The organism is Micromonospora sp. WMMD714 (assembly GCF_029581315.1).
GTDB classification, from domain to species: domain Bacteria; phylum Actinomycetota; class Actinomycetes; order Mycobacteriales; family Micromonosporaceae; genus Micromonospora; species Micromonospora rifamycinica.
In genome coordinates this window covers 5,986,792-6,102,134 of the sequence record NZ_CP120744.1, presented here as the reverse complement: position 1 = coordinate 6,102,134, position 115,343 = coordinate 5,986,792, and the positions used below count along the sequence as shown (strand labels likewise).

Below are 115,343 nucleotides of genomic sequence, written 5' to 3'. Positions count from 1 at the left end.
TGCTGTCGTGGTGCCGGGTGAGCTGACCCCACACGTCGTCGAGGCCGGTCTCCTGCAGCGCGCTGCAGGTGACGACGGGTGGTTGCCAGCCGGCGTCGGTCGGGTGCAGCAGGCGCAGCGCCCCGGCCAGTTCCCGGGCGGCGCGGCTGGCGTCGAGGGCGTGCGGTCCGTCGGCCTTGTTGACGGCGATGACGTCGGCGAGCTCCAGCACCCCCTTCTTGATCCCCTGGAGCTGGTCGCCGGTGCGGGCGAGGGTGAGCAGCAGGAACGAGTCGACCATGTCCGCCACGGTGGTCTCGGACTGGCCGACGCCGACGGTCTCCACCAGGACCACGTCGTAGCCGGCGGCCTCGACCACCACCATCGCCTCCCGGGTCGCCGTGGCGACCCCACCGAGGGTGCCGGCGCTCGGCGACGGCCGGATGTAGGCGGCCGGGTCGGTGGCGAGCCGCGCCATCCGGGTCTTGTCGCCGAGGATGCTGCCGCCGGTACGGGTGGACGACGGGTCGACCGCGAGCACCGCCACCCGCCTGCCCGCGCCGGTCAGCCGGCTGCCGAGGGCGTCGATGAAGGTGGACTTGCCGACCCCGGGCACCCCGGTGATCCCGATCCGGCGGGCGCCGCCCGCGTGCGGGGTGAGCGCCACCAGCAGCCGCTGGGCGGCCACCCGGTGGTCGGGCCGGGTGGACTCGACCAGGGTGATCGCCCGCGCGACCCAGGAGACCGCCCCCGCGCGCACCCCCTCGACGTACGCCTCGACGGCGGGAATCGACATCGTGTGCCGCTCACCCGTCCGGGTGGCCGAGCAGCCGGGACAACCGGCGCAGCAGATCCGCGGCGGCGTCGGCGATGACGGTGCCCGGCGGGAAGATCGCCGCCGCTCCCGCCGCGCGCAGCGCGTCGAAGTCCTGCGGCGGAATCACACCCCCCACGATGATCATGATGTCGTCGCGGCCCAGCGCGGCCAGCTCGTCCCGCAGCGCCGGCACCAGGGTGAGGTGTCCAGCGGCCAGACTGGACACCCCGACGAGGTGCACGTCGGCCTCGACGGCCTGCCGGGCGACCTCGGCCGGGGTCTGGAACAGCGGACCCACGTCGACGTCGAAGCCGAGGTCGGCGAACGCGGTGGCGATCACCTTCTGCCCCCGGTCGTGTCCGTCCTGGCCCATCTTGGCGACCAGGATGCGGGGCTGGCGGCCCTCGGCGTCGGCAAAGGCGGCGGTGGCGGCCCGCACCGTCTCCACGGCCGACGCCCCGCCCGCTTCGGTGCGGTACACCCCGGAGATGGTACGGATCTGCGCGGAGTGCCGCCCGTACACCTTCTCGATCGCGTCGGAGATCTCCCCGACGGTGGCCTTGGCCCGTGCGGCGTCGACCGCCAGGGTGAGCAGGTTACCGCCGAGCCCCGCCTCCCGGGTGCCGTCCAGCGCGGCGCCGGCCGCCCGGGTCAGCGCGTCCAGCGCGGCGGTGCAGGCCTCGTCGTCGCGCTCGGCCCGTAGCCGACGCAGCTTCTCGACCTGCTGCTCGCGGACGGCCCGGTTGTCGACCTTCAGCACCTCGATCGGCTCGTCGGCGGCCGGCCGGTACTTGTTGACGCCGATCACCGGCTGCCGGCCGGAGTCGATCCGCGCCTGCGTGCGTGCGGCGGCCTCCTCCACCCGCAGCTTGGGGATGCCCTCGTCGATGGCGCGGGCCATCCCGCCGGCCGCCTCGACCTCGGTGATGTGCTTCCAGGCGCGGGCGGCCAGGTCGTGGGTGAGCCGCTCCACGTAGGCGCTGCCGCCCCACGGGTCGATCACCCGGGTGGTGCCGGACTCGTGTTGCAGGACCAGCTGCGTGTTGCGGGCGATCCGGGCGGAGAAGTCGGTGGGCAGCGCCAGCGCCTCGTCGAGGGCGTTGGTGTGCAGCGACTGGGTGTGCCCCTGGGTGGCGGCCATCGCCTCCACGCAGGTGCGGACGACGTTGTTGAAGACGTCCTGGGCGGTCAGCGACCAGCCGGAGGTCTGGCAGTGCGCCCGCAGGCTCAGCGACTTCGGGTTGCCCGGGTTGAACTCCCGCACCAGCCGCGCCCAGAGCAGCCGGGCCGCCCGGAGCTTCGCGACCTCCATGAAGAAGTTCATTCCGACGGCCCAGAAGAACGACAGGCGGGGGGCGAACGCGTCGATGTCCAGCCCGGCGTCCCGGCCGGCGCGCAGGTACTCCACCCCGTCGGCGAGGGTGTACGCCAGCTCCAGGTCGGCGGTGGCCCCGGCCTCCTGGATGTGGTAGCCGGAGATGGAGATGGAGTTGTAGCGGGGCATCCGCGCGGAGGTGTAGGCGAAGATGTCGGAGATGATCCGCATCGACGGCTGCGGCGGATAGATGTAGGTGTTGCGGACCATGAACTCCTTGAGGATGTCGTTCTGGATGGTCCCGGACAGCTGCTCCGGCGCCACCCCCTGCTCCTCGGCGGCGACGATGTAGAGCGCCAGCACCGGCAGCACCGCGCCGTTCATGGTCATCGACACGCTCATCCGGTCCAGCGGGATGCCGTCGAAGAGCTGCCGCATGTCGTAGATCGAGTCGATCGCCACCCCGGCCATGCCCACGTCGCCCGCGACGCGCGGATGGTCGGAGTCGTAGCCGCGGTGCGTCGGCAGGTCGAAGGCGACCGACAGGCCCTTCTGCCCGGCGGCGAGGTTGCGCCGGTAGAAGGCGTTGGACTCCTCGGCGGTGGAGAAGCCCGCGTACTGGCGGATCGTCCACGGCTGGGTGGCGTACATGGTCGGGTACGGCCCCCGCAGGTAGGGCGCGATGCCGGGGTACGTGTCGAGGAAGTCGAGCCCGGCCCGGTCGTCGGCGGTGTACAGCGGGGCGACCGCGATGCCCTCCGGGGTCTGCCAGGTCAACGCCCCGGGGTCACCGCCGGTCTCGGCGCGTACGGCCGCGCGCCAGTCGCCCGGCCCACCGCCGGTGGGCGCGGCCCCGAGGTCGACGCCGGTGAAGTCGGGAATCGCAGCGGGCATCACGGCACCCCCAGGTCACGCAGGATCTTCTCCAACACCCGTACGGCGTCGCAGCCCGCGAAGAGATAGTCGTCCACCGCCGGATGGTCGGCCGGTGCGCCGGCCAGCCACACCCTGGTCGCGCCCGCCTCGGCCAGCGCCCGGGCCACCGGCTGCGCCGACTCGGCGTAGACCCGGTCGGAGGAGCACAGGCAGGCGACCCGGGCGCCGCTGGCGGCGAACGCCGCCGCCAACCGGGCGGGATCGTCGTCACCGGCCGGTGGGTGGACGCTGGCCACCCCGCCGGCTGCGAACAGGTTGGCGGCGAAGCCGGCGCGGGCGCTGTGCACCGCGGGGCGGCCCAGCGTGGCGAGGAACACCGCGGGTCGTACGCCGGTGGTCGCGGTGTGCGCGTCGACCCGGTCCCGCAGGTCCTCGTACGCCTCGGCGTAGCGGTGCCGGGGCAGGCCGCCGTCCGGCGCGGGCGGGGCCGCCGGACGGGTCGGCAGCTGCTCCTCCAGGTGGGGGAACTCGCTGACGCCGGTGAGCGGGTCGCGGCGGTGGGCCAGCGCGTCGGCCCGTCGCTGCCAGGTCGCGGCGAGCCGGTCGGCGACGAGCCCGCTGTCCAGCGCGGCGGCCATCCCACCGGCCCGCTCGATGTCGGTGAACCAGGCCCAGGCCGCCCGGGCGACCTCCTCGGTCTGCCGCTCGACGTACCACGAGCCGCCGGCGGGGTCGACCACCCGACCCACGTTCGCCTCGTCGAGCAGGAGCGACTGGGTGTTGCGGGCGATCCGCCGGGCGAAACCGTCCGGCAGGCCCAGGTGCAGGTCGAACGGCTGCACGGTCACCGCCTCGGCGCCACCGACCCCGGCGGCGAAGCAGGCCAGCGTGGTGCGCAGCATGTTCACCCACGGGTCGCGGGCGGTCATCATCGCCGAGGAGGTCACCGCGTGTTGCCGCTGTGCGCCCACCTGCGGCGCCCCGCAGACCTGGGCGACCCGCGCCCACAGCCGACGGGCCGCGCGCAGCTTGACGATGGTGGCGAACTGGTCGGCGGTGGCCGCGTAGCGGAACTCCAGCTGGCCGAACGCGGTGCCGACGTCCAGCCCGGCGGCGGTCAGCTGACGCAGGTACGCCACCCCGGTGGCGAGCGCGCAGCCGAGTTCCTGGGCGTCGGAGCCGCCCGCGTCGTGGTAGGTCGTCGCGTCGACCGTCATCGCCCGCAGCAGGGGGAAGTCGGCCGCGCAGCGGCGGGCCCACTCGTCGGCCGGGCCGTCCCACCGCTGCCCGGTGCGCGCCCGCCAGCCCAGCGGGTCGACGCCCAGGTTCCCCCGGACCTCGACGGACGGCACCGCACGCTCGGCGAGCAGCGCGAACCACGCCGGCACCGCCTCGACGGCGGCGTCCCCGGCGTCCAGGACCACGCCGGCCAGATCGAGGTAGACGTCCTGGAGCGCGGTCGCCAGGCCGGTGACCGGCAGGCCGCCGTCGCCCAGCACCAGCCACAGCGAGGTCACCCCGTTCTCCAGGTCGACCCGGATCGCCTCGCCGGTGAGCTTCGGGTCCGGGTCGGCGTGGCGCTGCCGGATGTCCCAGCCGGCGGCCACCGCGCCGGTCGCCCGCCCGCCCCGGGTGTAGGGGAACAGCCCGGGTGGCGGCGGGACCGTCGGCGCGTCGGCTCCGGTGTAGAGCGCGGCGGTGTCGATGCCGTCGTGGCCGTGGTGGGTGAGCAGCTCCCGGACCGCCTCGGGGCCGGTGTCCGCGTCGGCGGCACCGGTCTTGCGCAGCACGGCGAGCGCCGACTGACGCCACTGTTCGGAGGTGGCGGCCGGGAAGTCGGCGGCGAGGCGAAGCGTCTCTGACGGCACCGTCATGCCGGAATAGTAAAGGTGCGACCGCGGACCGTCGCCCGGATGTGACAACTCCAACTGCGGTGGCGACGCTATCGGGAGGTATGGCCGCCGACCCTACCGAAGCCACCATATGGGTTACCGCTCACGCATTGACGTGAGCTGACGTCGCGGACCGCGGCGGCAGGCCCGGCCGCCGCGGCGGAGGAGCGTGCCGGTCGCGGCGGGCCACCCCGGGGTGGTGGATCGGGCCACCCGGGGTGGTGGACCCGGTGTGCTGCTCGTCGACCGGGTGCCACGACTCCGCCCCCGCACGCCCGCCCCGCGGGTCACCGGGCGGGTCGGCCGGTGGGTCGGCGGGGGTTGGTGGGCGGGTCGGCCGGCGGATCGGCGGGGCTCGGCCGGGCGGATGACGCTCTGACCATGGTCGATGTCCTGATGCGGGAGAGCGGATCGCCTGTTGGGCAATTCTATTGATCATGATGAATTGTCCTCCGGTTCCCGAGAGGTCTGGTCGTGACTTTCCGAAATGTGTAGGGTGAGCGCAGCGCCGTCCCGGCCGACATTCCGCCGCTCGGGGCACGGGTAGCGCGGGGCAGGCCGGGGAGGTCCTGCCGGCGGCGGGACAGCTTTCCGATTTCGATGACGACGTGCCAGCGGCGGCTGAGGACATTCGGCCAGAGAATCGTCCTCGGGCGCCACCTCGCAGACGTCCACCGGACGGGGCGGAACGTCCCCGGTTTCCCCGGCGGGTCGCGGTGAGGCGAGACGGAGGAGGCGGATGTCCATGAAGGACGGTGCGGTGCGGTCCCGGCGGGGCTTTCTGGGAATGGGGGTGGGACTGCTCGGCGCGGCCGGCCTCGCCGCGTGCGGAGACACCTCGCCGTCCACGCCCAGGGTGCAGGCCGAGGTCCCGCAGGAACTCGTCGACGCCGCGACGGCGTTGAAGGGCTCCTCGATGGGGATGCTGTCGCAGAAGCTCTACTCGGAGGCGGCGAACGCGGCTCTCGACGCCTCGATCAGGAAGTTCGCCGACACCACCGGCACGAAGATCGGAAACAGCCTGGTCCAGGCCGACGCCGGGGACGTGGTCGCCAAGATCCATGCCGAGGTCCAGGGTGGCGTGGCACGTGACCTCGCGTTCATGACCGACTCGCGGTTCGTCGCCCAGTTCCAGGCGCTCGGCGACCTGGAGGACGTGACGGACGTCGTCCAGGCGCTGACGGCGACGTACGGCGAGCCCACCGCCGAGTCCAAGAACTTCTGCGTCTTCGACGGCAGGTGGTTCGCCATCCCCTACCACTTCATCGGCATCGGTTCCTTCCTGCGCAAGGACTGGATGAGCGACGAGGGCATCACCCCCAAGGACGTCTACACCTGGGAGGAGCTGCGGGACCTCTGCCTGGCGATCTCCGACCCCGGCAAGCGGCGGTTCGGCTGGGGCATGACCGTGAACCGGTCCGGGGACGCCAACGGCATGATCGAGGCGCTGATCAACTCGTACGGCGGGGCGATCGCCTCCAACGACGGCCGGAAGGTCACCTTCGACTCGCCCGAGACGGTGCAGGCGGTGACCTTCCTCGCCGACATCTACACCAACCCCCGGTACAAGCCGATGCTGCCGCCGGGGGTGGCCGCCTGGACCGACTCCAGCAACAACGAGAACTGGCTCGCCGGCATCCTCGGCTACACCCGCAACCAGTTCAGCGTCTACGCGGACTCCAAGACCAAGAAGAACCCCGTCTACGCCAACACCCACGTCTTCGCCGACTGCACCGGCCCCGCCACCGACAACTCCCTGCTGCTCGGCCAGTCCCAGGGCTTCGTCATCTTCAAGGGTGCCAAGAACCCCGCCCTGGCCAAGCTCCTGACCCAGTACCTGGTCACCGCGCCCGCGCTCGTCGGCGTGGCGAAGGAGGCGCCGGGGCTGGCGCTGCCGGCCTGGGAGAAGGTCTGGGACGCCGACCCGTTCTTCACCAGCGGCGACCCGGCGTTCCCCATCATGCGCAAGATCACCCAACAGAAGCTGCCGCTGTCGACGAAGAACGGCCTGGACTTCCCGCAGAAGGCCAGCGCGGGACAGCAGGCCGCCGTCGGCGCGTACGTCCTCACCGACCTGATGCAGCAGGTCATCCAGGGCACGTCGCCCGCGCAGGCGGTACGGGCCGCCCACGCCAGGATGGTGCAGATCTTCACCCAGCAGGGGCTGCCGCAGTGACCTCGGTCCGCCCGGCGCCCACCCCGGCGTCAGGAGCATCGCCACGGCCGAGGCCCGGCCCCCGTACCGCGCCGGGGCGGCGACTGGGCCGCGACTGGCGGCTGGCGGCGACGTTCCTGGCCCCCACCGCGGTGCTGGTCGGCGTGCTGGTGCTGCTGCCGATCGCCTGGTCCGTGGTGACCAGCACGACGGAACGGCACGGCCAGGACAGCGTCTTCGTCGGCCTGGCCAACTACCTCGCCCTGGCCGACGACGAGCAGTTCCACACGGGCGTGGTGAACTCGTTCGTCTTCACCGCGTACGCCGAGGTGTTCAAGGTGGTGCTCGGGCTGTCCGCGGCCCTGCTGCTGCACCACCGACGCCGGGGACGGGCCGTGCTGGCCGGGCTGCTCCTGCTGCCGTGGGTGGTGCCCACGGTGGTCACCGCGTTCAGTTGGCGCTCGCTGCTCGACCCGATCTTCGGCAGCGTCAACACGCTGCTCACCGGGTCGGGGATCGGGCCGCTGCTGGTGCGGGCGCACCTGGTCGACAGCTGGCCCGCGGGCTGGCTGTCCGAGGCGTCGCTGGCCATGCCGTCGGTGATCGGCGTCAACGTGTGGAAGGGGGTGCCGTTCTTCACCGTCGCCTTCCTCGCCGGGTTGAAGGCCATCCCCACCGAGCTGTACGAGGCGGCGACCGTCGACGGGGCCTCACCGTGGCGGCGGTTCCTCCACGTGACGCTGCCCGGACTGCGCCACGTGATCACCGTGACGGTGACCCTGTCGTCGATCTGGACGTTCAACAACTTCGACCTCATCTGGTTGCTGACCCAGGGCGGTCCGGGCGACGCGACGGCACCGTACGTGCTGGTCGCGTACTCGAAGGCGATCCTGCAACTCCAGTACGGCGCGGGAGCGGCGGTCACCCTCGTCATGCTGCCGGTCATCGGCGTGCTGGTGTTCCTGCTGGTCCGGCTGTTGCGCCGGGACTCGGGTGTGGCCCCGTCCCGACGTGCCCGCAGGACCCGGCCGGCCCGCCCGCCCCGTACCACCCGCACGGTCCGCACCGCCCTGCCGTGGGCCGTCGCGGCGGCGACCGTCGCCCTGCTGGCCTGGGCGTCACCGCACATCTTCTGGAAGGCGGCGGTGCTCCTCGGGGTGTTCCTGCTGATCGCGGCGGCGGTCGGCCGGGTGGTCTCGGCCCTCGGTGCCCGGGGGAGTCGCCGGGCGTCGTCGCTGGTGTCGGGGTTGGCGTCCTGGGTAGCCCTGGCCGGGTTGCTGGTCTTCGTCCTGGCCCCGCTGTACTGGATCTTCGTCACCGCCTTCAAGTCCGACGGTCAGATCGTCATGCACGCCCGCGACCTGTGGCCGACGCCGTGGACCACCCAGCAGTTCACCGACCTCTTCGCCACCAAGCCGTTCGGCCGCTGGTACCTCAACACGGTGCTGGTGTCCGTGGCGTCCACCGCGGTGGCGCTGGTCTGTGCCGCCCTGGCCGGCTACGCGCTGGCCCGGCTGCGGTTCCGTGGAGCACAGGGTTTCACCGTCACGGTCCTGATCACCTACGTGATGCCGGGCGCGCTGCTGTTCATCCCGCTGTATCAACTGCTCATCGGGATGCGGCTCACCGACTCGTTGTGGTCGCTGGTCGTGACGTATCCGACCTTCACCCTGCCGTTCGCGACCTGGTTGCTGGCGGGGTACTTCGCGTCGATCCCCGTCGAGTTGGAGGAGGCCGCGCTGGTCGACGGCTGCACCCGCCTGCAGGCGTTCCGCCGGGTGGTGCTGCCGCTGGCCAAGCCGGGCCTGCTGGCGGTCGGGCTGTTCACCCTGACCAACGCCTGGAACGAGTTCCTCTTCGCCTTCGTGTTCATCACCAAGGACGAGTACAAGACCCTGCCCGTGGGCATGCAGTCGATGATCACCGGAGACGTCGTGCCGCAGGGGCAGCTCGCCGCCGCGTCGCTGCTCGTCAGCATACCTGTGGTGCTCATGTACGCCTTCGGCCAGCGCTTCCTGACCGAGGGGCTCACCGCGGGCGCGGTGAAGGGCTGAACCCGCCCGGATCACGGGTACCGGGCACCGGCCGCCGGCCGCAGCCCGTTCCGGTGTCGGGGCGCAGCCCGCTCCGAATTCGGGGCGTCGGCGAGCCTCGACGAGCCTCGGCGAGCGGGGGCGCGGACAGGCGAGCGGCGGCGCGGGCAGGCGTCACCCGGCGGCGTACCGGCCCGGGGTCACGCCCAGGTAGCGGCGGAAGTGGCGGGTCAGGTGCGGCTGGTCGTAGAAGCCGGTCGCGGCCGCGACCTGGCCCGCCGGTACGCCGCGCAACAGCAGCCGGCGGGCCGCGTCGATGCGCCGCCCGGTCAGGTACGCGTGCGGCGCCAGCCCGTACGCGCCGGTGAACGACCGCACCAGGTGCGCCGGACTGACGTCGAACTCCCGGGCGGCCAGCTCCAGCGTCACCCCGTCCACCGTGCGCTCGTCCAGCAGGCGGCGCAGCCGGCGGGCCAGCGCCGGTTCGGGTCGGGAGAGGGGAGCCGGGCGGAGGTGCTGGGCGAGCCCCTCGCGGATGAGCGAGAACCGGCTCTGCGCGGCGAACTCCTCACCGGGCTGAGCCAGCGCCTGGTGCAGCCAGTGCACCCGCTGCCGCAGTGCCGGCTCCGTCAGGATGGGCGCGTCCACCGCGGCGCCGATGAGGCCGGTGTCGAGGGTCGCCGGATCGAGGTAGAGCACCCGTTTGCGGAAGCCGGCCGCGGTCGCGGCCCGACCGTCGTGCGCCACGTCGGGGGGTAGCAGTGTCACCTGGGACCGCAGCACGCCGTGATGGGTACGGTTCAGGTCGTACTCGATCACGCCGTCGTCCACGATGAGCAGCGTCCAGCAGTCATGGGTGTGCATCGGGTACGTGTGACCGGTGAACCGGGCGTGGAGCACCTCGACGATGCCCTCCACGGCCGGTCGCCACGCCGTCACCCGCTGACCCGCGTCCACGACATCAACGTACAAGAGCCTGCCACGGCCGTTCCGCCGGATCGCGCCCCCGTCGGCGGTGCCGGGACGCACCGCGGACCCGACCGGCGTCGTGGCTGTTCGGTGCCGTCCCGCCGGACGGCCCGGCCGGAGCCGGGGAAGCCCAGCACGCATCCCCGGCTTGGCGGCGCGGAGCTCAGTCGGCCATCTCCGGCACGGACGGGGGGCGGGATCCAGGCCCGGCATGGTCCGGCCCGTCCGCCTGGTCCGCCGGGTCGGTCGCGGCTCCCGGCATCGTACGCATCCTGGTGAGCGGCGACAGCGCGACTCCGCACAGCACGAACACCCCCGAGCAGCCGGTCGAGATCCAGAGCGCCTCCCGCACCCCGGCCGTGGCCGCGATCAGACCCGCGATCGGGCCACCGAGCGCACCGAGCCCGAACATCACGGCACGTACCGCCGCGTTCATGCGGCCCAGCAACGACGGCGGTGTCACGTTCTGCCGCACGCTCATGATCACGATGTTGACCATCGTGAGCCCCAGTGACCCGAGGAACCAGGCGACCGTGTACAGGACGCCCAGGACGAGGGTCGGCCCGCTGGCCGCCGGCAGCAGCAGCGCGGGGACGAACGCCACGCAGAGCGCGCCCGCGTAGACCCGGCCGAGGTGCAGCCGTTCGATCAGCCGACGGCAGATCATCCCGCCGATGATCCCGCCACCCGCGCCGATCGAGAAGATCAGGCCCAACATCGAGGAGGGGACGTCCTGTTCGCGCACCGCGAACAGGATGAACATCGGCTGCGTGGCGGAGAGGAAGAAGTTCGCCAGGCCACCGACCAGGGCGATCCACCGCACCAGGCGGTTCCCCGCGACGAACGCGAACCCCTGCGCCAGCTCCGTGCGGATCCGCCGCTTCACCGTGGCCGGCGGTGGCTTCTCCTCGGTACGGATGAGCAGCAGGGAGATCACCGAGCCGAGGTAGGTGACCGCGTTCGCGGCCATCGCGACGGGCGCGGACAGCAGGTTCACCAGCGCTCCCGCCACGCCGGGTCCGGCCGCGTCGGCGGTCGCGGACGTCGCGGCGAGCTTGGAGTTGGCATCGACGAGGTACCCGGGATCCCGAATCAGGGTGGGCACGAACGACATCCAGCTGATGTCGAACAGCACCGCACCCATCCCGACACAGAAGGTGATCACGAGAAGTACGGGCATGTTGAGTTGACCGAGCCCGGCCAGCACCGGTATCAGCCCGATCAGCACCATGCGGACGACGTTCGCCCCGATCATCGCCGTACGGCGGCGGTGACGGTCGACCCAGACCCCGAACAGCGGGCCGAACAGCAGGTACGGCACCATCTGCAGGAACCGTAGGATGCCGAGCTGCTCGGGCTGGGCATCGAGGGTGATCACCGCGGTCAGCGGAAGCGCCAGAACGGTGATCTGCGTGCCGAACAACGACAGGGTCTCGCCCGACCAGAACGTGACGAAATCCCGGTTGTGCCAGAGGCTCCGCCGGGCCACGGTGTCACCCGACCCCACCCCGGCCCGCGCCGTCACGTCCGGACCTCCCGGGCCGGCGCCGCACACGCCTCGCGTAGCGCCTCCTCGACTCGGGTGCCCAACGCCGCCAGGCCCGCACCCCGCCAGAGCGAGAAGTGGTCGCCCGGCACCGTCACGGTGCGTACCCGCGCCGCCACGTCCGCCCACCGCAGCGGCCCACGCGGCGAATCCTCGCCGTCGACGACCAGCACCGGGTCGGGGTAACCGGGTTCCGGCGCGTACCGGTGCAGGGCCTCGACGTTGCGGCGGAACACCTCGAACCGGCGAGCGAGCGTCTCGGCGTCCAACTCCTCGGGGACCAGGTCGGCGCGGCGCAGCAGTCCCCAGGCCTCCGTGACGGGAGCGTCCGACGACCAGGCCCGCAGCGCGGCGACGACGCCCTCCTCAGCACGACCGCCGCCCCCCTCCGTGACCAGATCGACGGCGAACCTGGTGAGAATCTCGCGCACCGGGGGGGTCGGCTCGGCGTGGTGCATCAGCGCGTCGACGATCACGACGAGCGGCACGACGACTCCCAGCGCCCGCAGCCGCCAGGCCATGGCGTACGCGACCGAGCCGCCCATCGACCAGCCGAGCAGGCACGCCTGTCGCCTCCCGCAGTCGTCCGCCACGGCGCGGGCGTAGCGGTCCGCGAGTTCGCGCAGATCAGCGGGGGGCAGACCGTCGCTGTCGTACCCCGGTGCCTCGATGCCCACGACCCGTCGACCACCGAGCGCGCCGACCAGGGGGAGGTAGGTGTAGGCGGAGCCGGAGGCGGAGTGCACGCAGTACAGGGGCGCCGCGTCACCATCCCCCGCGCCGAACGGCACCAGCAGGTCAGAATGCACGGTCGGCCCCTGCTCCGGCCTGCTGGACCGCCCTCGCCGGCCGCGCCGCGACCAGCCGGTCCACCTCGGCCGCGACCGAACGCACCGTGGCATCGGCGAACATGCTGCGCATCCGCAGCTTCACGCCGAACTCCTTGCCCAGGCGGCTGACCACCCGCATCGCCTGCAGCGAGTTCCCACCGGCCGCGAAGAACGCCACCGCCGCACTCACCCGGTCGACTTCGAGCACCTCGGCGTAGATCCGAGCGACGGCCGTCTCGGTGCCGCCCTGCGGGGCGACGTAGTCCTGCTCGGGATCGGCGTCGACCGGATCCGGCAGGGCCTTGCGATCCACCTTCCGGGCGGTGGTCAACGGCAGGCTGTCCAGGAACACCCAGGCCGTCGGGATCATGTAGTCGGGCAGTCGTTCGGCGAGGTGGGCGCGCAGTTCCGTGGCGACCGGCTGCCGATCGGCGGCGGGGGAGGCGTAGCCGACCAGGCGGGCCTCACCCCGCCGGTCCAGCCGCATCGCCACCGCGGCGACGCCGACATCCGGGTGCGACATCAGCGCGGACTCGATCTCCTCCAACTCGATCCGCAGACCCCGCATCTTCACCTGTCCGTCGCCGCGACCGAGGAACTCCAACTGGTAGTCCCGGTTCCAGCGCACGATGTCGCCGCTGCGGTACACCCGGCCACCGGGGTGGAACGGATCCTCGACGAACGCCCTGGCGGTCAGCTCCGGCTGGTTGAGGTAGCCGCGGGCCAGGCCCTCCTCACCGCCGATCAGCAACTCCCCGGGAACGCCGCGGGGGACCAGCCGACCGGCCTTGTCGACCACGTACATCCGCCGGTCGGTGAAGGGTTTGCCGATCGGCGGCGCGCTGCGCGCGGGCTCGTGCGGGCATTCGTAGGAGGTGCAGCCGACGGCTGCCTCGGTGGGTCCGTAGCAGTTGATCAGACGGCGTCCCGGCAGGTTCCACTTGGCGACCATCTCGGCCGGTACCGCCTCGCCACCCGCCATGATCTTGCGCAGATCGGGGTACGGTCCACCCTCGACCAGCGCCAACATCGCCGGAGACATGCAGATGTAGGTGACCCGCTGCCGGCGCATGAGCGCGGCGAGTGCGGCGGGCGAGGTCCCGGTCTCCTTGTCGACGAGGACCAGACTCGCTCCGGCGGTGAGACCGGCGAAGATCTCCCCCTGGGACATGTCGAACGCCAGCGCCGCCAACTGGAGCATCCGGTCGTCCGGCCGCAGGTCGAAGACCCGACGGTAGGAGGCGATGAACGACTGCAGTGCGCGGTGTTCGATGAGCACGCCCTTGGGCCGGCCGGTCGAGCCCGAGGTGTACAGGACGTAGGCGAGCGCGTCCCTGCCGACCTCGGCCCAGGGCTCCGCCGCGGCCCCCGCCTCGACGAATGCCGCGCGTTCCTGGTCGATCTCCACGATCGACCACGGACCCGTCTCCGGAATCCGGTCCCGGACCCGGCTCTGCGTCAGCACGACCGGCGCAGCCGTGTCCCGCAGGATGTACTCCAGCCGGCCCGCGGGGTGCGAGGGATCCATGATCGCGAAGGCGGCACCCGCCCGGAGGACGCCGAGCAGCGCGACGAGCGCGTCGAGGTCACGCTCCACCGCCACGGCCACGACCTGGCCGTCGCGCACGCCCCGGCCGCGCAGGAACGCGGCCAGCTCGAACGCCCTGCGGTCCAGCTCGCGGTACGTCAAACTGTCGTCCTCGTACACGGCGGCGACCTGGTCGGGCTGCTCCTGCGCCCTACGGGCGATCGCGGCGTGGACCGGCTCGTCGGCATGGACGAGCAGCTGACCGGTGCCGGCCGCCAACAGTGCCCCGATCTCCTCCTCGTCGAGCAACGGCAGTTCCGACACCGGCCGCGTGGGCTGTCCGCAGGCCGCCGAGAGCACCTGGGTGAGGTGGCGGACCAGGGCCTCGATCCGCCAGCCGTCGAAGAGGTCGAGGGCGTACTCGACGAACACCCGCAGCCGGTCCGGTGACTCGACGAACGTCAACGACAGGTCGAAGCGCGCGCCGAGCGACGGCGCGTCGATGGCTTCCGTGGTCAGTCCGGGTAGGTCCAGAGCGGTTCCGGCGGTGAATTCGGTGAGGAACTGGGCGCAGACCCCGAACAGCGGATTGCGACCCGGGTCGCGGTGCGGGCGGAGACGGTCGACGACGCGTTCGAACGGCACGTCCTGGTTGTCGTACCCGTCGAGCACGGTGTCCGCGACCCGCGCCACGAGCTCGGTGAAGCTGGGGTCGTCGTGCAGGCTGGTGCGCAGCACCACCATGTTCGTGAAGTAACCGACCACCGGCTCCAGGTCCGGGTCGGTCCGGCCGAGAGTGGCGGTGCCCAGGCAGATGTCGTCGTGCCCGCTGTACCGGTTGAGGAGCACGAGCAGCGCGGCCGACAGGACCACGAACGGGGACACGCCCTCGCCGGTGGCCAGCGCACGGACGAGCGCGACGGGCAGCTCGGCGCTCGCGGTTCCGCTGGCGAAACTCGGTTCGGCCGGGCGCGGCCGATCGGTGGGCAGTTCCAGCGGAGCGGCCCCGTCCAACTGCCCGTGCCAGTACCGGAGCTGCTCCTCCAGGTCGCCGTTGTCGAGTGCGGCGCGCTGCGCGGCGGCGAAGTCGAGATACCGCACCGCCGCGGCCGAGTCGGCGGGCTTGGGCAGGGCCGGCTCGGTGCCGGCCAGGGCGGCGGCGTACTCGTCGGTCAGCTGCCTGAGCAGCAGGCTGGTCGACCATCCGTCGGTGACGATGTGGTGGAAGGAGAGCGACAGCACGTGTTCGTCCGGGCCGCACCGGAACAGCTTGAACCGGTACAGCGGGCCACCGGTGAGGTCGAACGCCCGGGCGGAGTGCTCGCGCAGGCCCTCTGCGAGCGCGGCCTCACGTGCTTCGGGCGTCTCGTCGCTCAGATCGCTGATCGGCAGCGGCACATCCGAGAATGGAGTGATCACCATCCCCGGCACCCCGTCGACGGTGGTGACCGTTCCCCGCAGCAACTCGTGCCGCCGGACGAGTGCGGTGAGAGCGGTCCTGAGTGCTGCGCCGTTCAACGGCCCGCGAATCCGATGGGCCACCGAGACGTTGTACGTGGCGAGCCCGGGTGCCATCTGCTCGAGAAACCACAGCTGTTCCTGGCCCACCGACAGCCGCGCCAGCCGAGTTTCCGAGCCGTCATTTGCGATCACTGCACCCGCTCCAAACCGATGAGACACCGGACAGTCCTGTCGGCGCTATGGTCGCGGCTTCCGCACCTCACGTCTTGTACGTTCCTGACCTTTTTCCAACCGCCAGCCGCGTATTTGCGGGGGATATTTCGGCCCTTACTATGTCCGGGTGTTCCTGGCGATTCAGCGACGGTGGAGGCAGAGATGACCAGCAAGGTCCTGACGATCGGCGCCCCTCTGGATGAGCTCCACGAGCGGCGGCTGAGAGCGGTGACCGCCGCCTGCGAGAGACTCGGCACGCTCCTGCGCTCCTCGGCCCCGGCACCTGCCAGCCCGGCCGTGGGACTGCTGCGCGCCCTGGCGTCCGCGGGAAGACTCGCGGTGAGCGCCGAGGACGAGGAGGCCGGGCCCTGGACGCTGGCCTATGCGCCCTCGCCGGCCGCGCTCGCCGCGGTGGCAGGCGGATCGACGTCCTCCTGGGGCGCCCGGCTGGACGCCAAGCAGAAGAAGGCGCTGCGCCGGGCACCCGGGGCGGTCTTCCGCCTACCGTTCGTCGATCCCGTGACGGGTGCGGCGAGCGGCGGGGCGCTCAGCACGTTCACGACCGACTGGTCGCCGTTCACCGCCGCCTGCGCGGTGGCCGTCCACCCGGACCACGAGATGCTCGCGGGGAGCGAGGTGCGTCCGCGTCCCTACTTCAGTGGCCGCCTCGTGCGCCATCCGTTGCACGGCGATCTGCTGCCGGTGTGGGTCGCGGACTGGGTCAAGCCCGAGTTCGGCACGGGCGCGGTCATCGTCAACCCGGCGCACTCGGTTGCCGACCTGGAGTTCGCGCGCAGCGTCGGGCTTCCGGTCCGGTTCGGTCTCGGACCGCACGAACCCGGTGCCGATCCGGCCAGCTGGCTGACGCCGCCGGTCATCAAGACCGGGATGACGCTCCGGGCGGGCCGGCACGACGGCCTCAGCCACGAGCAGGCGGTCGACGCGTATCTGAGTGACCTGATTGAGGCTGGTCACGCCGAGCGGGGCGAGTCCTTCTCGCTCGGTCGGGTACCGCTCGCCGTGGTGAAAGCAGACCCCGCCGGAGAGATCCGCTGGTCGCCCGCGCTGCGGGCGCGCAGCTTCACCGCAGAGGCCGGGACGGCCACGGCCGTGTCCGCGTCGCTGCGGGCCACGCCGCTCCTCAGCGCGGCGACCGAGTTCGAGACGGCGTCCATACTGGTATGCCCCGCGGACGCGGTCGGAGCCGACCTGCTGTGGCTGCGTCTGCTGATGTTCGACCTCAATGTCAAGCACGCGCCGGTTCTGGTGGTGCCGGTGGCCCGCATCGGCTCCGCGCAGGGCGTGGAGCCGCAGTGGCTGGACGCCTCGCTGCTCGTCGCCGGCCGGCCGGACGAGACGGTCTCGGTGAAGCCCCAGCTGGGCGAGCAGATCGGACGGATCGCGAAGGACCACGCGGCGACGGGCGTCGGCGGCGGGGAACTGGAGAGCGCACCGTCCCCGGTGGCCGGGCAGATCTTCACGGCGCTCTCCACCGCCGACTTCGCGGCTGCCTTCAAGGCGGTCGGCCCGACCGCGAAGACCATCCGCCGCGGCGGCGCGATCGGCGGATCCGAGCGGGCCGCGTTCCTGACCGCCCTGTTCGTGCTCCTGGGACTTCCGCTGCCCGAAGGGTTCTCCGCGGACGCGCTCGAAGGAGCGTTCACGATGTGACCGGGCTCGATCAGTGCCGCGGCCGGTGGTGCCCGGCCCGCCGTGGTCGGGGCCGTGGAGAGGTGAACCTTGCTGAAGTCTTGTGCGGCCTTGTCCACTTCTTGCGGCACGCTCCGGCTGCCACGTCAAGAACGTACAAGACCGGCCGGTGGGACGATCGGCATCATCGACTCGTGCACGGGTAACAACGACGACCCCCTGGGCGCGAGGACCGCCCGGCTGCTCCACGACGCCCTTCGGTAGCCGGCCCCGCAGGACGCCCGGCCGCCCGCAGGCGAACCCCGTCGGACCGGCCGACCGCCGATCGGCCGGTCCGGCACCCGGTCGACCGGTTCACCTGCGCAGGCGCATCCGCTCCACGGCAGCGCGTCGGCTGTCGTCGAGACGGTTACCCACGGTGGCCCGGTCGATCCTGGGTGTCATGATCGTCGTTGACGAACGGACTGGGGCGTCGTTACCATAGCGCCCACGAGCCCGTGCGCTGCTCGTTGCTGCGCAGCCCACCCGCTCCGCGCCTACCCGTAGTGGCGAGATCAGGCCCTGCCGCCGTCGTCGGGTAGCGGTTCCGCCTGACAATCGCCGCATTTGCGGGGGTAACTAGTGCCGGTTACGCAGTTTCGTGTCCTCGGACCGCTCGACTGTCAGGCGAACGACACGACGATCCGGATCAACGGAACGAAACAGCAGACCGTCCTGGGCATGCTCCTGCTGGCCGACGGTAAACCGGTGGCATTGTCCCGGCTCGTGGACGCGGTGTGGGACGAGGTCGCGCCGTCGACCGCCTCCAAGCAGATCCGCAACGCGGTGTCAGACCTGCGTAACCTGCTGGTCGGCACCGGTGTGACGATCAGTCCCGTCGGTGACGGCTACCGGCTCGACCGTGCGGGCGCAGCACTCGATCTGGAGGATTTCACCAGGCAGGTCGAGCTGGCCGAACGGGAGACCGATCCGGTACGCAAGATCGATACCCTGCGCTCCGCCCTGTCGATCTGGCGCGGCCGGGCGTTGACGGGGCTGACCGGTGCGCTGCTGCTGTCCCAGGTCGTCAGCGTCGAGGAGTTGCGACTGACCGTTCTTGAGCAGTGCATCAATCTCGAACTGGAGCTCGGCAGACACGCGTCGCTGATCGGTGAGCTGACGGCGACGGTGGCGGAGAACCCGTTCCGCGAGCGCTTCGTGGCGCAGCTGATGATCGCCCTGTGTCGTTCGGGTGCCCGTGCGGACGCGTTGCGGGTGTTCGACACCACCCGCCGTCTCCTCCGCGACGAGCTGGGCATGGACCCCGAACCCCGGTTGAAGGACCTGCACCGCAGGATCCTCGGCAGCGATCTGCCGCCCGCCGCCACCGAGCCGGAGGCGACACCCGAGCTGCCCCGTCCACGGCACACCCTGCCCGGCGAGGCGGTGCGGCTCACCGGCCGCGAGCGGGAGGAGGCCACGGTCCTGCAGGCGCTGCGGCACCATGCCGAAGGGCTGAGCGTGGCCCCACCGGCCATCGTCGCGATCGACGGGATGGCCGGCATCGGCAAGACCGCGTTCGCCCTGCACCTGGGCCGGCGGCTCGCCGCGGCGTATCCGGACGGTCAGATCTTCGTCGACCTCGGTGCACACGGCATAGGCGGCCGATGGGCGGAGGCGTCCTCGGTCCTGTCCATGCTGCTGCGCACCTCCGGCGTGCCCGCCGAGGCGATCCCGCCCGACCTGGAGGGACGCTGCACGGCCTGGCGCACCTGGCTGCTCGGCAAGCGTGTCCTGGTCATCCTCGACGATGCCGCGAGCACCTCCCACATCACGCCGTTGCTGACCGGCGCTGCCGGGTGCCTGACCATCGTGACCAGCCGTCGCCGGCTGCCCAGCCTGCACTCGACCTGCCAGCTGTCGCTGCCGGAATTCACCATCGCGGCGGGTCGTGACCTCTTCAGCAGCGTGGTGGGGGACAACCGACCGCTCGCCGAGACGGCGGCCGTGGACGAGATCCTGCGGCACTGCGGACGGCTGCCGCTCGCCATCCGCAGCGCCGCGGTCCGCCTGCGCCACCGGACCAGTTGGAGCGTGTCCTACCTGGCCGCGCGGCTGGCCGACGACGCGTCCCGGCTCGCCGAGCTGAACACCGAGAACACCGGGCTGACCGCCGCCTTCGACATGTCCTTCTATTGGCTGGATCCCGAACACCAGCGACTGTTCCGGCTGCTCGGCCGCATCGATGTGGAGGACATCGAGCCTGATCAGGTCGCGAGGATGGCCGGCCTGTCCGTCTCCCGGGTCGACCGGCTGCTCGAGGAGCTGGTCGACTTCCACCTGCTCAAGGCGATCGGGCAGGGCCGTTACCGGATGAACGAGCTGGTTCGGGCCTACTCCCTGCAGCTGACCTGAGGCGCACCCGGCCCCACGGGGACCGGTTCCCCGGCTCCGGTGTGTCCCGCCGGCCGTGCTCTGCCTTCTGCCTCCTCGGTGGTGGTCGCCTGCGTCGCGTTCCGCGCTGCCGGGCGTCAGGTCTTGGGGAATGGCCGAGGACCGTCCGAGGACGCGCCTCACTACGGTTGCGGCGCTGGCTGATCCAGGTTTCCGAAACCTGGAAATCAACCGCTCCCCAGACAACCGGCACCAAGCGAGCAGCTCGGGAGTTGATAATGTCGGCGCCACCCGTCCCGCCCCTCCAGACCCCGACCATCGAGGTTCTCGACGCCACCCTCCGCGAAGGCTCCTACGCGGTGAATTTCCAGATGGACGAGAATTTCGTCGCGTCCCTGCTGTGCCGCCTCGACGACACACCTATTCAGAAGATTGAAATCGGGCACGGTATCGGATACGAAGCCGAGCGGGCCGGGTTCACGCCCAGCAACATCAAACTCGACCGGTGGTGCGAGATCGCCCGGTCCAACCTCACCTCGTCGTCGTGGGGCATGTTCGCCCAGCCGGAGTTCAGCCGGCTGTCGATCCTGCGTGAACTCTGCGACCAGGGCATGTCATTCGTCCGGATCGGCATGGAGGCCAACCAGGTGCCGGAGAACCTGGACTACCTCGAGGAGGCGGTCGGGATCTGCGACCAGGTCTACCTCAACCTCATGAAGGTGAGCGCCACCCACGCCTCGGAGATACCCAAGCTGCTGAGTGGGGTCACCCCGGACATCGCCGGGCTGTACATCGTGGACTCCTACGGCTCGATGCTGCCCAGCGACGTCAAGGAGTACATCGACGTGGTGAAGGACCTGTGCCCGGTGATCGGCTTCCACGGTCACGACAATCTCGGGATGGCGAACGCGAACAGCATGGCCGCGCTGGAGACCGGTGCCGCGATCGTCGACGGCACGTTGGACGGGATCGGTCGGGGCGCCGGCAACGCGGAGACCGAGTCGCTCGCCAGCATCATCAGTATCCTGGGCGAGGACAAGTACTCCTACCAGACCCTGGCCCGCATCGCGGGATACTGCCGGGCCAACCTCGAACGACTCCCGGAGAACCGGAACCTGCAGGTCCTCGGCGGCGTCATCGGGGTGCACTCCGGCTACTTCCCCTTCATCGAACAGATCTGCGCGGAGTACGGTCTCGAGCCGGCGAGCCTGATGGAAAAGGCGGCCGAACTGGCCCGGTGCAGCGTGCACCGCAACGACATCCGCGAGGCGGCCGACCGGATGGTCGCCGCCCTGGCGGCCGAGATGACGTCCCTGGACGCCACGGTCGCTGGAGGTGCCAGGTGAGGCTGGCGCGATTCGCCGTCGAGGGCGGCCACCAGATCTTCGCCGCCCGGGACGGCGACTGGGTGCCGCTGTCCACCACCCAGGGAACGCTCGTGACCGACCTGGTGGGGGAGACCCACCGAGCCTGGATCGCGGAACAGGTCAGCGCGGGACAGCCGGGCGACGTGACGCTCGCCGACGCCGCCACCGTCCTCGACAGCGGTGACATCTGGGGCGCGGGACTGAACTACCGGGGTCACTCTGCGGATCTCAACACCGATCAACCGGTGTCCGGACCCGGCTCCTACCTGCGGCCGCGAGGGTGCCTCATCGACAATGGTCAGCAGATCTCGCTGCCCTCGCAGAGCAAGCGCGTGACGGCGGAAGCCGAGTTGGGGCTGGTCGTCGGTCGAGCCTGCAAGAACGTGAGCCGCGGGGCGTGGCGTTCGGTCATCGCCGGGGTCACCGCCGTCCTCGACATGACGGCTGAGGACGTGATCCGGGAGAACCCCCGCTACATCCCCTGGGCCAAGGGGTTCGACACCTTCTGCAGCGTGGGACCACAACTGGTGACCCTGGACGAGTTCGACGACGACGAACTACGGGCGATCCGCGTCTCGACGGTACGCAACGGCGAGGTCGTCGCCACCGCGCCCGTCTCCGAGATGAAGTACGACCTGGGCTACCTGGTGGAGTACTTCACCGCCGGCCGCACCCTCACCGCCGGAACCGTCATCTGCACCGGTACGCCGGGAGCGGCGGTCATCACGCCGGGCGATGTGATCAGGGCTGTCGTCGACGGCGTGGGCACTCTCGCACACACCGTGGCATGAGAGCGGGGGAAGCGACCATGACGCAAGGTTCCATCGTGTCGGCGGTGGAGGACGCCATCCGGAGCCACGGGCGGCACGAGGCCCTCGTCACCGGTGACCAGGTGATCACCTACCGGCAGTTCGGCGAGTACGTCAACGAGTTCTCCGCCAAGCTCCAGACCACGGCCGGCCCCGGGGAGTTCGTGGGGATCGAGGCCACGCGGAGCGCCGCATCGATCGTCGCCATGATCGGCGCCTTGGTCGCCGGCTGTCCGTTCGTCTTCATCGACCCGCGCGACAGCAGAGCACAGAACGCGAGCAAGGTCACCTCGCTCGACATCAAGGTGGTGGCCCGCACGGCGGACCCGTCACCGATCCCCGTGATCGCCACCGCCTCGACGCTGCCGTGGGGTGCGGACGAGCAGCAGCCGCGGATGATCGACCTGGAGGCGGAGGGTGCGGACCGGATCGCCTACGCGATCCACACGTCGGGCTCGACCGGTGAGCCCAAGTGCGTACTGGTCCGGTTCGATCCGCTGGCGCAGGTGATCCGGGACCATGTGCGGCGGCTGGCGATGACGACGCGGTCCCGCACGCTCCAGTTCGCCCGGTTGACCTTCGACGGCTGCATCACGGAGATCCTCTGGACGCTGACCTCCGGCGCATGTCTCGTGGTCCTCCCGGAACAGCAGCTGCGACCGGGCGGCATGCTGGGCGCCACGCTCGAGGACTTCCGGATCACCCATCTCAAGACCACGCCGTTCGCGCTGACGGCGACCGAACCGACGCCCACCATGTGCCTGCAGCACGTGATCAACGGGGGTGGGGCGTGCCGCCCGGCCGTGGTGCGGAAATGGTCCGAGGTGGCGGCGTTCCACAACGCCTACGGGACCACCGAGACCACGATCTGCAGTCTTCTCACCGACCCGCTCACCCCCGACGAGTGCGCCGACGGAGTACCGCTCGGGGATCTGGTGGGCGAGGGTGCCTTCCACCTGGAGCCGCTGTCGACACCCGCGGACGACGCCGCAGGCGGCCACGCGACCCGGGGAGAGCTGGTGCTCACCGGCGGTTGTGTGGCGCTCGGTTACCTGACGCCTACGGGCGTGCAGCGTTTCGTCGACGGGAGCGGGGCGCGGATCTACCGCACCGGCGACGTGGTCGAAGAGCGGGACGGACGGCTCTTCTTCGTGGAACGGGTCGATCGTCAGTTGAAGGTGCGCGGTTACCGCATCGACCCGGGCGAGATCGAGAGCGTCGCCTGCCGATGTCCCGGGGTCGTCGAGTCGGTGGTGACCGCCGAGTCGCACGACGGCTTCGCTCAGGCCTCCGCGGATGCTCTGGTCTGCTACTACCTGGGCGGGGCCACCGTCCGGGAGGTACGTCGGCACCTGGAGTCGGTCCTCGACGGCTACAAGGTTCCCTCGGTCATCCAGCAGATCGGCGCGCTGCCGTACACCCCCAACGGCAAGGTGGACCGGGACGCGCTGCGGGCCAGTCGCCGCGTCGAGCCGGACACCGCCGCGGCGGTCTCCGTGGCCGAGCAGATCCTCCAGCTCGTGCGCCGTCTCACCGGGACCACCGACGCCAGCTTGGCGGACAACTTCTTCGACATCGGAGGCGACTCGGCCTCGACGGTGGCCCTCGTGACGAAGCTCAAGGAACTGGGCTGGATGGACGTCGGTGTCCGGGACGTTCTGCGCGCCGAGAACCTCCAGTCGCTTGTCGTCGAGTTGTCCGAGAGGAGTGCGTGACGCCGTGTGCGGGGTTTGCGGGACATACTCACCGGCCGGCGGCTTCGATCGTGGTGTCGTCGCCGCCATGCACTCCCGGATCGTCCATCGTGGGCCGGATGAGACCTACTCGCTGAACACCGCGACGGTGTCGGCCAAGCTCGCCCGCCTGGGCATGACCGGACTGGTGGACGGCTGGCAGCCGGCGGAGGATCGCAGCGGTCGCTACCTCGCCATGACCAACGGTGAGGTGTTCAACCACCGGACGCTCCGCGAGCGATGCGGTACCGACCTGGGGCACAACGGGGTCGACGTCGCCGTGATCCCGGAACTCGTCGCACGCTACGGGATCGACGGGCTCGCCATGGTGGACGGCCAGTTCGCCACCGTGATCGTCGACCGGGCCGAGAACTCCCTGCTGCTGGCCCGGGACCGGTTCGGGATCTGCCCGCTCTACTACGTGACGGATGACGCGCGGGTGCACTTCTGCTCCGAGATCAAGCCACTGGTGCGGTGCCTCGACCGGGCCTGGAGGGTGGACATCGGCGCGATCGACCAGTATTTCTCGCTGGGGAACATCGTCGCGCCGCGAACCCTCGTGGCCGGGCTGCTCGCCGTGCCACCCGGCTGCGTCGTCCGGTTCGACGCCGACGGGCACCAGACCATCCGCTACTGGCGCTACGGCGACGTCGAGGAGCACGGGCAGCCGGTGTCCGCCGAGGAGCTCCGGGACAGCGTACGGCGGTCCACACGGGACCGGCTGCGCGCCGACGTGGAGATCGGCGCCTATCTGAGCGGTGGTTTCGACTCCACCGCGATCGTGCTGGAGTGCAGCAGTCTCCTCGACCGGCCGGTCCGGACGTTCTCCGTCGTCTTCGACGATCCGGCGCTCGACGAGGGCCGGTTCCAGCGCGAGGTCGCGGAGAAGGTCGGCAGCAAACACGAGCAGATCCGGTGCGGTCCGCAGGATGTGCTGTCGAGGTTCGAGGAGATGGTCCGTCACTGTTGCTACCCGCAGCGCGAGACCTACAACGTGGCCGCGATGATGCTGGCCGAGGCCGTGCACGCCAACGGCATCAAGGGTGTGGTGTCCGGCGAGGGCGCCGACGAACTGTTCTTCGGCTACGACTCGTACGCGTTCGACAGCGCGACCCGGTTCAAGCGCTCCGGTCGCACCGAGAACGAACAGGCGTGGGGCAACCCGGATTTCAGCTGGGAGGTCGACTGGCGTCGGCTCGACGAACGCCGGACGGCGTACCTGTCGTCCAGTGCTCTCGACGCGGTCACCGGAAACGAGTTCTGGCGGTCCAGGCTGATCCCGTTCTCCGACGAGGAGGCCCGCCGCCTGTCACCGATGCAACTGCGCTCCGTCGCGGACGTCTACGTCCAGCTCTCCGGCCACCTGCTGGGCGACCACGGCGACTCCATGCTGATGAAGACCTCTCTCGAAGGTCGGTACCCGTTCCTCGGCAACCCGGTCGTCGCCGCCGCCGCGCGGGTGGGCGACGACGCGAAGGTCGTGGACTTCGAGGGCAAGTCCTGCCTCCGGGCCGCCTACGAAGGCGTCGTCCCTGAGTCGGTCATGCGCCGGGGGAAGCACGGCTTCACCGCGCCCGACCTGGCGTCGGTCACCGGCCCGACCTGGTCGCGCTGGCGTGAGCTCGTCGCGGCCACCGGCCTGTTCGCGCCGAACTGTCTGGACCCGAGCCGTCTCGACCGGCAGGACAAGTGGGACTACCGCCTCGGCGTCATCAGCATCTCGCTGGTGATGGACGAGCTGGGTCTCGGCTCGTGACCCCGGACAGGAGGGCTCCCACCGGCCCGGACATCGCCGTCCTTCCCGGTGCGGGCTCCTTCGGTGGCGAGTTGCGCCCGCTCATGCAGGCGTTCGGGTCGCCGGCCTGGCTGGTCTGCTATCCCGGTCGGTTCGGCAGGGGCTTCGGTCGGCCCGCCCTGTCGTTCGACCACGTGGTGCGGTCCTGCGTCGACCAGGTGGTGGCCCGGCGAAGCGTCCGGCCGGTGCTCGTCGGGCACAGCTTCGGCGCGTACGTCGCCTTCGCGGCGGCCGCCGAGCTGGAGCGGTCCGCGACCGGGCCGGCCGCGGTGGTGGTCGTCGGGGCGATGCCGCCCCACCTGTTCTCGGTGTCCGAATCGGTCACCCGGAGCCGGGCGGCCCTGGCCACGTACCTCGACGAGATGAACCCGGAATTCCACTCCTCGGGCGAATGGCGGGAGGTCATCATCGACACCGCCATGAGTGACCTGACCCTGCTGAGGGAGTTCGACCCGGTCCGGTGCGGTCCGCTGCGGTGCACCATCCTCGCCGCCCGGGGCGAGACCGATCCGCTCACCACGACGGCCGGCCTCGCCGAATGGGGCCGGTCGACCCACGGGGACTTCGCCCACCGGGACTTTCCCGGCGGTCACACCGACCTGCTGGGCAACGCCGCGTTCCTGGCCTGGCTGCGCGGCGAGACGTCCGCCCGGTGGGACGTCTCCGTTCACGGATAGCCGGCCGCGTCGTCCGACGGGCCGGACCGCAACATCTTCGACCGCTCTCGCGGTGACGGTATTCAGGGAGGCACTTCATGCTGCGCAAGACAGTCCTGGCGGACCTACGGAAGGCACTGCCGGAGCGGGACGTTCCAGCGGTCGAGGAATGCGCAACACGCCTGTACGAGTCCCTGCCGTACCAGGACGACCTGGCCCGGAACACCGTCATGGTGGCCTACGGTGGCGGGAAGGACAGCGCCTATGCCGTGGCCTTCGTGCGTGCCGTCCACCTCGCGCTCGCCGAACGGCACGGCGACACCTTCCGGCTGCGGGTGGTGACCATGCGGCACGGCGGTATGCCGTACCAGGTGATGCTGAACATCGACCGGTCCTACCAGGCGCTGGGTCTCTACGACGACCCGCGCGTCGAGCTGCTGCTGGTGGAGGGCCAGCAGGTCCGTCCGTTCGAGCGGGACCGCCCGATGCCGCACCGGCTGATCGAGTTCAACCGCACCGACATGCTCATGTCCGGGCACCGCAGCTACGGCGACGGGCGCGCCACCTTCTGTAACGCCTGCAACCTGAACGTGGCCAGCTCCTTCGGCGTCGCGGCCCGGCACGGGGACGGGGTCGACCTGATCATCACCGGTGACTCCCCCCAGGAGCAGCGGGACTACGCCCTGTGGATTCGCAAGCTGTCCCGGGAGGCCGGCGTGAAACCGGCGGACAGCAGGAAGGGCTTCAAGGGCACCCTGGAGACGCTCAACGGGCTCGCCATCGCCTACTTCCGCGAGATTCACGGCGCCGACGACGTCGATCGGATCCAGGAGCGCGCGGTGGTCTCGGACGTTCCGGCCACCCTGCAGTTCTTCTCGATCTACGACTACACGAGCTACGCCTCGGGCGCGCACTGGCGGCTGCTCTCGGACTTCCTGCACTTCGTGTTCGACGAGGTTGCCTTCAACTTCACCGAATCCGACTGCGCGAATCCGCTGATCATGGCGCACCTGCGCGGGCTGCGGACCGAGCGGGTGTACCAGCGCTCCTACCGCGAGGGTGTGGGACAGTACGTCGACTTCGCCCTGGGCCTGATGCGTCGCAAGAACTTCCCGGAACACCTGGTCGAGGAGATGCGCCTGCGGTACGACACCGAGGAGGGCATCGAGCGCACCCGCAGAACGGCGACCGAGTACGCCGAGGACGCGTTCGGTCTCACCACCACGCAGCTGGTCTGCATGGTCTATTCACCGTTCGCCGCGGGCGCGACCCACCTGCACGAGTTCCTGGCCGGTGAGCACCCGGACCTGCTGATGGACGAGGACGGCATCCGTGCCGTGCTGGCCGGCTCCGACAACCGCACCCTCGTGCCGCGTCTGGAGCGCATCAGCGGCCTGAGCGTGAACGACCTGCGGGTCCTGCACGACGGGGTGCTGTGGTCACCGCGGACGGACGTCTCCGACCAGGCGCGGGTTCTCCAGCGGGTGATGACGACCGACCCGCACCAGAAGGTGATCACCGCGAAGCGCAACCCCGCGGGCGACGAGATGGTGGACCGGGTCGCCGGCCGCTGACCGGCGGCCGTACCGCAGAGCGTTCCTGGAGGGTGGATGGATCTCGGTATTGCCGGACGGACGGCTCTGGTCTGTGCGTCGACGGGCGGTCTCGGCCGGGCGATAGCCGAGCAGCTGGCCGCCGAAGGCGCGCGTACGGTGATCTGCGGTCGCCGGGAGGCACTCGCGAAGCAGATTGCCGCCACGCTGCCGCGCGCCGTCGGCGTCGGCGTCGATCTCCTCGCCGACGACGGACCGGCCGAGCTGTTCGCGGCGACGGTCGCGGCATTCTCCGCACCGGACATCCTGGTGCTCAACGGGCCCGGTCCCCGGCCGGACGCGGCGGCGGACATCGGTGTCGACGCGGTGGACGCGGCGCTCGATGCGTTGGTGCGGCAGCACGTCAGGTTGGTGTCGCACGCGCTGCCGGTCATGCGGAGGAGGCGCTGGGGGCGGATTCTCGCGGTGGGTTCGAGCGGGGTCGTGGCCCCGTTGCCGAACCTCGCGCTGTCGAACCTGGGCCGCGCGGCGCTCGCCGGTTACCTCAAGACGCTGGCCGCCGAGGTGGCTGCGGACGGCGTCACGGTGAACATGCTCCTGCCGGGTCGCATCGAGACCGAGCGGACGGCGGCGGTCGACGCGGCCAACGCCCGGCGAAGCGGCCGCACCGTCGCCGATACCAGGGAGCTCTCCGTCGCCACGATCCCGGCGCGCCGGTACGGCCGCCCGGCGGAGTTCGCGGCGACCGCCGCGTTCCTCTGTGGAGCGCCGGCCTCGTACATCACCGGGACCGCGCTACGGTGCGACGGCGGCCTGGTCCGCAGCCTGTAGCCCGGTTCGGGCGCACACCGACGGCAGGAACGGGAATCGCCGGCGCGGCCCCGTTCCTGCCGTCGCGGTGCCCGCCGGCACCATCCTGCGCCGCCTGTTCGACGCCGCCGGTGCCGGCCATCGTGAGGCGGGCGACTCAGACACGTCCGCGGTCGACGACCTGCCCGCGCCACCCCGAACGGGAGCGACGACGGGGGCACCGCGCGCCGCGCGCCCCCGGGCCGGCGGATCAAATTATGCTATTGGCCCAGAAGCTCCCGAGAACTGACCCGCGTAAATCAGCACCGATCTCCTGAGTAAATCAGTTTCCCAGCCTATGGAACGGGTGTTATTCGTGTCGGCGGTGGCAGCCCTGCCGGAGCCTGACAGCGTGACCAGCCGCGGGGGCCGGAAATCTGCTGATGTCTTGTCGGTGCCTTGTTTTCGGTGGAGGCTTGGGCCAGAATGGGCGTGCCATGTCCATTGGCCAGCTGCTATTTGACGCCGTGCTCCGGCCAACTCGACGACACCGACCCAAGCTCGTACGGGGGCGTGGGCGGGAGGGTGGTGGCGCTATGGCCGATTGGGATTTTCGCCTGCTCGGCACAGTAAAAGTGCTGGTAGACGGGGTGCCGCTCGTCCTCGGGCCGGTTAAACAGCGGCTGGTGCTGGCCGTGCTCGTGTCTCATGCCGGGCAGGTCGTCTCGGTCGACAGCCTCGTCGATCGGGTCTGGGAACGCCCGCCTTCCGCTGTGCGCAACGCGCTGTATGCCCACATCTCCCGGATTCGCCGACTACTGGCGAAGGTGGACAAATCCAATGCGGTGATGATATCACGAACATCGCAGGGTTACACACTCGAAGCATCGCCCGACATCATCGACGTCCGCAATTTCTTGAGCCTCGTCGAACGGGCGCGAAGCGAACCTGACCAGGGACGTAGGGCGGCTTTACTCGGTCGGGCTTTATCGCTGTGGCGTGGCCCCGCCATGGCCGACCTCTCCGGCCACTGGGTGAGCCGTACGCGCGAAACGTGGGGACAACAACGGCTGACCGCTGCCGTCGAATGGGCGAAACTGGAGACGGGCAACGGTCACCCGGACGTCGTGATCGACACGCTGACCGCCCTGACCATGGAGAATCCGCTGGCCGAGTCCATCGTCGCGGAACTGATGCGGGCGCTGCGGGCGGCGGGCCGCAGCGCCGAGGCGATCAACTGGTACGCCCGGACCCGTGAGCACTTCCTGGACGTCCTCGGTGTCGAACCGGGCCCCGAGTTGAACGAACTGCACGTGTCGATGCTGCGGTCCCGGTTCCGCACCCAGGGCGCTCAGCTACCGGTTCCGGAGAGCAGCGAACCGGCGAGGGCGGTCACCTCCTCCGTGCCGGCACAGTTGCCCGTCGACGCGGCGGTCTTCGTCGGCCGCACCGAGCGGCTGGCCGAACTCGACAGCCACCTGGCGGCGGGTGCCGGACCGGGGGGAGTCCGCGTGGTGATCTCCGGGTCGGCCGGTGTCGGCAAGACCGCGCTCGCGACGCACTGGGCACACCGGGTCCGTCACCTTTTTCCCGACGGTCAGCTCTATATCAACATGTACGGGTACGCCAATCGGGTGCCGGTCCGTCCCGCGGAGGCCCTCGCCCAGTTCGTCCGGGTCCTCGGGGCACCGATGCACACCATTCCGCTGGGGGTCGACGAACTCTCCGCGCTGTACCGATCGCTGCTGGCCGACCGCCGGGTGCTCGTGGTGATCGACAACGTGGCCGCGGTGGGCGACGTCCGTCCACTGCTTCCGGCGGCGCCCGGATGCATGGTCCTGGTCACGAGCCGGAACCGGCTCCGCGGGCTGGTGGCCCTGGACGGGGCGTACCGGCTGCAACTCGACGTGCTGACCCCCGACGACGCGACCACCATGTTCCACCACCTGCTCGGCACCCAGGCCCGGAGCACCAGGCCGGAGACCATCGGGGCACTGGCCGCCGCCTGCGCCTACCTGCCGCTCGCCATGCGTATCGCGGCCGCGACGATCGCCGACCGGCCGGGGCAGTCCGTCGAGCAGTACATCGACAGACTGAACGTCGACAACCGGCTCGACCTGCTGTCCACGGGTGACGACGAGCGCAGCATGGTGGGCGTCGCGTTCGATCTGTCGTACCGCATGCTGCCGGCCTGGGCGCGCACCATGTTCTGTCTGCTCGGTGTCGCGCCCGGACACGACATCTCCGTGTCCGCGGCGGCTGCGCTGCTGGGGGACACCACCGCCACGGCGGAGCTTCTTCTCGAGCAGTTGGTCGGCAGTCATCTGCTGGACGAGCGCAGCCCCGGCCGGTTCACCTACCACGACCTGCTGCGCCTGTACGCCAGGAGACAGGCGCAGATCGAGATCACCCCCGAGACGCGGCGCGCCGCCCTCCGCCGGCTGCTGGACCACTACCTGCACACGGCGGACTCCGCCGCCCGTCAGCTGTACCCACAGATGTTCCGGCTGCGGCTCCCCGACCCACCACCCGGCGTGCCGGTCATCCCGCTCGACGACCACCAGGCGGCCCTGGGCTGGCTGGACAACGAGCGACCCAACCTCGTGGCGCTCGCCAAGGGTGTCACCGACAGCGAGACACGCCCGTTGATCTGGATGCTCGCCGACACGCTGCGGGGATACCTCGCGCTGCGCCAGTACATGCACGACTGGTTCACGATCGCCGAGGCGGGCCTGGCCGCCGCGTGCGCCGAGGACAGCGCGATCGGGCAGGCTGCGGCGCATCACAGCCTCGCCCAGGCGTGCCACAGCATCACGCGCTACGCCAAGTCCATCACCCACCTTCGCCAGGCCCTGGCGCTGAGCGAGCAGGCCGGCTGGTCGGAGGGGCACACGGCGGCGCTGTGCAACCTGGGCATCGTCTACAGCGATCTCGGCGAGCTGGACGCGGCCGTCGCGCACTTCATGCAGGCGCTGCACGCCAACGAGGCCAACAACAGCCTCGCCGGCATCGCGGTCAACCTCAACAACCTCGGCGACACCTACCGGCGGATGGGCAAGCTGCCGGAAGCGATCGACTACCTCACCGCCGCGCTGGTTCGCTACCGGATGCTGAAGTCGCCGACCGGACAGGCGAGCGTACTGACCGCGCTGGGCGGGGTCCGCCGGGAACTGGGCCACCTGACCGCCGCCACCAGCCTGATCAGCGACGGTCTGGAGATCCATCGTGGCATCGGCGACCGTTACGGCGAGGCGACCGCCCTGATCGAGCTGAGTCGGGTACGGGCCGAGGGTGGTGAGGGCCAGGCCGCCCTCGCCACCGCGGCCAAGGCCTTCGAGCTGAGCAGGGAACTCGACGACCGGCAGATCGCCGCCGACGCCCACAACGCGATCGGGCAGGCATGGGCACTCCAGGGCGACGACCCGGCGGCCCTCACCCACTTCGAGCAGGCCCGGATCAGCGCCCAGCAGGCCGGATCGCTGCGCCCGGAGGCGGAGGCCCTGATCGGATCGGCGGTGCTGTTCGTCCGGACCGGCCGTCTCGGCGAGGCCGCCGATTGGGCCGGCCGTGCACTGGAGATGACCCGCCGAGCCGGTTACCGCAGCCTGGAACGGCGTGCCGCCGCCGCGCTGGAGGCCGCGCGGCGACCCCCGCCCGCCGCGCTGGTGTCACACCAGCGACGCGGCAGGGCGGCGGGGGTTCCCGTCGGGGGCCGACCGGGCGGTGACCCCGCCGAGACGCGCTGACCGACGCCGACCGCCCGTCCGCCGTCTCCGTCACCGCAGGGTGCCTGCGGCAGGTCGACGCGGGGGCGTCCGGGGTCGGTGACCGACGGGCGACGTCGGCGGGAATCTGTCGGCATGTCGACACCAGCCCCCATTCGCTACCGGAACTGGCCGTGACCTCGGCGGATCGCTCCGGCCTCCGGTCCCACGGCCGCGCGGTCCCCGGCGCGGTCGTGGCACAGTGCTCGGCATCCGTCCGGAGCCTCCGGACGACGGCCGCTGACCGCGACGTTCAGCAGAATCTGGGGAATCAGAGCATGGGTGCCGACTCGGACTGGGGCGATTTTCTGGCCGCCGACACGCCGATCGGGGACACCACCCCGGCCGGGGCGGTGGCGGCGCTGCCGGAACCGGCGGCGTCGGTCGTGGAGGCCGAGATCAGCGGGGCCGTCGGCGACCAGGACTGGTCGAACTGGCACGCGGACAGCGGCGACGACTGGGCCGACTCCGCCCAGGACTGGGCCGACTACGCGGTGGAGAACGCCGCGGCCGGCAACGTCGAGATCGCCGAGAGCGCCATGGCACGGGCGGCCGACCATGCCGACATCGCCGGGGACAACTACACCGCCTCCACCGACTACGCCGACGCCGCCGTCGACCATCTGGAGACCGCCGCCGCGGAGGTCGACTGGGCCACCAGCGGCACCGACACCGCGCCGACCGGCACCTCCTACGACGCGACCTCCTACGACGCCGGCACCTCCTACGACGCCGGGGGTTACGACGCCACCGCGTCCAGCTTCGACACCGGCGCCTCCTACGACGTGGCGGAATGAGCTGGGCCGACGCCGGTGGACCCGGTGCCCTGCCGCCGGCCGTCCCGGCCGGGCTGGAGCCCGGCCGGCTGGCGGCCGGCGCGGAGCGACGACTCGGCGCCCCGCCGAGCCTGGCCCGCCAGCAGCTGCTGCGCGGCCTGCGCGAACTCGCCTTCACGCTGAGTACCGAGCAGCTCAGCCTCCTGGAGGCGGTACGCGGCTCCCGCCTCGGTGGCGTCACGCTCTCGCCCACGCAGGTGCCGGTCCTGCTGCGGATCACCCTGGAGGCCGACGGCCCAGGGGTACGGGTGGGCGTGCTGCTGGTCGACCGCTGGCCGGGCAGGCTGGGCCGGAACTGGGGCGTGACCTCGGTGTACGTCAGCCTTTTCGAGTCCGTGCTGAGCACGTTCGACGCCGTCCTCGCCCGGCTCGACCCGGCGGCGGCGACCTCGTTCGCCCCGTGGTGGCGGCAGACGGGCCCCGGTGACGTGGCGGTGATGCAGCACGCCGCCGGGCTGGCCAACCGGGCGCAGGCGGTGCTCTCCCGGCATGCGGGACGGCTGCTCGACGGCGACGGACAGGCCCCCCGGCGGGCGGTGGTCACCCGTGCCGGCGGCGGCGCGGTCTTCGCCTTCGAGACGGCCGACGCGGTCGCCGAGGTCCCCGCCGAACTGGCCGACGGCATGTTGATGGTCGGCACGCTGATCGTCAGCCGGCCGGGCGGGATGCCGCCGAAGCTGGTCGGGCAGGTGCAGTCGCTGGTGTTCCGGGTCGAGGAACGCCTCGCGGCGGGTGGAACCGACCGGATCACCGTCGAACCGGCGGACGTGCCGGTGGTGACCTTCCTGCACCAGCAGGCCCGGCTGCGCGGCCTGCTGCCGGTGCGGACCCTGCGCACCTGCACCACCTGCCGGTTGGAGAAGGTCACCAATCCGGAGCTGGAACGCCGGCAGGAGCGCACCCGGCGTACCCGGGACCTGGCCAGCGGCATCAGCGGACTGGTCACGCCCTACGTGCTCGCCGGTCGGCTGGTGCAGCTCCAGGACAGGGGTCCGACGTTCGCCTGTCCCCGCTGTCAGGGGATGGACGCCGACGAGACGGTGGTGACGTACTGCCAGCGGTGCGGTGACCGCCGGGCCGAGACCGCGCTGCGCACCTGCCCGACGTGTCAGTTCGACTTCCGTGCTCTGGTCGGCGGGGATCAGGTCTGGCGGCCCAGGGCGGCCGTGCCGGCGGTCTCCGGCCCGGGGCCGAAGCCCGCCGAGGCCCTGCCGCCCGTCGGGCCGACGCCGGGCTACCGGCCCGACCCCGAGGCGGAGCAGTGGCCCCGTCCGCCGGGTTTCCCCTCCTGAGCGCCACCGGGTCGCGCCGCGTCGGCTGCCGACCCGTACCCGTGGTGGATGCTGGTGCCACCGGCGGCCCGCGCGACGCCCGCCGCCAGGTCGGCGGGGTTCGTCGCCGGCCGTGGCCTGGCGCAGCGGTCCGTCAGGGGCCGGCATGGAGGGCTTCTTCTGCTTCGCATTCGTCGCCGGCGTGGTCGGCGTCATCGTCTGGCAGTTCATCGAGACACAGCGGGCGGTAGCGACGACGACCGTCGCGTCCGCGCGTCCCCCCGCGGAGGCGGCGCAGATCGTCCGTGGCGCGTTCGGCGGTCCCCGGGCCGTGCTCTGGACGACGGCCGCCGGACCGGGAACGATCAACATGCGCCGGCGGGGAGTTCGTGGTGGCATCACGATGTCGATCACCGTCGAGCCGCGTCGGGGCGGCGGCTCCGAGGTGGCGATGTGGGCCTCGGAAACCGTCGTCTACCTCGGCTTCCTGGTCAACTTCGCCGGCGTGGTGAACCGGCGGAAGGCGGCCATCGGGCGGCTGCTGACGGCGGATCCGGCTGACCGCTGAGGAGCGCCTCGCCGTCGTCGGGTGGCGTCGGCACCAGGCCCCCGTCAGGGGAACGGCTGCGGCCCAGGACGTCGCCGTCCTGGGCCGCAGTGGTGGTGCCGGGTGCCGGTCAGATCTTGATGTCGCTGCACCACATGTAGGTCTGGTCCGCGTGGGACGCCTTCCAGATGAAGAACAGGATGTGGTTGCCGCTCCGCGACGACGGGATCGAGACGTTGAACGAGATGTTCTGTGCCGGTGCGTAACGCCCGGTCGTCGTGATCAGGTCGAGGTTGCCCCACCCGAGCCGCTGGGTGGCGGAGTTGAACCCCTGCTTGGTGACGTAGACCCGGAAGAAGTCGGCGCCGTGGCTGGCCTGGTCGTACATCTGGACCGTCAGGTTACGGCTGACGGTGGTCGCCTTCCACGCCCCGGGCTGGTTCAGCGAGTTGTTCCTGGACAGGGCGTTGCTGCACAGCTGCCCGTCCGGGGTGCTGGGCTGGTACTGGCCGGCCAGGCCGTCACGCAGCTGGCTCATCCAGTTCCACATGGTGTCAGGGTTGGCCTGGAAGGCCTGCCAGCACATCGGGTCCTGCTGCTGCATGGCGGGGTTGGTGTGCTGGCTGCCCCAGGTCTTCCAGCACTGGTAGGCGCGGGTCGCCGGGTTGATGACGGTGCCGTGGGCCTGGGCCGCCCCGATGGCGGGCAGCGTGCCGACAACCATGGCGAACATCAGGACGAGCGCCTGGAGGGACCGGCGGACGGTGGACCGGGGCCGTCCACCGGATTGGTCGGAGCTGTGTGAACGCACTGTTCATCCTCCATTCCTCGGTACGAAACATCGGGCTGCGAACGCTTCCGGACCCACTGTTACATCTATTGCAGCAAATATCAACGTTGATCAATGTTTAGTCGGATGTGGAGCGACCTGTCCGAGATCGCCGGATCGCTGGTGGGACGGCACGTACGCAGGACGGCGGTCACCGCGCCGTCGTGGTGCGGACCGGCGGCCGGGCGGGGAAGTACCACCCGGCCCGGCCGGTGGGGTCAGAACCCGGCCGCGGCGTCGTACCGGCGGCGCTGGTCGGCCATCTCCGGGGCGGTCAGCGCCTCCTGCTGCGCCACCGTGGCGTACCTGGCCGGGAACATCTCCCGCAGCCGGTCGACGAACCGGACCCCCTCCGTCGCCTCGACCACCTGGATGCCCGGGGGATCGGTGGACATGTCCATGATCACCGGCCCGGCCAGCTTCACCGCCACGTCCCAGGGGCGCTTCTGCTCGGCGATGCCGCACAGGTGGAAGCCGTAGACCTTCCGCACGTCGGCGAGCGCGGTGGCCGCCTCGGGCTCGTAGCCGTAGACCCGGACCCCGCAGATCACCGGCGCCTTCTCCTCGGTGCCGCCCTGCTGGGCGCCGTGCCCGGCGTGCTGGTGCTCACCCGGGTCCGCCTGTTCGAGCGTGGTACGCATCCGGGCGACGATCTGCGCCTGCAGGTCCGCCGGCTCCGTCTCCGGGCCGGCCCGCCTGGCCAGGAAGACCGTGCCGGCCGACACCGCCAGCAGGATCACCGCCACCCACACCAGGCGGTGCCGGTACCACCCCGCGGAACTCTCTGGGGAAATCATGATCGCTTCTCACCTCGTCGCCGGTTCTGGTGCGCTGGCCGACTGGATCGGACGCCCCGCCGGCAGGGGTGGAGCGCGTCGGCCGGCGGAGACACGTGCCGGGGCGCGGCATGGCGGAAGGCGGTCCCGCCCGCCATGGTGCCCGTCTCATGGCGATGGCCCGGCGACGTGGCGTGCGAGCGCCGACCGAGGCGGCGCGCTGCCGGCGCTGCGATGCTCCCGTGCTGGCCGTGGTCGGCACGGTTGCCCCCGTGCCGCGGCGATATGAGCCATTCCAACACGTCTGGATACGCTTGGCAACATTGACAGGCGTCGGTATGGGTTCGGCCCGCGCTGTCAGCTGACCGCCAGTGTCCAGGCACGGACAGTGTGCGCTGCCCGTGGTCGGTTCCGGTCGATGATGGGTCACGTCGACGCGCCGCCGCGACAGGCCGGCGGGCGTGGCGCTGCGGACAGGGGATGGTCATGTCGTTCGAGGTCGACTTCAACTGGGCGTCGCAGGGCGTCATCGAGACGGTGGCGGTGCCCTTCCCCTCCCTGGAGACGCCACCCGACGTGGTCGTCGCCGATCCTCCGGTCCCGCAGCTGGCCTTCAAGGAGTCCGGCCCGGTCACGGTCACCATGCTCGGCTGCGGCCGGTGGAACCGGGACACCAGTTACCGGTTCAACGCCGGGTGCAACCCGGAGCCGCACCGGGCGGCCGAGGTGGGGGAGCTCGGGCTGCTCACCGCCGCGGACGGGCAGCGGCTGGAGGACTGGTTCCTCCAGCGGTATCCGACCGCCAACCCGGTGGTGCTCAAGAACGGCGGGAAGTGGAACCTCACGCTCACCCGTAACGGGGCGGTCTACAACTTCCACACGGGCATTCGGCCCGCCCACGGGTAGCGGTCGGCGTGCGCGGGGGTCGGCGGGCGTGTCCGTCGGCCCCCGCGGAGCGCTGGGAGACCTCCCGGCAGCGAGGGCCGGTGTCCCTGGGCACGCCGGATAACCGGTCGTCGGCGTCGGGGTGGTGGGCTAGGGTGGAGGCCGTCGCGGAGGGGAGCGGATCGTGGCAGGTGACGACGACATCTCCGGGTGAGCACCGACAGCGGTGACCGTGCGGCACAGGTCGCGCCGGTGCACCGCCCAGGTCGTCGCGTGCCCGTCGCCGGGTGGCGGAGGTCCGCCCGGTTCGCCTGTCCTCCGAGGTCCTCATGTCCGACAGTCATGTCGTCAGCTCCGCCCTGTCCTTCTCCTGGCCGGACGACACCCCGGTCTTCACCGACCTGTCGTTCTCCCTGCCCGGCGGCCGTACCGGCCTGGTCGCGGCCAACGGCGCCGGCAAGTCGACCCTGCTGCGGCTGATCGCCGGTGAGCTGCGCCCGACCGGGGGCAGCGTCACCGTCGAGGGGGTGCTGGGCTACCTGCCCCAGCACCTGCCCTTCGCCCGGGACCAGACGGTCGCCGGGGTGCTCGGGGTCGACCGTGTCGTCGCCGCGCTGCACGCCATCGAGGCCGGGGACGTCGCCGAGGAGCACTTCACCACCGTCGGCGACGACTGGGACGTCGAGGAACGGACCCGGGTCGAACTCGACCGTCTCGGGCTGGCCGACGTCGGGTTGGACCGGCGGCTCGGCACCCTCAGCGGCGGGCAGGTGGTCTCCCTCGGCCTCGCCGCCGAGCTGCTCAAACGGCCCGACGTGCTGCTGCTGGACGAGCCGACCAACAACCTCGACCGGGCGGCGCGGGCACGGCTGACCGCGGTGCTGCGCTCCTGGACGGGGTGCCTGCTCGTGGTCAGCCACGACCGGGCGCTGCTGGACGAGATGGACCGCATCGCCGTCCTGGACCACGGTGAGATCCGCTGGTACGGCGGCAGCTTCACCGAGTACGAGCAGGCGGTACGGGCCGAGCGGGAGGTCGCCGACCGGCAGGTACGCCAGGCCGAGCAGGACGTACGGCGGCAGCGGCGTGAACTCCAGCAGGCCCGCGAACGGGCGGCCCGCCGGGCCGCCACCGCCTCACGGAACCTGGCCGACGCGGGGCTGGCCCGGATCGTCGCCGGCAAACTCCAGCGGGACGCGCAGGTGTCGGCGGCCAGGGCCAACGACGTGCACACCGCGCGGGCGCGCGACGCCCAGGCCCGGCTGGACCAGGCGAGCGACGCCGCCCGGCGCGACGACCACCTGGTGGTCGACCTGCCCGACCCGGCGGTGCCCGCCGGCCGGACCGTGTTCCGTGGCGAGGGCCTCCAGGCGGGGTACGGCGGCCGGTCGGTCTTCGACGGCGACGGTGTGGACCTGCACATCCGTGGCCCCGAGCGGATCGCCCTGACCGGTCCCAACGGCGCGGGGAAGTCCACCCTGCTGCGGTTGATCGCCGGTGACCAGGATCCCGTCGCCGGCACGGTCACCCGGGCACCGGGGCGGGTGGCGTACCTGTCGCAGCGCCTCGACCTGCTCGACCCGGACCGCACGGTCGTCGAGAACTTCGCCGCCTCCGCACCGGCGCGGACCGCGGCGGACCGGATGAACCTGCTGGCCCGGTTCCTGTTCCGGGGCGACCGCGCCCGGTTGCCGGTCGGCGTGCTCTCCGGTGGCGAGCTGCTGCGCGCCACGCTGGCCTGCGTGCTGTTCGCGGAGCCCGCGCCGCAGTTGCTGCTGCTCGACGAGCCCACCAACAACCTGGACCTGACCAGCGTCGCGCAGCTGGAGAGCGCGCTCCTGGCGTACCGGGGGGCGTTCGTCGTCGTCAGCCACGACGAACGGTTCCTGGCCGGGATCACCGTGCGCCGCTGGCTCCGGCTGGCCGACGGTCGGCTCACCGGGTCCGACGGGCCGAGCTGACCCCCCAGCGGGGCGAGGCGCGTCAGGTGGCGTCGGCGGCCTCCCGGATGAGGGCGACGAGCTGGGCGGCCTCCGGGATGGCCACGGTGTGCGAACCACCGGGCAGCTCCACCGTGCGCCGGGAGCCCGCCCGCTCGGCCATGAACCGGTGGGCCGCGACCGGGATGTTGAGGTCCTCGCTGCCGAACAGGAACCAGGACGGCAGCGACCGCCAGGCGGGCTCGCCGGAGGGTTCGTTCAGGGCGGCCTCGGTGATCGGCCGCTGGGTCACCGCCATCACGGCGGCCCGCTGCGCGGTCGAGTCGGCGGCGAACTGGTGGTGGTAGCGGTCCTGCCGGATGTAGAGGTCGGTGCCCCCGTCGGGGAGGGCGACGGTGGCCAGCGTCTCGCCCAGCGAGCTGCCGGGGAAACGTCCGGCCAGGTCGGCGGCGCTCTCCCCGGGCTCGGGGGCGAAGGCCCCGACGTAGACCAGTGCGGTCACGCCGGTGCCCGCCGGGGGCACGTTGGAGATCACCATCCCGCCGTACGAGTGCCCGACGAGGACGACCGGACCCTCGATCCCGGTGAGCACGGCGCGCAGCTGGTCGGCGTCGTGCCGGACCCCGCGCAGCGGGTTGGCCAGGGCCACGGCGGGATATCCGGCGTCGAGCAGCCCGGCGGTCACGCCGTCCCAGCTCGCCGACTCGGCGAAGGCCCCGTGGACGAGGACGACCGTCGGCCTGCCGGGCTGTGCGGTGGTGATGGACATCGCGGATCGCCTCCGGGCGCTGGTGCGGGTGTCGACCCTATTGTCGGGTCATCGGCGCACCACCCCGTCCGTCGACCGACCGGCTCACCCGACCGGGGTAGCCGGCGGCGCGGAGCCGCCGCGACCGAGAGGAGCCCACTGTGAGTGACCACCCCGAGGAGCCAGCCGTCACCGGGGCGGCGATCGACCCGACCGTGCCGCCGAGTGGACCGGGCTGTGTCGAGTGCGACGCCTCCGCCGGGTGGTGGTTCCACCTGCGGCGCTGCGCGGCCTGCGGCCATGTCGGCTGCTGCGACTCCTCGCCGGGCCAGCACGCGACGGCGCACGCTGCCGCGACCGGGCATCCGATGGTACGCAGTTTCGAGCCCGGTGAGTCGTGGTTCTGGGACTACGGCGAGGAGCGGTTCCACACCGACGGGCCGGAGCTGGCCGCCCCGTCCTCGCGCCCGCTCGACCAGCCCGCCCCCGGTCCCCGGGGACGGGTTCCGGCGGACTGGCGGCTGCGGCTGCACTGAGCGTCCGCCGCCGACCCCGGCGACACGGGCCTCGCCGGGGTCGGCGGCGACCAACATGCTGAGCATCGTCGATGCCTTGACACCCCAGATGCGATCGCTAACACTTGTCTGCAATGCGCGCGTAACAACCAGAACACATGTTTCCCACCGCGGTGGATGCAGGCCACGGCTGCTCGTGCGGCACGTCGACCGGGCTGAGGCTGTGGGCTCTGGCCTGCGCGCGCCTCATTCATGTTAGCGATAACATCGACGACAGTCCCGGGAGGGCAGCATGACCGTGGTCCCACGCCGACCAGCAGCGACCCCGACCTCCGGGGCCTCCCGGTCAACGCCGTCACGTACCCGGTCGGCACGCCGGCTGCTGATCACCCTGGCGGCTGCGCTCACCGTGCTGACCGGCGGCATCGTCGTCGCGTCCCCGCCGGCCACCGCCGCCACCAGCCAGTTCCGGGGCATGAACTGGGCCGTGCTGGGGGACAACTTCAGCAAGGGCCCGCTCGTGGTGCAGGGCCTGAGCGCCTCCGACAGCAACGCGACGATACGGGCCAAGGCCAACGCCCTCTACGACGACATGACCGCCACCATGGGGGTCAACACCGTCCGGCTGCCCGTCAACACCCACACCGTGGGGACGGCGTGGTGGGAGGCCTACCGGGGTGCCATCGACGCCGCCACCGACCGTGGGTTCAAGGTCATCCTGGCCTACTGGGAGGACGGCGCCGCCTCCGGCGGCCGGATCACCAACCTCGCCGCCTGGAACGCGATGTGGTCCACGGTGATCAACAACTACGGCTCGAACCCCAACGTCTACTTCGAGCCGATGAACGAGCCGCACGGCTACAGCTCGGCGGACTGGCGCAACGTCGCGGCGAACTGGCTCAGCTCCCACCCCTCGGCGCCGCCCGGCCGGGTGCTGATCGGCGGCACCGGATTCAGCCAGGATCTGCGGGACATCTGCAACGACAGCCGGTTCAACGCGACCCTGCTCTCCTTCCACTACTACGCCTTCTTCTACGGCGAGATGACCTACGACGCCTTCCTCGGCCACATCCAGGCCCGCCTGGGCAACTGCGCCTCCCGCGCGGTCGCCACCGAGTACGGCGCACCCATGAACGACGGCCGCAACTACGCCGACCCGAACAGCACCGACAACTTCGTGCGCTACATCCGGGCCATGGCCCAGGTGATGCGGAACAACCAGATGGGTGGCACCTACTGGCCCGCCCTCGGCGGCAAGCCCGGCACCATCGGCTACGACTGGTACTCGATGTACGCGCTCAGCGGCAGCGGCACCGACCTCAACCTGACCGTCCGCAACCCCTCCGGGTCCGACCGGATCCGCTACGGCTGGGGCGACACCATCGGCAACGAACCGACGACGCCCCCGCCGTCGACGGGGACGTACTACCGGATCACCGCGCGGCACAGCGGCAAGGCGATGGACGTCCAGCAGCCGAACACCGACAACGGCGCGCGGGTCGGGCAGTACACCTACGCCGGCAACGCCTGGCAGCAGTGGCAGTTCACCGACGCCGGCAGCGGCTACTGGCGCATCGTCAGCCGGCACAGCGGAAAGTGCCTCGACGTGACCAGCGCCTCCACCGCCGACGGGGCCGAACTCATCCAGTACACCTGCGGCAGCGGCACCAACCAGCAGTTCCAGCTGGTCACCAACGGCAGCTACTTCCAGCTCCGGGCCCGGCACAGCAACAAGTGCGTGGACGTGCCGGCCCTGTCGACCGCCGACGGCGTGATCCTCAAGCAGTACACCTGCAACACCGGCACCAACCAGCAGTGGTCGCGTACGGCCGTCTGACCATCCGGGACCACGGATCCACCGGCCGGGGGCGGACCCCGGCCGGTGGCGACGGGGCCGACCGGTCGCGGTGGACGACGGTGCCGGCCCGTCACGATGGTGTCGGCCGGTCGCGGTGCCGACCGGCCGCGCCGCGACGACCGGCGCGGTACGCGGGCGGGCCGCGCGGCCACGGGGACGTCGGACGTCAGGACGGCGCCCGCCCGCCTTACGCCCGGCCCGTCGCGGCGGGCAGCCGTACCTCGAACTGGCAGCCCCGAACGGTGTTGCGCACGTCGACCCGGCCGCCGTGGGCCTCGACGAGCCCCCGCACGATCGCCAGGCCGAGCCCGCCGCCGCCACCGGAGCCGACCGCGCCCGGTGTGCGGGCCCGCTCGCCCCGGAAGGCGACGTCGAAGACCCGGTCCAGATCCTGCTCGGGGATGCCACCGCAGGTGTCGGAGACGGCCAGCCACACGCTGTCGCGCTCGTGGCCGGCGGCGATGTGCACGGTGCCGTCCTCCGGGGTGTACCGGACGGAGTTGACCAGCAGGTTGCTGACCACCCGGGCGAGTTCGCGTTCCCCGGCGCGGACGGAGGGCCAGCCGCTGTCCGCGGCGACCAGGCGGATCCGGCGGCCGGCGGCGAGCGGCGCGACACCGGCGATCGCGTCGGACACGATGTCGCGCAGCGGCACGGTGGTGGGGACGAGCCGCAGCGCGCCCGCGTGGATCCGGGACAGCTCGAACAGGTCGTCGACGAGTTGCGCCATCCGGTCGCTCTCCACCCGGATCCGGCGGTGGTACTCGGCGACGGTGGCCGGGTCGTCGATGATCCGGTCCTCGAGGGCCTCGGCCATCGCCCGTAATCCGGCCAGTGGGGTGCGCAGGTCGTGCGACACCCAGGCGACGAGTTCGCGTCGCCCGGCCTCCAGCCGCCGTTCCCGCTCCCGGGCCGCCTGGGCCCAGACCGCGGAGGCGGCCAGCCGACTGCCGAAGACGGCGCCGACGGCGAGGCTGATCACCGCGGAGGCGCTCACGGTGACCAGGACGACCCACAGGTCGTGCGGGGACAGGAACATCGCCCGGGCGACGGTGGCGACGCCGACCACCACGGCGAGCACGGTGACGGTGAGCAGCACCAGCACGTGCAGCAGGATCGAGCGGCCCCGCAGCAGCCGGAGAATCCCGGCCCCGGCCAGCCCGACGACGCCGCCGGCGACGAGGGCGTAGAGCCCGATGAGCAGCATGTCCCTCACCGGCCGCCCCCCTCGTCGAGCGGATCGTAGCGGTAGCCGACACCCCACACGGTGCAGATCCGACGCGGTTCGGCCGGCTCCTTCTCGATCTTCTCGCGCAGCCGACGGACGTGGACGGTCACCGTCGACTGGTCGCCGAACTGCCAGCCCCAGACCTTGTCCAGCAGGTCGGCGCGGGACCATGCCCGCCCGGGGTGGCGCATCAGGAAGACCAGCAGGTCGAACTCCCGGACGGTCAGCGCCAGCGGCACCCCGTCCAGCTCGGCGACGCGGCGGGCGACGTCGACGGCCAGCTCCGCGTCGACGAGCCGGCCGAGGCCCGCCGGACCGGTGGCGGGTCCGGCGGTACGCCGCAGCACCGAACGGATCCGGAGCACGAGTTCCCGGGGCGAGAACGGCTTGGTCATGTAGTCGTCCGCGCCGACCTCCAGCCCCAGCACCCGGTCGGCCTCCTCGCCGAGGGCGGTCAGCATGATCACCGGCAGGTCGGGTAGCTGCCGGCGGATCCGGCGGCACACGTCGAGGCCGTTGATCCCGGGCATCATCAGGTCGAGCACCACGAGGTCGGGCCGCCGGGCGGCGATGGCCGCGAGCCCGGCGGCCCCGTCGGCGGCCAGCCGGACCTCGCAGCCGTCCTGTTCCAGGTAGCGCCGAACGACGTCGCTGACCGTGGGGTCGTCGTCGACCACCAACACCCGATGTCCCATCCCGGCCACGCTACCGACCGTCCGGTCGCGGGCCGTCCCCGCCAGGTGTTGCGGATTTCTTACCGCCCGTCCGCCGCCGGCGTCGCCGGTCCCGCCACAGCCCCGTCAGCGCCGTCGCGGCCACGACGAGCAGCAGCACCACGGCGAGGTTCCGACCGTACGTCAGCGGCAGTGCCGAGGGGTTGTCCGGGGACCGGCCGAAACCGAGCACGAGTGGCAACGCGACGACGGTGACCGTGCCGGCGCTGATCGCGGCCACCCGGGCCAGCGGACGGTGACGACGCGGGACGACCCGGGTGAGTACCGCACCGGCGGCCAGCAGCCCGACCATCCAGACGAGGTCGTGCCCGACCAGGACGCCGGCCAGGAAGAGCAGCACCCCGGCCGGCGACAGGTCGGGATCGGCCAGCGCGCCCAGCACGGCGTACCCCATGGTCAGCGTGCCGACCGCGACCAGCGCCACCCGGATCCTCACGGCGTCTCCCGGATGGTGATCCGGCCGAGCCACTTGGTCTGCCGCACCCCGGGCCGGTTCGGGGCGACCAGGCGGGCGGGGTAGCCGTGGTCGAGGTGCAGGGGTTCACCGCCCAACCGCAGGGCGACCAGGGTCAGCGGGTCACGCACGTGCGCCGGCCCGAGGGTCGACGTGCGGTACCGGCCGGCCGCCTCCAGCGAATCGACGACGACGGTCGCCCTCTCCGGGTCGCCGCCCACGAGGGCGACCAGGTCCCGCAGGCGTACGCCGCTCCACCGCCCGGTGGCGCTCCACCCCTCCACACAGGCGATCGGCAGCCGCGCGGTGTGCTGCTCCAACCCGTGCAGGGCGGCGAGGTCCAGCGCGACCTGCCCGGCCGGACCGGTGACCACCAGCCGGTACGCCGGGTCCAGCGCCAGGGCGGCCACCCCGGCGCGCTGCGCGGTCCGGTTGACCGGCAGCCCCTGCGGCCCGACGTCCGGCCGGCGGGGGGCGAGCACCGCCAGCCCGGACAGCGGCCGGACGGTCTGTCCGACCGTGGTCAGGGTGACCAGCCCGGCCGCGGCGGCGACCCCGCCGAGCAGGCCGCGCCGGCTGAGCCGGTCGGCCGGCAGCTCGTCGGTGGGACGGGTGAGCGCGGCGCGGACGACAGGCAGTTGCACGCCCACGTGCGCCAGCAGCGCGCCGACCGCCAGCCACGCCACCCAGTAGTGCCCGGCGGTGAAGAAGTACGGCATCGGCGCGTACCAGCGGGAGATGTTCAGCACCCCGCCGACCACCTGGAACAGCGCCGCGGCGACCAGCACGGCGACGCTGGCGCGTTCGACCGCGTGGGCGACCGAACGGATCGGCGGCCAGCCGAACAGGTGCGGGTAGACCGACCACAGCTTGGCCCCGAGCAGCGGCACCGTGGCCAGCCCGGTCGCCACGTGCAGACCCTGGGTGAACCGGTACAGCCCCACCGGGCGGGCCGGCCACCCGAGCCAGGCCGGCGGGTCCAGGGCCAGGTGACTGAGCAGCCCGGTGAGGAAGCAGACGGCGAACGTGACACCGAGCGCGACGCCGAGTTGGCTGGTCAGCCGGCTCGACCGCACCCGGGAGGGAAACCCGTCGGGGCGCAGCGGCCCGCGCCGCAGGGCCTCCGGCGGCGCCGGCAACGATGCCCGCCACCAGCCGGTGAGCCGCCGCCACCCGGCCGACCGGCCGGTCACCCCGGGGTGAGGGTGGCGAACCACCGCCCCGCCTCCGTCCAGGTCTCGCGCACCCGCAGCGCGGTGGCCCCGGCCAGCGCGGGGAGGTCGTCCAGGGGGACGCAGGCCCAGGGCAGGAGGCTGCCGGCGCCGCCCGGGGTCTGCACCGTGGCCGTGCCGGACCAGGCGGGGGTGCCCGGTGGCGCCAGCTCGGCGTGCAGGTGACCGTCGGTCGCCAGCAGCCGGCGACAGCGGCGCAGCAGCCGGTGCGGGTCACCGCCGATGCCGATGTTCCCGTCGGCCAGCAGCAGGTGCCGCCAGCGCCCGGCCCCCGGCACCGGGCCGAACACGTCCCGTCGCAGCGCCACCGCGCCCCGCCCCCGGGCCAGCCGGACCGCGATGGCGCTGACGTCGATACCGAGGGCCGGTAGGCCGGCGTCGAGCAGCGCGCCGGTGAGCCGGCCGGGACCGCAGCCGACGTCGAGGGTGGGGCCGGTGCAGCGGGCGAGCAGCGTGGCGTCCCCGGCGGTGGCGTCCCGGCACCACACGGCCGGATCGAACCGGAGCACCCCGCCGCTCGGGTGCCGGGCCGTGAAGGCGGCGGGGACGCCCGAGGCGGCCCGGTCGAAGACCGCGTCGAAGACCGCGACGGCGCTCACCGGGCGACCGCCGTCGGTGACGGCACACCGGCCGCCACGGCGACGGTCGGCACGATGGCTGCGACGGGGGCAGCCGCCATGGTGGCGGTCGGTACGTGGGCGGCTGCGGTTGCGGTCGGCACGTGGGCCGCTGCCGCGGCGGTCGGTACGTGGGCCGCGACGGCGGCGGCGAACCGGCTGCTGGCCGGGCACTCGGCGGCCACCGCGTGGGCGTCGGCCGCGGTGTCCACGTCGCGCAGGCGGGGCAGCAGGTGGACCCGCAGGCCGCGGCGGCGCAACGCGGCCAGGGTGAGCCGTCCGGTGTCCGCCACCGAGGTCGGGATCGTGCGTAGCACCTCGGCGTGGCCGGGGTCGCGCAGGCCCAGCGTCCACCACCCGCCGTCGTCGGCCGGCCCGAACACCGCGTCCGGACCGTCCGACGCGCCGAGCAGCCGTACCGCCGAGTCCAGCTGACCGACGGTGAGCTGCGGGGTGTCCATGCCGATCAGCAGGGCGGCGGTGCCGGCCGCGCGGGTGTCGGCGAACGCGGCGGCGAGCCGGTCGCCCAGCGGACCGCCCCGCTGGGCGAGCGCGGTCCAGCCCGGCGGGGCCGGATAATCGCCGTCGACGACCAGGACCCGCGCGCCGGCCGTGGCCGTAGTGACGGTGGCGAGGGTGTCGGCGAGGGCGGCCGCGGCGACCCGGGCCGCCTGTTCGGGGGTGCAGGGCGGGCAGAGCCGGGTCTTGACCCGGCCCGGCTCCGGCTTCTTGGCCAGCACCAGCACCTGGGGGCCGTTCACCGGGCCAGCACCGCGCCCATGTCCCGGACCGCGCGGGCGGTGCCGAGCAGGGTTCCGGTGACCTTGGACCGGGTGCCGGCCGCCCGGGGGTGGTAGTCGACCTCGACCTCGACCACCCGCCAGCCGGCCCGATCGGCCGCGATCAGCAGCTCCAGCGGATAGCCGAAGCGGCGGTCCCGCAACCCCAGCGCCAGCAGGTCGTCCCGGCGGACGGCCCGGATCGGCCCGATGTCGTGGACGTCGAGGCCGGTCGTGCGGCGCAGCCGGTGGGCCAGGAAGGCGTTGGCGGCGCGGGCGTGCAGCGGCCACACCCCGGGGGCGGTCGGGCGACGTCGCCCGGTGCCCAGCTCCGCCTCGCCGACGGCGACCGGGCCGACCAGCCGGGGCAGCTGCGCCGGGTCGAAGGACCCGTCGGCGTCCATGACGCACACCACCCCGTCGTCGGGGTCGGCCGCCAGGACGCCGGCGTGCACGGCCGCGCCGTACCCGGGTTCGGCCACGCTGATCACCTCGGCGCCGCAGGCACGGGCCACCGCCGCCGAGTCGTCGGTGGAGCCGTTGTCCACCACGATCGGCCGGTAGCCGGCCGGCATCCGGGCCAGCAGGTCGGGCAGGGCCGGGGCCTCGTTGCGGCAGGGAAGAACCACATCGGTCATGCTGCGGACGCTAGGACAGGATCCGCCCGGAAATCCTTACCGGCCGGTGACGGTGTTCCCGGCACCGGCGGCCGGGTGCGGAGTTCTTACGAACCGCTGACGGGCGGCGTCACCGGGGGCGGTCGGCCGCCTCCCGGCTCTACCGTCGGCGCGTGACCCACGTACTCGTCACCGGCGGCGCCGGTTTCATCGGAACCCATGTCGTGACCGCCCTGCAGGATGCGGGCCACCGGGTGACAGTGCTGGACTCCGGTCATCCCGGCGCCCACCGGCAACCGCTGCCGGACACCGTGGCGGGCGCTCCGCTCGTCCGGGCCGACCTGCGCGACCGGTCCGCCGTGGACGGGGCGCTGGCCGGGGTGGACGTGGTGGTCCACCAGGCGGCCATGGTGGGACTCGGCGTCGACCTGGACGACCTGCCGGAGTACGCCGGCTGCAACGACCTCGGCACGGCCGTCCTGCTCGCCGCGATGGCCCGCGCCGGGGTGCACCGGCTGGTGCTGGCCAGTTCCATGGTGGTCTACGGCGAGGGGGCCTACGCCTGCCCCGTGCACGGGCCGGTCCGTCCCGCCGCGCGCACCGTCGCCGATCTGGCCGCCGCCCGCTTCGAGCCGACCTGCCCGCGCTGCGGTGCCGCCGTCGTCGCCGGACTGGTCGACGAGGACGCTCCACCGGATCCGCGCAGCGGCTACGCCGCCACCAAACTGGCCCAGGAGCACCTCACCGCGGTCTGGGCCCGGCAGACCGGGGGCTCCGTGGTGGCGCTGCGGTACCACAACGTCTACGGGCCGGGCATGCCCCGGGACACGCCGTACAGCGGGGTGGCGGCGATCTTCCGCTCCTCGATCGAGGGCGGCCGGCCGCCCCGGGTGTTCGAGGACGGCGGCCAGCGCCGCGACTTCGTGCACGTCCGGGACGTGGCGGCGGCCAACCTGGCGGCGCTGGAGGCGACCGGGACGCGCACCGGCTGGCGGGCGTACAACATCGCCTCCGGCCGCCCGGCCACCATCGGCGAGCTGGCCACGGAGTTGGCGCGGGCGGCCGGTGGCCGCCCGCCGGTAATCACCGGTGAGTTCCGGCTCGCCGACGTGCGGCACGTGGTCGCCTCGCCCGCCCGTGCCGAGGCCGAACTCGGCTTCCGGGCCGCCGTGGGCCTCACCGACGGGATCGCGGAGTTCGCGTACGCACCGCTGCGCGGGTGAGCGGCCCTCCGCGGGTGAACGGCGGTGCGCGGGTGAACGGCGCTGCGCGGGTGAGCGGCGGTGCGCGGCACCGCCCGCCGCGCGCCGACCTGATCGCCGCCGCCGCCGCGGTCGGCCTGTTCGCGGTGGCCGCCGTCGCCGGCGGCGTGCTGTACCTGACGGGCCGCCCGGTGCACGCCAGCGCGGCGCCGCTGTTCGCGCAGTGGCTGCCGCACGTCGGCCCCGGCACCCCGCTGGCCGTGCTGCTGGCCGTGCTGGTCTGGTGGCGCGGTCCGGCGTTGGCAGCCCGGCTGCCGTGGCGACCGCTGCTCGCGCTCTCCTATGCCGCCGCGGTGGCCTGGACGCTGTCGCTCGCCCTGGTCGACGGCTGGCAGCGGGGCGTCGCCGGCCGGCTGACCACCGAGTTCGAGTACCTGCACGAGGTGCCCGGCGTCACCGACATCCCGGCGATGCTGGCCGGCTTCACCGGCCGGATCCTCGACCAGCAACCGGATTCCTGGACCACCCACGTGTCCGGCCACCCGCCGGGGGCGCTGCTTGTCTTCGTCCTGCTCGACCGGGCCGGGCTCGGCGGCGGCGGGTGGGCCGGCATGCTGTGCGTGCTGGCGGCGGGGCTCGTCGCCGTCGCCGTGCCGCACACGGTACGGCTGCTCGGCACCGACGAGGCGGCCCGGGCCGTGGTGCCGTTCGTGGTGCTGTTCCCCGGGGCGGTCTGGTGGGGCGTCTCGGCCGACGGGCTGTTCGCCGGGGTGACCGCCACCGGAGTCGCCCTGGTGGCGCACGGGGCGGTGCGGGGGCGTGCGGTGGGCGCGGTGGCCGGCGGCACCCTGTTGGCCCTCGGCTGCTACCTGTCCTACGGGCTGGTCCTGATGGCCCCGATCGCGCTGGTGGTGGTCGTGCTCGCCGGCTGGCGCTGGCGCACGGTGGGCGGGGTACTGCTCGGGGCGGTGCCGGTCGTGGTCGCGTTCACCGCCGCCGGCTTCTGGTGGCCCACCGGCTACCACCTCGTCATCGAGCGCTACTACCAGGGCGTCGCCAGCGACCGGGCGTACGGCTACTGGGTGTGGGCGAACCTCGCGCTGGTCACCGTCGCCGCCGGGCCGGTGGCGGCGGTGATCGTCCGGCGGGCGGTGCCGGCCGCCCGGCAGGCCGTCGCGTGGCATCTGTCGGGTCTGCGCTGGTCGGATCTGCGCCCGTCGGGTCTTCGCCGGCCGGACCCGCGTCTCTCGGGCCTGCGCCGGTCGTCGGGTGTGGACCCGGCCGGTTGGCTGCTGGTCCTCGCCGCCACGGCGGTGATCCTCGCGGCGGACCTGTCCGGCTACAGCAAGGCCGAGGTCGAACGCATCTGGCTACCCTTCACGGTCTGGCTGATGGCCGGCGCGGCCCTGATCCCGCCCGCCGACCGGCGTGGCTGGCTGGCCGTGCAGGCGGCGGTGGCCCTCACCGTCAACCATCTGCTCCTGACGGGCTGGTAGCCGGGACAGCCCACCCTTTGCGGCGGGATTTCTTACCGAAACATGACGTACCCGGCGAACGGTGACCTTCCACCGCCCGCCGGCCCGTATCCGGGAGCGACAACACACCACCGGAGCCGCTTCCCGGCTGTGAGGAGATTCCGATGAACCGCAGAAAGAACGGGACGCCGCTGGTGCGGTCGCGGCCGGCCCGGCTCGCCATGGCGGCGGTCGTGCTGGCGGCCAGCGGGGCGCTGACCGTCACCTTCGTCTCCAGCGGCGGCAAGGGCACCGCGGACGCCGCCACCAGCCTGGACCAGTTCGTGAAGATCGAGGACGTGGCGCCGAACGTGCAGAACCCGAAGCCGGCCGCCGGTGGGTCGACCGGCCGGTTCACCGTCGACTGCGGCACGAACGGCAACGGCAAGTTCAGCCCGGACAACCCGGTGGCCCAGCCCGGCATCCGCAACGGCGCCGAACACGTCCACGACTTCGTCGGCAACCTGGCCATCACCGCGAACTCCTCCGACGCCGACCTGGACGCCTCCGGCACCACCTGCCGCAACGGTGACAAGTCGTCCTACTTCTGGCCGGTCGTCCGCATCGACAAGGCCGTGCGTAGCGGCGACCAGGTCCAGCAGGCCCTCGCCCAGACCCAGCCGATGGTCGTCTGCCCCTCGGTCGGCAGGCGGCTGCGCGCCGTCCCCACCGGAGCCCGGGCCACCGTCGACCGGCTGCTGGCCGAGCTGGACCGTCAGCAGGCCGCCGCGAACCAGCGGATGACCGGTAGCCGGGGGCGCATCGACGCCGCGTTCAACCGGCAGGTCATCGACTCGCTGCGGACCCGCCGCGCGGCCATGATCAAGGAGATCAGCCGTACGGTCACCGCTGCCGGCGGCAACCAGCCGGGTCTGGTCTCGCTGGTCGAGTGCGACATCAGCTACGACGACATGCACGCCCGGATGCCCGGCGCCACCCACCGGGCGAGCGTCAGGGCCGCCCAGGCCGCGAATCCGCGGATCCAGTGCCCCACCGTGCGGGACAAGCTCCCCGGCGTGCCCGCCGGGGCGCTCGCCGAGGTGAACCGTAACCTCGACGAACTGGACCGGCAGATCTCCGAGGCCAACGAGCGTCTCGTCACCAGCCGGGGCCAGGGCGGTCCGGCCTTCGTCGACAACGCCATCCTCGGCCCGTTGCGCGCCAAGCGGACCGCCGTGCTCGACCGGATCGCCATCGCGATCGGCCGGCAGGCCGCCCGCCCGCAGGGTCTCGACGCGTTCGCCGCCTGCACCCTGGACCAGGCCCCGGGCAACCCGGCGACGCCCGGCACCGCGCCGACGAGCACCGCGCCGACGACTGCCGCGCCCACCGCCACCGCGCTGCCCGATCCGCAGGGGCCGGATTTCGAACTGCCCGGCAACACCGGCGGCATCGTCCGCCCGGCGCAGGTGCTGATCGAGTACCGCGGCAATCCCGTCAGCACGGTGGTGCCGATGCCGAAGTTCCTCCGGGCGCTCACCGGCGACGCCAAGCCGACCAGCCGCGGCCCGGCCAACGCCCGCGCCACCTGGAGCTGCTCGGGCTTCGCCGACCGGCTCTCCGACAGGTACCCGATCTGTCCCGCCGGCAGCCAGGTGCAGCGGGTGCACGACTTCCCCGGCTGCTGGGACGGCAGGAACATCGACAGCGACAACCACCGCAACCACGTCGCGTTCGCCGACCGGGCCACCGGCGCCTGCCCGCAGGGCTTCCGGGCGATCCCACAGCTGCGGATCACGGTGGCCTACGACATCGCCCGCGACGTGCAGGTCAGGGGCCAGTACGCCCTCGACTCGTTCCCCGAGGAGAACCACAACCCGTTCTCCGACCACAACGACTTCGTCAACGTGAACTCCGCCCAGACCATGCAACGCATCGTCACCTGCATCAACAAGGGCAGGAACTGCTCCTGACGATCCGGGCGCGCACTGCCCCGGCGGCCCGGGGTGGGAGTCTGGTCAGACCCCGCCCCGGGCATCCGGCGCGTTGCCGCCCCGGGGTCACCGGCCGGTGCGGGAGCGGGCGAGCAGGCGGCGCAGCACCCCGACGACCTCGGTGGGGGCCTCCTCGGCCATGAAGTGACCGGCGGACGTGGTGTGGTGCTCCAGGTCGGCGGTCCAGGCCCGCCACCGGGCGGCGGCGTCGAAGCCGAGGGCGGCTCCCCAGTCCTGCTGGACCACGGTGACCGGCATGGTCAACCGGTTCCCGGCGGCCCGGTCGGCCCGGTCGTGGGTGAGATCGACACCGGCCGAGGCGCGGTAGTCGGCGACGATGGACGGCACCGCCTCCCGCGACGCCCGGAGGTACTCCGCGCGTACGTGCGGGGGGATGGCCTGCGGATCCCGTGCCCAGACGTCGAGGAAGTAGCCGAAGAAGGCGTCGGGGCTGGCACCGATCAGCTGCTCGGGCAGGCCGGGCGGCAGGGCCATCAGGTAGAGGTGGAAGGCGACCACCGCGTCGACGCCGTGCAGGATGTCCCAGGTGTCCAGGGTGGGCAGCACGTCGAGGGAGGCGAGGTGGGTGATCGTCTCCGGATGGTCGAGGCCGGCGCGGATGGCGACCAGCGCGCCACGGTCGTGCCCGGCCAGGGCGAACTGCCGGTGGCCCAGCTCGCGGGCGAGGGTGACGACGTCGGCGGCCATGGTCCGCTTGGCGTACGTGTCGCCGTCGCGCTCGGCCGGCTTGTCGCTGCCGCCGTAGCCGCGCAGGTCGGGGCAGATCACGGTGTGGTCGGCGGCCAGGTCGGTGGCGACGTGACGCCACATCAGGTGGGTCTGCGGGAAGCCGTGCAACAGCACGACCGGCCGGCCGGATCCGCCCACCGCCACCTGGAGCCGTACGTCGTCGTCGACGGTGACGTGCCGGTAGTCGAAGCCGGGAATGGTGGTGCTGGTCATCGTTCGTACCTTTCTGTTCGGTTACGGTGTCCAGCCTGCCGTCCGCCGATGAGCAACCGATGAGCGCGCTACGTTGAGGCGGGACACGGAGGGGGTCGCGCGGTGCAGGTGGGGTTCGGCGTCCTCGGGCCGGTCGTCGCCTGGGACGCCGCCGGCGCGTCGATCGACCTGCGGGGCCCCCGGCACCGCGCGGTGCTGGCCCGGCTCCTGGTGGCCCAGGGGCGGGTCGTCCCGGTCGCCCGGCTCGTCGACGACCTGTGGGAGGACCCGCCGGCCGGCGCGGTGAGCGCGGTACGCACGTTCGTGGCGGCGCTGCGCCGGGCGCTGGAGCCGCAGCGCGCACCGCGTCAGCCGGCCCGGCTGCTGGTCACCGAGGGGCCGGGGTACGCGCTGCGGGCCGCACCGGAGGCGGTCGACGCCTGGCGGTTCGAGGACGCGGTGGCCGCCGCCTCCGCCGCCGCGCCCCACGAGACCCTGGCACGTCTCGACCCCGCCCTGCGGTGGTGGCGTGGCCCCGCGTACGCGGGTTTCGACGAGCCGTGGGCCGGTGTCGAGCGGTCCCGCCTCGAACAGCTCCGGCTGCACGCGGTCGAGCGGCGGGCCGAGGCGCTCCTGGCGGTGGGGCGGGCCGTCGACGCCGTACCGGATCTCGACGCGCACGTGGCCGGGAACCCGTGGCGGGAGGAGGCGTGGCGGCTGCTGGCCCTCGCCCTGTACCGCACGGGCCGCCAGGGCGACGCGCTCGCGGTGCTGCGCCGGGCCCGTGGCCTGCTGCGCGACCAGCTCGGGCTGGACCCCGGCCCCCGCCTGCGCCGGCTGGAGACGGACATCCTCCGTCAGGCCGACCGGGTCGGCGACGATCCCGGCCGGCCGGGCGCGGAGGAGATCTGGGCCCGGGCCGCCGCGGCGTACGACCGCACGGTGTCCGTCGACGCGCCGGCGCGACTGGAGTCGACCATCGGCCTGCTCAGCGGTCTCGCGGTGGCCGGGCCGCAAGGGCTCGAAGCGGCCCGGGACCAGCGGTCCGCCGCCGTCACCGCCGCCGAGCAGCTCGGCGATCCCGAACTCACCGCCCGGGTGATCGGCGGCTACGACGTACCGGCGATCTGGACCCGCTCGGACGATCCGCAGCGGGCGGCGCAGATCGTGGCGGCCGCCGAGCGGACCCTGGCGGCGCTGCCCCCGGGCTCCTCGGCTGCCGTGCGGGCCCGGCTGCTGGCCACCATCGCGGTGGAGTCGCGTGGCACCCGGTCGGCGCGGGGGGCGCAGGCGGCCCGGCAGGCGGAGGAGATCGCCCGCCGCCTGGGGGATCCGGCCCTGCTCGCCTTCGCCCTCAACGGCGTGTTCATGCAGACGTTCGCGCAGGCGGGCCTGGCTCCCGCGCGGGACAGGATCGGTGCGGAGATCGTGGCGCTCGCCGCCCGGCACGATCTGGTGACCTTCGAGATCCTCGGGCACCTGATCCGTCTCCAGGCGCGTAGCGCGCGGGCGGACTTCACCGGCGCGGACGGCCACGCGGCGGCCGTGACGCGACTCGCCGCCCGGCACGGCCGGCCGCTGGTCGGTGTCTTCACCACCTGGTACGAGGCGCTGCGGCTGGCCGCGACCGGTGCGGCGCCGCAGGTCGCGGAGGCGGCCTACCGCGATGCCGCGGTGTCGCTGTCCGGCGCGGGGATGCCCGGGGTCGAGCGGGGGCTCCTGCCGCTCGCCCTGCTGTGCCTGCGGATCTGGCACGGCCAGCCGGCCCACTTCGCCGCGGACACCGACTGGGGGCCGTACCTGCCCTGGGCGCGTCCGCACGTGTTGCTGGCGCAGGATTGCCGGGCCGCGGCCGCCGCCGCGCTGCGCCGGATCCCCGAGCCCCCGCCCGACCTGCTCTTCGAGGCCCTGTGGTGCCTCGCCGCCCAGGGTGCGATCACGGTCGGCGACCGCGGTGTCATGCAGCGCGCCCGGGCCGCCCTCGCCCCGGCCGCCGCCGAGTTGGCCGGGGCCGGCAGCGGGATGCTCACCGCCGGCCCGGTCGCGCACCACCTCGGCCGCCTCGCCACCGCGCTGGGCCAGCCGCACTGACCGGCCGGTACGGAATCTAAGACATTTCCCATATGTATTGGCGAGCATCTATCTCGATCGCCGCAAAAGGCGGCCGGTCAGACAGGAGCAGCCGATGTCCGTACGACAGTCCGGCACGATCGACGACGCCGCGGCCGGCCCGGCCGGCACCCCTCCCGCCGCCCCCGACGGCTGGCGGGGGCCACTGCTGGATCAGCTCGCACCACGCGAGCGCCGGCTCTTCCACCGGTTCGGCCGGGGGCCGGCGGTACTCGTACCCGATCTGCGTATCCACCAGGCGTTCGCCCGCTGGGCCGCCGCTACCCCGCAGGCCGTCGCGGCCGAACACCTCGGGGTGCGGATCGGCTACCGCGAGCTGGACCGCCAGGCCAACCGGCTCGCCGCCCGGCTGGCGGCGCTCGGCGTGCGGACCGGCGACACCGTGGGCGTCTTCGCCAGCCGGTCGATCCCGATGCTGGTGGGGATCCTGGCCACGCTGAAGGCCGGGGCCGCCTACGTCCCGCAGGACGTCCGGATCGCCCCGGCCGGGCAGCTGCGGCAGGTCGCCTCGGCCGCCCGCTGCCGGGTGCTGCTCACCACCTCGACGGCCCTGGACACGGTGCCGGCGCTGCCCGGGGTGCCCCGGATCGCGGTCGACGAGGTGATGGCCGAACCACTGCCGCCGGGCCGTCACCTGGCCGCCGCGCCGCTGGACCGGCCGGTACGCGCCGACGACGGCTGCTACGTGCTGTTCACCTCCGGCACCACCGGCACCCCGAACGGCGTCACGGTGACCCACGGCAACGTGGCCAACATCCTGCTCACCGCCCCGGGCGACCTGGGCGTCCGGCCCGGCCGGCGGGTCGCCCAACTGCTCAACGTCGCCTTCGACATGGCGGCCTGGGAGATCCTGGGCTGCCTCGCCAACGGCGGCACCCTGCTGGTGCGCGACCACGACCTCACCGCCACCGCCGCCCGCGCCGACGTCGTGATCGCCACCCCGTCGGTGCTCGGACGGATCGACCTGGACCGGTGCGCGGGGGTACGGGTGGTCGCCGTGGCGGGTGAACCGTGCCCGCGCCCGCTGGCCGACCGGTGGGCGGTCGGCCGGGTCTTCTACAACTGCTGCGGCCCGACCGAGACCACCATCGTCAACACCATGCACCGGCACCGGCCCGGTGGCCCGCTCACCATCGGCCGACCGACACCGAACAACACCGTCTACGTCCTCGACGCCGACGGTCGGCCCTGCCGCATCGGTGAGGCCGGGGAGATGTGGGCCGGCGGCGGGTGCGTCTCCGCCGGCTACCTGGACAACGACGCGCTCAACGCCGAGCGGTACGCCCCGGACCCGTTCCTGGGCGGGGGTCGGCTGATGTTCCGCACCCGGGACCGGGGCCGCTGGCGTGCCGACGGGGAGCTGGAACACCTGGGCCGCACCGACGACCAGGTGAAGGTCCGGGGCTTCCGGGTCGAGCTGGACGCGGTGTCCGCGGTGCTGGAGACGGTGCCCGGCTGCCGGTGGGCCGTCACGCTCCGGCTGACCGACCGGGACCTCGTCTCCTTCGTCGCCCCGGCCGGGCTGGACCCGCAACGGTGCCGGGAGGCGGTGGCCGCCGTGCTGCCCTACTACTGTGTGCCGGCGGCCGTGCACCCGCTACCGGAACTGCCGGTGACCGGTCGCGGCAAGGTCGACCGGGACGCCCTGCGCCGGCTCGCCCTCGACCTGCGCTGGCAGTGGGCGCACCTCGGGGAGGCGGCGGCGTGACCGGCACCGGTCTGCGGGCCGCGCCGGCCCCGCCTCCGGCCCCGGCGACCGCGTCCGGCGAGCTGCTGCCGCCCCCGGGCGGCACGCTGCGCCGGATTCTCGCCCACCCCCGGTTCATGCACCACCACCGTCTGGTGGCGGCGGTGCTCACCGGCAACGCCGCGCTGCTGGCGTACGGGTGGACCGCCGGTTGGTGGCGCGACCCCGCCGCACTGGGCGACGCCGCCCTGGCGAACGTGGCGCTGGCGGTGCTGGTCCGCCAGCAGTACCTGGTCAACCTGTTCTTCTGGCTGGCCACCCGGGCGTCTACCCGCTGGCCGCTGCGGATCCGGGCGACGTTGGGCAAGGTCTACCACTTCGGGGGGCTGCACGTCGGCGCGGCGCTGGCCGGCACCGGGTGGTACCTGGCGCAGCTCGGCGCGCTGACCGTCGGCGACGGACCGGTCGGGGCGCTGGTCACCGGGTACGCCGCCGCCGTCCTGCTGGTGGCGGTCGTCGGCACCGCGCTGCCACCGGTCCGCTCCCGCCGGCACGACCTGTTCGAGCGCACCCACCGCCTCGGTGGCTGGGCGGCCCTGGCGCTGCTCTGGGCGCAGGCCGGCTTCCTGGCCGGCGGGCCGGCGGCGCTGGCCGTCTCCCCGCAGGGCGGGGTGCTCGCCGTGCTGACCGCCAGCATCGCCCTGCCCTGGCTACGGCTGCGCCGGGTGCCCGTGGTGGTGCACCGCCCCTCGCCGCACGTGGCACTGGTGCACTTCGACCACGGGGTGACCCCGTTCCCCGGCTCGTCCACGGCGGTCAGCCGTAGCCCGCTGTGGGAGTGGCACTCCTTCGCCAACGTGCCGACGCCGGGTCGCAGCGGATTCCGGCTGACCGTCTCCCGGGCCGGCGACTGGACCGGGCGGTTCATCGACGACGCGCCGGACCGGGTCTGGGTGAAGGGGATCAGCACGGCCGGGGTGGCGAACATCGAGACCCTGTTCCGGCGGGTGGTGTACGTGGCGACCGGCAGCGGGATCGGCCCGGTGCTGCCGCATCTGCTGGCCGGACTGGTGCCGGCCCGCCTGGTCTGGGCGGCCCGCCGGCACCGGGAGACCTTCGGCGACGAGCTGGTCGACGAGATCCTCGCCCACCAGCCGGACGCGCTGCTGTGGGACACCGCCCGCGACGGCAAGCCGGACATGTTGCGGCTGGCCTGGCGGGTGTGCCGCGAGTTCGACGCCGAGGCGGTCATCTGCATCTCGAACCGCACCCTGACCTGGCAGGTGGTGCGGGGCATGGAGGAACGCGGCGTGCCCGCGTACGGCGCGATCTGGGATTCCTGAGCAGATGGGGGCGACGATGAGGATCACCGTGGAGCGGGCCGACCGGGTGGTCACGGTGCGGTTGTGCCGGCCCGAGGTGCGCAACGCGCTGGACACCGAGCTGCTGACGGAGCTGGTCGGGACGCTGGCACCGCTGGACCGCGATCCGGGTGTGGGCTGCTTCGTGATCACCGGGTCGGAGCAGGTCTTCGCGGCCGGCGCCGACATCCGGGAGATGGCGGGCAAGTCCTTCCTGGACGTGGCGCTGGAGGACCACTTCGCGGGGTGGGACGCGTTCGCCGCGCTGCGGACCCCGAAGATCGCGGCGGTGGCCGGGCACGCCCTCGGCGGCGGGTGCGAGCTGGCGATGATGTGCGACCTGGTCTTCGCGGCCGAGAACGCCCGGTTCGGGCAGCCGGAGCTGCGGCTCGGGGTGATGCCCGGCATCGGCGGCACCCAGCGGCTGACCCGGCTGGTCGGCGCGGCCCGGGCGATGGACCTGGTCCTCACCGGACGGCAGCTCGACGCGTGGGAGGCGGAACGGTACGGCCTGGTGTCCCGGGTGGTGCCGACGGAGCGGCTGCTGGCGGAGGCCCGGGCCGCCGCGGCGGTGGTGGCCGGGCATCCCCGGCTGGCGACGCTGCTGGCCCGGGAGGCGGTCCGGCAGGCCGAGGAGGTCGGCGTCCGGGCCGGGGTGCTGTTCGAGCGGCGGTCCTTCCACGCGCTGTTCGCCACCGAGGACCAGCGGGAGGGGATGGCCGCCTTCCTGGAGAAGCGGCCGGCCCGGTTCGCGGGGCGCTGAGCCGCCGGCCGTCCGGGACCGCCGGTCCCGGACGGCCGGCGCTACAGCGCGCCGATCTGGTAGCCGAGCCCGTGCACGGTACGCACCACGCCGTCGCCGAGCTTGCGCCGCAGATAGTGCACGTACGTGTCGACCACCGCCTCGGTCCGGTCGGGGCCGAAGACCCGGCCGCGTAGCTGGCTGCGGCTGTGCACCATCCGGGGCTGGGTGGCGAGCAGCCGGATCAGGTCGAACTCCCGTCCGCTGAGTGTCACCTGCCGGCCGTCGGGCAGCCGTACCCCGCGCTGGGCCAGGTCGAGCTGCCCCGCGCCGATCGGGATCCACTCCGCCCCGTCGAAGCGGCGGCGGGTCAGCGCCCGGACCCGGGCCATCAGCTCGGGCACCTCGAACGGCTTCGGCAGGTAGTCGTCGGCGCCCGCGTCCAGGCCCCGGATCCGTTCGTCGGGATCGGCCAGCGCGCTGAGCATGAGGACCCGGGCGCCGACCGCCCGGCGCCGTAGCCGGATGAGCAGGTCGACGCCGTCGATCGCCGGTAGCCGCCGGTCCAACATGATCACCTGGTACCGGCCGCGCAGGGCCAGGTGCAGGCCCCGCTGGCCGTCCCGGGCCAGGTCGATCGGGTATCCGGCCCGGTGGAACAGCTCGACCAGCATGTCGGCGAGCTCCGCGTCGTCCTCGACGAGGAGCAACGGGCCGTGCGCCGGGGGTGACGGGTCGGTCATCCGTTCATGGTCGCACCGAAACGGCCGAAGGTTGACCCGCGGAATTCTTCACCGGTCAGAACCTGCTCATCTCGCGTTCCCGGTCCGCCCGGTCGCGGTTGCCCCGCCAGCAGAAGGGCCACCAGCCCCCGGCGGGGTCACCCGCCGCCGGCGGACCATCGGCCGGACCCCCGCCGGGCACCGGCAGCCGTACGGTGAAGGTGGCTCCCGTCCCGGGCCGCCCGGCGGCGCTGATCGTGCCGCCGTGCGCGGTGACCACCTCCCGGACCAGGGCCAACCCGAGCCCGAGGCGACGGTCCCCGGCGTCGGCGCCCCGGTGGAACCGGTCGAAGATCCGGTCGATGTGCCGCGGGTCGAGGCCCCGGCCGGAGTCGCTGACCACCAGCTCGACGTGGCCCGTGCCCGCCGGGCGCAGCCGTATCTCCACCCGGCCGCCGGTCGGGGTGTGGTGCAGGGCGTTCGCCAGCAGCTCCGCCACCACCCGGCGCAGCGCGGACCCGACGCCGCAGACCGGCACCGGGGCGTCACCGCCGGCCACGGTGAGCGTCACGTCGTGTGCGGCGGCGCGGGGCGCGTCGGCCTCGACCGCCTCGCTGACGAGCGCGGCGAGGTCGACCGTGGCCGCCGGCCGGGCCGTCGCCGCCGGGTCGGCCAGCCGGGCGGACAGGAGCAGCTCGTCGACGATCTCCCCGAGCAGCCGGGTGGTCCGCAGCAGCCGGTCCAGATCCTGCTGGGCGGCCCCGGTGCCGGTGCCGGCCGACCGCTGTGCCAGCAACTGCGCCGCCGTGTGCACCCGGGTGATCGGGGCGCGCAGTTCGTGGCTGGCGTCGGCGACGAAGCGGCGCTGCCGGTCGAGCGCCTCGGTCAGCGGCCGCACCGCCCTGCGCCGTAACCGCAGATCGGTCGCGGTGGCCGCGACCAGGACCGCCACCGCGGCGGCCGAGACCCCCCACAGCAGGTGCCGCCGCTCGGCGAGCTGGAACCGGGCGTCGAAGACCACCTGCACGACCTCGTCGCCGCGCTGCTGCGTACGCACGTGGTACACCGTGCCGTTGCGGGTCACCTGCTCGACCTGGGGGCGGCCGGTGCGGGCCACGGCGTGGATGGCCGCGTGCCGGGGGAAACCGGCCGGGGGCGAGCCGGCGTGCCCGGTGTCGCTCGCGCCGCCGAAGATCCAGGTGCAGCCGGACGGGTCGGCCGGGCGGCCGTGCACCATCGCCCAGTCCAGTTCGTGGCGGATCTTCGCCTGCTGGACGTGCAGCAGGGCGGCGTAACCGAGCCCGCCGACCAGGATCAGCAGCGCGACGACCAGCAGGCCGACGGCGAGCCCGGTGCGGGGCCGGGCGCGACGCACGGCCGGCCGCGTGCCGTCGCCGGTCAGCGGCACCGCGCCGCCGCTCCCGGCCGGCCCGCCCCGGTGCCGCCTGGTCCGTCGGCGAAGCCATCGAGCCTCATTCATCGAAGATGGCACATCGGCCAGCCGATCGGAAGGGAGCGGTGGTGTCCCGACGGACGGTGGGTGGCAGGTGGCGGCCGGGCGGTCACGGTACGGCGGGCGGCGCCGGTCGGCGGCCGGGGAGTGAGCGTTAACATGTCGACCCACGTCGATGACCCGACGTCGGGTCATCGAGGGCGGCGGGGTCGGGGCGGGTGCCCTGAGCGGGTCTTGAGCCGTACGAAACGCTCTGGTAACATCGCCGGATCTGAATGGAACCCCTGTCGGTTCGTTCGCCCCCCAACCACTGGATCAAGGAAGTGCCCGACAGGTATCCGGCAGTGTGAACGTTCACATTGCCTGTCGACTCCGGTCCCGACGACGGAGCGACCGGCGGGCACCGGTCACGCCACCACCGGCGATCCGCGGCGACGCCGTCACCGCGCAGGGGCCGTCCCCTTCAGGCTCCACCCGTCCCCATGAAGGAGCACCCATGCATCTCCTGGCTGATCCCTCCGGCCCGGTGACCCGCCAGCCGGGTCACCGACGTCGGCGATGGCTGCTGCCGGCGGCCACGGCGGTCGTGACCGCCCTGAGCGGCGGGGTCGTCGTGGCGGCCACCGTCACCGAGGCCGCCGCCGCCACGATCGACACCAACGCCTCGTACGTGCTGGTCAACCGCAACAGCGGCAAGGCCCTCGACGTCTACAACCTGGCCACCAACGACGGGGCCCGGATCACCCAGTGGACCCGCAACGACGGCTCCCAGCAGCAGTGGCAGTTCGTCGACTCCGGCGGCGGCTACTACCGGCTGAAGTCGCGGCTGTCCGGCAAGGTCCTGGACGTCTCCGGCAAGTCGACCGCCGACGGCGGACCGATCGTGCAGTGGACCGACAACAACGGCACCAACCAGCAGTTCAGCATCCAGGACATCGACGGCTACATCCAGCTGATCAACCGTAACAGCGGCAAGGCCGTCGAGGTGCAGGGCGCGTCCACCGCCGACGGCGGCAACATCGTCCAGTACGCCGACTGGAACGGCACCAACCAGCAGTGGCAGCTCGTCAAGCTCGGCGGCACCACCCCGACCACCCCGCCGCCCACGACCCCGCCGCCGGGCGGCAACTGCACGCTGCCGTCGACGTACCGGTGGTCCTCGACGGGTCCGCTGGCCACCCCGAAGTCGGGCTGGGTGTCGCTGAAGGACTTCACCGTCGCGCCGTACAACGGCAAGCAGCTCGTCTACGCCACCACGCACGACTTCGGCACCTCGTGGGGGTCGATGAACTTCGGCCTGGTCGACAACCTCAACCAGCTCGGCTCGGCCCCCCAGAACACCATGAGCCAGGGCACCGTCGCGCCGTCGCTGTTCTACTTCGCGCCGAAGAACATCTGGGTGCTCGCCTACCAGTGGGGCGGCGCGGCGTTCTCGTACCGCACGTCGACCGACCCGACCAACCCGAACGGGTGGGGCCCGGCCCAGACGATGTTCACCGGCACCATCTCCGGCTCCGGCACCGGCCCGATCGACCAGGCCCTGATCGCCGACAGCCAGAACATGTACCTGTTCTTCGCCGGTGACAACGGCAAGATCTACCGGGCCAGCATGCCGATCGGGAACTTCCCCGGCAACTTCGGTTCCAGCTACACGACCATCATGAGCGACACCTCGGAGAACCTGTTCGAGGCGCCGCAGGTCTACAAGGTCGCTGGCCAGAACCAGTATCTGATGATCGTCGAGGCCCGGACCAGCTCCTGGGAGCGCTACTTCCGCTCGTTCACGGCGACCAGCCTGAACGGCACCTGGACGCCGAACGCGGCGACCTACAACAACCCGTTCGCGGGCAAGGCCAACAGCGGTGCCACCTGGACCAACGACATCAGCCACGGTGAGCTGCTGCGCACCAGCGCCGACCAGACCATGACCATCGACCCGTGCAACCTGCAACTGCTCTACCAGGGCCGCTCGCCCAGCTCCGACGGCGTCGACTACGGTCTGCTGCCCTACCGGCCGGGCCTGTTGACCCGGCAGCGCTGACGGCCCGTCGGCGGGCCGCGGAGGTTCCTGACCTCCGGGGTGGCCCGGCGTAGGTCGCCCGGAGCGATCAACTGAACAGCACCTGCACCACCGGTCGGCAGGGCACGCTGTGCGTGCTCTGCCGATCCCTGTGTCCGTCAGGCCGAGGTGCCGCCGACGCGACTGTTCTCGCACGGCGGCGTGGACCCTCTGGCGGGGTCGCCATCTCGTTCGGGTCTGATATCCGGGCTGTGTGACGAGTGCCTGCCGCGTTTCGGTCCGCCGCTCAGGGATGTGGGGTGGCGGGCGGCTGGCCGGTGCCGCGGACGATGTCGCGGTAGACGGCGAGAGCGGGCTTGGGCCGGTAGGTGTCGGTGATGATGCCCAGAGTCCCGGTGGGTTCCGTGGAACTGCTGTCGGCGTCCCTGAGGCTGAACAGTTCGTAATGGGTGATGTTCAGAGACTCCTGTTCGGTGAGGATGACGCCCAGCATGTCCGACAGTGAGTCGCGTTGTGCCTGCTTGGTGCGAGGTGACCCGCTCGGGGTGCCGTTCTCGACGATGTGGAGGGGAGTCTCGGGCGGGATGTGCGCGCGTGGCAGCGACTTGCCCCGCAGGTGGTGCAGGGCCTGGGTGGTGAGGGATGCGGTGTCTCCCGGACGGCCCCGCGGCGCGACGGGCGAGAAGGCGTCGGGATACAGGCCCAGGCCGACGTAGTCGACGTGGGCCGCGAAGTCCTGGTGTGGGACCGAGGACAGGTATGACCAGAACTGGTCGTCGCCGCCCAACCATTCCGGCGGTTCGGCGACGGAGAAACCGATCCGCACGTGCTGGAGACCCCGCCGGTCCAGTGCGGTGCGGGCGTGCGGGACGCCGAGGGTCAGGGCTTCGAGTACGCCAGGTGCGCTGCCGTCGATGTTCGGGATAGGGAGGTTCGGCTCAAGCGTCACCTGGAGGTACCGCGTCAGGTGACCGTAGCGGTCGATGGCAGTGTCGAGGAAGGCCAGCCATCCGGAGAGGTCGGCGGCCCGGGGGAGGTAGCTGAGCACGAGGTCCAGTTCGCGGTTTCCCTCGACGTACCATCCGTCGGGCATCGTGAGGTGCGCGAGTTCGCGTTCGGCTCCGAGCGAGGTGACGACCTCCGGCGGTGTCGCGTCGCCGAAGAAGTGTACGTACTCGCGGACGACGAAGGGGCGGCCGCCCGCGATGTCGTCGACGAGGTGGCGGATCGCGGCGACATCGGGTGGGTGGGAGCAGACCGTGCCGGCCCGTCCGCCCGGGTAGATACCGAACTTCACGCTTCCGCACTCCGATGCTGGTCGGCCTGCCCGGTTGGCCAGCTGATCTCGTGTGACCGGATCCGCCGGACCATGTTCCTGATCCAGGCGACCTCGGCGGCGACGATGGTGCGCCAGTAGGCGACTTCGAGCATGTGCACTTCGAGTACGTCACCGTCGGGCAGCGCCGAAAGGGCAGCCAGTTCCCGGTCGAGCCGGTCGGCGCGACCGTCCAGGACGGACGCCGCCCGGTCGATCGGGAGAATTCCGACGTAGGCGACCGCCATGACGAATTCCACGGACGCGGCCACGGTGTCACGTACCCCGGCCTCGACCCTGTGGCGGAAGTCGGCGAGACCCGCAGCGGTCAACTCGTAGGCCGTACGCGGTGGCCGGTTGCCCACCCGTTCGGGGTGTCGGGAATAGATCAGGCCTGCCTTCTCGAGCGTTTTCAGCAGGGACGTGACCGTGCTGCGGGTGACCGAGAGGTGTCCGTACCGCTGGCGTAGGCGTGTCGTGATGTCGTAGCCATGCGCCGGCTCCTCGACGAGGAGTCCGAGCATCGGCAACACCAGGCTGTTCCGTGTCGCGTCCGAAGGCACCCGGGCATCCTATAGGCGTATACGCCTAATTGACAGTTGAGTCGGACACCCGAGACGACGGCGGGGTCGCGCATCGCTACGTCGGGGGCCGGCTCCAGGTGTCGGAGCCGGCCCCCTCAGCCCGCCGCCGCAGCGACGACGGTGGGCGGTGCGGGTCACACCTGGGTGAACCGCCACTGCTGGTTGGTCGCGCTGTGGCAGGTCCACTGCAACAGCCGCGCACCGTCGTTGGTGGCGGCACCGTTGACGTCCAGACAGAGCCCGCTCTGCACGTTGCGCACCGTGTAGACCCCGGCGGTCGTGGTCGCCGTCGCGGTGAACTTCTGCTGGTTGCCGTTGTTGCAGGTGGCCTGCTGGAGGAACGCCCCCGCCGTGGTAGAACCGCCGATCACCTCGGCGCACTTGTTGCTGTGCACCGCCTTCAGGTAGACCGCGCCGTTACCGGCGTCCACCGCCTGCCACTTCTGGTTGTTTCCGCCGGTGGCCGCCCACTGGGTGAGCTGCGCGCCGTCGGCGGTGGAGACGCCGCTGACGTCCATCAGCTTCCCGCTGTGCAGGGCGGTGAGCGTCCAGGTCTTCCCCGCCACGCCGGTGCCGGTGCCGGTGCCGGGCACGCCGACCCCCGCCCCGCCGAAGGTGTGCGAGTCGAGGTCGAACCAGTTGTTGGTGCTGCCCTTGAACACCAGGTAGAGGGTCTGGGTGCCGGCCAGCGCGGCCACGCTCACCGGTGCGGTGGACTGGTAGTTGTTCCAGCCGCCGGTGCTGGGCACCGGGGTGGTGGCCAGCAGGGTGCCGGTCGGGGAGCCGGCCCGCAGCTCGATCGTGCCCCCACCGGACGGCGACGACAGTCGGTAGCTGACCGTGGAGATGCCCGCCAGGCTCATCGGGGTGAACGCGATCCAGTCGTTGTTGGAGATGTCCCCGACCCGCTTGGTGCTCTCCGCGCTGGCCTCGTCGACCACCCGGATGCCGGACTGGCTGCTGAAGTACTCGGCCTGCTTGTGCTTCGGCTGGAGGATCGCCTGCGCGGTGCCGGTCAGTGGGGACGCCCCGCCCGGGCCGCCGCTGTCGGTGTAGCGCGCGTTGAGCACGTAGAACAGGTTGGCCCCGTCCGGGTGCCCACCGAGCAGGTCGGTGGAGATGGTGCCCGAGCAACCCGGGTACTCGGTGGTCTCGTGCGCGTGGTCGTCGTGGCCGAGCGCCGGGTTGAGGAGCACCTTGCTGCAGTCGACGGTGCCGCCGTCCGGGTCGGTGACGGTGATCTGGTACGACACCTTGTCACCGAAGGTGAGCATGCCGCCGCTGGCCGGTGCGGTGATGGTGACTACCGGAGCGGAGTTGCCCACGGTGATCTGGACGTTGGCGAAGCCGGTCTTGCCGGTGTTGTCGGTGACCTTCAACTGCGCCGTGTAGTTCCCGTTGGTGGTGTAGACGTGCGACGGGTTGGCCGCGGTGGACGTGGTGCCGTCCCCGAACGTCCACTGGTAGCTGAGCGTGTTGCCCGGGTCCGGGTCGGCCGTGCCGGCGCTGCTGAACTGGACGTTCAGCGGGGCCAGGCCGCTGGTGGGCGTCCCGACGGCCTTGGCGATCGGGGACCGGCCGCCCTGGATGTAGTCGATCCGGTAGAGCCCGGAGTCGCTGTTGCCGCCACCGAAGTTGGTGCCCCACTCCAGGACGTAGAGCGAGCCGTCCTTGCCGAACTCCAGGTCCATCGGCTTGTTGAACCGCCCGCCGGGCAGGAACGAGTTGGTGCGGGTCACCGCCGTCGCGGAGTCGAAGTGCACCTCCTTGATGTAGCTGCGGGACCACTCGTAGAAGAAGTGCACGCCGTCGTAGTAGGGCGGGAACTTCGTGGCGGACGGGTTCGCCGGGTCGTACCGGTAGACCGGTCCACCCATCGGGCCGGAGCCGCCGGAGCCCAGCTCCGGGAAGGTCGACGAGGTGCCGTAGCCGTACCACATGTTGGGGGCGACGATCGGCTTCAGGCTGGTCAGACCGGTGTTGTTGGGGGAGTTGTTGACCGGGGCGTTGCAGTTGAACTTGGCGCCGACCACGCCGGTGTCCGGGTTGTACGGCGCGTAGGGCTGGTTGTCGCCGTGGCAGAACGGCCACCCGTAGTTGCCGGGTTGCTTGATCACGTTGAGTTCGACCAGGCCCTCGGGGCCACGGTTGGTGGTGGGCGGGTTGCGGTCCGGCCCGTAGTCGGCCAGGTAGACCCAGCCGTTGGCCGGGTCGATCGAGAACCGGAACGGGTTACGGAAGCCCATCGCGTAGATTTCGGGTCGGGTCTGCGCCGTGCCCTGGGGGTAGAGGTTGCCGGTCGGGATCGTGTAGCCGCCGCTGTCCGAGGGGCGGATGCGCAGCAGCTTGCCCCGCAGGTCGTTGGTGTTTCCGGCACTGCGCGCGGCGTCGAGGTTGGACTTGCCGGCGCGCCAGTCCAGCGGCGCGTAGCCCTGCCAGTTGGGGTCGAGGTTGGGCGGCGTGTCGTCACCGGTGCCGATGTAGAGGTTCCCGTCCGGGCCGAAGTCGAGGTAGCCGCCGGTGTGGCCGGGCTCGGGGAAGGTGCGGTCACGGTAGGCCGGGATGTCGATGATCCGGGCCTCGGTGGCGAGGTTGAGGGTGTCCCCGGTGAGCGTGTAGCGGGAGACGCGGTTGACGTCGGTGCTGCTGCTCGCCGGTGAGTGGTAGAGGTACACGTAGCCGTTGGTGGCGAAGTTCGGGTCCAGCGCCAGGCCGGTGAGACCGTCCTCGCCGCCGGTGTAGACGCTCAGGCTGCCGGCGGTCACGGTGCTGTTGCTGGCCGGCTTGAAGATCTTGACCTGGCCGCCGCGCTGGATGTACATGACCCGACCGTCGGGCAGCACGGCCAGGGCCATCGGGTCGACCGTGTTGTCGTCCAGGGTGCGCTTCTCGAAGTTGCCCCAGACGGTGCCGCCGCAGTCGCCGGGCAGGTTGCCGGCGGCCCACTTCACGCCGCCGAGGACGTGGTTGCGGAAGTTCGTCTCGCTGTAGGAGTCGATCGCGTGGCCCATCGCGGTGGCCCAGACCCGCCCGCCGGCGGCGGTGCGGCACCAGGAGATCGGGTGGTCCGGACCCATCGCCCGGGAGCCCGGGTTGTAGGTGCGCTCGTCCGCGGTCACCAGTACATGTACGTTGCCGCGCGGGTTGGCGTCGAAGTTGTACCACTCCTCGCTGCGGTTCCAGCGGTCCGGCAGGCCGGTCGTCGACGGGTGCTGCTTGTCGGCGACGATGGCGGTGCCGGGCAGCACGCCGGGGGAGTGCTCGGGCATGTGGGCGCCGCCGTTGAGGGTCTGGTCCCACCAGGGGTACTCGCCCTCGATGCCCATGTCCAGGGCGTTGTGGATACCGACGATGCCCTTGCCGCTGGCCAGGTAGCCCTCCACGGCCTGCCGTTGGGCGGTCGAGGTCCAGACCATGCCGGAGGTCTGGAACATGATGATCACGTCGAAGGTGGCGAGGTTGGCCGCGGTGAAGACGCTGGAGTCCTCGGTCTGCACCAGCTCGAAGTTGTTGGCCGCCGCCTGCTGCTGGAACATGCTGATCCCGGCGGGGATCGAGTCGTGCCGGTAGCCGACCGTCTTGGTGAACAACAGGGCGCGGAAGGCCGGGGCCGCGGACGCGGGTGGGGCGAGGCCGAGAGACATCAACAGGCCGGTGATCATGGCGATGAGCAGTGTGGTACGACGCATGCCGTCTCCTCGTTGTCGGCGGGCAACTCCTGGCGACCGTGTCCGTCGGCGCGCAGGTGGTGCCTGGGCGCACGACGGGTACGGGTGTGCTGCTCGGGTCGTCGTGCCGTCCGCCGTAACGGCCGTCAGCCCCGTATGGCGTCACTGGGAGTGACGTGGTTGGTGTCCTCGTCCCGTGGGCCGCGAGGTCAGGATCGTTCAGTCATCGACGACTGTCAATGGATTGCCAGAGGTTCGATGTTTCGGCGGGTCGGCGGTGGTCGCCCGGTGTCTCCTCGGCGCGGTGTCGACGCCGGCCGGCTGGGGGTGTGCTGGGAATTGCGTCAGCCGGAGGATTGTGGACAGGCATCGAAACATCTATCTTCATACGTGTGATGTTTCGTCGATGTCAAGGAAAGTTTGCGTCGGCGCGACGTAAGAGTTTGTTGCAGGTGGCGAAAGTCCCCCCGGTCGGCGTCTCGGGCGAGCCTGATCCGGGGGGACAAACCAGCATGATGACTACTTTCTGTGAGGGCTTTCGGAATGCCAGACCCACCGCCGACGGCGCTGCTCACCCTTCGGGGCATCGGCAAGTCCTTCCTCGGGGTGCGCGTCCTCGACGGTGTCGACCTGGACGTCGCGCCGGGCGAGGTGCACGCCGTCGTCGGTGAGAACGGCGCCGGGAAGTCCACTCTCATGAAGATCGTCTCCGGCGGGTACGCCCCGGACGAGGGCACCGTCGAGATCGCCGGTGAACCACGCGTCCTGCGCGGGCCGCGCGACGCCCAACGGGCCGGGGTCGGCATCATCCACCAGGAGTTCAACCTGCTGCCCGAGCGCACCGTCGCGGAGAACGTCTACCTGGGACACGAGCCGGTACGCCGGGGCCTGGTCGACCGGCGGGCGATGCGCGGGCGCACCGACCGGCTGCTCGCCTCGATCGGGGAGACCACCCTCGCCGCCGACGCCCCGGTGGGACAGCTCGGCGTCGCCCAGCAGCAGGTCGTCGAGATCGCCAAGGCGCTCGCCCTGGACGCCCGGCTGCTCATCATGGACGAGCCGACCGCGGCGCTGGCCGACCACGAGGTCGAACTGCTCTACGGCCTGGTACGCCGGCTCCAGCAACGCGGCATCGGCGTGCTGTACGTCTCGCACCGGCTCACCGAGGTCTTCGACCTGTCCGGCCGGATCACGGTCCTCAAGGACGGCCGCCGGGTCACCACCGTCGACACCGCCGGCACCACCACCGACGAACTGGTACGCCACATGGTCGGCCGGGAGCTGTCCAGCTACTACCCGCAGCGCGCCCGCCCCGCCGACCGCGGCCCGGTCCGGCTCGCCGTCCGGGGCGCGGGAAACCGGAAACTGCGCGGGATCGACCTGGACGTGCGGGCCGGCGAGGTGCTCGGTGTCGGCGGCCTCCAGGGCTCCGGGCGGTCCGCGTTGGCCCGGGCACTCTTCGGCGTCGCCCCGTTCACCACCGGTGCGGTGACCCGGGACGGCACACCGGTCCGGCTGCGCTCGCCGCGGACCGCGATGCGGGCCGGCATCGCCTACGTCACCGAGGACCGCAAGGGCGAGGGCATCGTGCCCCGCCAGTCGGTGCTCGACAACGCCTTGCTCGCCAGCCGGGCCGTCTTCGCCGCCCGGTCCGGCCGCGCCGCCCGTACCGCCCGGGTCCGCGACCTGCTCGCCGCCGTCGAGGTCCGGGCCGCCGGTGACGACCAGGAGATCCGTTTCCTGTCGGGCGGCAACCAGCAGAAGGTCGTGCTGGCCCGGTGGCTGGCGCTCGACCCGCAGGTCCTGCTCTTCGACGAGCCCACCCGGGGCATCGACGTGGGCGCGAAGTCGGCCATCCACGACCTCGTCCGCCGGCTCGCCCGCGAGGGTGCGGCCGTGGTGATGATCTCGTCCGACCTTCCCGAACTGCTGGGCATGTGCGACCGGATCGTCGTCATGCGCGACGGCCGGATCGCCGGTGAACTACCCGCCGGCGCGACCGAGGAGGACGTGGTGGCTCTCGCCGTCGGCCACCGCACGGAGACGATGCCATGAGCGCGAGGAGTGAGCCGGGTTTGCGAGCCCCGCAGTCGCGAAGGGAAGTGATCCGGTGAGTACGCTGTTGCCGGCCCGACGGGCCGTGCCGGGCGTGTTCGTGGCCCTGGCTCTCACCCTCGCGGTCGGGTGGCTGGTCGTCCTGGCCGACGGCGGGCAGTTGTTCAACCAGTCGACGACGGTGAGCCTGCTGCACGTCGCCGCCGGTCTCGGGCTCGTCGCCGTCGGCCAGACCCTGGTCATCCTCGGCGGCTCGCTCGACCTCTCCGTGGCGTACGTGATCAGTCTCAGCACCCTCGTCGCGGCCGAGGCGATGAACGGCAGCGACGGCGCGCTGCTGCCGGCGGTCGGCCTCGCGCTCGCGGTCAGCGCCGCCGTCGGGCTGCTCAACGGGCTGCTCGTGACCAGACTGCGGATCAACGCGTTCATCGCGACCCTCGGCGTCGGGCTGCTGCTCAAGGGGTACCTCGACAGCTTCTACGACGGCCCGGCCGGCAGCACCTCACCGGGCCTCGTGCAGTCCCTCGGCTACCAGCGGGTCGGCCCGGTGCCGATGTCGTTCCTGCTGCTGCTGGCGGTGACCGGGGCGGCCTGGTTCGCGCTCTCCCGGACCCGCTTCGGTCACCACCTGGTCGCCGTCGGCGGCGATCCGGAGGTGGCCCGGCTCTCCGGCGTCCGCAACGACCGGGTCCTGGTCACCGCGCACGTGCTGTGCTCGCTGTGTGCCGGGCTCGCCGGGATCTACCTGGCCAGCCGGCTCGGGTCGGGAGCGCCCCGGGTGGGCACCGAAGGGCTTTACGACCTGGAGTCGATCGCCGCGGTGGTGATCGGCGGCACCGCGCTCGCCGGTGGGCGTGGCGGCGTCGTCGGCACGGTCGGCGGGGTGCTGCTGCTCGCCAGCATCGACGCGATCTTCAACCAGCTCGAGGTGGACGCGTTCTTCAAGCAGGTGATCAGGGGCGTCATCATCATCGCCGCGGTCGCCGTCTACGCCCGTCGGGCTCTGCGAAAGGCGGCGGCCTAGCCATGCAGCTCGTCCAGCGTCGTCCGCGGCCCCTGCTGCGCGCCCGGCTCCGTCCCGGTGGGGTGCTGCCGATCGTGGCGATCCTCGTGGTGCTGCTGGTGCTGGTCGGCATCCGGCAGCCCGGCTTCCTCGACCCCCCGTCGTTGATGTCCTTCCTCGGCCGGTCCGCGCCGGTCATCCTGCTCGCCGCCGGCCAGTACTTCGTGATCGTCTCCGGCGAGTTCGACCTCTCGGTCGGTTCGCTGGTCACCGCCCAGGTGGTCGTCGCCGCCCGGCTGATCGACGACGATCCGGCCCGCACCTGGCCGGTGGTGCTGCTCCTGCTCGCCTTCGGTGCGGCGGTCGGGCTGGTCAACGGTCTGATCACGACGCGGCTGCGGGTGCCGTCGTTCATCACCACCCTCGGCATGTACCTGATCCTGGTCGGCGCGGTCTACCTGTGGTCCGACGGCGCTCCGAAGGGCGGGCTCCCCGAGGAGTTCCGGCGGTTCGGCCGGCGGGCCGTCGAGGACGTGCCGGTGCTCGGCCGGCTGCCGTACGCGCTGCTGGTGCTGGTGGTCCTCGCGGCGCTCGCGGTGGTGCTGATGCGGTCCGACTTCGGCCGGACGCTGCTCGCCGTCGGCGACAACCCGCGCACCGCGCACCTGAGCGGGGTACGGGTCTGGCGTACCCGGACCGTCGCCTTCGTCCTCAGCGGACTGGCGGCGGCCGTGGCGGCGATCCTGCTGGGCGGCTACAGCGGGGTGTCGTTCCAGGCCGGCGCGGGCCTGGAGTTCGGCGCGATCACCGCGGTCGTCCTCGGCGGAGTGGTGCTGGGCGGGGGCCGTGGCTCGGTGGTCGGCGCGATGCTCGGCGCGCTGACCCTGGAGCTGCTGTTCGCCCTGATGAACTTCTACGGCGTCTCCGGCGCTCTCAGATCCACCGTCCAGGGCGCGATCATCCTGCTCGCCGTGGCGGTCTCGGCAACCCGTCCTTCGTCACGATAAGGGGAGACCATAGTGCGACGCTCCATGACGGCCCTGGCCGCCGTCACCCTGCTGGCCCTCACCGCCTGCGCCACCGACGAACCGGGCGCGGGGCCGGCGGGGAGTCCCTCCTCGTCCGCGGGCGCGGGCACCGGGGAACAGTCGAAGTTCTTCGTGCAGGCCGACTACGACGCCGAGCTGGCCCTGCTCGGGGCCACCCCGACCGGTGCGGCGGACCGGCCCTGGGAGCAGGTGCTCAACCCGACCATGGTGGAGACCACGAAGTTCCGTAAGGCCGGGCCGCACAAGATCTGTTTCTCCAACGCGGCGCTGAACAACCCGTGGCGACAGGTCGGTTTCAAGACCATGCAGGCCGAGGTGGCGGCGCAGAAGGGCCGGATCAAGGAGTTCGTGCACGTCGACGCCGAGGGCAAGGACCAGAAGCAGATCGCCGACATCAACGACCTGCTCGGCAAGGGCTGTGACGCGCTCATCGTCTCGCCGAACACCACCGCCACCCTCACCCCGGCCGTCGAGGCGGCGTGCAAGGCCGGTCTGCCGGTCGTCGTGTTCGACCGGGGCGTCGACACGAAGTGCCCGGTGACGTTCATCAACCCGATCGGCGGCTACGGCTTCGGTCACGTCGGGGCCGAGTTCGTCAGCCAGAAGATGAAGCCCGGCGGAAAGCTCCTCGCCCTGCGGATCCTGCCCGGCGTCGACGTCCTGGAGACCCGCTGGTCGGCGGCGAAGGTGGCGTTCGACAAGGCGAAGGTGGACGTGGTGGGGGTCGAGTTCACCGACGGTGACCCGGCCAAGACCAAGAAGATCGTCGACGACTACATCCAGCGGTACGGCACCATCGACGGCGTCTGGATGGACGCCGGCGCGGTGGCCGTCGCGGCGGTCGAGGCGTTCCAGGACGCGGGCAAGCCGGTGCCGCCGATCAACGGCGAGGACCAGCTCGACTTCCTGAAGATCTGGAAGGACCGGAAGCTCACCGCGATCGCGCCGACCTACCCGACCTACCAGTGGCGTACGCCGATCATCGCGGCGCTGCGGATCCTCGACGGTCAGCCGGTGTCCAGCCCGTGGAAGCTGCCCCAGCCGACCATCACGCAGGACAACCTGGACCAGTACCTCGACGCGGACATGCCGCCGCTGCACTACGCGATGTGCGGCTGCACCGACCTGCCCGGTTACCCGCAGCGCTGGAAGTAGGCCCGGTGTACGCCATCGGCGTCAACCCCTGGGTGTGGGCCTCGCCCGTCGACGACGCGGCCCTCGCCGAGCTGGTCCCGCGGATCGCGTCGTTCGGCTTCGACGCGGTCGAGCTGCCGATCGAGCAGCCCGGCGACTGGGATCCGGTCCGCACCCGGGAGCTGTTGGCCGCGCACGGACTGGCCGCGGCCGGTGTCTGCGCGGTCACCCCGCCGGGGCGGGACCTGGTGGACGCCGCGCCGGAGGTGGTGGCGTCGACCGTGGCGTACCTCGGCTGGTGCGTGGCGGCCGCGGCGGCCGTCGGCGCCCCCTGCGTCGGCGGCCCGGTGTACGCCTCGGTCGGCCGCACCTGGCGGATGTCGCCGTCGGCGCGGGCGGCCTGCTACGCGGAGTTCCGCCGGGCGCTGGCCCCGGTGGCCGAGCAGGCCGGCGAGCAGGGCGTCAGCATCGGGGTCGAGGCGCTGAACCGTTACGAGACGAGTGTGGTCAACACCGTCGCGCAGACGGTCGAGCTGATCGACGGGCTGCCGGCCAGCGTCGGCATCATGATCGACACCTATCACATGAACATCGAGGAGTCCGATCCGTACGCGGCCCTCGCCGCCGCCGGCCCGCACATCAAGCACGTCCAGGTCAGCGGCACCCACCGGGGCGCACCCGGGGCCGACCACTTCGACTGGCCGCGCTTCTTCGCCGTGCTGGGGGAGACCGGCTACCGGGGTGCGGTCTGCATCGAGTCGTTCACGGCGGAGAACGAGACCATCGCGACCGCCGCGGCGATCTGGCGTCCGCTGGCCCCGTCGCAGGACCGGCTCGCCACGGACGGCCTGCGGTACCTGCGGGAGGTCACCACGGGTCCGCCGGCCGTGGCCGGCTGAGGCGATCCGGCGGTGGCCGGCTGAGGCGCTCCGCCCGGGTGCGGCACGGGGGTGGTGGACCCGGGCGGGCACCGGCAGTCCTGCCGGCGGCGGGACTGCGGTGGCGCCTTGACAGGAAGGTCACGTCGCAGGACAGTCATCTTAGATATTGACGCTCAACGATATTATCCGGGTGGGGTGTGCCATGAGGAAATCGCTGACGGCCGTCGTCGTGGCCGCCGTCGTCGCCGTGACCGGTCTGGTCGCCGTGACCACGAACGCCGGCGTGGCCAGCGCGGCCGCCGGCTGCCGGGTGAACTACGTCGTCAGCAGTCAGTGGACCGGTGGCTTCAGCACCGACATCGCGGTCACCAACCTGGGTGAGCCGGTCGACGGCTGGACGCTGCGGTTCGCCTTCCCCGCCGTCGACCAGCTGCTCGGGCAGACCTGGAGCGCCACCTGGAGCCAGACGGGCCGGGAGGTCAGCGCGACCAACCTGGGCTGGAACGCGAAACTGGGCACCAACGGCACTGTCAACATCGGCTTCGTCGGCAGCTGGTTCGGCAGCAACCCGGTACCCGCCGCGTTCACCCTCAACGGGGTCGCCTGCACCGGCGGTGTCCAGCCCAGTCTGACGCCGACCCGGACGCCGACCCCGACCCCGACGGTCGCCGACTGGCCGGCGATCGTCACCTGGCTCAGCCCGGCTGCCGGTGCGACCTACACCGCGCCGGGCCCCGTCCCGCTGGCGGCGACCGCGACGGTGGGCGGCGGCCACTACATCACCTCGGTGTCGTTCCGGGTGAACGGCGTCACGGTGGCGCAGGGGACCAGGACGACCGGCGACCGCTTCGAGGCGCAGTGGACCGCGCCGGTCGGTGCGCCCGGCACCAGCACCACCTTCGTGCTGAACGTCTCCGCCGGCACCGACCAGTCGCTGTCCGGCGGGGCGCCGCCCCGGCTGATCACGGTGGTGACGCCCCCGGCCACCGGCAGCAACACGCCCCCGGCGGTGGCGCTGAGCATCCCCGGCGGGCAGACGTACTTCCTCGAACCGACGACGGTCACGCTGGTGGCCGACGCCGCCGACGCCGACCCCGGAGACGTGATCAACCGGGCCGAGCTGTACCTCGGCGCGACCCGGGTGGCCACGACGGCGACCAACAGCGGGCAGCGCTACCAGTTCACGGTGGACCTGGCGGCCGCCACGTCGTCGGTCTACACCGTCCGGGTCTACGACGCCCACGGGGGCGTCGGCATCTCCAACCCGCTGAACCTCGTCGTCCGGTAGCTCCTTGCCGGCGGCCGACCCGGTCGGCCGCCGGCCCGCTTCCCGGGCCGCCGCCACCCGGCCGGTCCGTGGTCAGTCGGTGCACGGTGGGCGGCACGCGAACGCGTGCCGCCCACCGTCGTGTCCGCCGCGACCGGCCCGGGACGCGGCGACCGCCGGCCCGGGTGTGGGCTGGTCCACGGCTGCCCGGCGGGGCCGCGACCCTGCCGGGACGAAACCGGCGAACCGGTCACCGGACCGAACTACCCACGTTGGTTATGGCCCCTGACCAGGGGAGTGGGCGAGTCTAACCAGGCATAGATCCGTGCCTGTGAGTTCCGTGGGTCCGGCAGCGGGAGGAAGGTCTGGACTTGCCATGCGACAGCTTGAAGTGGCTCTGATCGGTGCGGGCCTGATAGCCCGCTTCCATCTGGACGCGTGGATCGGCGCCGGGGCGGCTGTCCGGGTGTACTCCCACGACGGCCGGGCCGCCGAGCTGGCGCGCGAGTTCGGGGCGCGGGCCGTCGACTCGCTGGAGGAGGCGTTGGACGGCGCGGACGCCGTGGACATCTGCACCCCCACCGGCACCCACCGCGAGATCGCCCTGGCCGCGATGGCCCGTGGCGTGGGCGTGGTGTGCGAGAAGCCGCTGGCCGCCACCACCGCCGAGGCCGAGGAGATCGTCGACGCGTCGGAGCGCGCCGGGGTCCGGCTCTACCCGGCCCACGACGTGCGGTTCGCCCCGGCGTTCGCCCGGCTGCACGAGGTGGTGTCCACCGGCGGCATCGGCCGGGGCACGGTCGCCCGGTTCCAGTTCTCCGCGTACCACCCGAGGCCCTGGACGGCGTCGGTGCCGGCCCGGTCCGGCGGGATCCTGACCGACCAGCTCCTGCACGGCGCGGACCTGGCGTACTGGGTGTTCGGTGAGGTCGTCCGGGTGTACGCCCGCTACCAGGGGGAGATCGCCGCACCCGCCCCGCAGGGGCAGGTGGCGACCGGAACCGTCGTGCTCACCCACGCCAGCGGCGCGATCAGCCAGGTCGTGAGCCGGTGGACGGCCACGCCGAAGCCCCCCGTCCGGGTGGCGTTCCAGGTCTCGGGCACCGGCGGCAGCGTGAGCTACGACTCCGAATGGCCCCAGGAGGTCCGGGTGGCCGACGGCGAGGCCGGCGGCTTCGGCTACGCCGGGACGTCGGTGTTCGCCACCGAGATGCGTGAGTTCGCCCAGGCCTTCCTGGGCGGCCCCGAACCGCGACTGGGTGCCCGGGACGCGCTGGCCGCGGTCCGGATCACCCAGGCCGCGGCGGAGTCCGCCTGGACCGGCCGTGCCGTGGAACTGCCTGTGAAGGGAGCCGCATGAGAGTCGCCGTCCTGTCCCTCGCGCACGAGCGCGCCGAGGTCTACGCCCGGCTGCTGCACGACCTGCCCGACGTCGAACTGCTCATCGCCGACCCCGACGGTGCGCCGGACGACCAGACCCGGGCCCGCGCCCTCGCCGAGGAGCTCGGGGTGCCCTACCTCGACGACTGGGACGAGGTGCTGCCCTGGCGGCCGAACGCCGTCGTGGTCACCAGCGCCGTCGACCGCCGCCGGGAGATCGTCGAACGGATGGCCGAGGCGGAGGCGTTCGTGCTGTGCGAACAGCCGCTGGCGCTCAGCGAGCGGGACGTCAAGGAGATGGTGGACGCCTGCGACATGGCGGGTGTCCGGCTGACCCTCGCCTCCCCGGCCTGCTACGGCGAGGCGTTCGCCGCCGTCCGCCGGGGGATCGCCGACGGCGCGGTCGGCACCCTGACCACCATCCAGGGCGTGTACCACACCCCGCCGGCGGCCGACACGACCGTCGGAGCCGTCGCCGCCAACGCCCCGTACCTGCTCGACCTGGTGGACATGGTGCTCGGCGGGGCACCGGCCGAGCAGGTCTACGCACAGGCGAACGACGTGCTCGGTGGCGGTCAGGGCGGGGAGAGCGCCGCGGTGCTCACCGTGACGTACCGCAGCGGGGTGGTCGCCACCCTCGACTGCAGCGGGAGCCAGGCGGCGGCCGGCCCCAGCCTGACCCTGGTCGGGGACCGGGCGAGTGTGGAGTACGACGCCGCTCCCCGGCTGCTCGGCGGCTTCGACGCCGCCACCGGTGGTGAACGGCGGGAGCCGGGCGGGGAGGACCGGTATCCGCTGATGCTCCGGGAATTCCTCGACACGGTCGACACCGGCAAGGGGACCGGCCCCGACGGCGAGGTCGGGCTCCGCACGCAGCGGATCATCCAGGCCGCCTACGAATCACTGCGCACCGGGCAGCCCGTCGACTTCGGATGACGACAGCGGCCCGGCCGATGCCCGGAACCGGACCTGTCGATCACGTTTCGTGAGAATGGCGCCGACCGTGTCGGTGCGGGAATCGCGCGCCCAGGTTCCAGGCGGAACGACCCGGCGAAAGTGGGAGATCAGATGAGTGTCACGCAGGTGGAAGTCGTCCTCAGCGGCGGACCGGTCGACTTGTCGTCGGCGCACCGCAGCGTCCCCGAGGCGGCGCTGGGACAGATCCTCAAGATTCGGCACGGGGCCGGCTACGAGCATTTCGTCCACGAGGGCGAATACCAGACGGTGAACGGGTCCGAAGTGGCGGTCTTCCGCTGGACCGGTCGCACGAAGATCGCCGAATAGACAGCCGCCCACCCACCATTTTCCGAGGGAGAAGGAATCCATGACCGACGCCATTTCCTTCGAAGTGCCGTGGGCGCGGACCGACAAGTTCGATCCACCGGCGATCTTCGACGAACTGCGGGAACAGCGTCCGCTCGCGCGGATGCGCTACCCGGACGGGCACGTCGGCTGGATCGTCTCCAGCTACGAACTGGTGCGGGAGGTCCTCAGCGACCCCCGGTTCAGCCACAGCTGCGAGGTCGGCCACTTCCCGGTGACCCACCAGGGGCAGGTGATCCCGACCCACCCGCTGATCCCCGGGATGTTCATCCACATGGACCCGCCCGAGCACACCCGCTACCGCCGGCTGCTGACCGGCGAGTTCACCGTCCGGCGGACGAACCGGTTGACGCCGCACGTCGAGGCCGTCGCCGCCGAACAGATCGAGGTGATGCGGGCGCACGGGGCACCCGCCGACCTGGTCAAGACCTTCGCCCAGCCGCTGGTGCTGCGGGTGCTGGCCGAGCTGGTCGGCCTGCCGTACGAGGAACGCGACCGCTACCTGAACGCGGTGATCCTGCTGCACGACGCGGAGGCCGACCCGGCGGAGGCCGCCGCCGCGTACGCCGAGACGGGGACGTTCTTCGACGAGGTGGTCGAGCGGCGACGCCGGCAGCCCCGGGAGGACCTGATCAGCACCCTGGTCGCCGACCCGGAACTGACCGGGGAAGAGGTGCGCAACATCATCACGCTGCTGCTCTTCGCGGGCTACGAGACCACCGAGAGCGCCCTGGCCGTCGGCGTGTTCGCCCTGCTGCACCACCCGGAGCAGCTGGCCCTGCTCCGGGCGGAACCGCAGCGGCTCGACGCCACGATCGAGGAGCTCCTGCGCTACCTCACCGTGAACCAGTACCACACGTACCGCACCGCGCTGGAGGACCTCAAGCTGCACGGCGAGCTGATCCGCAAGGGCGACACCGTCACGGTGTCGTTGCCGGCGGCCAACCGCGACCCGGCGAAGTTCCCGTGCCCGGCGAAGCTGGACATCGACCGGGAGACCTCGGGGCACGTGGCGTTCGGCTTCGGCATCCACCAGTGCCTCGGCCAGAACCTCGCCCGCGTCGAGCTGCGTACCGGGCTGTCGGCGCTGCTGACGGCCTTCCCCGAGCTGAGCCTGGCCATCCCGGCCGACGAGGTGCCGCTGCGCCTGCAGGGATCCGTCTTCGCGGTGCAGCACCTGCCCGTCCGTTGGTGAGCGTCCCGCTCCGTCGATCCTCGAAAGGACCAGCCACGCCGTGCGAACCGACCTCATCCGGCCGCTGTCCGTCACGCTCCAGGAGAACGCGGCCCGGTTCCCCGGCAAGGTGGCCTTCGAGGACGACCGGCGGGCGGTGACGTACCGCGAACTCGACGCGCGGACCCGGCGGCTCGCCGGGCAGCTGGCGGGCCTCGGGGTCCGGACCGGCGACCGGGTGGCCATCTGGTTGCACCAGTCGGTGGCCACTGTGGAGAGCTACCTCGCGATCGTCCGGGCCGGCGGCGTCGGGGTGCCGCTCAACCCCGCCTCGGCCCAGGCCGAGCTGGAGTACCTGCTGTCCGACAGCGGCGCCACGGTGGTCGTCACCGACGCCGCGCTGGCCGGGCGGCTCCGGTCGATGCCGCACCTCACGGTGCTGGTCACCGGCGCGGACGTGCCGGCCGGCATGCTGTCCTACGACGCGCTCGCCGAGGCCGAACCGGACCAGCCGGCCGGCGACGCCCTCGGCCTCGACGACGTGGCCTGGATGTTCTACACCTCGGGGACGACCGGCCGCCCCAAGGGCGTGCTGTCGACGCAGCGCAACTGCCTCTGGTCGGTCGCCTCCTGCTACGTGCCGATCCCCGGGCTGACCGACCGGGACCGGGTGCTCTGGCCGCTCCCGCTGTTCCACAGCCTCTCGCACATCGCCTGCGTGCTGTCCGTCACCGTGGTCGGCGCCACCGCCCGGATCATGGACGGCAGCTCCGCAGCGGACGTGCTCCGGATGCTCCACCAGGAGGAGTCGACCTTCCTGGCCGGCGTGCCCACCACCTACCAGCACCTGGTGACGGCGGCCCGGCAACACGGCTTCACGGCACCCAGCCTGCGGATCGGCCTGGCCGGAGGCGCGGTCCTCGGCGCCGGGCTGCGCCGGGAGTTCGAGGAGACCTTCGGGGTGCCGCTGGTCGACGCGTACGGCAGCACCGAGACGTGCGGGGCGATCACCATCAACCCGCCCGACGGCCGGCGGGTCGACGGATCCTGCGGCCTGCCCGTCCCCGGTGTCGGAGTGCGTGTCGTCGACCCCGACACCGGCCTGGACCTGCCCGCCGGGGCCGAGGGGGAGGTGTGGGTCCAGGGGCCGAACGTCATGGTCGGCTACCACGACAGCCCGGAGGCGACCGCCGAGGCGCTGCGCGACGGCTGGTTCCGCACCGGTGACCTGGCCCGGCGCGACGACGACGGGTACTTCACCATCTGCGGCCGGCGCAAGGAGCTGATCATCCGCGGTGGGGAGAACATCCACCCCACCGAGGTGGAGGCGGTGCTGCGGACCGTGCCCGGGGTCGCCGACGTCGCCGTGGCGGGGGTGCCCCACGACACCCTCGGCGAGGTGCCGGTCGCCTACGTGATCCCCGACGGGACCGGGTTCGACGTCCAGGCCCTGCTGGCCCGCTGCCGCGAGCAGCTCTCCGCCTACAAGGTGCCCGCCGAGGTCCGCGAGGTGACCCGGATCCCCCGGACCGCCTCCGGCAAGGTGCAGCGGCGGCTGCTGGCCGAACAGCCCGGCCGAATGGTGTACGCGGCGACCGAGCACCACGACGCGCTGACCACCCTCACCGAGCCCGACCCCGCTGTCACGGCGACCCTGCGGCGGCGGCTGTCGGCCCTCGACGAACCCGACCAGCTCGCCCTGCTGGCCGACCTGGTGCGGACCCGGGCTGCCGCGGTGACCGGCCAGCCCGGACCCGGATCGGTGCCGGCCGACCGGGCGTTCCGCGACCTGGGGTTCACCTCGCTGGCCATCGTCGAGCTGCGCAACCGGCTGACGGCGGACACCGGGCTGCCGCTGCCGACCAGCGTCGTCTTCGACCATCCGACGGCGCGGGCGCTGGCCGACCGGCTGCGGGCCGAGATCCTCGGCGTCGACGCGCCGGTCGACGAGCCGACGCCGGCCGCCGACCCCGACGAGCCCATCGCCATCGTGGGCATGGCCTGCCGGTTGCCCGGTCAGGTGAGCGGGCCGGACGAGCTGTGGGAGCTGGTGGCCGCCGGGGTCGACGCGGTCACCGGGTTCCCCGAGGACCGGGGCTGGGACCTCGAACGGCTCTTCGACCCGGACCCGGACCGCACCGGCACCTCGTACACCCGGCACGGTGGCTTCCTGCCCGACGCCGGGCTGTTCGACGCGGGGTTCTTCGGCATCTCGCCGCGGGAGGCGCTGGCCATGGACCCGCAGCAGCGGCTGCTGCTGGAGACCTCGTGGGAGGCGCTGGAGCGGGCCGGCATCGACGCGTCGGCGTACCGGGGGGCCGACGTCGGGGTGTTCACCGGCGTCTTCGGGCACGGCTACGGCAGCGGCGTCGACGCGCCGGAGCTGGAGGGCTTCACCACCACCGGGTCGGCCGCCAGCGTGGCGTCGGGCCGGGTGTCGTACGTGTTCGGCTTCGAGGGGCCGGCGATCACCGTGGACACCGCCTGCTCGTCGTCGCTGGTGGCGGTGCACCTGGCCGCCCAGGCGCTGCGCCAGGGCGAGTGCTCCCTGGCGTTGGCCGGCGGGGCGACGGTGATGGCGACCCCCGACACCTTCGTGGAGTTCTCCCGGCAGCGGGCGCTCGCCCCGGACGGCCGGTGCAAGGCGTACGCCGCCGCCGCCGACGGCACCGGCTGGGCCGAGGGCGCGGGCGTGCTCGTGCTGGAGCGGCTGTCGGTGGCCCGCGAGCGCGGCCACCGGGTGCTGGCGGTGGTCCGGGGCAGCGCGGTGAACCAGGACGGCGCATCCAACGGGCTGACCGCGCCGAACGGCCTGGCGCAGCGGCGGGTGATCCGCCGGGCGCTGGCCAACGCCGGTCTGACGGCGGCCGAGGTGGACGCCGTGGAGGGCCACGGCACGGGGACGACGCTGGGTGACCCGATCGAGGTGCAGGCGTTGCTGGCCACCTACGGCCAGGGCCGGGACGCCGACCGGCCGCTGTGGCTGGGGTCGTTGAAGTCGAACATCGGGCACACCCAGGCGGCGGCCGGGGTGGCCGGGATGATCAAGATGGTGCAGGCGCTGCGGCACGGGGTGCTGCCGGCGACGCTGCACGTCGACGCCCCGGCCGCGGGGGTGGACTGGTCCGCCGGTGCGGTGGAGCTGTTGACCCGCCCCCGGGAGTGGACCGGCACCGGTCGGCCCCGCCGGGCCGGGGTGTCGTCGTTCGGCGTGAGCGGGACGAACGCGCACGTGATCCTGGAGGAGGCGCCCGCCGAGCCGGTCCCCGGGGAGCCGACCCCCGCCGAGGCGCTCCCACCGGTGGTGCCGCTGGTGGTGTCGGCGCGCGGCGCGGCGTCCCTGGCCGGTCAGGCGGGCCGGCTGGCCGCGTTCGTCGCACGGACCGGCGTGCCGTTGGCCGGGGTGGCCGGCGCGCTGGTGACGCAGCGGGCGGTGTGGGACGAACGGGCCGTCGTGGTGGCGGGCTCGGTGGACGAGGCGTCGGCCGGGCTGGGCGCGCTGTCCCGTGGCGAGCAGGCGGCGGGTGTGGTGACCGGCGGCGCGCAGGCCGTGGGCCGGATGGTGTGGGTGTTCCCGGGCCAGGGCACGCAGTGGGTCGGCATGGGCCGGGAACTCCTCGACACGTCGCCGGTCTTCGCGCGACGGGTGGCGCAGTGCGCGGTCGCGCTGGAGCCGTGGATCGACTGGTCCCTGCTGGACGTGCTGCGGGGGGTCGCCGACCCGGAGCTGACCGAGCGGGTCGACGTGCTGCAACCGGCGTCGTTCGCGGTGATGGTGGGCCTGGCGGCGGTGTGGTCGTCGGTCGGGGTGCGGCCGGACGCGGTGGTGGGTCACTCGCAGGGCGAGATCGCGGCGGCCTGCGTGGCCGGCGCGTTGTCCCTGGACGACGCGGCGCGGGTGGTGGCGCTGCGCAGCCGGGCCATCGCCTCGACGCTGTCGGGCCGCGGTGGCATGGCGTCCGTCGCGGCGGGCGAGGACGAGGTGACGGCGTACCTCACGCCCTGGGCGGGCCGGGTGGAGGTCGCCGCGGTCAACGGTCCGTCGTCGGTGGTGATCGCCGGTGACGTCGGGGCGTTGGACGAGGCGTCGGCGGCGCTGACGGACCGGGGCGTCCGGGTCCGGCGGGTGGCGGTGGACTACGCCTCGCACACCCGGCACGTGGCGGACGTCGAGGGGACGTTGGCCGAGGTGCTGGCCCCGGTCGAGGCGCGGACACCGGTGGTGCCCTTCTACTCCTGCGTGACCGGCGGATGGGTCCGCGACGCCGGGGTGGTGGACGGCGCCTACTGGTACCGGAACCTGCGTGCCCAGGTGCGGTTCGGCCCGGCCGTCGCCGCCCTGGTCGACCAGGGGTACGGCGTCTTCGTCGAGGTGAGCGCGCATCCGGTGCTCGTCCAGCCGATCAGCGAGCTGGTGGCCGACACCGACGTGCTGGTGACCGGCACGCTGCGGCGGGACGACGGTGGCCTGCGGCGGCTGCTGACCTCGATGGCCGAGCTGTTCGTCCGGGGGGTGGCGGTCGACTGGGCCGCGCTGGTCCCGCCGCCGCCCGGCGGGGTGGACCTGCCGACCTACGCCTTCGACCGCCGGCACTACTGGCTGCGGTCGACGCCGACCGCGACCGACGCGACGTCGCTGGGCCAGACGACCACCGGACACCCGCTGCTCGACGCGGTGGTGAGCCTGCCGAACGGGGCCGGATTCGCGGCCACCGCGCGGTGGTCGTCGCGGTCGCTGCCGTGGCTGTCCGGGCCGCCCGGGTCGGCCGCCGTCGCGGTGCCGAACGCCACCCTGGTCGAGGTCGCCATCCGGCTCGGTGACCTGACCGACACCCCCACCCTCGACACGTTGACCGTCGACGCGCCCGTGCTGCTGCCGGCGCGTGGCGGCCGGGACGTGCGGGCCGTGGTCGGTGGACCCGACGACACCCGGCGGCGGTCCGTGGAGATCTACTCCCGGGAACCGGACGCCCCGTTCGACGCGCCGTGGATCCGGCACGCGCACGGCACCCTCGCGCCCGCCGCCGCCCCGGCGACCCACCCGATGACCGACGTGGCCGCCGAGGTCGGCCTGGACGAGGGCGCGGAACGCGACGCCGAGCGCTACGGGCTGCACCCCGCCCTGCTCGACGCGGCCGTCCGGGACGTGCTGCCCGCGGGCACCCAGCCGACCGGGTGGACCGGGGTGACCCTGCTGGCGTCGGGGGCCACCGCCGTCCAGGTGCGGCCGGGACCGACGTCGTCGCGGGGGACCGCGCTGACGCTGACCGACGCCGCCGGGCGACCCGTGCTGACCGTGGACGCCGTCCTCGGCACCGCCGCGCCCACCGCCGACCCCGGCACGCTGCCGCCCGACGCCCTGTTCCGGGTCGAGTGGGCCGCCCTGCCGCTGCCGCCGGTGGACCGCGCCCTCGACATCGTGCCCGTCACGACCGGCGGGGACGTCGCCACGGCCGCGGCGACCCCGCCGGACGCCCTGCTCTACGAGGCGGCCACCGGGGATCCCCGCACGGCGCTCGACGCCGCGCTGGCGCTGCTGCAGGCCTGGCTCGCCGAACCCGGTCTGGCCGACACCCGGCTGGTCGTCGTCACCGGCGACCACACCACGCTCGACGCCGCGGCGGTGTGGGGCCTGGTCCGGTCGGCGCAGTCGGAGCACCCGGACCGGATCGTGCTGGTCGACCTCGACGACGCGTCCCGGTCCGCGCTGCCGGCGGTGCTGCACACCGGCGAGCCGCAGGTGCGGGTGCGTGCCGGCGTCGCCGAGGTGCCCCGGCTGGCCCGGTTCACCCCCGGCGGGCCGACACCGGGCCGCCCGCTCGACCCCGACGGCACCGTCCTGGTCACCGGCGGCACCGGCACGCTGGGGGCCACCACCGCCCGCCACCTGGTCACCGCGCACGGCGTCCGGCACCTGCTCCTGCTCAGCCGCCGGGGACACGCCCCGGAGCTGCACGACGAGCTGACCGCGCTGGGGGCGTCGGTCCGGATCGTCGCCTGCGACGCGGCGGACCGGGCAAAGCTCCAGGCCGTGCTGGCGACGGTGCCGGCCGAGCACCCGCTGACCGCCGTGGTGCACACCGCCGGGGTCCTCGACGACGGGGTGCTCACCGAACTGCGCCCGGAACGGGTCGACACCGTGCTGCGGCCGAAGCTGGACGCCGCGCGGCACCTGGACGAACTCACCCGGGACCTGGACCTCGCCGCGTTCGTGCTGTTCTCCTCCGCGGCCGGCGTCCTGGGCAACCCGGGGCAGGCCAACTACGCCGCCGCCAACGCCTGCCTGGACGCGCTCGCCCAGCAGCGGCACCGGCTCGGCCTGCCCGCCGTCTCCCTCGCCTGGGGCTACTGGGCGCAGGCCAGCGCCATGACCCGGCACCTGGGGACGGCCGACCTGAGCCGCCACCGGCGTACCGGCATGACCGGCCTGTCCGCCAGCGAGGGGATGGCGCTGCTGGACGCCACCCTCGGCGTCGCCGACGTCCTGGTCGCGGCGAAGCTCGACCTGGCCACCGTGCGGCGGGCCGCCGCGGCCGGTGACCCGGTGCCGCCGCTGCTCCGCGCGCTGGCCCCGGCGCCGCGGCCGAGGGCCGGCGGTGCCGCCGCGGCGGTCCCGCTGGCCGAGCGCCTCGCCGGACTCGCCGAGGCCGCGCAGACCGAGCTGCTGCTCGACCTGGTACGCGGGCACGCCGCTGCGGTGCTCGGGCACACCGGCGTGGACGCCGTGCACCCCGGTCGCAGCTTCAAGGACGCCGGCTTCGACTCGTTGACCGCGGTGGAGCTGCGCAACCGGCTGGCCACCGCGACCGGGCTCACGCTGTCCCCGGCGATGGTCTTCGACTACCCGAAACCCGTGGCGCTCGCCGGGCACCTCCGCGCCCGGCTGGTCGGCGGGACGGCGACCTCCCCGGTCGGCTCCGCAAACCCCGCCCCGACGACCGACGAGCCGATCGCGATCGTGGCGATGGCCTGCCGCTTCCCGGCGGGTGTACACAGCCCGGAGGACCTGTGGCGGGTGGTGGCCGACGGGGTCGACGCGGTCACCGAGTTCCCCGCCGACCGGGGGTGGGACACCGACGGGCTCTACCACGAGGATCCGCACCACCCCGGCACCTCGTACGTGCGCCACGGCGCTTTCCTCGACGACGCCGCCGGCTTCGACGCGGCCTTCTTCGGCATCTCACCGAACGAGGCGCTGGCGATGGACCCGCAGCAGCGCCTGCTGCTGGAGACCTCGTGGGAGGTGTTCGAGCGGGCCGCGATCGACCCGACCACGCTGGCCGGGCAGGAGGTCGGCGTCTTCGTCGGCGTCAACAGCCACGACTACGACACCCGCACCCTCCAGGCCGCCGGCACCGAGGGATTCCGCCTCACCGGAAGCTCGGGCAGCGTCATCTCCGGCCGGGTGTCCTACCTGTTCGGTTTCGAGGGACCGGCGATCACCGTCGACACCGCCTGCTCCTCCTCGCTGGTGGCGTTGCACCTGGCGGCGCAGGCGCTGCGCCGGGGCGAGTGCACGATGGCCCTGGCCGGTGGCGTGATGGTGATGGGCACCGTCGAGACGTTCGTCGAGTTCTCCCGGCAGGGTGGGCTCGCCCCCGACGGCCGGTGCAAGGCCTTCGCCGACGGCGCGGACGGCACCGGCTGGTCCGAGGGGGTGGGACTGCTGCTGGTGGAGCGGCTGTCGGAGGCCCACCGCCGGGGCCACCAGGTGCTCGCCGTGGTCCGGGGATCGGCGGTGAACCAGGACGGCGCGTCGAACGGGCTGACCGCCCCGAACGGCCCGTCGCAGCAGCGGGTCATCCTGCGGGCGCTGGCCGACGCCGGGCTGGGCACCGCGGACGTGGACGCCGTGGAGGCGCACGGCACCGGCACCACCCTCGGCGACCCGATCGAGGCCGAGGCGCTGCTCGCCACGTACGGCCGGGACCGGCCGGCCGACCGGCCGCTGTGGCTCGGCTCGGTGAAGTCGAACATCGGGCACACCCAGGCCGCGGCGGGCGTCGCGGGTGTCCTCAAGATGGTGCTGGCCATGCGGCACGGCGTGCTGCCCCGGACGCTGCACGTCGACCGTCCGTCGGGCAACGTGGACTGGTCCTCGGGCGCGGTGGAGCTGCTGACCGAGGCGCGCGACTGGCCGGACACGGGTCGGCCCCGCCGGGCGGCCGTGTCGTCCTTCGGCATCGGCGGCACCAACGCGCACGTCATCCTCGAAGCGGCCCCCGACCGGCCGGTGACCGACCCGCCGGAGCCGGAGCCGACCGGCTTCCCGGTCCCGGTCGTGGTGTCGGCGCGGACGGCCGCCGGGCTGCGCGGCCAGGCGGGCCGGCTCGCCCGGTTCCTCGCCGACCGGCCCGACGTCCGGCTCGCCGACGCCGCCCACGCCCTCGCCACCACCCGCGCCCACCTCGACCACCGCGCGGTCGTGCTCGCGGCCGACCGGGAGCGGGCCGGCGCGGACCTCGACGCCCTCGAACGGGGCGAGCCGGCCCCCGGCACCGTCACCGGCACCGCCGCCCCGGGCAAGCTGGCCGTCCTGTTCACCGGCCAGGGCAGCCAGTGGGTCGGGATGGGACGCGACCTCGCCGCGACCTTCCCGGTCTTCGCGGCGGCGTTCGACACCGCCTGCGCCGCCGTGGACCGGCACCTGGGCCGGCACGTGCCGCGCCCGCTGCGCGACGTGGTGTTCGCGGCCGACGGCGGGCTGCTCGACCAGACCGTCTACACGCAGGGCGCGCTGTTCGCCCTGGAGACCGCGCTGTTCCGGCTGGTCGGCTCCTGGGGGGTACGACCCGACCTGCTCGCCGGCCACTCGGTCGGGGAGATCACCGCCGCCCACGTCGCCGGGGTGCTGGACCTGGACGACGCGGCCCGGCTGGTCGCCGCCCGGGGCCGGCTGATGCAGGACCTGCCCACCGGCGGCGCGATGGTCGCCGTCCAGGCGACCGAGGCCGAGGTCGCGCCGCTGCTCGCCCGGGCGCGGGGCGTGGTCTGCGTCGCGGCGGTCAACGGCCCCGACGCGGTGGTGCTCTCCGGCGACGAGGACGCGGTGCTCGCCGTCGCCGCCGAGCTGGCCGGTCGGGGCCGCAAGACCCGCCGGCTGCCGGTCAGCCACGCCTTCCACTCGCCGCTGATGACGCCGATGCTCGACGAGTTCCACGCGGTGCTGGCGGAGCTGTCGTTCCGGCCGGGTGACCTGCCGGTGGTGTCCACGCTGACCGGCGCGCTGGTCGGGGACGACCGGCTGGGCACCCCGGAGTACTGGGTCGACCAGGCGCGCGGCGCGGTCCGGTTCGGCGACGCGGTCACCGCGCTGAGCGGGCACGGCGCGACGACCTTCCTGGAGCTGGGTCCGGGCGGGGCGCTCGCCGCGATGGCGCTGGCCACCCTCGGCGTACCGGAGGAGAGCTGCCTCGCCGTGCTGCGCAAGGACGGCGCGGAGGCCGCCGGCCTGGTGACCGCGGTGGCGGCCCTGCACGTGCGGGGCGTGCCCGTCGACTGGACCGGCCTGCTGGGCCGGCGTGCCCCGGGCCTGGGGACCGAACTGCCCACCTACGCGTTCCAGCACCAGCGGTACTGGGCCGAGCCCGACGACACCGCCGCCGGGGGCGCGACGGCGCTCGGCGTCACCAGCGCCGGACACCCGCTGCTCGGCACCGTGGTCGACGTGCCCGACACCGGTGGCCTGGTGTTCACCGGCCGACTGTCACCGCGGACCCCGGGGCTGCCGGCCGGCCCGGCCTCCCGGGTGCCGGTCGCCGCCCTGCTGGAGATGCTGGTCCGGGCGGGCGACGAGGTCGGCTGCGGCGGCCTCGAACGGTTCGTCGTCGAAGCGCCCCTGGCGGTCGGGGAGTCCGGGGCCACCGTGGTACGGGTGACCGTGGACGGTCCCGGCCCGGACGGACGCCGGGGCGTCGCCGTGCACGGCCGTCCCGACGGCGACGGGGCCGGCCGGTGGACCTGTCACGCCCGCGCCGTGCTGGTGCCCGGCATCCCGCAACCCGCCTTCGACCTGCGGGACCGCGCGGACACCGAACTCAGCCTGCCGGGCGACCTGACCGACCAGGCCGCCGCGTTCACCCTCCACCCGCTGCTGGTCGACGCCGCGCTGCGGATCCTGGCCGGCGACGACCAGCGGGACATCTCGACCTGCCGGGGCATGGCGGTGTACGCGCAGGGCGCCGCCGCGGTGCGGCTGCGTACCACGCCGACCCCGGACGGCGGTCACCTGCTGGAGCTGGCGGACGCCGCGGGTGGACCCGTCGCCTCGATCGGCCCGCTGACCCTCGACACCACCGTCGTCGAGCCGGCGACACCGGCCGACGACCGGCCGACGTCGCCGCTGACCCGTCGGGTGGTGGTCCAGGGCGGGGCGACCGGTGCGGCGCTACCGGACCGGCTGGCCGGGCTGGCCGTCGCCGACCAGCTCCGGATGGTGCTGGACCTGGTCCGGGAGAGCACCGCCGTGGTCCTCGGTCACCGGGGCTCCGACGCGTTCGACGAGGGGCAGGCCTTCAAGAGCCTCGGCTTCGACTCGTTGAGCGCGGTCAAGCTCCGCAACCGGCTCCAGGACTTCACCGGCGTACGGCTGCCCAGCACCCTGGTCTTCGACTACCCGACGCCGGCGGTCCTCGCCGCCCACCTGCGGGCCGAACTGCTCGGCGAACGCCGGGAACCGTCCAGCGTGGCCGGGACGGTCGCCTCCGACGAGCCGATCGCGATCGTCGCGATGAGCGTCCGGCTGCCCGGCGGCGCGGACACCCCCGAGGAGCTGTGGAACCTGGTCCGGGAACGGCGCGACGCGGTCGCCGGTTTCCCGGTCGACCGGGGCTGGGACCTCGACGGGCTGTACCACCCGGACCCGGCCCACCCGGGCACCAGCTACACCCGGATGGGCGGGTTCCTCTACGACGCCGCCCAGTTCGACGGCACGTTGTTCGGGATCTCGCCCCGCGAGGCGCTGGCGATGGACCCGCAGCAGCGGCTGCTGCTGGAGACCTCCTGGGAGGCGCTGGAGCGGGCGGGCATCGACCCGCTGTCGGTCAAGGGCAGCGACATCGGGGTCTTCACCGGGATCGTCCACCACGACTACGTGACCCGGCTGCACCGGGTGCCCGAGGACGTGCAGGGCTACCTGATGACCGGGGCGGCGGCGAGTGTGGCCTCCGGGCGGGTGGCGTACGTGTTCGGCCTGGAGGGGCCGGCGGTCACCCTGGACACCGCCTGCTCGTCCTCGCTGGTGGCGATGCACCTCGCCGCCCAGGCGCTGCGCCAGGGCGAGTGCTCGATGGCGCTGGCCGGGGGCGCGACCGTGATGTCCAGCCCGGACGCGTTCCTGGAGTTCTCCCGGCAGCGCGGGCTGTCCGCCGACGGCCGCTGCAAGGCGTACGCCGACGGCGCCGACGGCACCGGCTGGTCCGAGGGGGTCGGGGTGCTGCTGCTGGAGCGGCTCTCGGTGGCCCGGGAGCGCGGGCATCCGGTGCTGGCGCTGCTGCGTGGCAGCGCGGTGAACCAGGACGGCGCGTCCAACGGGTTGACCGCGCCGAACGGCCCGTCGCAGCAGCGGGTGATCCGCAGCGCGCTGGCCAACGCCGGCCTGACGCCGGACGAGGTGGACGCCGTGGAGGGTCACGGCACCGGCACCGCGCTGGGTGACCCGATCGAGGCGCAGGCGTTGCTGGCCACCTACGGGCAGGACCGGGATCCGCAGCGGCCGCTCTGGCTGGGGTCGCTGAAGTCGAACATCGGGCACACCCAGGCGGCGGCCGGGGTGGCCGGGGTGGTCAAGATGGTGCAGGCGCTGCGGCACGGGATGCTGCCCGCCACCCTGCACGTGGACACCCCCACCACCCAGGTCGACTGGTCGGCCGGCGCGGTCCGGGTGCTGACCGAGCCCCGGGACTGGCCGCGCGGCGCACGACCGCGCCGGGCCGCCGTGTCCTCCTTCGGGGCCAGCGGGACGAACGCGCACGTGATCCTGGAGGAGGCGCCGCCGGTCGACGCCCCGGCACCGGCCGACCGGCAGGTCGACCCCGGCGGTGTGGCCGACCGGCAGGTCGACCCCGGCGGTGTGGTGCCGCTGGTCGTGTCGGCGGGCAGCGCGGGCGCGCTGGCCGGGCAGGCCGGCCGGCTGGCGTCCTTCCTCCGCGACGGCGGCACGGCGTCGCTGGCCGGGGTGGCCGGCGCGCTGCTGTCGGGCCGGGCGAAGCTCGGCCGGCGGGCCGTGGTGGTGGCCCGGACCGACGCCGAGGCGCTCGCCGGGCTCGGCGCGCTGACCCGGGGCGAGAACGACCCCTGCCTGGTCACCGGCACGGTCGACCTGCCCGGCAGGCTGGTGTGGGTGTTCCCCGGCCAGGGCTGGCAGTGGGTCGGCATGGGCCGGGAGCTGCTGGACACCTCGCCGGTCTTCGCCGCCCGGATCGCCGAGTGCGCCGCCGCCCTGGAGCCGTGGACCGACTGGTCGCTGGCCGACGTGCTGCGCGGCGAGACCTCCGCCGACCTGCTGGAGCGGGTCGACGTGCTGCAACCGGCGGGTTTCGCCGTGATGGTGGGCCTGGCGGCGGTGTGGTCGTCGGTCGGGGTACGACCGGACGCGGTGCTCGGGCACTCGCAGGGTGAGATCGCCGCCGCCTGCGTGGCCGGCGCGCTGTCGTTGCCGGACGCGGCCCGGGTGGTGGCGCTGCGCAGCCAGGCCATCGCCGGGAAGCTGTCCGGCCGCGGCGGGATGGCCTCGGTCGCCCTCGCCGAGCAGGACGTGCTCGGGCGGTTGGCGTCCTGGGCGGGCCGGATCGAGGTGGCCGCGGTCAACAGCCCGTCCTCGGTGGTGGTGGCCGGCGACGCCGACGCCCTGGACGAGGCCCTGGCGTTCCTGTCCGGCCAGGGGGTGCGGGTCCGGCGGGTGGCCGTCGACTACGCCTCCCACAGCTGGCACGTCGAGGACATCCGGCAGACGCTCGCCGACGTGCTGACCGGGATCGAGGCCCGGACGCCGGAGATTCCGTTCTACTCGACGGTCACCGGCGACTGGATCCGCGACGGCGGGATCGTCGACGGCGACTACTGGTACCGGAACCTGCGCAGCCAGGTCGGCTTCGGCCCGGCGGTGGCGGACCTGGTCGCCCAGGGGCACGGCGTGTTCGTGGAACTCAGCGCGCACCCGGTGCTGGTGCAGCCGATCACCGAGATCACCGACGGGCTGGTGGTCGGGACGCTGCGGCGCGACGACGGCGGCCCGCGACGGCTGCTGACCTCGATGGCCGAGCTGTTCGTGCGGGGGGTGGCGGTGGACTGGGCCGCCCTGCTGCCGCCCGTCCCGGCCCGGGTGGAGCTGCCCACGTACGCCTTCGACCACCGGCACTACTGGCTGCACGAGGCCGACGAGGGTACCGACGGGGCCGACCCGGCCGACGGCGCGGACGCCGACTTCTGGGCCGCGCTGGAGCGCCCCGACCTGGACTCCCTCGCCGCGTTGCTGGACGTCGACTCGACCGACCAGCGCGGCGCCCTGGACACCGTCGCGCCCGTGCTGGCCGACTGGCGGCGCAGGCGCCGGGCGATGTCGACCGCCGAGAAGCTGCGCTACCAGGTGACCTGGCAGCCCCTGGAGCGGGAGGCCGTCGGGGTGCCGGCCGGGCGGTGGCTCGTCGTGGTGCCGTCGGGCCAGCGGGCCGACGGGCTCCTCACCGAGCTGGCCGGACAGGGCCTGGACACCACCCTGCTGGAGGTCGACGCGTCGGACCGTACCCGGGAACGGCTCGTCGGTCGGCTGGCCACCGTGCCGGCCGGGGACGACCTGGCCGGCGTGCTGTCCCTGCTCGCCCTGGACCCCGGCACCCCGACCGAGGTCGCGGCGGCGACCCTCGCCCTGGTGCAGTCCCTCGGCGACCGGGGCGTCTCCGCGCCGCTGTGGTGCCTGACCCGGGGTGCGGTGAACATCGGCATCCAGGACGCCGTCACCGCACCGGCCCAGGCCGCGCTCTGGGGTCTCGGCCGGGCCGTCGCGCTGGAACGCCCGGACCGCTGGGGCGGCCTGGTCGACCTGCCCGCGTCCGGCGACCCCCGCACGGCCCAGGCCCTGCTCGGGGTGCTGACCGCCGCCGACGAGGACCAGCTCGCGATCCGCCGCTCGGGCACCTACCGCCGCCGGCTGGTCCGCAAGCCCGTGCCGGAGGCGGCGGCCGGCGCCCGCTGGCAGCCCCGGGGCACTGTCCTGGTGACCGGCGGGGCGGAGGGGCTCGGCCGGCACGCCGCGGGCTGGCTCGCGCAGGCCGGCGTCGACCGGCTGATCGTCACCACCACCGCGCACGCGCCCGACGACAGCGTGGCGGAGCTCCGCGCCGAACTGGCCGGGCTGGGTCTGTCCACCGTGGTGGAGTCCTGCCCCGACGCCGACCGGGAGGCGATCGCCGCGCTGGTGGCCGCGACGACGCCGCAGCAGCCGGTCACCGCCGTGGTGCACGCCGCCGACGTCACCCAGACCAGCTCCGTCGACGACACCGGGGTACGCGACCTCGCCGGGGTGTTCGCCGCGAAGGTGGACACCGCCGTGTGGCTGGACGAGCTGTTCCGGGACACCCCGCTCGACGCGTTCGTGGTGTTCTCGTCGATCGCCGGGGTCTGGGGCGGCGGCGGCCAGGGGCCGTCCGGCGCGGCGAACGCCGTCCTGGACGCCCTCATCGAATGGCGTCGGGCCCGGGGCCTGCGGGCGACGTCGATCGGCTGGGGCGCGCTGGACCAAATCGGGGTGGGCATGGACGAGGCCGCCCTGGCCCAGCTGCGGCGTCGGGGCGTCCTGCCGATGCCCCCGGCGGTGGCGGTGACCGCGATGGTCCAGGCGGTCGCCGGCAACGAGCGTTCCGTGACGGTGGCCGACATGGACTGGGCCGCCTTCATCCCGGCGTTCACCTCGGTGCGACCCAGTCCGCTCTTCGCGGACCTGCCCGAGGCGAAGGCCGCCCTGGCGGCGTCGCAGCCCGACGCCGGCGACAGCGACGCCGCCGCCTCGCTGGCCGACTCGCTGCGCGGGGTCACCGACAGCGAACAGCAGCGGATCCTGCTGCGGCTGGTGCGGGGGCACGCCTCGACGGTGCTGGGGCACGGCGGTGCCGAGGGCATCGGGCCGCGGCAGCCGTTCCAGGAGGTCGGCTTCGACTCGCTGGCCGCGGTCAACCTCCGCAACAGCCTGCACGCGGCCACCGGGCTGCGCCTGCCCGCCACCCTGATCTTCGACTACCCGACCCCGGAGGCGCTGGTCGGATACCTGCGTGCCGAACTCCTCCGGGAGCCCGAGGACGACCTGGCGGGCCGCGAGGACGACCTGCGGCGCGTCCTCGCGTCCGTGCCGATCGCCCGGTTCAAGGAGGCGGGGGTGCTGGAGGCCCTGCTGGGCCTGGCAGATGTGGACACCACCGTGCCGTCCGCCGGGCCGCCCCCGGCGGCCGACGACGGCGAACTGATCGACGCCCTGGACATCGCCGGTCTCGTCCAGCGTGCCCTGGGCACGACGAGCTGACCATCGATGACGAACGAACGTGGAGGATGGGTTATGTCGGCGCCAGACGAGCAGATCGTCCAGGCACTGCGTGCCACGCTGAAGGAGAACGCCCGGCTTCAGCAGGAGAACAGCGCGCTCGCCGCCGCAGCCGCGGAGCCTATCGCCATCGTCTCGATGGCCTGCCGGTACGCCGGTGGCATCCGTGGCCCCGAGGACCTGTGGCGGGTGGTGACCGACGGCACCGACGTCTACACCGGCTTCCCCACCGACCGCGGTTGGGACCTGGAGGGCCTCTACCACCCCGACCCGGACAACCCCGGGACCACGTACGTCCGGGAGGGCGCCTTCCTGCACGACGCCGCGCAGTTCGACGCCGCATTCTTCGGGATCTCCCCCCGGGAGGCCCTGGCGATGGACCCGCAGCAGCGGCAGCTGCTCGAAGTGGCGTGGGAGACCTTCGAGCGGGCCGGCATCGACCCGCACTCGGTGCGGGGCAGCGACGTCGGGGTGTTCGCCGGAATCGTGCACCAGGACTACGCCCCCGACCTCAGCGGGTTCGAGGGGTTCCTCAGCCTGGAGCGTGCGCTGGGCACCGCCGGTGGGGTCGCCTCCGGCCGGGTCGCCTACACGCTCGGGCTCGAAGGACCCGCGGTGACCGTCGACACCATGTGCTCGTCGTCGCTGGTGGCGGTGCACCTGGCCAGCCAGGCGCTGCGCCGGGGCGAGTGCTCGATGGCGCTGGCCGGCGGCTCGACGGTGATGGCCACCCCCGGCGGGTTCGTCGGCTTCGCGCGCCAGCGGGGGCTCGCCTTCGACGGGCGGTGCAAGTCGTACGCGGCGGGCGCCGACGGTTCGTCGTGGGCCGAGGGCGTCGGCGTGCTGCTGCTGGAGCGGCTGTCGGTGGCCCGGGAGCGGGGCCACCAGGTGCTGGCGGTGATCCGGGGCAGCGCGGTGAACCAGGACGGCGCGTCCAACGGGCTGACCGCGCCGAACGGCCCGTCCCAGCAGCGGGTGATCCGCAACGCGCTGGCCAGCGCCGGGCTCCGGCCGACCGACGTCGACACCGTGGAGGGCCACGGCACCGGCACCACCCTCGGTGACCCGATCGAGGCGCAGGCGCTGCTCGCCACGTACGGGCAGGGCCGGGATCCGCAGCAGCCGCTCTGGCTCGGCTCGGTCAAGTCGGTCATCGGCCACACCCAGGCGGCGTCCGGGGTGGCCGGGGTGATCAAGACGGTGCTGGCGCTGCGGCACGGGGTGCTGCCGGCGACCCGGCACGTGGACGCGCCCACCCCGCAGGTGGACTGGTCGGCCGGCGCGGTCGAGCTGTTGACCGAGGCGCGGGACTGGCCGCGCAACGGCCGTCCCCGCCGGGCCGGCGTGTCGTCGTTCGGCGCCAGCGGCACCAACGCGCACCTGATCCTGGAGGAGGCGCCCGAGGAGGCGACGCCGGCCCCGCAGGCGTCCCCGCCCGGGGTCGTGCCGTTGGTGGTGTCGGCGCACACCGCCACCTCGCTCGCGGCGCAGGCGCAGCGGCTGGCGTCGTTCGTCGCGGACACCCCGGCACCGCTGTCACAGGTGGCCGGGACGCTGGTGGCGGGCCGTGCCACGCTGGGCGAGCGGGCCGTGGTGGTGGCCGGCTCGACCGACGAGGCGGTGGCCGGGCTCGGGGCGCTGGCCCGGGGGGAGAACGCCCCCGGTCTGGTGACCGGCTCCGGCACGCCGGGTCCGGTGGTGTGGGTGTTCCCCGGTCAGGGCACCCAGTGGGCCGGCATGGGCCGGGAGCTGCTGGACTCCTCCCCGGTGTTCGCGGCGCGGATCGCCGACTGCGCCGCCGCCCTGGAGCGCTGGGTCGACTGGTCGCTGGTCGACGTGCTGCGGGGGGACGTCGACCCGGCGGTGATGCGGCGGGTCGACGTGCTGCAACCGGCCAGCTTCGCGGTGATGATGGGGCTGGCGGCGGTCTGGGCGTCGGTCGGCGTGCAGCCCGACGCGGTGCTCGGCCACTCGCAGGGCGAGATCGCGGCGGCCTGCGTGGCCGGCGCGCTGACGCTGGACGACGCGGCCCGGGTGGTGGCGCTGCGCAGCCAGGCGATCGCCGGGACGCTGTCCGGCCGGGGCGGCATGGCATCGGTGGCGCTGAGTGAGGACGAGGCGACCCAGCGCCTGGCCCGGTGGGCCGACCGGGTCGAGGTGGCCGCGGTCAACGGCCCGTCGTCGGTGGTGGTGGCGGGGGACGCCGACGCCCTCGACGAGGCCCTGGACCTGCTCGACGACCAGGGGGTGCGGGTCCGGCGGATCGCGGTGGACTACGCCTCGCACAGCCGGCACGTGACGGACGTCCGCGACGCCCTCGCCGACGCGCTGGCCGGGATCACCGCGTCGGCGCCGACGGTGCCGTTCTACTCCACCGTGACGGGGGAGTGGATCCGCGACGCCGGGGTGGTGGACGGTGGCTACTGGTACCGCAACCTGCGCCACCAGGTGCGGTTCGGGCCGGCGGTGACCGAGCTGCTGGCCCAGGGGCACGGCGTGTTCGTCGAGATCAGCGCGCATCCGGTGCTGGTCCAGCCGATCAGCGAGATCGTCGACCGGGCCGGCGGCGACGTGGTGGTGACGGGCTCGCTGCGGCGCGACGAGGGCGGCCTGCGCCGGCTGCTGACGTCGATGGCCGAGCTGTACGTCCGGGGCGTCGCGCTGGACTGGGCGGTGCTGCTGCCCGAGGGGGCGGGCGTGCCGCCGCTGCCGCTGCCCACCTACGCGTTCGACCACCAGCACTACTGGCTGCGGATGGGGGACTCGGCCACCGACGCGGCGTCGCTGGGCCTGGTCGGCGCCGACCACCCGCTGCTGGGCGCGGTGGTGCCGCTGCCGCAGTCGGACGGGTTGGTCTTCACCTCGCGGCTGTCCCTGCGGACGCATCCGTGGCTCGCCGGGCACGCGATCGGCGGCATGGTGATCATCCCCGGCACGGTCTACGTGGACCTGGCGGTGCGGGCCGGCGACGAGTTCGGCTTCGGGGTGCTGGAAGAACTCGTGATCGAGGCGCCGCTGGTCCTGCCCGAGCAGGGCGGGGTGCGGCTCCAGGTCGCCGTCGGCGGTCCGGCGGAGACCGGGCTGCGTCCGGTCTCCGTGTACTCGCTGCGCGAGGACGGCACGGACACCTGGACCCGGCACGCCACCGGCCTGCTGGCGGCGACGCCGCCGACGACGCCGGTGGGCGGGTTCGACTTCACCGCGTGGCCGCCGGCCGGGGTGCGGCAGGTCGACATCGAGGGCTTCTACGCCGACCTCGTCGAGCGGGGTTACGCCTACGGGCCGGCGTTCCAGGGGCTGCGGGCGGTGTGGCGGCGCGGCGACGAGGTGTTCGCCGAGGTCGCGCTCCCGGACGACCAGCGGGAGGACGCCGGCAGGTTCGGTATCCATCCGGCGCTGCTGGACGCCGCCCTGCACACCAACGCCTTCGCCAACCCGGACGACGACCGGCGGGTGCTGCCGTTCGCGTGGAACCGGCTGGTGCTGCACGCCGCCGGAGCGTCCGCGCTGCGGGTCCGGGTCGCCCCGTGCGGGCCGGACGCGCTGTCGTTCCAGGCCGCCGACGACACCGGCGCTCCGGTCGTGACGATGGACTCGCTGGTGTCGTTGCCGGTCTCGGCCGACCAGCTGGAGACGGCGGCGCAGGAGAGCCGGGACTCGCTGTTCCGGGTGGAGTGGACCGAGCTGCCCCCGGTCGCCGCCGCCCCCGCGCCGTCCTGGACGACGGTCACCGGCCCGGACGACGTGCCGGCCCTGACCCGCCGCGCGGCCGAAGCGCCGACGGCCGTCCTGCACGCGGTCGGTGACGACGAGGGGCCGCTGGCGTTGACCTCCCGGGTGCTGGCCGTGGTGCAGGCCTGGCTGGCCGCGGACGAGCTGGCGGACGCGCGTCTGGTGGTGGTGACCCGGGGCGCGACCCCGGCCCGTGACGGCGTGGTGGTCGATCCGGCCGGTGCGGCGGTCTGGGGTCTGCTGCGCGCCGCCCAGGCCGAGAACCCGAACCGGTTCGTCCTGCTCGACGCCGACCCCGCCGGCCCGGACCTGCTGCTGGGTCCAGCGCTGGCCAGCGGCGAGCCGCAGCTCGCGGTGCGCGGGACCACCCTCGCCACGCCCCGGCTCACGCACGCCGCGAACCAGGATCCGGGTGCGCCGGACGTGTTCCGGCCGGAGGGGACCGTGCTGGTCACGGGCGGGACCGGCTCGCTGGGCGCCATGATCACCCGGCACCTGGTGGGCCGGCACGGGGTACGCCGGCTGGTGCTGGCCAGCCGACGGGGTCCGGCCGCCGACGGGGTGGCCGAGCTGATCGCCGAGCTGACCGCGCAGGGCGCGGACGTGTCGGCGGTGGCCTGCGACGTCTCCGACCGGGAGCAGGTCGCGGCCCTGGTGGCGGAGCACCGCCCGACGGGTGTGGTGCACATGGCGGGCGTCCTGGACGACGGCGTGATCGGCGCGTTGACCCCCGAGCGGCTGGCCGGCGTCTTCGCCCCCAAGGTGGACGCGGTACGGCACCTCGACGAGCTGACCCGGGACGCCGACCTCGACGCCTTCGTGGTCTTCTCGTCGGCCGCCGCGCTGATGGGCTCCGCCGGGCAGGGCAACTACGCCGCCGCGAACGCCTTCCTCGACGGGGTGATGGCCAACCGCCGGGCGGCCGGACTGCCGGGCGTGTCGTTGGCCTGGGGCCTGTGGGAGCAGAGCACCGGCCTGACCGCCCACCTCAGCGCCGTCGACCAGGCCCGGATGAGCCGGGGCGGCGTGCTGGCGATCACCCCCGACGAGGGCACCGGCCTGTTCGACCTGGGTCTGCGTGCCGAGCAGGCGCTGCTGGTGCCGATCAAGCTCGACCTCAAGACGCTACGTGCCCAGGCCGCCACCGGCACCGACGTCCCGCACCTGCTGCGCGGCCTGGTCCGGGTCAGCCGGCGGGTGGCCCGGGCGTCGGCCGGCGACAGCGGCGGACTGGTCCGCCGGCTCGCCGGGCTGACGCCCGAGGAGCAGGAGACCATCCTGGTGGGCATCGTCCAGGCCGAGGCGACCGGGGTGCTGGGCTTCAGCGGACCGGAGCTGGCGCAGGGCACCCGCACCTTCAACGAGATCGGGTTCGACTCGCTGACCGCGGTCGAGCTGCGCAACCGGCTGAGCGCGGCGACCGGGGTGAAGCTGCCCGCCACGCTGGTCTTCGACTACCCCACTCCGGTGGCGCTGGCCCGGCACCTGCGCACCGAGCTGGGCGACACGGTGGCCGGCACCACGACCACCGTCACCGTGCTCGCCGACCCGGACGAGCCGATCGCGATCGTCGGCATGGCCTGCCGGCTGCCCGGTGGGGTCACCGATCCCGACGGGCTGTGGCAACTGCTGTTCGAGGGGCGGGAGGGGATGTCCCCCTTCCCCGAGGATCGGGGCTGGGACCTGGCGGGCCTGTTCGACCCGGATCCGGACCGCCCCGGGACGTCGTACACCCGGCAGGGGGGTTTCCTCCAGGGCGCCGGGCTGTTCGACGCCGGCTTCTTCGGCATCTCCCCCCGGGAGGCGCTGGCGATGGACCCGCAGCAGCGGCTGCTGCTGGAGGCCTCCTGGGAGGCGCTGGAGCGGGCGGGCGTCGACCCGACCGCGATGCGCGGCCACGACGTCGGCGTCTTCACCGGCGTCTCCATCCACGACTACCTGGAGTCGCTGAGCAACATGCCGGCGGAGCTGGAGGGCTTCGTCACCACCGCCACCGCCGGCAGCGTGGCGTCGGGCCGGGTGTCGTACGCGTTCGGCTTCGAGGGACCTGCGGTCACCGTGGACACGGCGTGTTCGTCGTCGCTGGTGGCGATGCACCTGGCGGCGCAGGCGCTGCGGCAGGGCGAGTGCTCGATGGCGCTGGCCGGTGGGGTCGCGGTGATGGGCTCCCCGATCGGCGTGCTCGGCATGTCCCGCCAGCGTGGCCTGGCCGAGGACGGGCGGGTCAAGGCGTTCTCCGCGACGGCGGACGGCACGGTGCTGTCCGAGGGTGTCGCCATCGTCGTCCTGGAGCGGCTGTCGGTGGCCCGGGAGCGGGGCCACCGGGTGCTGGCCGTGGTCCGGGGCAGCGCGGTGAACCAGGACGGCGCGTCCAACGGGTTGACCGCGCCGAACGGCCCGTCGCAGCAGCGGGTGATCCGCAGCGCGCTGGCCAACGCCGGCCTGACGCCCGACGAGGTGGACGCCGTGGAGGCGCACGGCACCGGCACCGCGCTGGGCGACCCGATCGAGGCGCAGGCGTTGCTGGCCACCTACGGCCGGGACCGGGATCCGCAGCGGCCGTTGTGGCTGGGGTCGCTGAAGTCGAACGTCGGGCACACCCAGGCGGCGGCCGGGGTGGCCAGCGTGATCAAGATGGTGCAGGCGCTGCGGCACGACACGTTGCCGCCCACCCTGCACGTGACCGAGCCGACCCACCAGGTCGACTGGTCGATGGGGGCGGTCGAGCTGCTCACCGCGGCCCGGGAGTGGTCGCCCGACGGCCGTCCGCGCCGGGCGGGGGTGTCGTCGTTCGGCATCAGCGGCACGAACGCCCACCTGATCCTCGAGGAGGCGCCGGCCGAGGTGACCCCGGACGCCGCCCCGGAGGAACCGGCCGACGCCGTGGTGCCGCTGGTGGTGTCGGCCCGCAGCCCCCGCTCCCTGGCGGGTCAGGCGGGCCGGCTGGCGGCGTACCTGGAGCGGGCCGACGGGGTGCCGCTCACCCGGGTGGCGGGCGCGCTGCTGTCCACCCGGGCGGTGCTCGGCGACCGGGCCGTGGTGGTGGCGGGTTCGGCCGAGGAGGCGACGGCCGGGCTGGCCGCGCTGGCCCGGGGCGAGACCCCGGCCGGTGTGGTGACCGGCAGCGTCCGTGCGCCGGGCAGGCTGGTGTGGGTGTTCCCCGGCCAGGGGACGCAGTGGGTCGGCATGGGCCGGGAGCTGCTGGACGCCTCCCCGGTGTTCGCCGAGCGGATCGCCGCGTGCGCCGCTGCGCTGGCGCCGTGGGTGGACTGGTCGCTGCCGGAGGTGTTGCGGGGGGAGTGCGACCCGGCGCTGATGGAGCGGGTGGACGTGCTCCAGCCGGCGAGTTTCGCGGTGATGGTGGGGTTGGCGGCGGTGTGGTCGTCGGTGGGTGTGGTGCCGGATGCGGTGGTGGGTCACTCGCAGGGTGAGATCGCGGCGGCCTGTGTGGCGGGCGCGTTGACCCTGGAAGACGCGGCCCGGGTGGTGGCGCTGCGCAGCCAGGCCATCGCCGCCGACCTCTCCGGTCGCGGCGGCATGGCGTCGGTCGCGCTGAGCCAGGAGGAGGCGCTCGCCCGGCTGACGCCGTGGGGCGACCGGGTCGAGATCGCCGCGGTCAACGGCCCCTCCTCGGTGGTGATCGCGGGCGACGCCGAGGCCTTGGCCGAGGCCGTGGCGGCGCTGGGCGGCCGGCGGGTGGCGGTGGACTACGCGTCGCACACCTGGCACGTCGAGGACATCGAGGACCAGCTCGCCGAGGCGCTGGTCGGGATCGACGCGCAGGCCCCGGTGCTGCCGTTCTACTCCACCGTCACCGGGAGCTGGATCCGCGAGGCCGGGGTCGTCGACGGCGACTACTGGTACCGCAACCTGCGCAACCAGGTGCGGTTCGGCCCGGCGGTCGCCGAGCTGATCGACCAGGGTCACCGGGTGTTCGTGGAGGTGAGCGCGCACCCCGTGCTGGTCCAGCCGATCAGCGACCTGGTCGACGGCACCGAGGCCGAGGTCCTGGTGACCGGCACCCTGCGCCGCGACGACGGCGGCACCCGACGGCTGCTGACGTCGATGGCCGAGCTGTTCGTGCACGGGGTGGCGGTCGACTGGACCGCCGTGCTGCCGCCGGTCGCCGGCCGGGTGGACCTGCCGACGTACGCGTTCGACCACGAGCACTACTGGCTGCACCCGGCGGTGGCGGCGGACGCGGCGTCGCTCGGGATGGCCAGCGCCGACCACCCGATGCTCGGCGCGGTGGTCCGGCTGCCGCAGTCCGACGGCCTGGTCGCCACCTCGCGGTTGTCGGTGCGGTCGCACCCGTGGCTGGCCGGGCACACCGTCGGCGACGTCGTGGTCGTCCCGGCCGCCGCGCTGGTCGAGCTGGCCGTGCGCGCCGGTGACGAGGCGGGCTGCCCGGTCCTCGACGAACTGGTGGTCGACACCCCGCTCGTGGTCCCCGCCCACGGCGGCGTCCGGGTCCAGGTCGCCCTGAGCGGACCCGGCCGCGACGACACCCGCACGGTGGACGTCTACTCGCTGCGCGAGGGGACCGCCGACGAGGTGTGGACCCGGCACGCCACCGGCCTGCTGTCGCCCACCCCCGGCATCCCGGAACCGTTCGACTTCACCGCCTGGCCGCCCTCCGGCGCGCGGCCGGTCGACCTCGCCGGACCGGCCGGCGACGACCACCCGTACGGCCGGGCGGTACGGGCGGTGTGGCGTCGGGGCGAGGAGGTGTTCGCCGAGGTCGCCCTGCCCGAGGAGCGGGCCGCGGAGGCGACCGGATACGGCCTGCACCCCGGACTGCTGGACGCGGCCCTGCACCCGGCCCTGCTGCCGGCCGCGGACGGCGTCGACGCGTCACCGCGGCGACCGCGGGACTGGCACGGGCTGGTGCTGCACGCGGTGGGCGCGTCGACGCTGCGGGTCCGGCTGGTGGAGATCGACGCCGACACGGTGTCGCTGACCGCCGCCGACGACACCGGCGCGCTGGTGGTGACCGCGGACTCGCTCGGCCTCGGCGTGCTGTCCGTCGCGGCCACCGCCGGGACCGGCACCCGACCGGTCGACTCGCTGTTCCAGGTGGAGTGGACCGGGCTGCCCGCCGCCGGGGCGGTTCCGACGCCGGCGTGGACCACCGTCGACACCGCTGACGACGTCACCGCCCTGACCGACGTACCCCCGGCGGTGGTGCTGGACGCGACCGGCGGTGGCGACCCCCTGACGGTGACCGCCCGGGTGCTCCAGGTCGTCCAGGCCTGGCTCGCCGGGTCGGGGCCGGAGGAGTCGCGGTTGGTGGTCACCACTCGCGGTGGCGTGCCCGCCGGGGACGGCGCGGTGCCGGACCCGGCCGGGGCGGCGGTGTGCGGTCTGGTGCGGGCCGCCCAGGGTGAGAACCCGGACCGGATCGTCCTGCTCGACCTGGACCCGACCGGCGACGCAAGCGCGGAGCCGGTGCTGGGTGCGGCCCTGGCCAGTGGCGAGCCGCAGCTCGCGGTGCGTGGGACGACCCTGTCCGTGCCCCGGCTCGCCCGCGCCGCCCGGGCGGCCGACGCCGATGCCGGGTTCGGTCCGCAGAGCACGGTGCTGGTCTCGGGCGCCGGCGCGCTGGGCGCCCTGGTCGCCCGGCACCTGGTGGACCGGCACGGGGTCCGCCGGCTGGTGCTGGCGAGCCGGCGGGGTACCGCCGCCGAGGGGGTGGCCGAGCTGGTCGCCGAGCTGACCGGGCGGGACGTGGACGTGGCCGTGGTGGCCTGCGACGTGTCCGACCGGGACCAGGTGGCCGCCCTGCTGGCGGAGCACCCGCCGACCGCGGTGGTGCACACCGCCGGGGTCCTGGACGCGGGCGTGATCGAGACGGTCACCCCGGAGAAGCTGGCCCGGGTGTTCGCGCCGAAGGTGGACGCGGTGCGGCACCTGGACGCGTTGACGCGGGAGCTGCCGTTGACGGCGTTCGTCGTGTACTCGTCGGTGTCGGCGGTGTTCATGGGGGCGGGTAGTGGCAGTTATGCGGCGGCGAACGCGTTCCTGGACGGGTTGATGGCGCAGCGGCGGTCGGTGGGTCTGCCGGGGTTGTCGCTGGCCTGGGGCCTGTGGGAGCAGACCACCGGGATGGCGGCGAACACCGACGAGCTGACCCGGGCCCGGATGAGCCGGCGCGGTGGTCTGCAGCTGATGACGCAGGCCGAGGGCATGGCGCTCTTCGACGCCGCGCTCGGCGCGGAGCAGGCGTTGCTGGTGCCCGCGAAGCTGGACCTGCGCGGCGTCCGCGCCGACGCCTCGACCGGCGGCGCGGTGCCGCACATGCTGCGTGGCCTGGTCCGCGCCGGCCGCCGGCAGGCGCGTTCGGGTGCCGCCGGTGCGGGCCGCGGCCGGCTGGCCGAGCGGCTGGCCGGGCTCTCCGCGGCCGACCAGCTCACCCTGCTGCTGGACCTGGTACGCGGTCAGGTGGCGGCCGTGCTCGGGCACTCCGGTGCCGGCGCGGTCCGGGCGGACGGGGCGTTCAAGGACGCCGGGTTCGACTCGCTCACCTCGGTGGAGCTGCGCAACCGGCTGCGGGAGGCGACCGGCCTGAAGCTGCCCGCCACGCTGGTGTTCGACCATCCGAGCCCGCAGGCCCTCGCCCGTCACCTGCGCGACGAGCTGGGCGACGGCACGCCGACGGTGGTCCTGCCGACCGGGCCGGCCGCCGACCCGGAGGAGCCGATCGCGATCGTCGGCATGGCGTGCCGGCTGCCCGGCGGGGTGGCCGGGCCGGCGGACCTGTGGCGGCTGGTGGCCGAGCGCCGGGACGCGGTGTCCGGGTTCCCCACCGACCGGGGCTGGGACCTGGAGGGCCTGTTCGACCCCGACCCGGAGCGTCCGGGCACGTCGTACACCAGCCGGGGCGGTTTCCTGCACGAGGCGGGCCTGTTCGACGCCGGGTTCTTCGGCATCTCGCCCCGCGAGGCGCTGGCGATGGACCCGCAGCAGCGGCTGCTGCTCGAGACGTCCTGGGAGGCGCTGGAGGACACCGGGGTCGACGCCACCGCGCTGAAGGGCGCCGACGTCGGCGTGTTCACCGGCGTCTTCGGCCAGGGCTACGTCGCGCCGGGGGCCAGTGTGGTCACCCCGGAGCTGGAGGGCTTCGCGGGCACCGGCGGGTCGTCGAGCGTGGCGTCGGGCCGGGTGTCCTACGTCTTCGGCTTCGAGGGGCCGGCGATCACCATCGACACGGCCTGCTCGTCGTCGCTGGTGGCCATCCACCTGGCCGCCCAGGCGCTGCGGCAGGGCGAGTGCTCGATGGCGCTGGCCGGGGGCGCGACGGTGATGGCGAACCCGGGCGCGTTCGTCGAGTTCTCCCGGCAGCGGGGGCTGGCCGTGGACGGGCGCTGCAAGGCGTTCGCCGCCGCCGCCGACGGCACCGGCTGGGCCGAGGGCGTCGGCGTGGTGGTCCTGGAGCGGCTGTCGGTGGCGCGGGAACGGGGTCACCAGATCCTGGCGGTGCTGCGCGGCAGCGCGGTGAACCAGGACGGCGCGTCCAACGGGCTGACCGCGCCGAACGGGCCGTCGCAGCAGCGGGTGATCCGCAAGGCGCTGGCCAACGCCGGGCTCTCCCCGGCCGAGGTGGACACGGTGGAGGCGCACGGCACCGGCACCGCGCTGGGCGACCCGATCGAGGCGCAGGCGCTGCTGGCCACGTACGGCAAGGACCGGGATCCCGACACGCCGTTGTGGCTGGGGTCGTTGAAGTCGAACATCGGTCACGCGCAGGCCGCCGCCGGGGTGGCCGGGGTGATCAAGGTGGTGCAGGCGCTGCGGCACGGGGTGCTGCCGGCGACCCTGCACGTGGACGCGCCCACCCCCGAGGTGGACTGGTCGGCCGGCGCGGTCGAGCTGCTGACCGAGGCGCGTGACTGGCCGCGCAACGGGCACCCGCGCCGGGCCGGGGTCTCCGCGTTCGGGGTCAGCGGCACCAACGCGCACCTGATCATCGAGGAGGCGCCGCCGCAGGAGGAGTCCCCCGCCCCCGAGCCGGTGACCCTCCCGGACGTGCTTCCCGTGCCGGTCTCCGCGCGCAGCGCCGCCTCGCTGGCGGCGCAGGCCGGCCGGCTCGCGGCGTACCTCGACGGGGCCGACGGGGTGCCGCTGGCCCAGGTGGCCGGCGCGCTGGTGTCCGGCCGCGCGGCGCTGACCGAGCGGGCCGTGGTGGTGGCGGGTTCCCGGGCCGAGGCGACGGCCGGGCTCACCGCGCTGGCCCGGGGCGAGGACGCGCCCGGCGTGGTCACCGGCCGGGCGGGGGCGTCCGGCAAGGTGGTCTGGGTGTTCCCCGGCCAGGGCACGCAGTGGGCCGGGATGGGCCGGGAGTTGCTGGACGCGTCGCCGGTCTTCGCCGAGCGGATCGCCGAGTGCGCGGCCGCGCTGACGCCGTGGACCGACTGGTCCCTGATCGAGGTGCTGCGCGGCGAGGCCGCGCCGGACCTGCTGGACCGGGTGGACGTGCTGCAACCGGCCAGCTTCGCCATGATGGTCGGCCTGGCCGCGGTGTGGCGGTCGTGCGGGCTGCGGCCGGACGCCGTGCTCGGGCACTCCCAGGGCGAGATCGCCGCCGCCTGCGTGGCCGGCGCGCTGACGCTTCAGGACGCGGCCCGGGTGGTGGCGCTGCGCAGCCAGGCCATCGCCGCCGAGCTGTCCGGCCGCGGCGGCATGGCGTCGGTCGCGCTGAGCGAGGAGGAGGCGGTGGCCCGCCTCGCGCCCTGGGCCGACCTGGTCCAGGTCGCCGCGGTCAACAGCCCCACCTCGGTGGTGGTCGGCGGCGACGCGGCGGCCCTCGACGAGGCGCTCACCGCGTGGGAGGCCGACGGGGTACGGGTCCGGCGGGTGGCGGTCGACTACGGTTCGCACACCGTCCAGGTGGAGCAGGTCCGCGACCTGCTCGCCGAGACGCTGGCCGAGGTGCGGGCGCAGGCCCCGACGGTGCCGTTCTACTCGACGGTGACCCGCGAGTGGATCCGCGACGCCGGGGTGGTGGACGGCGGGTACTGGTACCGCAACCTGCGCGGTCAGGTGCGGTTCGGGCCGGCCGTCGGGGACCTGCTAGACCAGGACCACGGCGTCTTCGTGGAGGTCAGCGCCCATCCGGTGCTGGTCCAGCCGATCAGCGAGATCGTCGACGACGCCGACGTCGTGGTGACCGGATCGCTGCGGCGCGACGACGGTGGCCTGCGGCGGCTGCTGACCTCGATGGCCGAGGTGTACGTCCGGGGCGTGCCGGTGGACTGGACCGGGCTGCTGCCCCCGCCGCCCCCGCGGCTGGAGCTGCCGACGTACGCCTTCGACCACCGGCACTACTGGTTGCGGCAGCCCACCGGCTCCGCCACCGACGCCACGTCGCTGGGGCAGGTGGCGACCGACCACCCGCTGCTCGGCGCGGTGGTGCACCTGCCGGCCTCGGACGGCCTGGTGTCCACCTCGCTGCTGTCGGTGCGCTCGCATCCGTGGCTGGCCGACCACGCGGTCGGCGGGGTGGTGATCCTGCCCGGCAGCGGGCTGGTGGAGCTGGTCGTGCGCGCCGGTGACGAGGCCGGTTGCCCGGTGCTGGACGAGCTGGTGGTGGAGGCGCCGCTGGCCCTTCCCGAGCAGGGCGGGGTGCAGGTCCAGGTGGCGCTGAGCGGGCCGGGCGCGAACGGCACGCGCGGGGTGGAGGTGTACTCCCGGCGCGACGGCGGCCCGGGCACCTGGACCCGGCACGCCGTCGGTGTGCTCTCCGCGACGCCGGGCGGCGGCACCGGGTTCGACTTCACCGCCTGGCCCCCGCCGGGCGCGGAGCCGGTCGACGTCGGGGACTTCTACCTCGACCTGGCCGAGCGGGGTTACGGCTACGGACCCGCCTTCCAGGGCCTGCGGGCGGTGTGGCGGCGCGGTGACGAGGTGTTCGCCGAGGCGGCCCTGCCCGAGGACCTGCGCCCGGAGGCCGGCCGGTACGGCGTCCACCCGGCGCTGCTGGACGCCGCGCTCCAGGCCGCCACGGCCGGTGCGCCGGGTGAGCAGCCGGGCGAGGCGGTGCTCGCCTTCGCGTGGAACGGGTTCGTCCTGCACGCCGAGGGTGCGACGGCGCTGCGGGTCCGGCTCGCGGCGCAGGGGTCGCAGACCCTGGTCGTCGAGGCCGCCGACGAGACCGGCGGACCGGTGCTGACGATGGACTCGCTGGTGTCCCGGCCGGTGTCGGCGGCGCAGCTGGGGGCCGCCGGGCACGACGTGCGGGACGCGATGTTCCGGGTGGACTGGACCGAGCTGCCCGCGACCGCCGCCGAGCCGGTGCCGGCGTGGACGTCGGTGTCCACCGCCGACGACGTGACGGCGCTGGCCGGGGGCGACGGGTCGCCGACGGTGGTGGTGCTCGACGCCGACGGCGGTGCCGGTCCGCTCGCGGTGGCCTCCCGGGTGCTGGCGGTCGTGCAGGCGTGGCTGGCCGAACCCCGGTTCGAGGAGGCCCGGCTGGTCGTGCGTACCCGGGGGGCGGTGCCCGCCGGTGGTGACCACCTGGTGACCGATCCGGCGGCCGCGACGGTGTGGGGTCTGGTCCGGGCCGCCCAGGCCGAGAGCCCGGACCGGATCGTCCTGCTGGACGTCGATCCCGCCCCCGGGGCCGACGCGGACCTGGCGTTGGTGGCCGGTGAGCCGCAGCTCGCCGTGCGGGCGGGCCGGCTGTGCGTGCCCCGGCTCGCCCGGGCCACCGAGCCGCTCCGGGACGACGCCCCGGACATCTTCCGGCCCGACGGCACGGTCCTGGTCTCCGGTGCCGGCGCGCTGGGCGCGCTGGTGGCCCGGCACCTGGTGGACCGGCACGGGGTACGGCGGCTGGTGCTGGCCAGCCGGCGTGGCCCGGCCGCCGACGGGACGGCCGAGCTGGTCGCCGAGCTGACCGCGGCGGGCGCGGACGTGTCGGCGGTGGCCTGCGACGTCTCCGACCGGGACCAGGTCGCGGCCCTGCTGGCCGGGCACCCGGTGACCGGTGTCGTGCACACCGCAGGGGTGTTCGACGACGGTCTGGTCGGCGGGCTGACCCCGGACCGGTTGGCCGGGGTGTTCGCCCCCAAGGTCGACGCGGTACGGAACCTCGACGAGCTGACCCGGGGCCGGGACCTGGACGCGTTCGTCGTGTTCTCGTCGGTCGCGGGTGTGGTCGGTGGCGGCGGCCAGGGCAGCTACGCGGCGGCGAACGCGTTCCTGGACGCGGCGATGGCGCACCGCCGGGCGGCCGGTCTGCCCGGGCTCTCGCTGGCCTGGGGCCTGTGGGAACGCAGCGTCGGGATGGCCGCCCACCTCAGCATCGTCGACCACGCGCGGGCCAGCCGTGGCGGCGTGCTGGAGCTGAGCCGGGCCGACGGGCTGGCGCTGTTCGACGCGGCGTTGCGGACCGACCAGGCCCTGCTGGTGCCGATCCGGCTGGACCCGCAGGCGATGCGGGCCGACGTCGCCGCGGGCGGCGCGGTGCCGTCGCTGCTGCGGGGGCTGGTGCGCGCCGGCCGGCAGCAGGCCCGCGCCGCGGTCGCGTCGCAGGACTCGCTGGCCCGCCGGCTCGCCGGGCTCGTCCCGGCCGAGCAGGAGGCGCTGCTGTTGGATCTGGTACGTGGCCAGGTCGCGGCGGTGCTCGGGCACACCGACCCGCAGGACGTCCGGGCGGACGTGGCCTTCAAGGACGTCGGCTTCGACTCGTTGACCTCGGTGGAGCTGCGTAACCGGCTGCGCGAGGCGACCGGGTTGAAGCTGCCGCCGACGTTGGTCTTCGACTACCCGAACCCGTCGGCGCTCGCCCACCACCTGCGTACCCGGCTGCGCCCGGAGGACACCGCGCCGGCAGTGGAGCACGGCGTGGACGAGGCGCGGTTGCGGCAGGCCCTCGCGTCGGTCCCGTTGGCCCGGCTGCGGGCGGCGGGGCTGGTCGACGCGCTGCTCGAACTCGCGGTCACGGACGAGCCGGACGACGGTGCCGTGGCGGAGCGGGAGGTCGGCGACCTGGACGTAGACGACCTGGTGGAAATGGTGCTCGGCGGTGAGTAGTCCGGGGTGGTCCGGCAGTGGCTTGCGAGGAATGGGAGACCTCTGGTGAGTGCGTCGTACGAGAAGGTCGTCGAGGCGTTGCGGCGGTCGGTGGCCGAGGCCGGTGAGCTGAAGAAGCGCAACCGGCAGCTCCTCGGCGCGTCCCGGGAGCCGATCGCCATCGTCGGGATGGCCTGTCGCCTCCCGGGCGGGGTGGCCGGGCCGGCGGACCTGTGGCGGCTGGTGTCCGAGGGCCGGGACGCGGTGTCCGGTTTCCCCACCGACCGGGGCTGGGACCTGGACAACCTGTTCGACCCGGACCCCGACAACTCGGGCACCTCGTACGTCGACCAGGGTGGCTTCCTGCACGAGGCGGGCCTGTTCGACGCCGGGTTCTTCGGCATCTCGCCGCGCGAGGCGCTGGCCATGGACCCGCAGCAGCGGCTGCTGCTGGAGGCCTCCTGGGAGGCGTTCGAGAACGCCGCCGTCGACCCGACCACGCTGAAGGGCACCGACGTCGGCGTGTTCGTCGGCACCGCCCCGCAGGGCTACGGCTCCGGCCCGATCGGGCCGGAGATGCAGAGCTTCGCCGGAACCGGGGTGGCGTCGAGTGTCGCCTCGGGCCGGGTGTCGTACGTGTTCGGGTTCGAGGGGCCCGCGGTGACGGTGGACACCGCCTGCTCGTCGTCGCTGGTGGCGATGCACCTGGCGGCGCAGGCGCTGCGGCAGGGCGAGTGCTCGATGGCGCTGGCCGGCGGCGTGATGGTGATGTCCAGCCCCAACTCCTTCGTCGTGTTCTCCCGGCAGCGGGGGTTGGCGGCGGACGGGCGGTGCAAGGCGTTCGCGGAGGGTGCGGACGGGATGGGGTTGGCGGAGGGGGTGGGGGTGGTGTTGTTGGAGCGGTTGTCGGTGGCGCGGGAGCGTGGGCATCGGGTGTTGGCGGTGTTGCGGGGTTCGGCGGTGAATCAGGATGGTGCGTCGAACGGGTTGACGGCGCCGAATGGTCCGTCGCAGCAGCGGGTGATCCGGGCGGCGTTGGCGAGTGCGGGGTTGGCGGCGTCCGAGGTGGACGTGGTGGAGGGTCACGGCACCGGCACGTCCCTCGGCGATCCGATCGAGGCGCAGGCGCTGCTGGCCACCTACGGCCAGGGCCGGGATCCGCAGCGACCGCTCTGGCTCGGGTCGTTGAAGTCGAACGTCGGTCACGCGCAGGCGGCGGCCGGGGTGGCCAGTGTGATCAAGGTGGTGCAGGCGTTGCGGCACGGGGTGCTGCCGCCCACCCTGCACGTCGACGCGCCCAGCACCGGGGTGGACTGGTCCGAGGGGGCGGTGGAGCTGCTGACCGAGGCCCGTCCGTGGCCGCGTGACGGGCATCCGCGCCGGGTCGGGGTGTCGTCGTTCGGGGTCAGCGGGACCAACGCCCACCTGATCATCGAGGAGGCCCCCGACGAGGAGCCGGCTGGCGAGCCGCCGGCGTCCGGGGTGCTGCCGTTGGTGGTGACGGCGCGCGGCGCGGGGGCGCTGGCCGGTCAGGCGGAGCGGCTGGCCGGGTTCCTCGCCACGGCCAGGCCGCCGCTCGGGGAGGTGGCCGCCACGTTGGTCGCCGGCCGGGCGGTGTTCGACGACCGCGCCGTCGTGGTGGCGGAGTCGACCGAGGAGGCGGTGACCAGGCTCGGTGCCCTCGCCCGCGGGGAGGACGCCGCCGGGGTGGTGACCGGCGGGGCCCGCGCCCCCGGGAAGCTGGTCTGGGTCTTCCCGGGTCAGGGCTCGCAGTGGACCGGGATGGGCCGGGAAATGCTGGACTCCTCGCCGGTGTTCGCCGCCCGGATCGCCGAGTGCGCGACCGCCCTGGCACCGTGGATCGACTGGTCGCTGGAGGAGGTGCTGCGCGGCGAGGCCGACCCCGAGCTGGCCGCCCGGGTCGACGTGCTCCAGCCGGCCAGCTTCGCGGTGATGGTCGGCCTGGCCGCGGTGTGGACGTCGGTCGGCGTACGACCCGACGCCGTGCTGGGCCACTCGCAGGGCGAGATCGCGGCGGCCTGCGTGGCGGGGGCGCTGTCCCTCGACGACGCCGCCCGGGTGGTGGCGCTGCGCAGCCGGGCCATCGCCGCCACGCTGTCCGGAAAGGGCGGCATGGCGACGGTGGCGCTGAGCGAGGACGACGCGCTCGCCCGGCTGGCGCCGTGGGCCGACCGGGTCGAGGTGGCGGCGGTGAACGGCCCGACGTCGGTGGTGGTCGCCGGGGACGCCGAGGCGCTGGACGAGGCGCTGGAGTCGCTGGCGGGCCAGGACGTCGGGGTACGGCGGGTGGCGGTGGACTACGCCTCGCACTCGCGGCACGTGGCGGACATCGAGGACACGCTGGCCGGGGCGCTGGCCGGGATCACCGCGCAGGCGCCGACGGTGCCGTTCCGGTCGACCGTGACCGGCGAGTGGATCACCGACGCCGGGGTGCTCGACGGCGGGTACTGGTACCGCAACCTGCGCCACCAGGTCCGGTTCGCCCCGGCGGTGGCGGACCTGCTCGACCGGCAGTTCCGGATCTTCCTGGAGGTCAGCTCCCACCCGGTGCTGGTCCAGCCGGTCAACGAGCTGGTGGACGACGCGGACGTGCTGGTCACCGGCTCGCTGCGCCGTGACGACGGTGGCCCGCGCCGGATGCTCGTCTCGCTGGCCGAGCTGTTCGTCCGGGGCGTGCCGGTGGACTGGACCCGGTGGCTGCCGGCCGGGGCGACGTCGGCCCGGGTGGAGCTGCCCCCCTACGCCTTCGACCACCGGCACTACTGGCTCCGGTCGGCCGACACGGCGACCGACGCGACGGCGCTGGGCCAGGCCACGACGGACCACCCGCTGCTGGGCGCGGTGGTGCGGCTGCCCCAGTCCGACGGGGTGGTCCTCACCACGCAGCTTTCGGTGCGGTCGCATCCCTGGCTGGGCGACCACGCCATCGGCGGGGTGGTGCTCTTCCCCGGCACCGGCCTGGTGGAGCTGGCCCTGCGGGCCGGCGACGAGGTGGGCTGCCCGGTGCTGGACGAGCTCGTCACGGAGACACCGCTGGTGGTGCCGGAACACGGCGGCGTGCGGGTCCAGGTCGCGGTGGGCGGACCGGACGACAACGGCGTACGCCAGGTGGACGTGTACTCGCTGCGCGACGACACCGCCGACGGGTGGACCCGGCACGCCACCGGCACGCTGTCGGCGCGGTCGGGTGACACCGGCGACCGGTTCGACTTCACCGCGTGGCCGCCCCCGGGCGCGCAGCGGGTCGAGGTCGGCGACTTCTACGCCGACCTGGTGGAACGGGGTTACGGCTACGGACCGGCGTTCCAGGGGGTGCGGACGGTGTGGCGGCGCGGCGACGAGGTGTTCGCCGACGTCGCCCTGCCCGAGGAGCACCGCGCCGAGGCCGCCGGGTACGGCCTGCACCCGGCGCTGCTGGACGCCGCCCTGCAGACCGGCACCGTCGCCGCCGCGGCGGCCGGGCCGGCCGAGCAACCCGGGCGGTCGGTGATGCCGTTCGCCTGGAACGGGCTGGTGCTGCACGCCGTGGGCGCGTCG

At 73.3% G+C, this 115,343-nt stretch carries 63 protein-coding genes (2 of these 63 only partly in view); 40 read left to right on the top strand and 23 right to left on the bottom strand.

Annotated elements, in window-relative coordinates:
* The 3 genes in view from meaB to O7625_RS25945 are tightly spaced (at most 10 nt apart) and all read right to left on the bottom strand, a layout consistent with a single transcriptional unit that may run on beyond the window.
* On the bottom strand, window positions 1-775 hold the 5' portion of the coding sequence (gene meaB, locus O7625_RS25955; protein WP_282342340.1) for a methylmalonyl Co-A mutase-associated GTPase MeaB. 242 nt of this gene lie to the left of the window's left edge; 775 of the gene's 1,017 nt are visible here — the first part of the coding sequence; it begins with the start codon at window positions 773-775; the stop codon falls past the left edge of the window.
* 10 nt (window positions 776-785) lie between these two features.
* Window positions 786-3,005 carry a methylmalonyl-CoA mutase gene (gene scpA, locus O7625_RS25950; protein WP_282342338.1) on the bottom strand — a complete coding sequence of 740 codons (2,220 nt, stop codon included), beginning with the start codon at window positions 3,003-3,005 and terminating at the stop codon, window positions 786-788.
* Complete coding sequence (locus O7625_RS25945; protein ID WP_282342336.1) at window positions 3,005-4,861, bottom strand: methylmalonyl-CoA mutase family protein; 1,857 nt, start codon at window positions 4,859-4,861, stop codon at window positions 3,005-3,007. The genes scpA and O7625_RS25945 overlap by 1 nt, the downstream gene beginning before the upstream one ends.
* A gap of 757 nt (window positions 4,862-5,618) precedes the next feature.
* Here O7625_RS25945 and O7625_RS25940 point away from each other — a divergent pair.
* Window positions 5,619-7,055 carry an extracellular solute-binding protein gene (locus O7625_RS25940; protein ID WP_282342334.1) on the top strand — a complete coding sequence of 479 codons (1,437 nt, stop codon included), beginning with the start codon at window positions 5,619-5,621 and terminating at the stop codon, window positions 7,053-7,055.
* On the top strand, window positions 7,052-9,088 hold the full coding sequence (locus O7625_RS25935; RefSeq protein WP_282342332.1) for an ABC transporter permease subunit: 2,037 nt from the start codon (window positions 7,052-7,054) through the stop codon (window positions 9,086-9,088). The genes O7625_RS25940 and O7625_RS25935 overlap by 4 nt, the downstream gene beginning before the upstream one ends.
* Window positions 9,089-9,241: 153 nt before the next feature.
* Here the strand turns inward: O7625_RS25935 and O7625_RS25930 are convergent, their stop codons facing one another.
* The 4 genes from O7625_RS25930 to O7625_RS25915 form a co-directional block, all read right to left on the bottom strand.
* The gene (locus O7625_RS25930) at window positions 9,242-10,024 is read right to left on the bottom strand and encodes an AraC family transcriptional regulator (RefSeq protein WP_282342330.1); all 783 of its coding nucleotides are present in this window, start codon (window positions 10,022-10,024) and stop codon (window positions 9,242-9,244) included.
* A gap of 175 nt (window positions 10,025-10,199) precedes the next feature.
* Window positions 10,200-11,561: an MFS transporter gene (locus O7625_RS25925; RefSeq protein WP_282342328.1), complete on the bottom strand. Its 1,362-nt coding sequence runs from the start codon at window positions 11,559-11,561 to the stop codon at window positions 10,200-10,202.
* A complete protein-coding gene (locus O7625_RS25920) occupies window positions 11,558-12,391 on the bottom strand; it encodes an alpha/beta fold hydrolase (RefSeq protein ID WP_282342326.1) in 834 nt (277 codons plus the stop codon). The genes O7625_RS25925 and O7625_RS25920 overlap by 4 nt, the downstream gene beginning before the upstream one ends.
* Complete coding sequence (locus tag O7625_RS25915) at window positions 12,381-15,548, bottom strand: amino acid adenylation domain-containing protein (RefSeq protein ID WP_282347092.1); 3,168 nt, start codon at window positions 15,546-15,548, stop codon at window positions 12,381-12,383. Before O7625_RS25915 ends, O7625_RS25920 begins: the two co-directional genes overlap by 11 nt.
* Window positions 15,549-15,776: 228 nt before the next feature.
* On the opposite strand from O7625_RS25915, the gene O7625_RS25910 reads away from it, so the two are divergent.
* The 13 genes from O7625_RS25910 to O7625_RS25850 all read left to right on the top strand — a co-directional run bounded on the left by O7625_RS25910 (window position 15,777) and on the right by O7625_RS25850 (window position 34,778).
* Complete coding sequence (locus O7625_RS25910) at window positions 15,777-17,285, top strand: hypothetical protein (RefSeq protein ID WP_282342324.1); 1,509 nt, start codon at window positions 15,777-15,779, stop codon at window positions 17,283-17,285.
* Between the two features lie 699 nt (window positions 17,286-17,984).
* The gene (locus O7625_RS25905) at window positions 17,985-19,658 is read left to right on the top strand and encodes a BTAD domain-containing putative transcriptional regulator (RefSeq protein WP_282342322.1); all 1,674 of its coding nucleotides are present in this window, start codon (window positions 17,985-17,987) and stop codon (window positions 19,656-19,658) included.
* 257 nt (window positions 19,659-19,915) lie between these two features.
* Window positions 19,916-20,983, top strand: a complete 1,068-nt coding sequence (locus O7625_RS25900) for a hypothetical protein (RefSeq protein ID WP_282342320.1) — start codon at window positions 19,916-19,918, stop codon at window positions 20,981-20,983.
* Window positions 20,980-21,795 carry a fumarylacetoacetate hydrolase family protein gene (locus tag O7625_RS25895; RefSeq protein WP_282342318.1) on the top strand — a complete coding sequence of 272 codons (816 nt, stop codon included), beginning with the start codon at window positions 20,980-20,982 and terminating at the stop codon, window positions 21,793-21,795. The genes O7625_RS25900 and O7625_RS25895 overlap by 4 nt, the downstream gene beginning before the upstream one ends.
* A 17-nt stretch (window positions 21,796-21,812) precedes the next feature.
* Window positions 21,813-23,528, top strand: a complete 1,716-nt coding sequence (locus tag O7625_RS25890; protein ID WP_282342317.1) for a non-ribosomal peptide synthetase — start codon at window positions 21,813-21,815, stop codon at window positions 23,526-23,528.
* Window positions 23,458-25,302, top strand: coding sequence for an asparagine synthase (glutamine-hydrolyzing) (gene asnB / locus O7625_RS25885; RefSeq protein WP_348773971.1), 1,845 nt, complete (start codon window positions 23,458-23,460; stop codon window positions 25,300-25,302). The genes O7625_RS25890 and asnB overlap by 71 nt, the downstream gene beginning before the upstream one ends.
* The gene (locus O7625_RS25880; protein WP_282342314.1) at window positions 25,299-26,018 is read left to right on the top strand and encodes an alpha/beta fold hydrolase; all 720 of its coding nucleotides are present in this window, start codon (window positions 25,299-25,301) and stop codon (window positions 26,016-26,018) included. Before asnB ends, O7625_RS25880 begins: the two co-directional genes overlap by 4 nt.
* Window positions 26,019-26,095: 77 nt before the next feature.
* Window positions 26,096-27,571 (top strand): hypothetical protein, encoded by a 1,476-nt coding sequence (locus tag O7625_RS25875; RefSeq protein ID WP_282342313.1) that lies wholly within the window; start codon window positions 26,096-26,098, stop codon window positions 27,569-27,571.
* Window positions 27,572-27,607: 36 nt separating this feature from the next.
* Window positions 27,608-28,381: an SDR family oxidoreductase gene (locus O7625_RS25870; protein ID WP_282342311.1), complete on the top strand. Its 774-nt coding sequence runs from the start codon at window positions 27,608-27,610 to the stop codon at window positions 28,379-28,381.
* A 554-nt stretch (window positions 28,382-28,935) separates the two neighbouring features.
* On the top strand, window positions 28,936-32,085 hold the full coding sequence (locus tag O7625_RS25865) for a BTAD domain-containing putative transcriptional regulator (RefSeq protein ID WP_282342309.1): 3,150 nt from the start codon (window positions 28,936-28,938) through the stop codon (window positions 32,083-32,085).
* A 296-nt stretch (window positions 32,086-32,381) separates the two neighbouring features.
* Window positions 32,382-32,900, top strand: coding sequence for a hypothetical protein (locus tag O7625_RS25860; RefSeq protein ID WP_282342307.1), 519 nt, complete (start codon window positions 32,382-32,384; stop codon window positions 32,898-32,900).
* Entirely contained in the window at window positions 32,897-34,231 is a 1,335-nt protein-coding gene (locus O7625_RS25855) for a hypothetical protein (RefSeq protein ID WP_282342305.1), read from the top strand. The genes O7625_RS25860 and O7625_RS25855 overlap by 4 nt, the downstream gene beginning before the upstream one ends.
* 145 nt (window positions 34,232-34,376) lie before the next feature.
* A complete protein-coding gene (locus tag O7625_RS25850) occupies window positions 34,377-34,778 on the top strand; it encodes a hypothetical protein (RefSeq protein WP_282342303.1) in 402 nt (133 codons plus the stop codon).
* Between the two features lie 109 nt (window positions 34,779-34,887).
* Here the strand turns inward: O7625_RS25850 and O7625_RS25845 are convergent, their stop codons facing one another.
* Both O7625_RS25845 and O7625_RS25840 read right to left on the bottom strand, forming a co-directional pair.
* Complete coding sequence (locus O7625_RS25845) at window positions 34,888-35,568, bottom strand: lytic polysaccharide monooxygenase (RefSeq protein WP_067301573.1); 681 nt, start codon at window positions 35,566-35,568, stop codon at window positions 34,888-34,890.
* A gap of 236 nt (window positions 35,569-35,804) precedes the next feature.
* Window positions 35,805-36,383 carry a hypothetical protein gene (locus O7625_RS25840; RefSeq protein ID WP_282342301.1) on the bottom strand — a complete coding sequence of 193 codons (579 nt, stop codon included), beginning with the start codon at window positions 36,381-36,383 and terminating at the stop codon, window positions 35,805-35,807.
* 465 nt (window positions 36,384-36,848) lie between these two features.
* Here O7625_RS25840 and O7625_RS25835 point away from each other — a divergent pair, with 465 nt between their 5' ends.
* Both O7625_RS25835 and O7625_RS25830 read left to right on the top strand, forming a co-directional pair.
* Entirely contained in the window at window positions 36,849-37,268 is a 420-nt protein-coding gene (locus tag O7625_RS25835) for a hypothetical protein (RefSeq protein WP_157517430.1), read from the top strand.
* A gap of 308 nt (window positions 37,269-37,576) precedes the next feature.
* The gene (locus O7625_RS25830; RefSeq protein WP_282342300.1) at window positions 37,577-39,208 is read left to right on the top strand and encodes an ABC-F family ATP-binding cassette domain-containing protein; all 1,632 of its coding nucleotides are present in this window, start codon (window positions 37,577-37,579) and stop codon (window positions 39,206-39,208) included.
* A gap of 22 nt (window positions 39,209-39,230) precedes the next feature.
* Here the strand turns inward: O7625_RS25830 and O7625_RS25825 are convergent, their stop codons facing one another.
* The gene (locus O7625_RS25825) at window positions 39,231-39,956 is read right to left on the bottom strand and encodes an alpha/beta hydrolase (RefSeq protein WP_282342298.1); all 726 of its coding nucleotides are present in this window, start codon (window positions 39,954-39,956) and stop codon (window positions 39,231-39,233) included.
* 140 nt (window positions 39,957-40,096) lie between these two features.
* Here O7625_RS25825 and O7625_RS25820 point away from each other — a divergent pair, with 140 nt between their 5' ends.
* Window positions 40,097-40,471 carry a UBP-type zinc finger domain-containing protein gene (locus tag O7625_RS25820; protein WP_282342297.1) on the top strand — a complete coding sequence of 125 codons (375 nt, stop codon included), beginning with the start codon at window positions 40,097-40,099 and terminating at the stop codon, window positions 40,469-40,471.
* 271 nt (window positions 40,472-40,742) lie between these two features.
* Window positions 40,743-42,287: an RICIN domain-containing protein gene (locus O7625_RS25815; protein ID WP_282342296.1), complete on the top strand. Its 1,545-nt coding sequence runs from the start codon at window positions 40,743-40,745 to the stop codon at window positions 42,285-42,287.
* Window positions 42,288-42,495: 208 nt separating this feature from the next.
* On the opposite strand, the gene O7625_RS25810 is transcribed toward O7625_RS25815, so the two are convergent.
* The 7 genes from O7625_RS25810 to O7625_RS25780 form a co-directional block, all read right to left on the bottom strand.
* Entirely contained in the window at window positions 42,496-43,524 is a 1,029-nt protein-coding gene (locus O7625_RS25810) for a HAMP domain-containing sensor histidine kinase (protein ID WP_282342295.1), read from the bottom strand.
* Window positions 43,521-44,231, bottom strand: coding sequence for a response regulator transcription factor (locus O7625_RS25805; protein ID WP_282342293.1), 711 nt, complete (start codon window positions 44,229-44,231; stop codon window positions 43,521-43,523). Before O7625_RS25805 ends, O7625_RS25810 begins: the two co-directional genes overlap by 4 nt.
* 10 nt (window positions 44,232-44,241) lie before the next feature.
* A complete protein-coding gene (locus O7625_RS25800) occupies window positions 44,242-44,706 on the bottom strand; it encodes a hypothetical protein (protein ID WP_282342291.1) in 465 nt (154 codons plus the stop codon).
* The gene (locus tag O7625_RS25795) at window positions 44,703-45,917 is read right to left on the bottom strand and encodes a molybdopterin-dependent oxidoreductase (RefSeq protein WP_282342287.1); all 1,215 of its coding nucleotides are present in this window, start codon (window positions 45,915-45,917) and stop codon (window positions 44,703-44,705) included. The genes O7625_RS25800 and O7625_RS25795 overlap by 4 nt, the downstream gene beginning before the upstream one ends.
* Window positions 45,914-46,465 carry a class I SAM-dependent methyltransferase gene (locus O7625_RS25790; RefSeq protein ID WP_282347091.1) on the bottom strand — a complete coding sequence of 184 codons (552 nt, stop codon included), beginning with the start codon at window positions 46,463-46,465 and terminating at the stop codon, window positions 45,914-45,916. Before O7625_RS25790 ends, O7625_RS25795 begins: the two co-directional genes overlap by 4 nt.
* A gap of 86 nt (window positions 46,466-46,551) precedes the next feature.
* The gene (locus O7625_RS25785) at window positions 46,552-47,334 is read right to left on the bottom strand and encodes a TIGR04282 family arsenosugar biosynthesis glycosyltransferase (RefSeq protein WP_282342286.1); all 783 of its coding nucleotides are present in this window, start codon (window positions 47,332-47,334) and stop codon (window positions 46,552-46,554) included.
* Complete coding sequence (locus O7625_RS25780; RefSeq protein WP_282342285.1) at window positions 47,331-47,990, bottom strand: glycosyltransferase family 2 protein; 660 nt, start codon at window positions 47,988-47,990, stop codon at window positions 47,331-47,333. The genes O7625_RS25785 and O7625_RS25780 overlap by 4 nt, the downstream gene beginning before the upstream one ends.
* A gap of 152 nt (window positions 47,991-48,142) precedes the next feature.
* Between O7625_RS25780 and O7625_RS25775 the strand changes: the two genes are divergently transcribed.
* From O7625_RS25775 to O7625_RS25765, 3 genes are all read left to right on the top strand, one after another.
* On the top strand, window positions 48,143-49,192 hold the full coding sequence (locus O7625_RS25775; protein ID WP_282342284.1) for an NAD-dependent epimerase/dehydratase family protein: 1,050 nt from the start codon (window positions 48,143-48,145) through the stop codon (window positions 49,190-49,192).
* A 32-nt stretch (window positions 49,193-49,224) separates the two neighbouring features.
* Window positions 49,225-50,667: a hypothetical protein gene (locus O7625_RS25770; protein ID WP_282342282.1), complete on the top strand. Its 1,443-nt coding sequence runs from the start codon at window positions 49,225-49,227 to the stop codon at window positions 50,665-50,667.
* Between the two features lie 143 nt (window positions 50,668-50,810).
* Window positions 50,811-52,598, top strand: coding sequence for a DUF1996 domain-containing protein (locus tag O7625_RS25765; RefSeq protein ID WP_282342280.1), 1,788 nt, complete (start codon window positions 50,811-50,813; stop codon window positions 52,596-52,598).
* Window positions 52,599-52,685: 87 nt separating this feature from the next.
* On the opposite strand, the gene O7625_RS25760 is transcribed toward O7625_RS25765, so the two are convergent.
* A complete protein-coding gene (locus O7625_RS25760) occupies window positions 52,686-53,582 on the bottom strand; it encodes an alpha/beta hydrolase (RefSeq protein WP_282342278.1) in 897 nt (298 codons plus the stop codon).
* A 102-nt stretch (window positions 53,583-53,684) separates the two neighbouring features.
* Between O7625_RS25760 and O7625_RS25755 the strand changes: the two genes are divergently transcribed.
* The 4 genes from O7625_RS25755 to O7625_RS25740 all read left to right on the top strand — a co-directional run bounded on the left by O7625_RS25755 (window position 53,685) and on the right by O7625_RS25740 (window position 59,502).
* Window positions 53,685-55,652, top strand: coding sequence for a BTAD domain-containing putative transcriptional regulator (locus tag O7625_RS25755; protein ID WP_282342275.1), 1,968 nt, complete (start codon window positions 53,685-53,687; stop codon window positions 55,650-55,652).
* Between the two features lie 94 nt (window positions 55,653-55,746).
* A complete protein-coding gene (locus O7625_RS25750) occupies window positions 55,747-57,399 on the top strand; it encodes an amino acid adenylation domain-containing protein (RefSeq protein WP_282342273.1) in 1,653 nt (550 codons plus the stop codon).
* Window positions 57,396-58,721 (top strand): hypothetical protein, encoded by a 1,326-nt coding sequence (locus tag O7625_RS25745; RefSeq protein WP_282342272.1) that lies wholly within the window; start codon window positions 57,396-57,398, stop codon window positions 58,719-58,721. The genes O7625_RS25750 and O7625_RS25745 overlap by 4 nt, the downstream gene beginning before the upstream one ends.
* A gap of 16 nt (window positions 58,722-58,737) precedes the next feature.
* Complete coding sequence (locus O7625_RS25740; RefSeq protein ID WP_282342271.1) at window positions 58,738-59,502, top strand: enoyl-CoA hydratase-related protein; 765 nt, start codon at window positions 58,738-58,740, stop codon at window positions 59,500-59,502.
* Window positions 59,503-59,543: 41 nt separating this feature from the next.
* Here O7625_RS25740 and O7625_RS25735 read toward each other — a convergent pair whose 3' ends face one another.
* Window positions 59,544-60,224, bottom strand: coding sequence for a response regulator transcription factor (locus O7625_RS25735; RefSeq protein ID WP_089003836.1), 681 nt, complete (start codon window positions 60,222-60,224; stop codon window positions 59,544-59,546).
* Between the two features lie 55 nt (window positions 60,225-60,279).
* Window positions 60,280-61,683, bottom strand: coding sequence for a HAMP domain-containing sensor histidine kinase (locus O7625_RS25730; RefSeq protein ID WP_282342269.1), 1,404 nt, complete (start codon window positions 61,681-61,683; stop codon window positions 60,280-60,282).
* 469 nt (window positions 61,684-62,152) lie between these two features.
* Here O7625_RS25730 and O7625_RS25725 point away from each other — a divergent pair, with 469 nt between their 5' ends.
* On the top strand, window positions 62,153-63,697 hold the full coding sequence (locus tag O7625_RS25725) for a non-reducing end alpha-L-arabinofuranosidase family hydrolase (RefSeq protein ID WP_282342267.1): 1,545 nt from the start codon (window positions 62,153-62,155) through the stop codon (window positions 63,695-63,697).
* Window positions 63,698-63,962: 265 nt separating this feature from the next.
* Here O7625_RS25725 and O7625_RS25720 read toward each other — a convergent pair whose 3' ends face one another.
* The 3 genes from O7625_RS25720 to O7625_RS25710 form a co-directional block, all read right to left on the bottom strand.
* Window positions 63,963-64,973 (bottom strand): hypothetical protein, encoded by a 1,011-nt coding sequence (locus O7625_RS25720; protein ID WP_282342266.1) that lies wholly within the window; start codon window positions 64,971-64,973, stop codon window positions 63,963-63,965.
* Window positions 64,970-65,554 carry a PadR family transcriptional regulator gene (locus O7625_RS25715; protein WP_282342265.1) on the bottom strand — a complete coding sequence of 195 codons (585 nt, stop codon included), beginning with the start codon at window positions 65,552-65,554 and terminating at the stop codon, window positions 64,970-64,972. Before O7625_RS25715 ends, O7625_RS25720 begins: the two co-directional genes overlap by 4 nt.
* Before the next feature lie 155 nt (window positions 65,555-65,709).
* The gene (locus tag O7625_RS25710; RefSeq protein WP_282342263.1) at window positions 65,710-69,264 is read right to left on the bottom strand and encodes a ThuA domain-containing protein; all 3,555 of its coding nucleotides are present in this window, start codon (window positions 69,262-69,264) and stop codon (window positions 65,710-65,712) included.
* Window positions 69,265-69,786: 522 nt separating this feature from the next.
* On the opposite strand from O7625_RS25710, the gene O7625_RS25705 reads away from it, so the two are divergent.
* The 13 genes from O7625_RS25705 to O7625_RS25645 form a co-directional block, all read left to right on the top strand.
* The gene (locus tag O7625_RS25705; protein WP_282342261.1) at window positions 69,787-71,298 is read left to right on the top strand and encodes a sugar ABC transporter ATP-binding protein; all 1,512 of its coding nucleotides are present in this window, start codon (window positions 69,787-69,789) and stop codon (window positions 71,296-71,298) included.
* Between the two features lie 55 nt (window positions 71,299-71,353).
* Window positions 71,354-72,322, top strand: a complete 969-nt coding sequence (locus O7625_RS25700; RefSeq protein ID WP_282342259.1) for an ABC transporter permease — start codon at window positions 71,354-71,356, stop codon at window positions 72,320-72,322.
* 2 nt (window positions 72,323-72,324) lie between these two features.
* Window positions 72,325-73,308 carry an ABC transporter permease gene (locus tag O7625_RS25695; RefSeq protein ID WP_282342258.1) on the top strand — a complete coding sequence of 328 codons (984 nt, stop codon included), beginning with the start codon at window positions 72,325-72,327 and terminating at the stop codon, window positions 73,306-73,308.
* A gap of 12 nt (window positions 73,309-73,320) precedes the next feature.
* Window positions 73,321-74,505 carry an ABC transporter substrate-binding protein gene (locus O7625_RS25690; RefSeq protein ID WP_282342257.1) on the top strand — a complete coding sequence of 395 codons (1,185 nt, stop codon included), beginning with the start codon at window positions 73,321-73,323 and terminating at the stop codon, window positions 74,503-74,505.
* A gap of 5 nt (window positions 74,506-74,510) precedes the next feature.
* The gene (locus O7625_RS25685; RefSeq protein WP_282342255.1) at window positions 74,511-75,383 is read left to right on the top strand and encodes a sugar phosphate isomerase/epimerase family protein; all 873 of its coding nucleotides are present in this window, start codon (window positions 74,511-74,513) and stop codon (window positions 75,381-75,383) included.
* 184 nt (window positions 75,384-75,567) lie between these two features.
* Window positions 75,568-76,653: a cellulose binding domain-containing protein gene (locus O7625_RS25680; protein WP_282342253.1), complete on the top strand. Its 1,086-nt coding sequence runs from the start codon at window positions 75,568-75,570 to the stop codon at window positions 76,651-76,653.
* Between the two features lie 355 nt (window positions 76,654-77,008).
* The gene (locus tag O7625_RS25675) at window positions 77,009-77,992 is read left to right on the top strand and encodes a Gfo/Idh/MocA family oxidoreductase (RefSeq protein WP_282342251.1); all 984 of its coding nucleotides are present in this window, start codon (window positions 77,009-77,011) and stop codon (window positions 77,990-77,992) included.
* Window positions 77,989-78,948 carry a Gfo/Idh/MocA family oxidoreductase gene (locus O7625_RS25670; protein ID WP_282342249.1) on the top strand — a complete coding sequence of 320 codons (960 nt, stop codon included), beginning with the start codon at window positions 77,989-77,991 and terminating at the stop codon, window positions 78,946-78,948. Before O7625_RS25675 ends, O7625_RS25670 begins: the two co-directional genes overlap by 4 nt.
* A gap of 132 nt (window positions 78,949-79,080) precedes the next feature.
* Window positions 79,081-79,296: a DUF5988 family protein gene (locus O7625_RS25665; protein ID WP_282342247.1), complete on the top strand. Its 216-nt coding sequence runs from the start codon at window positions 79,081-79,083 to the stop codon at window positions 79,294-79,296.
* 40 nt (window positions 79,297-79,336) lie between these two features.
* Entirely contained in the window at window positions 79,337-80,530 is a 1,194-nt protein-coding gene (locus O7625_RS25660) for a cytochrome P450 (RefSeq protein WP_282342244.1), read from the top strand.
* A gap of 40 nt (window positions 80,531-80,570) precedes the next feature.
* Entirely contained in the window at window positions 80,571-96,020 is a 15,450-nt protein-coding gene (locus O7625_RS25655) for a type I polyketide synthase (protein WP_282342242.1), read from the top strand.
* Window positions 96,021-96,053: 33 nt separating this feature from the next.
* Complete coding sequence (locus O7625_RS25650) at window positions 96,054-111,806, top strand: type I polyketide synthase (protein WP_282342240.1); 15,753 nt, start codon at window positions 96,054-96,056, stop codon at window positions 111,804-111,806.
* Window positions 111,807-111,851: 45 nt separating this feature from the next.
* Window positions 111,852-115,343, top strand: the 5' portion of a protein-coding gene (locus O7625_RS25645; protein WP_282342237.1) for a type I polyketide synthase. It continues 1,950 nt past the right edge of the window; 3,492 of the gene's 5,442 nt are visible here — the first part of the coding sequence; the start codon lies at window positions 111,852-111,854; its stop codon lies beyond the right edge, outside the window.

Coding starts and splice junctions, on each gene's coding strand:
- scpA (WP_282342338.1), bottom strand. CDS start 3,005: ATGCCCGCTGCGATTCCCGACTTCACCGGCGTCGACCTCGGGGCCGCG.
- O7625_RS25945 (WP_282342336.1), bottom strand. CDS start 4,861: ATGACGGTGCCGTCAGAGACGCTTCGCCTCGCCGCCGACTTCCCGGCC.
- O7625_RS25940 (WP_282342334.1), top strand. CDS start 5,619: ATGTCCATGAAGGACGGTGCGGTGCGGTCCCGGCGGGGCTTTCTGGGA.
- O7625_RS25910 (WP_282342324.1), top strand. CDS start 15,777: ATGACCAGCAAGGTCCTGACGATCGGCGCCCCTCTGGATGAGCTCCAC.
- O7625_RS25905 (WP_282342322.1), top strand. CDS start 17,985: ATGCTCCTGCTGGCCGACGGTAAACCGGTGGCATTGTCCCGGCTCGTG.
- O7625_RS25900 (WP_282342320.1), top strand. CDS start 19,916: ATGTCGGCGCCACCCGTCCCGCCCCTCCAGACCCCGACCATCGAGGTT.
- O7625_RS25890 (WP_282342317.1), top strand. CDS start 21,813: ATGACGCAAGGTTCCATCGTGTCGGCGGTGGAGGACGCCATCCGGAGC.
- O7625_RS25875 (WP_282342313.1), top strand. CDS start 26,096: ATGCTGCGCAAGACAGTCCTGGCGGACCTACGGAAGGCACTGCCGGAG.
- O7625_RS25870 (WP_282342311.1), top strand. CDS start 27,608: ATGGATCTCGGTATTGCCGGACGGACGGCTCTGGTCTGTGCGTCGACG.
- O7625_RS25865 (WP_282342309.1), top strand. CDS start 28,936: ATGGCCGATTGGGATTTTCGCCTGCTCGGCACAGTAAAAGTGCTGGTA.
- O7625_RS25860 (WP_282342307.1), top strand. CDS start 32,382: ATGGGTGCCGACTCGGACTGGGGCGATTTTCTGGCCGCCGACACGCCG.
- O7625_RS25855 (WP_282342305.1), top strand. CDS start 32,897: ATGAGCTGGGCCGACGCCGGTGGACCCGGTGCCCTGCCGCCGGCCGTC.
- O7625_RS25850 (WP_282342303.1), top strand. CDS start 34,377: ATGGAGGGCTTCTTCTGCTTCGCATTCGTCGCCGGCGTGGTCGGCGTC.
- O7625_RS25840 (WP_282342301.1), bottom strand. CDS start 36,383: ATGATTTCCCCAGAGAGTTCCGCGGGGTGGTACCGGCACCGCCTGGTG.
- O7625_RS25835 (WP_157517430.1), top strand. CDS start 36,849: ATGTCGTTCGAGGTCGACTTCAACTGGGCGTCGCAGGGCGTCATCGAG.
- O7625_RS25830 (WP_282342300.1), top strand. CDS start 37,577: ATGTCCGACAGTCATGTCGTCAGCTCCGCCCTGTCCTTCTCCTGGCCG.
- O7625_RS25825 (WP_282342298.1), bottom strand. CDS start 39,956: ATGTCCATCACCACCGCACAGCCCGGCAGGCCGACGGTCGTCCTCGTC.
- O7625_RS25815 (WP_282342296.1), top strand. CDS start 40,743: ATGACCGTGGTCCCACGCCGACCAGCAGCGACCCCGACCTCCGGGGCC.
- O7625_RS25805 (WP_282342293.1), bottom strand. CDS start 44,231: ATGGGACATCGGGTGTTGGTGGTCGACGACGACCCCACGGTCAGCGAC.
- O7625_RS25780 (WP_282342285.1), bottom strand. CDS start 47,990: ATGACCGATGTGGTTCTTCCCTGCCGCAACGAGGCCCCGGCCCTGCCC.
- O7625_RS25765 (WP_282342280.1), top strand. CDS start 50,811: ATGAACCGCAGAAAGAACGGGACGCCGCTGGTGCGGTCGCGGCCGGCC.
- O7625_RS25760 (WP_282342278.1), bottom strand. CDS start 53,582: ATGACCAGCACCACCATTCCCGGCTTCGACTACCGGCACGTCACCGTC.
- O7625_RS25750 (WP_282342273.1), top strand. CDS start 55,747: ATGTCCGTACGACAGTCCGGCACGATCGACGACGCCGCGGCCGGCCCG.
- O7625_RS25740 (WP_282342271.1), top strand. CDS start 58,738: ATGAGGATCACCGTGGAGCGGGCCGACCGGGTGGTCACGGTGCGGTTG.
- O7625_RS25735 (WP_089003836.1), bottom strand. CDS start 60,224: ATGACCGACCCGTCACCCCCGGCGCACGGCCCGTTGCTCCTCGTCGAG.
- O7625_RS25730 (WP_282342269.1), bottom strand. CDS start 61,683: ATGAATGAGGCTCGATGGCTTCGCCGACGGACCAGGCGGCACCGGGGC.
- O7625_RS25725 (WP_282342267.1), top strand. CDS start 62,153: ATGCATCTCCTGGCTGATCCCTCCGGCCCGGTGACCCGCCAGCCGGGT.
- O7625_RS25710 (WP_282342263.1), bottom strand. CDS start 69,264: ATGCGTCGTACCACACTGCTCATCGCCATGATCACCGGCCTGTTGATG.
- O7625_RS25705 (WP_282342261.1), top strand. CDS start 69,787: ATGCCAGACCCACCGCCGACGGCGCTGCTCACCCTTCGGGGCATCGGC.
- O7625_RS25695 (WP_282342258.1), top strand. CDS start 72,325: ATGCAGCTCGTCCAGCGTCGTCCGCGGCCCCTGCTGCGCGCCCGGCTC.
- O7625_RS25680 (WP_282342253.1), top strand. CDS start 75,568: ATGAGGAAATCGCTGACGGCCGTCGTCGTGGCCGCCGTCGTCGCCGTG.
- O7625_RS25675 (WP_282342251.1), top strand. CDS start 77,009: ATGCGACAGCTTGAAGTGGCTCTGATCGGTGCGGGCCTGATAGCCCGC.
- O7625_RS25670 (WP_282342249.1), top strand. CDS start 77,989: ATGAGAGTCGCCGTCCTGTCCCTCGCGCACGAGCGCGCCGAGGTCTAC.
- O7625_RS25665 (WP_282342247.1), top strand. CDS start 79,081: ATGAGTGTCACGCAGGTGGAAGTCGTCCTCAGCGGCGGACCGGTCGAC.
- O7625_RS25660 (WP_282342244.1), top strand. CDS start 79,337: ATGACCGACGCCATTTCCTTCGAAGTGCCGTGGGCGCGGACCGACAAG.
- O7625_RS25650 (WP_282342240.1), top strand. CDS start 96,054: ATGTCGGCGCCAGACGAGCAGATCGTCCAGGCACTGCGTGCCACGCTG.